Here is a 114,935-nt window from a genome sequence, read left to right on the forward strand (position 1 = left end):
CTTAGCGGGCATGGACCGCTGGCGGGCAATCACCAATTACTTTACCCGCATGCGCTTTATCAGTGCGGACGGGACGCTGGAGCTGGCGACGAAGGAGTCGGCCGAGCATGCACCCAAGGGGTATGCCCCCTGGTTCACGTATGCCCGGCCAGATAACGTGCGCGTGGTTTTTGGTCATTGGGCAGCGTTGGAAGGACAAACGGGCAGCGATCAGTTCCTTGGCCTGGATACCGGTTGTGTCTGGGGTGGTGTGCTCACCATGATGAACCTGGACACGGGAGAAAAGATCCACTGTGAGTGCTGAGCACGTAAAATCCGCGCCCGGTGTCATGCGACTGCCGCTGGGTTTTGGTGCTGCAGCGGCGTTACTGGCTGTCATGGCCGGAGCCTTTGGCAGTCATAGTCTCAGGGGTACGCTGGATGCGCGCGGCCTTGAGGTTTTCCAGACTGCCGTCACTTATCAGATGTACCACGCCATTGCTCTGGTGCTGGTGGCGCTGCTGGCATTAACCTCGATCAGTCGACGGTTGCTGGCGGGTGCGGCTGTGTTGTTCGGCGCCGGTATTGTGCTGTTCAGTGGTAGTCTGTACCTGCTGGTGCTGACCGACCTGCGCTGGATCGGGCCGCTCACGCCCCTGGGTGGGTTGTGCTTTATGCTGGCCTGGGTCCTGATAATTGTGGCCGCCGTGCGCTATCCAAGCGTCTCAGAGCACGGTTAGTGCACCGGGAAAACAGAGGTAAGCAAACGTTATGCAAGTTGAAGTGAACGGCGATGCAATGGAGCTCCCGGCCGGAGCAACCATTGGCTCCCTGATTGATCAAATGGCCCTGGCAGGCAAGCGCCTGGCCGTGGAAGTGAACGAAGACATTGTCCCACGCAGTCAGCACCAGAGTTTCGCGCTCAGTGACGGCGACCGGGTGGAAGTTGTTCACGCCATCGGTGGCGGCTGAACTGCCACGCTTTTGGCTCCGTCCGGCTTAGCGCTGCCGGGGCAACAAATCCAAGATTCATTGAAAACCGCAGGTAGGTTATGAGCGACACTCCCGAGATACTGCTTCCCGAAGACAAGCCCCTGGAAATTGCGGGCCGGGTTTACCAGTCCAGACTGCTGGTAGGCACAGGCAAGTACCGTGACCTGATGGAAGCCGGTCATGCCATTGAATCCAGTGGCGCTGAGATCGTTACTGTGGCTGTGCGCCGAACCAATCTGGGCCAGAATCCGGATGAACCGAATCTGCTGGATGTGATTTCTCCGGAAAGCTACACCATCCTGCCCAATACCGCCGGCTGCTACACCGCTAAGGATGCGGTCCGCACCTGTAAGTTGGCCCGGGAACTCCTCGATGGCCACGATCTGGTGAAGTTGGAAGTTCTGGGCGAAGAGAAGACCCTGTACCCGAACATGACTGAAACCCTGGTGGCGGCGGAAGAGCTGATCAAAGATGGTTTCAAGGTGATGGTGTACTGCTCCGACGATCCGCTGCTGGCCAAGCGCCTTGAGGAAATGGGTTGTGTCGCGATCATGCCGCTGGGTGCACCAATTGGCTCCGGCCTGGGCATCCAGAACCGCTACAACATCCGCCTGATTGTTGAAAACTCCAGCGTTCCGGTTCTGGTTGACGCCGGGGTAGGTACTGCCTCTGACGCTACCATTGCCATGGAGCTGGGTTGTGATGGCGTGCTGATGAACACGGCAATCGCTCAGGCCAAGGATCCAATCCGTATGGCTAACGCCATGCGCCTGGCCATTGAATCCGGCCGCGAGGCCTACCTGGCTGGCCGCATGCCCAAGAAGCTTTACGCCAGTGCCTCATCGCCTATCGATGGCACCTTCTTCTGATACCGGGCTTTCGCCCAACCACGAATAAACGAGGGCCGGCGCATAGCGACCGGCCCCGAAAAACGACAAATCAGAGCGCTGTTGTCCTGCCATGACCGATCAAAAACCGAGTCGCCGAGAGGCTATTCTCCAAGCCCTGGTGCAACTCCTTGAATCCGATCCCGGAGCTCGTATCACTACCGCCGGTCTCGCGAAATCCGTGGGCGTTACCGAGGCGGCGCTGTACCGTCATTTTCCGAGCAAGCGGAAAATGTTCGAAGCCTTGATTGAATTTGCCGAAGATGCGGTGTTCTCCCGCTGTCAGTTAATCCTGCAGGAACAGGAGGATGTCCGTGTTCGCCTGCAGCAGTTGGTGCATCTGGTGTTGGTGTTTGCCGAGCGCAACTCCGGCCTTTGCTGCGTGCTCACAGGGGATGCCCTGATGGGTGAAAACGATGCCCTGCGCCGGCGTGCATCGCAGTTCTTTGAGCGCCTGGAGACTCAGGTGCGTCAGGCCTTGAAGGAAGGCGAGATTCGTCAGGGGTTACGCCCGCGCACCAGTGCGGCCCGAGGCGCGGATTTTGTGCTGGTGTTTCTTGAGGGGCGGATTCAGCGGTTTGTGCGCTCGTCCTTTACGAGGTTGCCTTCGACTGACTTTGATGAGAGTTGGGGATTGGTTGCTGAGGGGGTTTGGAGCTGAAGTGAAGGCTCCGGCCTTTGGTCCGTGCAAGTGATTGGCAATCAAAGCCAGCACAGAACCGCTACGAGCCCCCCTTCGGGGTCCAGCCAGCAATCGCAGATTGCTGTCGTTCGGCTGTCGCATGAAGCTTCGCTTCATCAACGCTCGGCCTCACCCATGTGGGCTTGTTTCCGGCCATCCTTGGCCTGCAACATTCTGTGCCGGCTTTGATCGCCAATCACCCCAGATTCATTCGTAGGCCGAGGCAGTTCGTAGAATTTTTCTTACCGGTTCCCAGATTGCGGGTGCTGAGATCAGAATATCCCGGCCATAAAGATCCGCCGGGTAGCCCTCCGGCACCTCGCCGAAATGCCCCGCCGTCGCGCCGGCTTCCAGTGCGATCAATCTTGCCGCCGCAAAATCCCAGGGACTGACGTTCTCGTAGTAAATGTCCAGGCGGCCACAGGCTACCCAGCAGATATCCAGTGCGGCTGAGCCGATGCGTCGCAGATCCCGGCATTGGTGGATCATGGCATCCAGTCTGCGCACCAGCGGTTCCAGGTTGTCCTTGGTGTAGGGGAAGCCGGTGGCGAACAGGGAGTCCCGCGGTACGGTAGCGCCACTGTGTTTAATCGTCTCGCCGTTCAATGTCGCCCCGGCGCCGCGGGTGGCTCGGAAGGTTTCGCCCGGAAACGGAGCATGCACCACGCCTGCCTGAACCCTTCCTTTTTCTGCGTAGGCAATCGACACCGCCACCTGTGGGTGGCCATAGGCATAGTTCACCGTGCCATCGATGGGATCCACGATCCACAGTGGGGTCTCCAGCTCTTCGGCCTGGGACAGGTCGGGCATGGTTTCTTCGGAGAGAATGCGGTGATTCGGGAAGCGTTCGCGGATGGCGCCGGTAATGAATTCGTCGGCCATCACATCGGCGTGGGTGACCAATTCGGTTTGCTGTTTCAGGTCCGTGCGCAGGGTGTTTTCTTCCCGTTCGCGGCGGATCAGCTCACCGGCCTGAAGGGCCAGTTGTTCGGCGAAGTCGGTGATGTCTTGAAGAGATGATGCAGAATCGGACACGGCGCCCCCATGGTTTACGCAAGTGCGAATAAGGGCGCCAGTCTATCACGTCAAGGTCAGAGGCTGGTCAGCCAGGCCTCCATCTTGTTCATGGCTTTGACCAGCCGTGGGCAGGCCTGCTCGACAAAGTCGTCGGCCAAATCCGTGTCGGCATAGTCACCACCGGCCAGGTTCAGCGCTTCGGCACCATCGAAGTCAACGAAGGCCAGACGGGCAGCGAGGTGGTCCGGCACGAAGCCAAAATCACTGGCCGGCAGAATGGCCACGCCGGTGTTTTCCAGCAGGGCCTGACAGAAGGCCTGGCTGGTTTTGATGTCCTGCCTGACCAGCTGGTCGCGGAAGTTGGAGAAGTCCGGGAACAGGTAGAAGGCACCTTCGGGCTTCTGCACGACCGCACCCATATCGCTGAGGCGACGGTGCACGTATTCGCCGATCACCTTCAAGACCCGGCGGGACTGCACCAGGTATTCGTCGATATCGTCGCCGCCGTTGAATGCCGAGATGGCGGCGTACTGGATTGGCGCGCTGGTGGAGGTGAAAGTTTCACTGGCAATGATCGCCATGGCATCCAGCAGCGGTCGGAGTTCTTTCGGGAAGATGAAGGTGCCCAGGCGCCAGCCGCCTGCGCCCGCCCACTTGCTCAGACCGGTGCTGATGATGGTGCCTTCCGGATAGTAGCGGGCGATGGACTTGTGCTTGCCTTCGAAGTGGACTTCGCCGTAGATCTCATCCGACAGCAGAATCAGCTTGTACTTGCGGGCGACGTTGGCGATGGCCAGCAGCTGGTCGTCTGTGTAGGTGCAGCCTGTGGGGTTGGACGGGTAGTTCAGGATCAGAATGCGCGGCCGTGAAGGGTCGTCGCGGCAGATGATGTCCAGCTCTTCGGCAGTCAGTTGCCAGTTATTTTCGGCGTGAGTCGGCAACCAGTGCACGGAACGGCCGATGATCCGTGCCTGCGGTGCGTAGGATACCCAGCTCGGGCGCGGTATCAGAAGGTCGCCGTAGTACGCCAGTTGCAGGATGAACAGCAGTTCTTTGGAGCCCGGGCCGATCAACACGTCTTCCCAGGAGCAGCGCATGCGTTCGCTGCGGTTGATGTAGCCGGCGATGCTTTCACGCAGGCTTTTCAGACCCTTGACCGGTAAGTAGTCCTTTTCATGGGCGTGCTCTTTCAGCGCGTCCACAACCCGCTCTGGCACCGGGAAGGGTGACTGACCCAGCCCCAGTTTGATGATGTCTTTGCCATCGGCTTTAAGCTGGTTACTCAGCTCGTTGATGCGGAGGGTGGCGGAGGGCTGAATGCCCCGAACGTTCAGGTTGATCGCATAGCGGTGTTCGGTTTGTATGTCCATTATCCCGGTCTGTGGTTTTTGAATGGCTTTTTCAGTATAGAAAACCCAAACATATCTGTGACCGGGTTAAGGATAAGTGATTGCCGCATTTCAGGATTGGACGTTAGTCGGTGACCTCCAGCTCCAGGCGTTCCAGTACCTGATTGAATTCGCTGCGCAAGGCGCGGGCATCGGGATGTTGTCGGGAGAAGGCGGCGCGAAATACGCGTTCGTCACCGACAACTCCGGGTAAGGCGGCTAACCGCGACAATTCAGGGTATCGCCCCTTGTAGGCATCGATCAGATGATTGCACGCCTTTTCCTCGCAGATAAATACATCGACACGCCCCATCGCGACCATGCGCAGACCGGCCAGATCCGGGTTCTCCTGGTTCATGGACACCACCTGCGACTGGCCTTGCCTGAGCCAGGCCATGAACTCCGGAGCGTAACTGTAGCCGGCGGTCACTCCAATGCTAAGATCTGTCAGATCGTTGTAGCTGGTCCATGAAAATCCGGAGTCTTTGCGGGCGTATAGCACGTCCCGTGCTGAGCTGATTGGGGCGGTGAACAGGTAATGGCGTTCGCGCTCCGGTGAGCGGGTCAGGGAGAACAGCAGGTCGGCATTGCCGCTGCGAACCATCATTTCCGCCCGGGCCCAGGGTACAACCTGGAAATCCGGTTCAAAGCCCATCGCCCGAAGCACAGTCCGGACGGTGTCAACGTCTTGGCCCTGAAGGACGCCATCCTCAACGTACTCAAAAGGCGGATACTCGGTGGTCACCACCTTCAGCACCGGTGCCGTTTCCGACAGCACCGGCAAGGCCGCTGACATCAGCAGGATGCTGATAATGCTTTGAATCAGCATGGTTAGACGACTCTCCGTGTAAGATCGGTAAACCTGCTGGGAGTCTAGACCATTAGGGCGTTCGTACCCAGACCTCAACCCGACCATTGCGTTGCCGACCGCTGTCGCCGCCGGCTGTGCCCACCGGCATGTAGTGGCCGTAACCGGTGTAGGCAACGTCCCGCAAACCTTCGCCCGCCAGGGCTTTGCGGACGGACAGGGCGCGTAACTCGGAAATCATCTGGGCCCTCAGCTCATCGCTCTGGGCATCGGCGAAACCGATCAGCAGCAAGTCATCGGCGCTTTGGTTGTGTCTGTCGAGATAGTTCAAAACCCGGCTTAGGTCACGTTGGGCCTTGTTGTCCAGGCGAGTGCGCCCTTCTGAGAACCGGAAGTTGACTGTCAGCCGCTGGTAGTTGCCAGTCAGGCTTTTGAAAGTGACGGGGGTGTTGTCGTTCAGTGCCGGTTTAACCGCGATGGGATTTTGCGACACGAAGCCGGACCGGGAGACGATGGCCTGGCCTTGCTGGCTCAAGGCGAACTCAATAAATGCCTTTGCCAGCGGCGTGGTCTGATCGCCCGGGGTGTACATGAACAGGCGTCGGGCCAGTGGGTAGTCTTCGCTGGCAACGGTCAGTTGGTTGGGTTTCAGGGCCGGGGCGTTGCCATCAGATATGGCCAGGACCTTGCTGCTCCGAGCCGACGCCAGGCCGGCAAAGCCAATGCTTGCCGGATCCCGGCTGACATCATCGGAGAGCTGGTCGTTGGATTCGTAGCGCTGAGCGGCAACATCCAAGGTGAAATTCTTGCGCAAAACCAGGCTCTTGAAGGTATCCCAGGTGCCGGATCGGTCGTCCCGGGCATAGAGGTTTATGGGCTGATTTCGTCCTCCGAGCTCTGCCCAGTTGTTGATCTGGCCGGCAAAGATGCGGGCCAGGGTGTCGATGCTGAGCTGGTTAACCGGATTGGATGGATGCACCAGAATGGCCAGGCCATCAATGGCGATGACGTGTTCACTGGCGAGTTCGGTGAGATCAGCGCGTCCTGCCATTTGCGACAGTTCCGACGGTTTCACCGGGCGCGACGATGCCCAAATGTCGGCTTCGCCCGCGTTCATAGCGGAAAAGCCGGTACTGGAACCGTGGGCGGCGACCAGAACCCGAATCGATGAGTCTGAGCGTTCGCCGATCAGGATGGTTTCGTTGTCGGTGCCGTTGTTGTGGTTAATGACTGGCGAGTCGACCTGACTGTTCAGGAAACCCTCAACCAGCATGGGCGCCAGCGTGGCGCCAACGGTGTTGGAGCCGTGAATGGCCAGGTCGTTGGCTTGGGCCAGGGGCAGCCAGAGGATCGTGGCCAGAAGCCACATAAATGGGTAGTGCAGGGCTCCGCCGGAATGGGGGTTGTTCATCCTGAAACTCCGTTAAAACTGATAGTTAGCGTTGCCGGAAGAATGCGACAGAGATGTGACAGTAATGTTTCAGGGACACGAATTCGGCGCGGCTGTGCCACCAGGTTTTCGGCCAGAACTGTTAAGCAGGCCGCGGTGCCGAGGCGTTAACTGGCATAGAGTGAGTGGGCCGCAGTAACAAAAACACACAAGATGCGGGGTGACCAATGAACCAAACCTCAAGCCAGGTGGTCCGTGATTCGTTTGCTCGTTACGGACAGCCATTGCCGCTGCGCCGTGTTCTGATTGTTGATGATCATCCGCTCTTTGCCCAGGGGCTGGCCGGTTTGCTCACTCAGTCTGCCCTGGCTGATACCGTGGAGGTGGCTGATACGGTCGAGCAGGCAGTTGCCGTGCTGTCCGGCCGATGCTCAATCGATCTGGTGCTACTGGACGTCTCGCTCCAGGGCGAAACAGGGCTGATGTTGCTGCCCAGAATGAGTGCCCACAAGCCTCCTGTGGTGGTGATTTCCAGCTCTGACGACGAGACCACGGTGCGCGCTGCACAGGCCGCTGGTGCCCGAGGTTTTTTGCCGAAATCCGCAGGTCGGACGGCGTTGATCCGTATGGTTCGCAGTGTCAGTCGGGGTGAGGACTATTACCCGGGGCGGCGGTCTCTGTCGACACAGATTCAGGTGCTGACGCCTCGGCAACAGGATGTGCTGGCGCTGCTTGCACAGGGGTTTCCGAACAAGCGCATCAGCCAGAGTCTTAACCTTACCGAACATACCGTTAAAACCCATTTGAAGGCCATCTTCACTCACCTTGGGGTGCACAATCGCACCGAGTGCGTCAGTCAGGCACGCCAGATGGGGTGGCTGTAACCGAGCACGGGTGTGCTTGCTGCTGCGTTATCGGAGGTTGAGCAGGGGTGAGTGGAAGCGCGGGTAGATCGAGCCAGAAGGTCGTGCCGGTATCGACAGCCGTATTGAAGCCGCAGGTGCCGTGCATTAATTCAGTCAGCTCCTTTACGATGGCCAGCCCGAGCCCAAGTCCGGCTGAGTGTTCCTGGTTGCCGGTGCCGCGAATAAAAGGTTGGAACACCCGATCCCCGAGTTGCGGATCAATCCCGCTGCCGTTGTCGCTGACACTGATCCGTATCCGCCCGTGCTGGAGCATCGCTGAGATGCGAATGTCGGTGCCGCCGCTGTGATCGATTCCGTTAAAGACCAGGTTCTGCAGGGCCCGCAACAATAGCTGAGGATCAGCCAGTACCTGCAGTGGGGAGCTGGCCTCGGCCCGGTACAGCCTAATGTCATGCAGATCCGCATGATCAACCGTCAGGTCGATCAGTTGATCCAGCAGTCCGTCCAGATCTATCACCTGGGGTTCCGGATGAATCATGCCTTCGTTGATGCGCGAAATATCCAGCATCGTGCCCAGTAACCGTTGAAAATGGCCGACTGTACCCTGCAGCCGGTGCACCAGGTCCTGTTGTTCGGCTGGCAGTGAGGTTGCCGCCAGGTTGGCAAGGGTCAGGCTGATGATGTTCAGGGGTTGGCGGAGGTCGTGACTGGCCACGGTGATCAGGCGGCTCTTGCGTTCGCTCTCTTCTGCAGCAGCCTGGTGTAACTGATGGATCAGGCATTGGTCGAGGTAGTGGGCGCGGTGACGGTATTCGGTAAGCCAGGCGCCGATCATGCCTATGCCATTGGCGGTCAGCACAAAGAACAGGTTGTTCATCAGTGCGTGGGTGGGCAGCCCGATGGCCAGCTCGCATATCAGGTACGCCAGGATGATCAGGGCGGAAGCCAGGCTGGCGGAAAAGAAGGGCAGGCCCATGGCAAAGTAGCCAAACATCAGCATGAGCAGCATGCCTTCATAGGGCAGCGGGAAATCCCGCAGGCGGGCAGCAGCAATGATGGCGACAACACTCAAGCCCCCGGCCAGATAGGCCAGGGTATACAGCCGCTCGAACAGCAGGTCTCCCGGCCAGCGCTGATGTGACAGCCAGCAGAGCAGGGCAATCACCGGGCAGGTGACCATCAGCCGGATGGTTACAGTCACCTCGGCCAGTGCTGGGGGCAGTGTGGCCAGGTCCAGGAGGATAAAGATGCCGAAAATCAGCAGACCTGCTGCAGACACCAGCCGGGCGCGGTCCCGCACCGCCAAAGCCCGGCGCTGCCGGTATGCTGGTTCAAGTTCGGTGCAGAAGCGCAGGCTCCGGAATCCGGATGACTGCTGCGACATGATGACCTGAGGGTCCATGATGAATTACCTGCCGGTGTTGGGCGACCGCCAGTGTAAAACGTTGTGCGGGCCGAAGACGCGCGTGCCCGCACAGTCTGATCAATTGCTTTCCAGCATTTTCAGGCGTGCCCAGGTCTGCTGTTTCTGATCGGGAAAGTGCTGGTTCAGCAGTTGGGTCTGCTGGGCTGCCACATCCTTCCCGGTCAGGCCGGAATCGCGCAACTGGTCCAATGCTGCTTCGTAATGCTGGTAACGGGCATCGAAGGTTGCCCGCTCCTGCAGGTAGTCGGTCACGCTGGCGGCGGCTTCGGATGACATGCCCTGTGCCATGAGCTTCTGGCCAGCGCTTTCCGGTGATTCGGCGGCGTCGATGGTGGCCATGCGGCGACGGTTCTGTTCGTTGCTGGCCAGCAGGTGACGTTCGGTCTGTTGCAGTTGCGGCGGCAGCTGGTCGCGGTGCCACGCTACCAGTGCGGTTTTGGCCTCTGCCGACAGGTCGGTGCGGGCAGCAACGCCCAGGGTTGCCAGGGTGTACTCGCCGTAGGCTTCCTCCAGTCCAAAGAAGGCCTGATGAGCTTCCGAGCTGAATATACCCTGGCGCACCTGTTTCAAATCAGTGAACGCTTTTTCAAGCATCTCTAATCGGTAATTCGGATCATTCTGGCGACTCGGGTCCAGCGGTGTGGCCTGAATTGCCAGGGCTTCCTGCTTGTACTGAAGGTACTGATCCAGCAGTGCCATGGCCTCGGCGGCTGCTGCAGCTGGCAGGCTGGTCGTAGCCAGTGTCCGGATCTGTTCCAGTGCCTGGTCTGGGGTCACTTCACCCACGGTGTTCAGGAAATAGTCGAAGAAATCCTTGGTCTCCAGATCGACGATCAGCTTGCCCTGGCTATCAGTCTTGAGCGCACCATCAATGTCGGTGCCCTTGAGTGAGGGTGCATAGGGATCGGGGCCCAGGCTGGTTGGGGTGCTGCTCGCCACTTCGGCGACTGTTTTCGAGTCATCCGTGGCTGACGCATCGGATGAAGCTGCTGGCGGATTGATGGCCGTGCCAGCCGGCGGCACAGGGGCGGGCGCGTTGACGGTCTTGATGTTGGGGGCGGGGGCGGACGCCTCTGGCAGGTACCACCAGATCGCACTGCCGGCCACCAGGGCCGACAGTGCGAAGGTGGTGAGCCATCGACGATGTTGCTGGGGACGATGTCTCATAACTGCCTCACAGACCGCGGTTCTTCAGGCGGTTGGCTTGTGAGCGATAGAGTGACACCGGATTGGTCCACAGCGAGCGAACCCCAAACAGATGGTTGATGGCATCAACGTGGTTCATGTCGTAGTGGGTGCCGATGACGTTGCCCATCTTGGTGGAGCAGACGCCGACTAAGCCGTCGCTGGGCTCACCGCCAAAGGCCAGGGAGGTAATGCCGAGGAAGGGATCGGTGGCATCAAGAATGTTGGTCCAGACGCCGCGGCCGGTCCAGGAGAAGTACTTGATGCGATTGCCGTTGATCCAGACATCTTCGTTGGTGCCAGAGCAGGAGGAACGGTTTACGCCTTTCCAGCCGAGCGCGTTGTTGAGATCAGTGGTGCCCCGGGTGGTCAGGGTTTCCAGGGCTGCGACACCATCCTGCGGATTACTGGAGCCGGACAGGGCGTTCACCAGGCCGCCCAGAGCATTGGCGATGGCCTGGGCGCCACCCTCAACGTAGCTTCCCGGAGGCAGTACCCCACGGACCACGTCGGCCACGGTGGAGCCCTTGTTTACCCCGTTGATGGAGGTGATGGAGGCGATCTTGTGGGGAATGAGTGACGCCGTCACCCGGGAGGTGGGCGCGCCCTGGCTGTGGGCCATCAGGTTCACCTTGGAGTGGCCCAGGCCGTTGACGTAATTGGCCAGCTGTTGGCCACGCTGTTCGCTGCTGTTAACGAAGGAAACACTGGCGGAATAGACTCGCGCACCGCTGCGTTCAAGGTTCCAGGGAATGGTATGGAAGTAGTTGATTAGGCCGCCGATGGTGTTGAAACCAGTGACGCCATGAACCAGAACGATGGGATGCCTGGTTGAGGTATAGCCGGCGTGGGTGAGGAATGAGGCTGACAGCAGGACGAGCCCCAGCGCGAAGGCTGCGGTTTTTCTTATACGCATGATTAACTCCAATTGTTGTTGTAAGCGGCTACGTTAGTGCGGCCATAGGTCGTTAATGCGTTGTCGATTATTGGTGCCAAAGCAGGAGCAAGAAATCGCCCATTTGGGGGAGGGGCGGGGGAGGTTCAGGGAATGCGGTGCGCGTCCAGTTCCATGTGCATGATGCGCTGACCCAGCATGATGATCCGCCCGGTATAGCGCTCCTCTCCGGTGCTGGTGAAATCGAACAGGAACCGGCGCCAGACCCTGATCCGGCCTTCGGGGTCGCGCTTGAACCAGAGCCCGCGGAGATAGACCGCGTCGTCCAGCAGCATCACGTCCATCGACTTGCAGTAGCGGCGAGCAGCCTGAAGCACGAAGTCCTTGATGGCCTTGGCGCGCCACCAGTACCAGACGATAAACGTAGCGGTGAAAAGCCAGAAAAGGGTTCCGAGGGTCACGATAAACGCAGCTTCAATGGGAGTGGAGAGTAAAGGATGGGCCCCAGACTACCCCATCAGGGCGGCCTGGGGAAATCCTGACCGGCATGTCGGTGCGCCGGTCAGGGATTGGGGTCAGCTCAGTGCGTCGCCTTGTTGTGGTCCCGGGCCAGCAGGATATAGAACGCCGGCAACACGAAGATGGTGAACAGCGTACCGATACCCAGACCTGCACTGATGGTGAGGCCGATGGCAAACCGGCTCTCGGCACCGGGGCCGACCGCGATCAGCAGTGGCACCATGGCAAAGATCAGCGCCAGTGACGTCATGATGATCGGGCGCAGGCGGATGGCAGCCGCTTCGATGACGGCCTTGATTTTGTCCAGCCCGCGTTCGACCTGAAGCTGGTTAGCGAACTCCACGATCAGAATGCCGTTCTTGGACACCACCCCGATCAGGGTTATCAGCCCGACCTGGGTATAGATGTTCATGCTGGCAAAGCCGAGCACAATAAACGACATCGCACCAGCCACCGACATGGGCACTGATACCAGGATGATCAGCGGATCACGCCAGCTTTCGAACTGAGCCGCAAGCACAAGATAGATCACCAGCAGCGACAGGAAGAAGGTCACGACTAGCGCGCTGCCCTGAGTGGCCAACTGCCGGCTTTGACCGGTGTAGTCGAAGCTGAAGCCCTGAGGAAGCACTTCCTCGGCGGTCTTCTCCATGTAGTCCATGGCGGTACCCGCGGCGACACCCGGCATCACCACACCCTGGAGTGTGAGCGAGTTCTGCTGGTTGAACTGGGTGCGTGAGGATGGTTCGACATCGTTGCTGAAGCTCACCACGCTGCCCAGAGGCACCAGCGTACCGGTGTCGGTGCGGATGTAATAATCGCTCAGGGCCTGGGCGTCCAGACGGAACTTCTGGTCAACCTGTGGAATCACCTGGTACGACCGGCCTTCCATGTTGAAGCGGTTGATGTAACCACCACCGAGCATGCTGGAAAGCGCCTGGCCAATGTCCTGCATCGACAGGCCCAGGTCGGCTACCCGGTCCCGGTCGACATTGATCCGGGTGATGGGCCGGTCGAAGTTGATCGACTTCTGCAGGAACATGAAGTTGCCGCTGCCCATGGCTTCGCCCAGAAGCTCGTCGGCCACCTGATTCAGCTGCTCATAGCTGTTGCCGGTGGTGATCACGAACTGGAACGGCAGGCCGCCGCCAGAACCGGGCAGCGAAGGCCTCGGGAATACCGCGGTTTGCAGGCCGGTGACTTGCTTCAGTTCGGCGTCCAGTTGCGGTTGCGCCTCAAACTGGGAAATCTCCCGCTCGCTCCAAGGCGCCATCTTGAAGCCACCGAATACGGCATTCGGCCCGGTGAAGCCGATGATCATGAAGTCTTCCTCGTACCCCGGCAGGGATGACATCCGGCTCTGGATCTCGTCGCCGTGCTCGGTGAGGTAGTCCAGAGTCGATGTCTGCGGGCCCAGGCCCTGGTAGAACAGGATGCCCTGGTCCTCGGTCGGTGCCAGCTCGTTCTGGCTCATCATTGCCATGAAGTAGATGGAGCCGAGCACGACAAAGGCAAAGAAGATGACCACCGACTTGGTTTCCATCAGCGAGGTGAGCGCCCGTTTGTAGCCGTTGGACAGGCCGTTGAAGCTGCGCTCGACCAGGCCCTCGAACTTGCCGGGGTTACCGTGGGGCTTCAGCACCAGCCCGGACAGCATGGGTGACAGGGTCAGGGCCACAATACCGGAGATCACCACGGCCCCGGCCAGAGTGAAGGCGAATTCGGTAAACAGCGAGCCGACTAAGCCGCCCATAAAGCCGATGGGTGCGTAAACCGCGACCAGAGTGGTGGTCATGGCAATGATTGGCACCGCCATTTCCCGGGCGCCCTTGATGGCGGCATCGAACCGGGTCTCGCCCTGTTCGATGTGGCGGTGCACGTTCTCCACCACGATGATGGCATCGTCGACCACCAGGCCGATGGCCAACACCATCGACAGCAGGGTGAGCAGGTTCAGGGAGAACCCGAACATCAGCATGACAAAGGCACCACCTACCAGAGACAGAGGCACCGCCACCGAGGGCACGATGGAGGCACGCACGGAGCCCAGGCACAGGAATACCACCACCAGTACGATCACCAGGGCTTCCAGCAGCGTCTTGATGACTTCGTTGATGGAGTCTTCGATAAAGTCGGAGGCGTCGTACGCCAGCCGGACGTTCAGGCCGGAGGGCAGTTGGCTCTCGATGTCAGGCAGTGAATCTTTTACCAGGCCGGCAACGGTGAGCGGGTTGGCGCCGGGGGCCAGCTCGATGGCGACATAGGTAGCCGGGTCGCCTTTGTACAGGGCGAGCTGGTCGTAGGATTCAGAGCCGAGCTCCACGCGGGCGATGTCCTGCAGGCGAATCTGGGTGCTGCCGGATTGCTTGACCACCAGGTTGCGGAACTGGTCCGGGTTGGCGACATCGGTGTCGCTGGTCATGCTGATTGCGGTGTACAGACCCTTGGTATTACCCACGGCGGCCTGGTAGTTGTTGGCGCGCAACTTGGCGACCACTTCCGGCGGCGTCATGTCCACCGCAGCCAGGCGTTCCGGGTCCAGCCAGACTCGCAGGGCAAATTTGCGGCCGATGAGATCAGCCTTGCCGACGCCCGGGAGTGCCTGCAGCTTTGGCTGCACCACTCGGGTCAGGTAATCGGAGATCTGCGGAACTTCCAGCTCACTGCTGTAAAACGCGATGTACATCAGCGCCGTGGAGTCACCGGTGGTGGAGGTGATGACCGGGTCCTGAGCTTCAGCCGGCAGCACGTTGCGCTGGCTGGCCACCTTGGCCTGGATTTCCGCCAGCGCCGCGTTGGCGTCGTAGTTCAGCTCCATCTTGGCTTCGATGGTGGACACGCCCTGAGAGCTGGTTGAGGTCAGGTAGTCGATGCCACTGGCTTCGGCAATGGCCTGTTGCAGCGGGGTGGTGATAAACCCTTTGATCAGGTCTGAGCTGGCGCCGGGGTAGGCCGTGGTGACGGTCACCGTGGTGCTTTCAAGCTCCGGATACTGCCGGATCTCCATCTCCATGGCCGCTCGGGCACCGACCAGGAGGATCAGCAGGCTGACCACCGTCGCCAGTACCGGACGGTGGATAAAAATGTCGGTAAATCGCATTATTCAGACGCCTCCTTTGACTGGGCGGCGTCGTCCTGAATCGCGACTGGCTGGCCAGCCCGCAACCGCAGCAGGCCTTTGGAGACGATGGTTTCGCCTTCCTCCAGGCCAGACAGAATGGCTACCTTGTTGTCCCGGGTCTCACCGGTCACCACGGTGCGGCGGGTGACTACCTGGGTATCGTCATCGTTCTTGCCAATAACAAAGACAAAGTCGCCGTAGGTGTTGTAGGAAACGGCAGTGCGCGGCACTGTCACCACGTCGTTGTCTTCCGGCTGGCGGGTCATAACGGTGGCGAACATGCCCGGACGCAGCAGCTGTTCTTCGTTATCGAGCGTGGCGCGGATGCGCACGGTGCGGGTTTCCGGGTTAACCGAGGTGTTGATGGCTGCCACGGTACCCTTGAAGTCGCGCTCGCGCACGGCCGCAACGGTTGCCACAACCGGGTAGCCAGTCTGCACGTCTGGCAGGTTTTTCTCGGACAGGGTGTAGTCCACGTAAATCGGATCCAGCATGTTGATCTCAACAATCGGCGTGCCGGTGGCGATGTATTCACCGCGATCCACCATGCGGATACCAAGACGGCCGTCGAAGGGCGCGCGGATGACCTTCTTGCTCAACTGGGCTTCGGCCTCGTTGACCCGGGCCCGGGCGGCGTCGAAGTTGGCTTTCGCTTCATCGTATTGGGACTGGGATACCGCACGCTTGGGCAGCAGGTCTGACACCCGCTTGAATTCCTGTTCGGCCAGCTGGGCTTCGGCGCGGCGGGTGCGCAGGGCCGCCTGGTCGATGGCAGAATCAAGGCGGATTAGCACATCGCCCTGTTTGACGGTGTCACCCGACTCAAAGTTGACCACTTCGATCACCCCGGGCACCTCGTTGGCAACCTGAACGCCGTTGACCGCTTCGATGCTGCCCACGGCTTTGATCGCAGGCGTCCATTTTTCGATTTGGGCTTGAACAGCAGAGACCTGGGCCGGCGGGCGGGGCTGGCTCATCTGTTCTTGCATCTGGCCAAACTGGTAGAACTTGTATCCAAAAATGCCGCCAAGGACGACGCCAAGGAAGATGATAACGATCACGAAGCGGGAGGCAGTGCGCATAATTCGGGTCCTGGGAATCGGGTTTGTTCTTTCGTTGGTGCAGCCGGGAAATACATGTTTTCTACAAAACATAGCATCCTACAAAATTTGCAGGGTGATTGTCACCGGGTTGTCGGTATTTCTGCGTAGGGCTTGAGGGCGTTTGTCGCCCCGGTGACGCTGCCGGCTGACAAGCACGAAGCTGGTATTGTCAGCGGAAGAAGTGACAGAATTACGAGCATTCATTCGCTAAGGATCATGCCATGCACTGGATTCTCGGTATCGCTCTGGCGGCTGCTGTTTTCGTTATTCTGAAGCAGTGGGGGGCGTTGTCGCACGACAAGAAGAAAACCGCAATCTGGAAAGGCGTGCTGGTGGTTGGCGGCGCGCTGCTGCTGTTTCTGGTGCTGACCGGGCGGGTGCATGTGCTCACCGCGGCGGTGGCGGCGGTGCTACCGCTATTGCGCAAGTTGCCGGCGCTGCTCAAATTCATGCCCATGGTGAAACAGCATCTGGGCCGGGGTGACGGGAGAGGTGCTGGGCAGGGAGCTGAGGATGAACCTTACGAGCAGGGCTCTGAGCGTTCGGCCGCGCATGGCGGTATGTCGAAGCAAGAGGCGTGCGAAATACTCGGCGTGGCCCGCAGTTGTGATGAACAGGAAATCGTTGCGGCGCACCGCCGTTTGATCCAGAAACTGCATCCGGACCGCGGAGGCAATGATTATCTGGCGGCCAAGATTAACGAGGCAAAAGCCGTGCTACTTCGAGGTCGTTCCCGGGCCGACGCCCAGAGCCGGAGCAGTTGACGATTAGCGCAGGATGTCGACCTTGATCTCGAAGCTTCGGTTGTCGGAACGGCTACTGCTAACACTGTAAGTGATGCCTGAGCGCTCGGTGTCGGCGGAGGTGGAGGTGCTGCCTAGCGCCACCCACTCACCCGGTTCCACCCGGCGAATGGTGACCACGGCCTCGGTCTCATAGCCGGGCAGGGCAGCCGGATCTTCCTCGAACGACACAATACTCACCTCAATGGCCCGGTCCGAAATAACCTGCGGGCTTACCAGGAAACCACTGCGAGTTTCGACCTGTTGGAGGATGGCCGCCGGGTTGCGTCCACCCAGAACAGCGAACGGCAGGGTTCGGACCTGGCCGGAGGTAATGTGGGCCGACTGGCCATCCTGCACCACCAGCGTTCGGAGCTGGCTATTGTTGGTACTGGTGACCTTACGCTCAACGGTGACGTTAACCCGTTTCTCCGAACCGGAGACTCCAGCCCCGGAACGTTTTCCACCAATATCCTGACGGGAGCGGACGGTGATGCGCAGCTGCGCCGGTGCCACATCCATGGTGTCGATCAGCATGCCGATTTCATCCAGCAAGGCAGGCTCACCTCGCACGACCACCTGCTGGCCCCGTGCGGTCACCGTAACCGGGGCGTTCTGGTAAAGCTCACGGATCTGCTGGGCGACGTCGTCCGCGGGGCGATTCTGCAACTCATAGACTCGTGCCTCACTCTGGGCAAAGGCCGCGGCCGGCAGTAACAGCAGGCTCAGGAACAGGGCCAGGACCCGGGGCAGATTAACCGGACCGCGTCGGAAGAAATGAGGTTCTGTCAGTGTCATGTCTGCTCCCGACCCTGCTGTCGACTGAAAAAGTGTGGACAACGGGGTTGCCAAGTTGAAAACCGGGGGTATATATTGAAAAGCATGAAGACCATACACGCGATCTGTCAATTGAATGTTCTGCAAGCTTTCGGTGAAAAATCGATAGCGGCGGTCGCTGCTGTGTTTTCTTGGTGGTTTGGATATGGCTTTTATTTTAGCCAGAGCCAGGGCCGCCCATAAGATCTTCATCGACCGAATAACGAGGAAGGCAGCCCGGCAGAAAACCCAGGCTGCCACCGGACTCAAAAAGCCCCGACTGGTAGCCCAGCCGGGGCTTTTTTGATTCTGACACAGGGAAACGGGAACACTGATATGAACATGCCACCGAGTTCTGAAACGCTGACAAGTTCCGAGGCGTTGACAAGTTCTGAGGCGTTGAATGGTACCGACGCACTGAACCAGCCAGCCGCCGATACGGCAGCCAGTCAGCGCCAGGAAGTGGCCCTGCCCACCGCCGCCGGGTTGCGTCAGCAACTGCCGGTTTCGGCCAGCGTGGCGAGACAGATCGCCGGGCAGCGCGAGGCCGTCCGAAAGATTCTGCGAGGCGAGGACGCCAGAACTTTGATCGTGATGGGCCCTTGCTCCATCCATGATGAGGTAGCGGCGCTGGAGTACGGTGAAAAGTTGAAGCGCCTGGCCGATGCGGTCAGTGACCGATTCCTGATTGTGATGCGGGCCTACCTGGAAAAGCCGCGAACCACCGTGGGCTGGAAGGGCTTGTTGTACGATCCCGAGCGCACCGGGGCCGGCGATCTGAACGAGGGCCTGGTTCGTTCCCGCCGACTGCTGCTGAATCTGTCACAGATGGGGTTGCCGCTGGCAACCGAGGCGCTCAGCCCCTTCGCGATGGATTACCTGGGCGACCTGATCAGCTGGAGCGCTATCGGTGCCCGCACCACCGAGTCTCAGATTCACCGGGAACTGGTGAGCGGACTGCCAATGCCGGTGGGTTTCAAGAACGGAACCGACGGCGGTATTGGTGTCGCCACTAACGCCATGCGGTCGGCGGCTCATCCCCACCATCACATGGGAGTTTCAGACAGCGGTGCGCCGGTGATGATCACTACCCAGGGTAACCTGGATACTCATCTGGTGCTGCGGGGCGGACGTGGAATCACCAATTACGACGCCGACAGCATCGCCGCTGCGGTGCAAGCCCTGGCCGGGGCCAATCTGGGTACCGCGATCATGGTGGATTGCAGCCACGACAATGCCCAGAAGCAGGCGGAACGTCAGATCGACATCGCCCGAGAGGTAATGGCGCAGCGTGCGGCAGGTAACGACCACATCCGCGGCCTGATGCTGGAGAGTTTCCTGGAGCCGGGGCGCCAGGATGACAGCGACGACCTGATCTTCGGCTGCTCGATTACCGATCCGTGCCTGGGCTGGAGCCAGACGGAGGCTCTGATCCGCTCACTGTAGATAGCAACAGCTGGCCGGCCAGTAACAGCAGCACGCCGCCCATCATGCGGTCCAGCCAGTGGCCAAACCGGTTAAAGCCCCGGCGGACACGGGGCAGGGTAAAGAATACCGCGACCAGGGCAAACCACAACGCGGTGGCGACTGCCATGTAGAGGCCGTAACCGGCCTGCAGGGCAACCGGGGTGTCCGGGCTGATCACTACGGAGAACAGGGAGACAAAGAACAGGGTGGCCTTGGGATTCAGGGCATTGGTCAAGAAGCCCAGTCGCAGCGCTGCCAGGCCCGTTTGGGGGGAGCCAGGCTCAGCGTTGACGTGGATGCCTCCGGCGCGCGAACGCAGGCATTGAATCGCGATCCAGGTCAGGTACAGGGCGCCGACCACTTTCAGGACGCTGAACAGCCAGACCGATTGCTGGATGATGAGGCCGATACCCAGCAGTGAATAAGCCACATGCACCAGGATGCCCAGTCCGATACCCACCGCGGTCAGCAGGGCATGATATCGGCTTTGGCTGAGCGCCTGCCTGAGCATAATGGCAAAATCCGGGCCTGGGCTGGCCACCGCCAAAAGATGCACAAGAGCTACAGTCAGAAATTCAGGCCAAAAATTGTACACGTTTCAATCCCTCGATCCTTGTAATTGCAAGTGGTTGCAAAAGGTTGCAAGCGCCCCAGCTTAAGCCAATTTTCCGGAAATTTCCCCTTTGCTCGTACCCGTCTAGCTTATGGGGGATCCGATCTGCTGCTTTCAGCCTATACCCTATACTGTTGATTACATAAGGCTCTGCCGGCACGTCATTCGACGTCACTATGGTTGCAAAAAAGGGTTGCAAGAAAGGGTTGCAAGGAAACGGGTGCAAGGAGAGGTTCGTATGGAAAAGCGAGAGGTGGATGTTGCCATCATCGGAGTCGGCACTGCAGGGATGGTCGCCTACCAGCGTGTTCGCAAAGTCACTGACAAGGTAGTGCTGATTGAGGCGAACCGGTACGGGACTACTTGTGCCCGGGTTGGCTGCATGCCCAGCAAGCTGCTGATCGCAGCGGCGGACAATGCTCACCACATGGCTACGGGGCCACTTTTTGGTATTTCAGCCGGTGGCATCAACATTGATGGCAAGGCGGTGATGAAACGGGTCCGCCAGGAGCGGGATCGTTTTGTTGGCTCGGTGGTGGAGTCGGTGGATAAATTTCCAGACCATCACCGTATGTTCGGGCACGCCCGGTTTGTCGCTCCGAAGCGATTGATGGTTGAGGGCACCAATGGCGACGTCCGAGAGGTTCACGCTGAACGGATCATCATCGCCACCGGTTCCCGCCCCAATATCCCCGGGTTCCTCAAGGAAGCGAAAGACCGTCTCGTGGTCAATGACGACCTGTTTGAATGGCAGGACCTGCCGGAGTCCGTTGCGGTGTTTGGTCCCGGCGTGATCGGCCTGGAATTGGGTCAGGCCCTGAGCCGCCTGGGTGTGCGCGTGCGAATGTTTGGTGTGGGTGGCTCGGTTGGGCCGATTCGTGATGAGTCAATTCGCCAGTACGCCCTCGACACGTTCAACCAGGAGTTCCCGCTCAACCCCGAGGCGGATGTAAAGCAGGTGGAACGCACTGAGAGCGGCGTGCGGATTACCTTTCAGGACGACGATCAGGGGGAGGTGTCCGAGACCTTCGATTACCTTCTGGCCGCGACCGGCCGGCGACCCAACGTTGATGGCCTGGACATCCAGAATGCTGAAATTGAGCTGGATAACAAAGGCATGCCGTTGTTCGATCCTTACACCCTTCGCTGCGGCGACAGCCACATTTTTATTGCCGGCGATGCCAATAACACCCTGCCTCTGCTGCATGAGGCGGCCGACGAGGGCCGCATTGCCGGTGACAACGCGGCGGCCTACCCGGAAGTGCTGGCGGGCTTGCGCCGCACACCCCTGGCGGTGGTGTTTACCGACCCGCAGATTGCCGCCGTGGGCCTGACCATCGATGAGGTGGACGAGCGCTGCAAGGGCCGCTTTGCCGTTGGCGAAGTGTCGTTTGAGGATCAGGGCCGCAGCCGGGTTATTGGCAAGAATGTGGGCTTGTTGCGGGTGTACGGTGAGCACGGCTCCGGGTTGTTCATGGGCGCCGAGATGTTCGGGCCCGCCGCCGAGCACATCGCGCACTTGCTGGCTTGGTCGGCCCAGCATCGAATGACCGTCAGTGAGATGCTTGAGATGCCGTTTTATCACCCGGTTATTGAAGAAGGTTTGCGTACGGCCTTGAAACAACTGAATCGCAACCTCAATAAAGGTCCTGAGCCAGCAGAAGGCTGCACCGATTGTGGCCCCGGTGTTTAGGGGCGGTCGTTTATTGCGACTTGAAAGGCACAAGATGATAGCTATAGCCATTACTTAATTAATAAGCTGATGCTATCGGAAGGATTGGTGAATTTTACTTCTGTGCCGTCTGGTCGTGGCCTAGGATGGCGTACATATTCAATTAAGTTAACGTCAAGGAGACACGCAATGGGTAAGAACTTTATTGGTTTGGACACGGAAAAAACTGTGCAGTTGGCAGATTCGTTGAACGATCTGCTTTCCAACTATCAGATTTTCTACATGAACGTGCGCGGGTACCACTGGAACATCAAGGGTGACAATTTTTTCGAGCTGCACGTGAAGTTTGAGGAGCTGTACGACGACCTGTTGTTGAAAATTGACGAGATTGCCGAGCGGGTGCTCACTCTCGGTCATCGTCCGGCCCATGCCTACAGCACCTATATTGAGAAATCAGAGGTGCAGGAAAAGAAAGATGTTTCCGACGGCCGGGAAGCGATGGAAAACATCGTGGAAAGCTTTGCCAAGCTGATTGGTAAGCAGCGCGATCTGCTGAGTCTGGCGAGCGATTCCGACGACGAAGGCACCGCGGCACTGATGAGTGATTACATCTCACAGCAGGAAAAAACCGTGTGGATGTATCGGAGCTATCTGGGTCACTAAGCCCGATAGAGCTCTCGGATAAGGGCGGCGTAAGCCGCCCTTTTTTGTGCCCAGACGATATTAGACGGCGACTTCAAGAGGCGGAACCTGCTGATGCAGGAACCACTTTTCGGTCACTACCTTCCGGGTGAACCAGTGGGAGCGCATCAGCGTGGTAGCCAGTGGCGTCTTGATCCAGTCGGGCACCTGCCAGGCTTGCTCCAGTTCGGTGGCCCGGGTGCCGAAGCGTTCGGCGATGGCATCGCCGTAGAGCTGCAGTGACGATGCCGAATAATCCTGCGCATCGCGGATAACATCGGCCGCCATCAGGGCGGATTCAATGGCCGGCCGGATGCCTTCGCCACTCTGGGTGTAGGCCAGTCCGGCGGAATCGCCAATCAGCAGAATGCCGTCGTCGACCAAAGGCCGTTCGGCGTGGGCATAGAGCAGATAGGCATGGCCTTTGAACCGGCCCGGCAGGTCGGAGGGGATGCGGCCGGTGTCTTTCATGTCTTGCACAAAGGCTTCCAGGTGCTCGGTCAGCCGATGATTATCCTCCCGGCCCAGGCCGATATTCAGGTAATTCTCCTTGCGGAACACCCAGGCGTAGCCCTTGAGGTCGCGACAAAACCAGAGTTCCGGGGTGTCACCCCGGGCTTGGCAAGTTTGCGCCTGCTCCGGCGTCATCTCGAACTCGACCTCCTTGGCGGCAACGATGGTTTCGTGACTGCCGGGGCCCTCGCCCAGTAATCGCGCCACCGGACAGAAGTGGCCACCGGCACCGATGATCAGCGGTGCTTCCCAGGTGCCGTTGACCTGCCAGTTGCCGCCCGCGCGCGTGATGCTTTTCACGGGTGTGGAGAGCATCTTTGGCGCGGTCACCCGGTCTAGCAGGTAGGTGTCAAACTCACACCGGCGAATGCCATAACTGACCACATCACCATGGTCGTTTTCCACCGGTGACTGGCCCATCATACCGATGCGGAAGCGTCGGATGGGTTGCAGGGTTCGGCCGCGGCTGTAATCGTCGCGATCGATTTTCAGGGTGTTCATCACTGCTGGCGTGACCCAGCCGGCGCAGGTCTTGTCCCGTGGGAAATCCTGTTTGTCGATCAATAGTATGCGTTTGCCACTGTCCTGCAGGCTTTGGGCCAGGGTGGAGCCTGCAGGGCCGGCGCCAACAATGATCAGGTCGTAGTAGTCCATCACGCTTGCTCCGGTGCTGCGGGCGTTGTGTAGAGGTCTTGTCGGCTTTGTGGCAGCCGGTTGTTGGCACCGTGAGTGAACACTACCTGGAAAAGCTGCAGTGAGCCGGCCCGGAACGCGGCAATGGAGCCGGCCAGATACATGCGCCAGGCCCGGGTAAAGTGCTGATCGTACATTTCTGACACCTGATCCTGGTTTTCCGTGAACCGATCCATCCAGTGGCTCAGGGTCTGGGCGTAGTGAAGCCGAAGGTTCTCCACGTCGAGCACTGAGAAATCACCCTGTTCACAGATCTCCATGAACTCGCCAATGCTGGGCGGGTAGGCCCCCGGGAAAATCCGTTTTTCAATCCAGGCATTCATCAGCATGGGCCGGTTACGGCCGATGCTGTGGAGCAAGGCAATGCCGTCGGGTTTGAGACTGCGTTTGATCAGGGCCGACAGCGCCGGGTAATTCTCCTTACCGACGTGTTCGAGCATGCCGACCGATACGAAGGCATCGTACTGACCTTTTATATTTCGGTAGTCGTCCTCCACGTACTCAACCAGATGGTCCAGCTGTTGCTGGCGGGCCTGCTCACGGGCATAGACCAGTTGCTCCCGGGAGATGTTGTAGGAGTGCACTTTCACGCCATAGTGACGGGCCATGTAACGGGCCAGTCCGCCCCAGCCACAGCCGGCCTCGACCACGGTCATGCCAGGTTTGAGCCGGAGCTTGCGGCAGACGTGTTCCAGCTTGGCCAGTTGCGCCTGCTCCAGGGTCAGGTCGGGACGTTCGTAGTAAGCACAGGTGTACTGCATTTCTGCCTGATCCAGCCATAACTGGTAGAACTCGTTGCCCAGATCGTAGTGGTGGTGGATGTTTTCCTTGGCTTCGGTGATCCCGGTGGAGCGCGGGTTGTGATTGCGCCAGAGTGCGTCCAGCCATTTTGGCCATTCCTGGCGCGCGGCGTGTACCGATCGATACAGGGTTTCCATCAGATCCGGCAGGTCGCCCTCAACGTCGAGCCTGCCCGCGCTGTAAAGATCGCCAAAGGCCAGGTTGGGGTTGGCGACCAGGGAATAGAGCGCCTTTGGGTCTTTCAGGTGGAGGGCAAAACGGATTTCCTGATCCTTGGGATCAATGACGTCGCCGTTCCACAGCTGGAACCGAATGGGAGGCGATCCGGCCATGTGCATGAGTTTGGCGATAAGCCAGCGTTCGTAGTTGTGAGGGTTACGGTCGGTCTGTGCTGCTTCCAGCGGTAGGGTTAGCACGTGTGGTGTGGATTCACGGCCCGTTTGCTCGGTTTTCTGGGCGGTGTTGTCTGTCATGGATCCCTCTCTCCCTTTGCCTGACCTAAACATCGCGGCCCTTTGTGCGAATGTGCACAGGCACGTGTCCCGTCTGTTCATCCGGGAACCGCCGGTTCAGTGTTCAGTATAGAAAAGGTTGGGATTTTGTCAGGTTAGGGCGTGAAAAGGCTGGAAACGAGGGATAGCGACATAAAAAACCGGGCCATAAGGCCCGGTTTTTCAGAGGGGTCAGTAGGTGGAACTCATCCCGAACCATTCGGGGAAGATCACGATCAGTGCCAATACCAGAATCTGAATCAGAATGAACGGGATAATCCCTCGGTAGATGTCCACCGTTCGGACCTCCGGTGGTGCCACCCCTTTCAGATAGAAGAGCGAGAAGCCAAACGGCGGGGTCAGGAAACTCGTCTGCAGGTTCATGGCGATCAGGATAGCGAACCAAAGCATGTTGATACCCATGGCTTCGGCAATCGGCGCCAGAATCGGCACGATGATGAACGAGATCTCCACGAAGTCGATGAAGAAGCCGAGGATCAGTATCACCAGCATCGCCAGGATAATGAAGCCCCACTGACCGCCCGGCAGCATATGCAGCCACTCTTCCAGCAGGTAGTCGCCGCCGGTGTAGCTGAACACCATCGAGAACGCAGTGGCGCCAATCAAAATTGCAAACACCATAGCGGTTACCTTGACGGTATCCTTGGCGCTGTCCCAGACCATCTTGAATGAAAACTGCTTGTAGATGAGAGCCAGAACTACGGCGCCAACGCCGCCGAGTGCCGAGGACTCGGTGGGCGTGGCGATGCCGCTGAAGATGGAGCCCAATACGATCACAATCAGCGCCAGTGGCGGAATGATCGCGAGGAGGGCCGACACGACCTCCTGCTTACGTGAGTGCGACGGATCTTGCGGCATTGCCGGTGCGGTTTCCGGCTTCAGACGGGTCAAGATCAGGATGTAGGCAATGTACAGGCCGATCAGGACAACGCCCGGCCAGACTGCAGCTTTGAACAGGTCGCCGACGGGGATGCCGATGACGTCGCCGAGGATGATCAGGATGATCGACGGTGGAACGATCTGCCCCAGGGTGCCCGAAGCACAGATGGTGCCGGTGGCCAGACGCTTGTCGTACTTGTGGGCCAGCATGACTGGCAGGGAAATCAAGCCCATGGCCACCACGCTGGCACCAACCACACCGGTGGAGGCCGCCAGCAAGGCGCCTACCAGGATGGTGGAGATGGCGAGACCACCCGGCAGGCCACCGAACAGCCGGCCCATGGAGGTGAGCAACTGCTCGGCCAGCTTGGTGCGTTGCAGCACCACGCCCATGAAGATGAACAGGGGCACAGCCATGAGAACGGTGTTCTGCATTACGCTCATGATCCGGAACGGCATGAACGCAAACAGATCCATGCCCTCGGCATAAATACCGAAGAACAGTGCGACACCACCGAACGTAAAGGCGACAGGGAAACCTGCCATCAGCATCAGCATGGCGACGCCGAACATAATCATACCGATCATGCCAGACCTCCCGCGCTGTGCTCAGAGGCATAGCTTTTCTCGCCGGACATCACTCGCAGGGCGTAAGTGATCATGCCCAGGCCAGCAGTGGCGATGAAAAATGCCGTGATGGGAATGACCGATTTGATCAGGTAGCGATGGGGCAGGCCGCCGGGATCGCCACTGCCCTCACCCATGCTGTAGGAGTCGAGGGCAAAGGCGTAGCCGTAGGTGGCAATCAGGTAGGCAAACGGGAGTACAAAGATCACGGCGCCAACCAGGTTAACCCAGGCCTTGGCCTTGTTGCTCCAGTTGGTGTAGAAAACGTCTACGCGAACGTGGCCATCCGTGCGGAGTGCGTAGGGAATACCAAACAAAAAAACGATGGAATACAGGTGCCATTCCATTTCCTGCATGCCGATCGATACTTCATTGAAGGCGTAGCGGGACACTACGTCGTAAAACACGTTTACGGCCATTAGTATCATCGCGATACAGGCGACCCAGCCACAGAGATTGGACAATCGGGCCAGGCCCTCGTCCAGTTTGATAATCCACCGCATTTACAATCCTCCGCCAAGCGGGTTGGCGTTTTTTTCAGCTACTATAAACAACGAAACCGGGACCACTCTGAGAGCAATCCCGGCTCGATTTGAGGCGCTATCTTACTCGACTTCGCCCATCGTGTTGAGGTACGCGCGCTCAGAAATATCAGTGTAAGCGCGGGACTGCTCAAGGTACTCCTGCTGAGACTTAACGATCTTGGCGGCCAGTTCGTCGCCTGCAGCGGCTTCTTTCAGCAGCTTATCGTTCGCCTCCTTCATGGCCTGGAAGACTTCGTCCGGGAACTTCTTGATCTGAACGTTTGGATACTCTTCCTGAATGCTTGCCCAGGCCTTGGCATTTTCGTGCTGTGACTGAACCAGCATTTCGTATGACGCCAGGCGCATGGAAACACGCAGAATTTCTCTCAGGTCAGCGGGCAGCTTCTCCCAGGTCTTCTTGTTGACCAGGAACTGCAGCTCGGTTGCCGGCTCGTGCCAACCGGTGTAGTAGTAGTCGGCGATCTGCTGGAAGCCCAGACGAAGATCCAAAGCCGGACCTACCCACTCAACGGCGTCAATGGTGTTGCGCTCAAGCGCAGTGTAGAGCTCGCCCGGTGCAATGTTGGTCGGGCTTACGCCGACTTCAGCAAAGACTTCGCCGGCGAAGCCAGGAATACGCATCTTCAGACCCTGCAGGTCTTCAACGGATTTGATCTCTTTGCGGAACCAACCACCCATCTGGATGCCGGTGTTACCACCCGGGAAGGACATCAGGTTGTGCGGGTTATACACTTCCTGCATCAGCTCCATGCCTTCGCCATGGTAGAACCAGGCATACTGTTCCATGGCATTCATGCCGAAAGGCATGCTGGTGAAGAACAGGGTGTTGGGTACCTTGCCTTTCCAGTAGTAAGACGCGGAGTGGCCCATGTCGTACTGACCGGCTTTAACCATGTCAAACACGCCAAATGGGGCTTTGTGCTTGTTGGCAGAGTCGATGCGGATGCGCAGACGGCCATCGGACATCTCTTCGGCCATTTTGGCCATGTTTTTTGACGCATCACCGAAAATAGGGAAGTTTGGACCCCAGGTTTCGGCAAGGCGGAGCGTAAACGTATCCTGAGCGAGCGCCTGCGAGGCGGCAAAGGTCGTTGCCACAGCCAGCGCAGCCGCGGAAAGAACAGAACGGATCTTCATTGCTCTTCAATCCTCTTATCGTTTTTTGTTCAGAGCGTCCTCCGGGTAGGAGGAGTTAACTCATAACGGTAGCCCAAGTTAACAATTATCGTTAGGAAACGGAACGAAAACTGGCCATATCTACGACCTAGGTCGTACGGCTGTTTACATATCATCCATCCGGCCAATCTGGCGTGCCAACCTCATAGCTTCATGCTCTTCCAGGGCTTTCAGATCCTCCAGCAGCGTGCGCGCTTCGGGAATTTCTGCTTTGCCAATCAGGGCGTCATACAGATCCATCACCTGATCGTGAAAATCGAAAACCTCACGTGAGATGCCATCGAAATCCAGGTCGGCGTAGTGAGTGTCGCAGGTGCGATGGCTTTCGATGGGTTCGTGATTGCCGTAATCGTAAAGGCGGGTCTTCATCGCTTTCGAGTCCGCCTGTTTTTCGAACTCCATGACCGCCTTCTCCAGCATGCTTTCGTGACTGCTGACATAGTCGAGCAACGCGCTGGCGCGTTCATTCTGGGCTTTGGCGGCGGATTCGTGCAGGCTCTCAGCCAAATGCCGGTGCAACTGGCGGGTCCAGTCGATGAGATCCTCGAAGGTTTTTATTTCCATCACGGCCTCCTGAGACCGGCGTGCATTCTGGGAGCAAAGCGTTATTTTTCAGTCTAGCCAACATTTCGCCAGTTGCGACAGCGGGCTTCGAAGCATTCCAAGGACTTGGCTTAATTCGGCGCGGCAGGCTCGGCTGCCGTGGTTTCCGTCTTTTGCCGCCAGCTTCGAAATCGGGCCAGTGCCGGCTTTTCCACTGAGTAGTGAATGGCCGCGGCCAGAGCCAAGGCGGTTGCCAGTGCCAGTCCGACGCCAAGCCATCCTGGCAGACCCGACCGGTAGCTCAGGTCGATAACACCGTAGCCAATATTCTGGTGCACCAGGTACAGACTGTAGGACAGGCTGCCGAGCCAGAGCATGGGGCGGTTAGCCAGCCATGGCAGCCGGCCGTAAACCGCGAGGGCAAAGACTCCGAAGCATCCCAGGACAAAGAGGCTGTAAGGCATTTTGTAGGCGAACAGGCCATGCCCAATACTGGCGATCAGCAGGGCGTTGTCGAAGACCGAACCGCCCCCGTAACGGTGGCGTCGATAAATCAGCATGCCGGCCACAAACAGCGGGGCGTATTTCACAAACAACAGGTCCTTGACCAGAAACTCGATTCCTTCTGGGATCTGTTTCCACCAGAGCACGCCGATATAGCTGATTATTATCCAGGCCGTTAAGGCTGCGCGAAGCTGCGTCCAACTTCGGAGGTTGAAGAACAGAAGAGCCATCCAGCTGTAGAAGGTAACCTCCACCACCAAGCTCCAGTAGGCACCGTCGACATGTTTCATACCAAAGTATTCATGAAGCAGGGTGGTGTTTAGCAGAGCGGTTTCGAAGGTGACAGCCCGGCTTTCCGGGCCGAGCCAGTGCACGGAGATGAAAGTGAGCGCAATGGCCGCCCAGAGCGCAGGCAGCAGACGAAAGGCGCGGGCCAGGCCAAACCAGCCGGCCTTGGAGGTGCGCTCAAGCGTCATGAAAATCACAAAGCCGCTGAGAATAAAGAACAGATGGACCCCGTAGCGCCCGAACAACAGACTGCTGTTCAGGATGGCCGGGAGTTCGAACCCGTGGCCGTACAGTTTGTCGTAGTAAGGTAGGTAGTGGAACAACACGACTACAAGCGCGGCCAAACCACGCAAGGCATCAAGGCTGGCTAACCGGTTGTGAGAGGTGGTCATAAGTCGGTCCTTTTCGATATCGCTATAATAGCCTGCATTCGGGGTGGGCAATACGGTCGTGACCTACGGTATGCTTGCCGCGGCTATACCATGTGTTAATCCGCAGGGGCGCAAGCCAGCGGTTTTCTTTCATCAGGCAGGGAGTTGCGACCATGGCAACCACGTTAGGCATCATCGAAGGTTTCTATGGCCCGATGTGGAGCTGGCAGGAACGCCGCCACCTGGTGCGTGCCCTGGCACCCCACGGCTACGGCTTTTACCTGTACGCACCCAAGGCCGATGCCTTCCTTCGGCGGCGCTGGCAGGAGCCCCATCCTGCGGAGACGGCGGCGGAGCTGGCCGGTTTCGCCCGTTTTTGCCGGGACGAAGGCGTGCGCTTTGGGGTTGGTTTAAGCCCGTTCGAGATCTTTAATCGTTTTGACGACGAGGCTCGGGCGGCACTCGCCCGGAAGCTGGCCTTGCTCGATCGCATGGGCATCGATGAACTGGCGATCCTGTTTGATGACATGCGCTCGGACACCCCCGCCCTGGCACAAACCCAGGCCGAGATTGTGGCCTGGGTTCGGGACCACAGTTCGGTCCGACAGCTCAGCGTCTGCCCCAGCTATTACTCCGACGATCGGGTGTTAGACCGTGTGTTCGGGGAGCGTCCTGCCGATTATCTGGAGACCCTTGGGCGTAAACTGGACCATGAGGTCAATATCTTCTGGACCGGCGAAGAGGTCTGTTCACGGGAAATTTCACCGGGACACCTGAAGCGGGTGGGTGATGTGCTTGGGCGAAAGCCGGTGCTGTGGGATAACTACCCGGTCAATGACGGCGACCGCATGTCCCAGCACCTGCATTTGCGCGGCTTCACCGGCCGGCCAGCGGCTAATGCCGCCCATATCGCGGGCCACGGCATCAACCCGGCGTTGCAGCCAACGCTGACCACTGTGCCGGCAATTACCCTGGCGGAATCCTACCGCCTGGGCCCGGACTATCAGTATGGCCATTCGCTCCGGCATGCGGCCCGGGAGGCTCTGGGGCGGGACCTGGCGGATCAGATACTGACCGATTTATTGGTGCTGCAGGACGCCGGGCTGGGCCGCATTGGTGCTGAAAAGCGCGCAAGCCTGGAGAGCACCTATGGCGCCTTTAGCCATCCGGCAGCCGAGGAAATTCTGCGTTGGCTCCGGGGCGAGTATCAGGTGACCGATGAGATGGTGGCTACCCAATAAGGCGGCGTTCAGTCGCAACCCGGCAAATTCGGTCGGCTAAAGCGAGCGGTCATGGCTGCCCGCCCACGCTCGGCATCGCGATATTCCTTGGGCAGGGGCTGGAGAAAGTACAGGAAGTCACCTTTGCTGCGCTGGTCTTCCAGGTCCGGTTGGCTCTGCCCCTGGGGCCAGAATATTGGCGTCAGCACCACCACATCCAGTTCGGGTGCCCGTTGCTTCAGCAGCGCCACCGTGCCCAGTCGCTCTTCGCTGTGAAATGTACCTGTCAGATGCAGGATCTGGTGCCCCGGATACCGCTCGCGGGCACGCAGAATCTCCACCGCCATGGTGTTGTCCCTGAGCAGTTGCGCCTTGTAGGTGTTCTGCATGCGCTCATTCAAACCTTCTTCGCCAATACCATGACCGCCCGTCAGCGCGGTTACGAATTTCTCCCGGTAGCCCGGGATGTCGGTAAAGGGATTCGCGGGTAATTGCGCGCGAACATCCTCTGGCAAGGTGTCGAGGTAATCAGGGCCCTGGCGCCCGACACAGCGGACAACCTGGCTCGGCGCATTAGCGGCGATCACGGGAATCGTCCGGGCCTTGGCCAACTCAATCAGCGGACGGTATGAGGCCCGGTAGTTGTCCCAGGCGTTGGCGTCCTCAATCAGTTCTGCCTCACCCGTCTCCCCGGCGAGGTAGCGGTCCAGCTCTCGCCGGCGGTCCAGATCAAACTGTTCCATGGTCAGTGCCAGGTCCGGATTCTGGCGGTGCAGTTCAGCCTGGAGTCTCGACTGCAAAAGGTGCGCGCCGTGGTGGCCATGATACTCCCCGACGACGATGACATCGGCCTCTGTGAGAGCGTCCGCCAAGGCAGCAATGCTCAGCGAAGTACCTTTGTCGGCGTCCACGATGATGGCATCGTACTGGGTTTCAGGGGCCTCAAGCGTCGCCGGCGGAGCCAAGGCTGTGGCGCAGCCTGCCAACGTGATCAGCGTGGAGAGGAGCAGGGCAATCGGTAGAGGTCTCATGGAAGCAGTATACGAAACCCGGGCCGCAATGGGTCCTGATGATCGTCAGCTGGTCCCGCGGGAATGCTGGGGAAGGTGCTGATAATTAGGGGAAAGGCTCGGAAAATCAGGTGATTGTCAGCTATGCTAGCAGGATATTTGCTCACTCAGAACAGGACCACGCATGCTCCCCTTCCGGATTGTTGATCGAATCAAGTTCCTGGTCGAACGCCAGTTGGTGAAAGGGGCCGGTTTCCAGTTATTGGTGGTGGCTGCGTTCATCGCCCTGATCTCGCTGGTGGGCGGCCTCCTGGTAGTCCCGCTGGGTGAGTCATTCGACGACGCTGGTTCGGCGATCTGGTGGGCCTTTCTCAGACTGACCGATCCCGGTTACCTCGGGGATGATGTCGGCACCTGGCAGCGTATTGTCTCCACTCTGCTGACGGTCAGCGGTTACGTGGTGTTCATGGGTACTCTGGTGGCCATCCTGACCCGCTGGTTGATCGCCAAAATGGCCGACCTGGAACGCGGGCTGACGCCGGTCACTCTGAAAAATCACATCGTCGTACTAGGTTGGACCAGCCAGACACTGCCGTTGTTGTCGGAATTGCTGAGCTCGTCTGGCCGAATGCGGCGCTTTCTGGAAAAGCACGACACCCAGAAACTGAACCTGGTGGTGCTGTCCGAGGATGCCTCCGCCGAGCAGGTGCATGAGCTCCGGAGTGAACCGGGTATTCGGCGGCGCGCGCGCCAGATCATTTTGCGGTCGGGCTCTGCCATTCAGCCGGACGCCTTGCACCGGGTTGCCTGTCTTGATGCGGCGGCGGTGATCGTGCCCAGCGCCACCCAGGGCGTTGGTAGCTTGGTGACTTCCGATGTCGAAACCGTGAAGGCGCTGCTGTCCATTGCCGCCCAGGCTCGTCAGTACCAGTCCTCCCTGCCGTATGTGGTGGCCGAGATTCAGGACGTGCGCAAACTGCCGGTTATCGAGAGAGCTTATCCCGGCGAGGTGGAAGTGGTCGCAGGGGATGCCTCGATCAGCTCGCTGATAGTTCAGAACATCATTCATCCGGGGCTGTCCGAGGTTTACAACGAACTGCTGACCGGCTCCGAAGGCAACAGCATCTATGTTCGGGGGGGGGAGTCGATCGCAGGTTTGTCGCTGGCGGAGCTGGCGTCGGCGCGGCCGAACGTGATTGTATTGGGCTTGTTGCGCCCGGTTGGCAAGGGGTGGGATGTCCGGCTGGTGGCGCCGTCGGCTACTCGTATTGAGGCAAGTGACCGGGTCATCATGATGGCCAGGGATTATTCCGAAACGGAACCAAATGCCAAGCGGCCGACTCTGCCGCCAGTTGACCGGCTGGAGCCAAAGGTGGCCGTCCGTAATGGTGCCGGCCTTGGGCAGCGGGTGCTCGTACTTGGTTGGAACCGGCGCGTGCCCAGCCTGGTCGAGGAGTTTGGAAGTTACAGCAATCAGTCGTTTTCGCTGGACCTGGTATCGGTGGTGCCCGCCGCCGAACGGTCGCTGGCGATTTCCCGTTATGTGGGCGATCACCCAACGGTCCACTGCCATCATGTTGAAGCGGACTATATGGTGGAGGGAGAGCTGCGGCGGCTTGATCCATCCTCATACGATTCGGTCGTCCTTTTGAGCAGTGACCGTCTGGCCTCGGGGGAGGAGGCTGATGCCCGGGCGATGGTCGGGTACCTGCAGCTTGAAGATATCCTGATGGAGAAAGAGCGCCGTCCTCACCTGATTCTTGAGCTCAGTGATCCGGATAACCGGCCGCTGCTGTATGAGCACCGCAGCGAGATGCTGATCAGCCCGATGATTCTCAGCCATATCCTGGCCCAGGTCGCCTTGCGCCGAGAACTAAGAGTGGTATTGGATGAATTGTTTACAGTAGGTGGTGCGGAAATCCAGTTCCGTGATCCGAGCGATTACCCGCTTCCCGGCAGCGTTGATTTCCATCTGCTGGAGCGCATTCTGGCCGACGAGGGCGAAATTGCACTGGGTGTGTTCCGGCAAAAGGCCAATGCTCAGGGGCGGCACCTGCATTTGAATCCGCCACGGAGGGAGTACCTGGACTTACAGCCAGGTGACCGTTTGGTGGTGTTGAGTTTGACGGGCTAAAGGGTAGGGTAGAAGAGCGATACCCGGGGCATTGCTGCCCCGGGTATCGGTTCGTCTGATTCTTACTCGATCTTGATGTGTCCGCTGTCCATCAGATTTTTGATGAACTCGTCCGACGTCTGGTCGCCCATGGAAACCTTATCCAGGGTTATCGACTGTTGGGCGTTGTAGCTATCTTCACCTTTCGTGCCAGATAGCTCCCCGTCCTTGTTCAGATAAAGAACCGTGTCGTTGCCCTCCTTTTCGGCCACCAGGTAGCTGCTGAGATCGCTGGTGGAAGCATCTTGCAGTAGATCACTCAGGTCCAGTTGGTCGCCTTCGCTAACCTCGAAGTCTTTAACAACGTCTTCGGCTAGGCCGTTATCGTTGGTGTACTGGTCGCCGAGTTCCCATGCGAAGACATCAGCTCCATGGCCGCCTTTGAGTTCATCGTTGCCTATCCCTCCAACGAGAACATCATTGCCGGATCCGCCTTCGAGCTTATCGTGACCCCAGGACCCGATCAGGTAGTCGTTACCGTCTTCGCCATAAATCTCGTCGTTGCCGGTTCCGCCATTTAGGAGGTCATTACCGGATCCGCCTTCAAGCTTATCTTTGCCACCAGCGCCGACGAGGAAGTCATTACCACTCTCTCCTTTGAGCTGGTTATCACCGGAGCCTCCTACAAGGAAGTCATTACCCGACGTACCGTCGAGGTCCTGTCCTTCTTCAGTGACTTGTTGGCTATTATCGTATTGGTCAGCAAAGGGTTGATCACCGGACTGCTCCACATTAACTGTGAAGGTTTCGGAAACCGACTGACGTTCACCCGTAGCCATTTCAGTTGAGGTTGCAGTCACGGTCAGGTCGATATCACCACTAAACCCTGCCTGTGGAAGCAGTTGAAGGTTATTCAACTCTGCCGCTGAAAGTACCCAGTCGCCGCTGGAGTTTTTATTGCCCGCGTTCAACGCTGCGCCTTCGGGCACATTCGAAATCACGATTTCAAGCCTTTCGGATCCATCCTGATCCGTCAGTGCTGCGTTGATATCCAGAGCTATCGGCGTGCCATAGCTTCCGTCTAGGTCTGTCGCTTCAACAGTCGGTGCGCTTAGCGTAAGCGACGAATCCTTGTACGGATCTCCGCCATTGAGAACGAGCCACTGGAACTGGTAAGTGCCAGTTTCAGCTGCGCTATAGCTAAACGTTCCGTCTGAAATCTGAGCTGGGAACTTCTGCTCCGATGAGTCTACGAGGATTGACTCTTTTTGACCGTCCGGTTTGGTCACAACCAAGACGACCAAGTCATTGAACCCTCTTTCGACCTCGCTCTTCAGTTCCTCCCCATTGATGAAGGTGTAATCCCAAGAGATATCCATTCCTTCAGTGAGAGTCTGGGTAGAGGACGAAATCTTGCCGTCAATCACACGGACGTTACCTTCGTCGAAGGGCTCTTGTCCGCCGTTTCCGTCATCAACCATTACATCTGGATCAAATTGATTCAGGTAACCCGACTCAACACCCAGCTCCTGTTCAAGATCTGCTCGAGATGTGCCACTGCCGAGGTCAAAGGCGGTAGGATCAACCGGGAGGTCTTTACTACCCGTGGAGATCACAGTAGCACCTGACTGAACTGCAGTTATGTCGGACACAGAAAGCTCTGGTGCATTGGCGACCGGACGTACGTTCACGGTAACGGTCGCAGTGTCGGTGCCGCCTTGTCCGTCACTGACGGTGTAGCTAAATGAAGCCTCGCCACTGAAGTACGGGGCGGGCGTGAACACAACGTTTCCAGAGTTATCCAATGTAACGGTGCCGTTGGAGGCATTCTGGACGCCTTGAATCACCAGGTCATCGCCATCGGGATCTGAATCGTTTTTCAGCAATGTTTCGCTGTTAATAACGAGTGCCTGGTTTTCGTCAACTGTAAGCGTGTCGTTCGTAACCAAATAGGAGGCCTGTTGCGAACCAAAGATCTCCCATTCACCATTTTTCGGGCGAAGAGATACTTCGAGGCGGGCGGCCCCACCTTGGTCCCAATAGATGATCTCTACAGAGTGTGGCCCGTCACCAGTAAGCTCAAATTCCTTGCCTTCTTGAGTGTTCGTGCTCTGCTTGTTTTTGAACTCAGCAACCACTTCACCGTTCACGCGGATGCTATAGCCATCGTCCGCGGTCACTTTGAACTGGTAGGTTCCAGGAGCAAGATCCAGTTCCCCGGTCATTCGAATGATGGCGTCAGAACTGTTCTCGGGGTCGTTGGACAGTGAGTCCGAGTCATTGCCAAGGAATTCTTGGAGTTTTTCGTTGCCACCTAAATCGTTCGTGATGGTCCCATAATCAATTTGGGAGCCAATGAAGGTTGCGTCTGCAGTATTTGAAGCAATAAAGGCTTCAACTATGGAGAGGTTTTCTAAGTTCTGGCCGTCTTGGTCCGAACCTTGGTTGTAGGCAAAGTATTCGCCAAACAGGCCGGAAATAGTGTTAACGGTGTATGTGTCATCTGTTGCTTCTGGTGCGTCGTTCACCGCATTAACGGTGATTGCCACCGTCGCGGTGTCTTCGCCGCCGTTACCGTCACTGACGGTGTAGCTGATGCTGTCGTCACCCGAATAGTTTTCGTTCGGGGTGTAGTTGAGCGTGCCGTCGTCGTTGATGGTGACGGTGCCATTGGTGGCACTGGCGGCGGTGACGGTCAGGGTATCGCCGTCCACGTCGGTGTCATTGCCCAGCACGTTGATGTTGGTCAACGCGGTGTCTTCGTCGGTCGTGAACACACCATCGTCGTTCGCCACCGGTGCGTCGTTCACCGCATTAACGGTGATCGCCACGGTGGCGGTGTCTTCGCCGCCGTTACCGTCATTGACGGTGTAGGTGATGCTGTCATCACCGTTGAAGTTGGCGTTCGGCGTGTAGTTGAGGGTGCCATCGGCGTTGATGGTGACGGTGCCATTGGTGGCGCTGGCGGCGGTGACGGTCAGGGTATCGCCGTCCACGTCGGTGTCATTGCCCAGCACGTTGATGTTGGTCAACGCGGTGTCTTCGTCGGTGGTGAACACACCATCGTCGGTCGCCACCGGCGCGTCGTTCACCGCACTAACGGTGACCACCACGGTGGCGGTGTCTTCGCCGCCGTTACCGTCACTGACAGTGTAAGTGATGCTGTCGTCACCGTTGAAGTTGGCGCTCGGCTCATAGTTGAGCGTGCCGTCGTCGTTGATGGTGACCGTGCCGTTAGCCGCACTGGCAGAGGTAACGGTCAGGGTGTTGCCGTCGACGTCGGTGTCGTTACCGAGCACATTGATGTTGGTCAACGCGGTGTCTTCATCGGTGGTGAACACGCCGTCGTCGTTCGCCACCGGCGCGTCGTTCACGGCATTAACGGTGACCGCCACAGTGGCGGTATCGGTGCCGCCGTTACCGTCATTGACGGTGTAGGTGATGCTGTCCTTGCCGGCAAAGTTCTCGTTCGGCGTGTAATTCAGAGTGCCGTCATCGTTGATGGTGACCGTGCCGTTGGCAGCGGTCGCCGCGGTGACAGTCAGGTCATCGCCGTCCACGTCGGTGTCATTGCCCAGGACGTTGAGGTTGGTCAACGCGGTGTCTTCGTCGGTGCTGAACACACCATCGTCGTTCGCCACCGGCGCATCGTTCACCGCATTGACGGTGACCGCCACAGTTGCGGTATCGGTGCCACCGTTACCGTCACTGACGGTGTAGGTGATGCTGTCGTCACCGTTGAAGTTGGTGTTCGGCGTGTAATTCAGGGTGCCATCGTCGTTGATGGTGACCGTGCCGTTGGCCGCACTGGCGGCGGTTACGGACAGGGTGTCGCCATCGACGTCGGTGTCGTTACCGAGCACATTGATGTTGGCCAACGCGGTGTCTTCGTCGGTGGTGAATACACCGTCGTCGTTAGCCACCGGCGCGTCGTTCACGGCATTGACGGTGATCGCCACCGTCGCGGTGTCTTCGCCGCCGTTACCGTCACTGACGGTGTAAGTGATGCTGTCGTCACCCGAATAGTTCTCGTTCGGAGTGTAGTTGAGCGTGCCATCGTCGTTGATGGTGACCGTGCCGTTGGCCGCACTGGCGGCGGTGACGGTTAGATCATCGCCATCGACGTCGGTGTCGTTACCGAGCACATTGAGGTTGGCCAACGCGGTGTCTTCATCGGTGGTGAACACGCCGTCGTCGTTCGCCACCGGCGCGTCGTTCACGGCATTAACGGTGACCGCCACAGTTGCGGTATCGGTGCCGCCGTTACCGTCATTGACGGTGTAGGTGATGCTGTCCTTGCCGGCAAAGTTCTCGTTCGGCGTGTAATTCAGAGTGCCATCGTCGTTGATGGTGACCGTGCCGTTGGCCGCAGTCGCCGCAGTGACGGTCAGATCATCGCCATCGACGTCGGTGTCGTTACCCAGCACGTTGATGTTGGTCAACGCGGTGTCTTCGTCGGTGCTGAACACGCCGTCGTCGTTCGCCACCGGTGCGTCGTTCACCGAATTAACGGTGACCGCCACGGTGGCGGTGTCTTCGCCGCCGTTACCGTCATTGACGGTGTAGGTGATGCTGTCCTTGCCGGCAAAGTTCTCGTTCGGCGTGTAATTCAGAGTGCCGTCATCGTTGATGGTGACCGTGCCGTTGGCAGCGGTCGCCGCAGTGACGGTCAGATCATCGCCGTCCACGTCGGTGTCATTGCCCAGGACGTTGAGGTTGGTCAACGCGGTGTCTTCGTCGGTGCTGAACACACCATCGTCGTTCGCCACCGGCGCATCGTTCACCGCATTGACGGTGACCGCCACCGTTGCGGTATCGGTGCCACCGTTACCGTCACTGACGGTGTAGGTGATGCTGTCGTCACCGTTGAAGTTGGTGTTCGGCGTGTAATTCAGGGTGCCATCGTCGTTGATGGTGACCGTGCCGTTGGCCGCACTGGCGGCGGTGACGGTTAGATCATCGCCATCGACGTCGGTGTCGTTACCGAGCACATTGATGTTGGCCAACGCGGTGTCTTCGTCGGTGCTGAACACACCATCTTCGTTCGCCACCGGCGCATCGTTCACCGCATTGACGGTGACCGCCACAGTTGCGGTATCGGTGCCACCGTTACCGTCACTGACGGTGTAGGTGATGCTGTCGTCACCGTTGAAGTTGGTGTTCGGCGTGTAATTCAGGGTGCCATCGTCGTTGATGGTGACCGTGCCGTTGGCCGCACTGGCGGCGGTTACGGACAGGGTGTCGCCATCGACGTCGGTGTCGTTACCGAGCACATTGATGTTGCTCAGCACCGTGTCTTCGTCGGTGGTCAGTACACGATCGTTGTTTGCGATCGGTGCGTCGTTCGAGCCGGTAATGGTGATGGTCTGGGTTTTAGTCGTGCCGTCATCACTGGTGAAGGTGATGGTGTCGGTCATCGTCTCACCAGCTTTCAGTGCTTGCACCGCTGCGTCGCTGTTATCCAGCTCGTAGATCCAGTTGCCGATGTTGTTTACGGTCACGGTGCCGAACTTGGCAGTGCTGCTCGTTAGAGTTCCTTGGTCGGCACCTGCTTCGAGTACGGTCACGGTGCCGTTCGCGGTGTTGTTAGCCGCGTCATCTTCGGTCACTGTGGTGTCAGTGGCCGTCACGACGATCGCTGCTGAGTCGTCGGCGCCGTTGATGAGGATGTCCTGAGTGACGGTGGTGCCGTCGTTACTGGTGAAGGTGATGGTGTCAGTCAGAGTGTCACCGGCGGCCAGGGCTTGGACCGCGTCAAGACCGTTATCCAGCGTGTAGGTCCAGTTGCCGTCGTTGTCCACGGTCACAGTACCGAACTCAGCGGTGCTGCTCGCCAGGGTGTTTTGGCCGGCATCGGCGTCGGTCACGTTGACGGTACCGGTGGCGGTGTTGTTGGCCGCGTCGTCTTCGGTCACCGCAGGTGCGATATCCGCTGGCGTTACGGTAATGGCCGCAACGTCGTTGGCACCGTTGATGACGATGTCCTGAGTGACGGTGGTCCCGTCGTCACTGGTGAAGGTGATGGTGTCGGTCAGAGTGTCACCGGCGGCCAGGGCTTGGACCGCGTCCAGACCATTGTCCAGCGTGTAGGTCCAGGTGCCGCGGTCGTCCACGGTCACGGTGCCGAACTCGGCGGAGCTGCTGGCCAGGGTGCTTTGGCCGGCATCAGCATCGGTCACGTTGACGGTACCGGTGGCGGTGTTGTTGGCCGCGTCGTCTTCGGTCACCGCCGGGGCAATGTCCGCTGGCGTTACGGTAATGGCCGCAGCGTCATTGGCGCCGTTGATAACGACGTCCTGGGTGACGGTGGTCCCGTCGTCACTGGTGAAGGTGATGGTGTCGGTCAGAGTGTCACCGGCGGCCAGGGCTTGGACCGCGTCCAGACCATTGTCCAGCGTGTAGGTCCAGGTGCCGCGGTCGTCCACGGTCACGGTGCCGAACTCGGCGGAGCTGCTGGCCAGGGTGCTTTGGCCGGCATCAGCATCGGTCACGTTGACGGTACCGGTGGCGGTGTTGTTGGCCGCGTCGTCTTCGGTCACCGCCGGGGCAATGTCAGCCGGCGTTACGGTAATGGCCGCAGCGTCATTGGCGCCGTTGATAACGACGTCCTGGGTGACGGTGGTGCCGTCCGCACTGGTGAAGGTGATGGTGTCGGTCATGGTCTGGCCTGAAGCCAGTGCCTGCACCGCGTCAAGACCATTGTCCAGGGTGTAGGTCCAGTTGCCGTTGTCATCGACGGTCACGGTGCCGAACTCGGCGGTGCTGCTGGCCAGGGTGCTCTGGCCGGCATCGGCGTCGGTCACGTTGACGGTGCCGGTGGCGGTGTTGTTGGCGGCATCGTCTTCGGTTACCGCAGGCTCAAGCTCTGAGGGTGTCACGGTAATGGCCGCGGCGTCATTGGCGCCGTTGATGACCACGTCCTGAGTGACGGTGGTGCCGTCGTTACTGGTGAAGGTGATGGTGTCAGTCAGGGTCTGACCGGCAGCCAGCGCCTGCACCGCCTCGAGACCATTGTCCAGGGTGTAGGTCCAATTGCCGTTGTCGTCCACGGTCACCGTGCCGTAATCGGCGGTGCTGCTGGCCAGGGTGGCTTGGCCAGTATCTGCGTCGGTTACGTTGACGGTGCCGGTGGCGGTGTTGTTGGCGGCATCGTCTTCGGTCACTGCCGGGGCAATGTCTGCGGGCGTCACGGTGATGGCCGCAGCGTCGTTGGCACCGTTGATGACGATGTCCTGAGTGACGGTGGTGCCGTCGCTACTGGTGAAGGTGATGGTGTCGGTCAGCGTCTGGCCTTCAGCCAGCGCCTGCACCGCATCGAGGCTGTTGTCCAGCGTGTAGGTCCAGGTGCCGTTGTCATCAACGGTCACAGTGCCGTAATCGGCGGTGCTGCTGGCCAGGGTGCTCTGGCCGGCATCGGCATCGGTTACGTTCACGGTGCCGGTGACGGTGTTGTTGGCGGCATCGTCTTCGGTCACTGCCGGGGCAATGTCTGCGGGCGTCACGGTGATGGCCGCAGCGTCGTTGGCACCGTTGATGACGATGTCCTGAGTGACGGTGGTGCCGTCGCTACTGGTGAAGGTGATGGTGTCGGTCAGCGTCTGGCCTTCAGCCAGCGCCTGCACCGCATCGAGGCTGTTGTCCAGCGTGTAGGTCCAGTTGCCGCGGTCGTCCACGGTCACGGTGCCGAACTCGGCAGTGCTGCTGGCCAGGGTGCTCTGGCCGGCATCGGTATCGGTCACGTTCACGGTACCGGTGGCGGTGTTATTGGCCGCATCGTCTTCGGTTACCGCCGGGGCAATGTCAGCCGGCGTCACGGTAATGGCCGCAGCGTCGTTGGCACCGTTGATAACGACGTCCTGGGTGACGGTGGTGCCGTCGTCACTGGTGAAGGTGATGGTGTCGGTCATGGTCTGGCCTGAAGCCAGTGCCTGCACCGCGTCAAGACCATTGTCCAGGGTGTAGGTCCAGTTGCCGTTGTCATCGACGGTCACGGTGCCGAACTCGGCGGTGCTGCTGGCCAGGGTGCTCTGGCCGGCATCAGCATCGGTCACGTTGACGGTACCGGTCACGACGTTGTTAGCGGCATCGTCTTCAGTTACCGCCGGGGCGATGTCAGCCGGCGTTACGGTGATGGCCGCAACGTCATTGGCGCCGTTGATAACGACGTCCTGAGTGACGGTGGTGCCGTCCTCACTGGTGAAGGTGATGGTGTCGGTCAGGGTCTGGCCGGCAGCCAGCGCTTGTACCGCCTCGAGGCTGTTGTCCAGCGTGTAGGTCCAGGTGCCGTTTTCATTGACGGTCACGGTGCCGAACTCAGCGGTGCTGCTCGCCAGGGTGCTCTGGCCGGCATCGGCGTCGCTCACGTTCACGGTACCGGTGGCGGTGTTATTGGCCGCATCGTCTTCGGTCACCGCCGGTGCGATGTCGGCGGGCGTCACGGTGATGGCCGCAACGTCGTTGGCACCGTTGATGACGATGTCCTGAGTGACGGTGGTGCCGTCCTCACTGGTGAAGGTGATGGTGTCGGTGAGGGTCTGGCCTTCAGCCAGCGCCTGAACCGCCTCCAGACCATTGTCCAGCGTGTAGGTCCAGTTGCCGCGGTCGTCCACGGTCACGGTGCCGAACTCGGCGGTGCTGTTCGCCAGGGTGCTCTGGCCGGCATCGGTATCGGTCACGTTCACGGTACCGGTGGCGGTGTTATTGGCCGCATCGTCTTCGGTTACCGCCGGGGCAATGTCAGCCGGCGTCACGGTGATGGCCGCAACGTCGTTCGCGCCGTCGATGGTGATGGTAACCGGAACCGTGGTTACGCCATCGGCGTTGGTGACGGTGAAGGTCTCGGTCAGGGTCTGGCCTGCGGCCAGGCCCTGAATCACGGGTTGGCTGTTATCGGCGCTGTAAGTCCAGGCGCCGTTTTCGCCAACCACCAGATTGCCATAAACACCGTTAAGCGTTTCAGCGGCGAACAGGTTTTCACCGGCGTCACCACCGATGGCATTGAGTTCACCACTGGCGACCAGGGTATCGGCTGCGTCTTCCGTGATGAGGCCAGTGGTATCGCCGGAGATCAGTGGCACGTCGTCAACCGCATCCAGAACGGTGCCAGCCGGAGCATTTCCTTCCAAGCCATTGCCATTGCGGTCTTCTGAACTCGCGTTCACGGTCAGTGGACCATCGACCAGGTCAACGCCATCAGCGGTGGTCAGGGCAATGCCATCAACATCGTAAGAACCGTCGTCAGCCACGATGCCGGTGGTCGCGACCACGTTACCGGCCGCATCGGTGATTGTCAGATTCACAGTCTCGCCTGATGCCACATCGGTGGTGGAGCCAGACAGATCGATGGTGCGGTTGGCGTTATCGACATCATCCACCACCACGGTCAGGACGCTGTTGGTGGCATCCAGTACCGTGCCAGCCGGCGCGTCGTCGGCGAGGCTATTACCATTGCGGTCTTCGGTGCCAGCGTTCACGGTCAGCGGGCCATCGACCAGGGCCGTGCCATCGTCGGTGATCAGTGAAATGTCATCAACATCGAAGCTGCCGTCGTCGGCTACGGTGCCAGTGGTCTCGACCACGTTACCGGCCGCATCGGTGATGGTCAGGTTCACAGTCTCGCCTGGCGCCACGTCGGTGGTGCTGCCTGACAGATCGATGGTGCGGCTGTCGTTGTCGACCTCATCAACAACGACAGTAAGGGTACTGCCTGCAGCGTCCAGCACGGTTCCGGCTGGTGCATTCTCGTCGAGGCTGTTGCCATTACGGTCTTCGGTGCCAGCGTTCACCGTCAGCGGGCCATCGACCAGCACCGTGCCGTCGTCATTCACCAGTGAAATGTCGTCGATATCAAAGGTGCCGTCATCGGCTACGGTGCCGGTGGTGGTCACTGTGTTACCGACAGCATCAGTGATAGTCACGTTTACGATTTCACCCGGCGCCACATCGGTGGTGGTGCCAGACAAATCAATCGTGAGGTTGGTGTTGTCCACGGAATCGACGATTACGGACAGGGCTCCGTCTGTGGCATCCAGTACCGTGCCAGCCGGCGCCTCGTCGGACAGGCTATTGCCATTGCGGTCGGTAGCGCTGGCCGTTACGTTCAGTGGGCCGTCCACAAGGCTGGAAATATTGATGCCGTCAATGCTGTAGGAGCCATCTTCGATAACATCGGCGCTTGCGGTAACTACATTGCCGGCGGCGTCTGTAATGGCAAGATTAACGGTGTCGCCGGGCGCCACGTCGCTGCTGGTGCCGAAAAGGTTGATGGTTTGCAGGGCATTGTTGATGGCATCCACAGCCACGGTCAGATCGCCAGCAATCGCATCAAGCGTCCCGTTGGCGAGATCAGATAACTCAATACCGTTCGGATCCGTTGCTGTTGCTTGGGCCGAGAACGGGCCATCAATCAGGCCTGAGACGTCAGCAAAGGTTGCCGTGAAAGAACCGTCTGGTCCGGTTAGCACTTCCTGGGTCAGTGTGTTGCCGGCCTGGTCGGTGATGGTCACCAGTACCGGGGTGCCCTCGGGCATGCCTGAACTGCCACCCTGTACTTGAACGGAGGAGGATTGCAGCGAGCCACCTTCAACGCTGTTGATAAAGATAGCGCTGCGTGGGCTTTCTGAGCCGGCATCCGTTACCGCCGGCTGCTGGTTGCTGTCGTCAGCGAAAAAGCCGGATTCGAGTCCATTGTCTGCAACCTGGGCATTGAAGGAGTAGGGCGTAAATTCAAGATCCAGCCCGGCGGGATCGATGTTTTCGACAATCCGGGCGAGACGCACGGAGCTACTGCCGCCAGCGCTGCCACCTTCGAGACCGGCTGCCGGCGCTTCGGCATCTTCTATGGCGCCGCCAAGGGCTTCTTCAATAGAGGCCAGTGCCGCGGCTACACTGTCATCTTCGACGACGGTGTCTTGTTGGCTGGCGACAAAGTCACTGGCCATCTCGGCGCTGGCCAGAATGGTCACACCTCCGCCGAACGCGACGGTCTCGCCGTAGCCGAAGTCCAGAACAATCTGGGCATTCTCTGCTGTTATAAGGCGTTCGCCTGCCATGAGCGCATCGCCGGCTTCGAGTGGGCGACGGGTTCCATCCGGTGCTTCCGCCCAAGCTTCTCCGGAGATATTGGCAACTACTGCGACGGTTGTGCTCATGGCATGCCTCTTATGACAAAAATTAACTAACAGAAAGTTTTTTGAACTTTTTAGACTTAGCCTACGTTATAGTCCGGGCAGATAGTTGCATACCGTACCGAAGTACAGGTTGGGCCGGTTTATCGTCATGAAATGTAAATGCTTGTAAAATCCGGCGAGTTCGGTGCCAGTTCGCCGATGATTCGACTTGTCGGTGGCACGTTCCTTTAGTGTTTAGATAGAGTGCATCTTTTGAGGGCATGTCTGCGTAAGGGAAGCGTTATTTAGACAGTAGTGAGCTCGAACGAATGGGAGAGTCGATTTGTCAATTATTAAAAATGTAATCCACGCAGGGTCTGCCGTTGCTTTTACTGCCCTGTCGCTGGCGGCGCCGTTGGCGGCCCAAGCCAACACCAATACAGACCTGGTTAATGCCGTTAGCCGGGCCATTGAGACCAACCCGGAAGTGCGGGCCAGTTGGCACCAGTTCTTGGAGTCCGGTCATGATACCGACAGCGCGTTTGGCGGCTACCTTCCATCCGTGGACGCCAATGCCCGATACGGTCTGGAGCATCGAAACTATGGGCCGGTTGATGAGTTCGACGGTTACGACGGGCAGATTTCTGTAACCCAGATGCTTTACGACGGCTTCCAGACCAGCAGCTCTGTTGATCGCTTGGAAGAAGAGCAGCTGGTCAGCTACTACCAGCTGCTAGGTGCGATTGAAGATACTTCGCTGGAGGCCCTGCGAGCATACCTGGATGTTCAGCGGCAGCGTGAATTGCTGGAGTTGGCCCAGAACAATCTGGATGCCCACCAGGAGGTGTATGACCAGGTCAGCCAGAGTGCTGCGGCAGGTGTCGCCCGGGCGGCAGACCTTGAGCAAATCAGTGGCCGACTGTCACTGGCCGAATCCAACTTGGTAGTGGTGGCCAGTAATCTTCATGACGTAAAGGCTCGTTATTTGAGGGTTATCGGCGTGACACCGCCTTCCGGCCTGGAAGAAGTGGAGCTGGGTTCTGAGCTGGTTCCCATGTCAGTGACCGAGGCGCTGAAAATCGCCTATGAGGGCAACCCGGAGTTCCGCGCTGCACACCGTGATATCGAAGCCGCTGAGGCTAACGTGGAGGAGAATCGGTCCGGGTATCACCCGAGGCTGGATCTGGTTGCCAGTTACGGTCACCGCTCCTACGACACGTTCGGCTTCGACAATTCGGAAACCGACGGCAGAGTTGGTCTGGAGCTCAGCATGAACCTGTACCGCGGTGGCTCAGATAGGGCCCAGGTACGCAGTGCGTTTGAGCGGGTGAATGTCGCTAAAGACCTGCGGGACAAAGCTTGTGTTGATATCCGTCAGGAGCTGCAGATTGCCTATAATAATGTCGGTAACCTGGAAGGTCAGATCCCCATCCTGAATAACCATCGTTTGTCGTCTGCTCGTGTCCGCACAGCCTACAAGGACCAATTCGATATCGGTGAGCGCACTCTGCTGGATGTTCTGGATGCGGAGAACGAATACTTTGATGCCAGCCGTGCCTATGTAAATGCCATCTACGACCGGAAACTCGCAGTGGCCCGGGTCCAGGCTGGTATGGGACATCTGGTGTCATCGCTGGGCCTGGTTCGTGACGGGCTGCCGACACTCGAAGAGCTGGGGGCTGAGCCGCTGACGATTACGGATGGCGTATGCCCTGCGATAGAGCTCAATGGCTCGCTTGACCTGTTGCAGGATGTCGATGGCGACGGTGTTCGGAATTACCGGGATGAATGTTCCAATACCCCTCAGGGTGTCCGGGTGAATGCGCGAGGGTGTGCGCTTGAAAGTCCGCCCAAGGTAATAAAGACTTCGGTGATTGAGTTCGCCAATGATTCATCTCGCATTGAAGCCGACAGCACAGCGTCTCTGGCGAGTGTGGCTCAGGTGTTGAATCAGACGCCGGGCTCTTCGGTAGTCATTGTAGGGCATGCCTCTAAATCGGGAGCGCCTGCGTATAACCAGGAACTGTCCGTTCGGCGCGCCGAGGCGGTAGCGGAACGCCTGGAAAGCACCTATGGTATTGGCCGAGACAGGATCACTGTGCAAGGGCAGGGCTTCTATCAGCCTCGCTTCACAGCTAATGCTGAGGCGGCCGTAAACGCTAATCGCCGGGCCGTCATCCAGATCATTGCTCCGGGTTCCGTTAACAACGGGGTGCAGAACTAATCAGGATTAAAAGAGTGATACGTGGGCAAATCCGAACAAGTGTATGAAGCCGATAGCCTGCTGACCTGCCTGCAAGTTGTGTGCAGATTTCATGGCCAGCAGGCTTCTGCCGAGAGCATTTCGTTTGGGCTGCCCTTGGAGGAGGGCAAACTTACGCCCTCTACTTTTGGTCGGGCCGCGCAGCGCCTAGGTTTCGCCAGCCAGATTGAAAAACAACGGCTTGACGCTATCAACCCGGCGCTCCTGCCAGCGATTATTTTGTTGGATGGCGATCGGGCCTGCGTCCTGCATGCCCTGGATGCCGAGCAGGGCACAGCCTCTCTGATCTACCCACAATTACCGGAATCAGAAACCCAAACGTCGCTCGCTGCGTTATCGGAGCAGTACGCCGGCACCGTGCTGTATTGCCGTCCCAAATTTCAGTTCGACAAGAGAGCCACGCGCACTCACACCGACCGTAAAGGCCACTGGTTCTGGGGCGTCATCGCCGAAAATCGAAAACTCTACCGTGATATTTGCATTGCCGCTCTGATGATCAACATCTTTGCGGTTGCTATGCCGCTGTTCGTGATGAACGTCTACGATCGGGTGGTGCCAAATCACGCTACCCACACCCTCTGGGTATTGGCGATTGGTGTGCTGATTGCCCTGTCTGCGGATCTCATGCTCCGATTGATGCGAGGCTGGTTTATCGATCTCGCGGCCAGTCGGTCAGATGCCAAGCTGTCCGCCTCCATTATGGAGCGGGTTCTGGGACTCAGTCTTGCCCACCGTCCTCAGTCGGCCGGCGCCTTTGCTGCCAACGTCCAGTCCTTTGAATCTATTCGTTCTTTCGTAAGTTCAATGACGGTGGTGGGGCTTGTGGACCTGCCGTTTGTGCTGCTGTTCCTGTTGGTCATTATGCTGATCAGTTGGCCACTTGGCATACCGGTGATCGTGGGCGCGATCGGTCTCATCATTTATGCCTCCATCGCCCAGCGCAAACTCAGGGAGTTGTCGGACGAAACGATGTCCGCGGGTTCCCAGCGAAACGCAACGCTCGTCGAGGGTCTTTCGAATCTGGAGTCTGTCAAAAGTTTCGGTGTTGAAAGCCGGATTCAGGCAACTTACGAACGTACGTCGCTATACATCAGTAACATCAGTGCGCGGCTGAAGTTCATTGCGGCGAGTATTCAAAACGGAGCCCAATGGACGCAGCACATTGTGTCTGTTGCCATCATTGTTCTTGGGGTCTACCTCATTATAGAAGGGGAGCTGTCTCAAGGCGGTTTGATCGCCGCTTACCTGCTTTCCTCTCGGGCCATGGCTCCGGTCAGTCAGGCGGCTGGCCTCCTGGGGCAATATCATCAGGCCGCGACAGCACTGCGCACACTGGATGAAATCATGGCGTTGCCACAGGAGCGGACACCCGGCAAGAGCTGGGTCTCCCGTCCGGTGTTGAATGGCAAGGTTGAATTCCGCGATGTTCAGTTCGAATACCCCGAATCCGGCCAACAGGCGTTAAAGGGGGTGTCCCTCAAATTTAACGCCGGCGAGCGGGTTGCCATTCTCGGTAAAAATGGCTCGGGCAAGAGCACGCTCCAGCGCTTGTTGCTGGGCCTGTACTACCCGTCGTCGGGCACAGTCAGTGTGGATAACGTGGATTTGCGCCAGCTGGATCCCGCCGAGCTGCGCCGGAACATTGGCTACGTTCCGCAGGACGTTGAGTTGTTCTATGGCAGCCTTCGGGAAAATATTCTGCTGTCCCGGCCAGTATCAGACGAAGAGTTGCTTCGGGTGGCCGAACTCAGTGGTCTCAACGCCTACGTAAATGCACATCCCGAGGGTTTCGATCTCCAGATAGGCGAGCGCGGCCAACGTTTGTCCGGGGGGCAGCGCCAGGCCGTGGCTATCGCCCGGGCGATGGTGGGCGATCCACCGATCCTGCTCCTCGACGAACCCAGCGGATCGCTGGACCACTCCAGTGAAGAGAATTTCAAGCGCCAGCTTACTCGAGCCGCAGAGGGCAAAACGGTGGTCATGGTCACTCACCGCACCTCATTGCTGGAGTTGGCTAACCGAATTGTGGTTCTGGATGGCGGACGGGTCGTTGCCGATGGCGCGAAGGAAACGGTCATTGAAGCGCTGCGTCAGGGCAAAATTCGGGGGGCGTCATGAGCGACGAGCGCGATAAGTCGTCCCTGGCCGAAAAAGGCTTCCACGGCATTGGTCGTGGCTCCGATCGAGCAGGCCGGCGCACGGAGCGGTGGCTTGACAGACTGCTGGGTCGCTGGCTCGAGGTGCCGGACAAACGTGGGTGGGAGCTTGATGGCGAATGGGCCAGGGTGCAGCAAGATCCGGTCCGTGCCCGCGCGTTACTGTGGATGGCCTTCCTGGCATTTGTCGCGCTTCTGGTGTGGGCTGGCCTGGCGCCGATAGATGAAGTCGCCCGTGGCGATGGCAAGGTGATCCCTTCCAGCCAATTACAGGTCGTCCAGTCGCTGGACGGGGGCGTTGTGGAAACGCTGTCGGTGGAAGAGGGTGAACTGGTCAAGAAGGGGCAGCTGCTGGTGAGCATTGAATCGACTCGCTTCGATTCGGATGTTGCCGAGCAGCGGTCGAGAGAGCTGTCGCTACAGGCCGATACTTTCCGGCTGAGTGCGTTGGTCGAGGGGACCGACATTACCTTTCCTTCCGATTTCAAGGAGCGGGCACCTCGCCTGGTTGAGGTTCAAAAGTCGCTGTTCGAGAACAGCCGAAATGAGCTGGCCGAACAAAAAATTATCTATCAGCAGCAGCTCGAGCAGCGGCAGGCTGACCTGAGAGAAGCCCAGTCGGCCCGTCGCCAGTATAGGGAAGTGCTCAGCCTGGCCTCCCGTGAACTAGAGTTGAAGAAGCCATTATTGGCTTCCGGGGCGGTTTCCGAGGTGGATCTGATCAAGTTGGAACGCGAGATCTCCAACGCCCGGGGTGAGGTTAGCCAGGCCGAGGCGGCCATTTCCCGGGCCCGTTCCGCGATTGCCGAGGCGGAATCAAAAATTCGCGAGACCCGTTTGGTGATGACCAACCGCTGGCGAGAGCAGTTGTCAGAGGCGGTGAGTGAACTGGCCGCGACTCGCGAGATGATGGCTGGCCTGCGTGACCGGGTCAGTAAAACCCAGATCGTGGCGCCGGTGGATGGCACGGTTCAGCGGCTGTTCGTGCAGACCGTGGGCGGTGTTGTGTCGCCGGGTCAGGACGTGGTGGAAATCGTACCTCTTAACGATGAACTGTTGGTGGAGGCGCGAGTATCGCCTAAGGACATCGCGTTTATTCGCAAGGGCCAGGATGCCATCGTTAAATTCACCGCTTACGACTTCGCGGTATTTGGCGGCCTGAAGGCGAAGGTAGAGCACATCAGTGCCGATACCATCACGGATGAGAACGACAATACCTATTACCTGACCAGGCTCCGTACGGAAGCCCAGGGGTTTTCAGAAAAGCTCGCGATCATCCCGGGGATGACGGCTCAGGTGGATATCCTAACTGGGGAGAAAACGGTGCTTGAATACCTTCTTAAACCGGTTGTCCGGGCAACCTCCCAAGCGTTGAGTGAGCGATGACCGTGGGCCATTCCTTTCTTGTTTATGCACAAAGTTTCAGGCCGCTGGAGCATTGGCAGCGGGTGCTGCCGGACACGCACTTGCTCGAGAGTGGCGAGCAGTTGCCTTCGCCCTTTGAAGGTAGTCTGCTTTGGCTTTGCACTGATGTGCCTGATTGGCAAAGCCTGGCGCAGAGTTGGTCCGGTGCCGGCAGCCGCGTAGCGGTGCTCACCCGTGAGCCGGAGAGTGGCGAGATGAATCGGGCCCTGGCCTGCGGCGCTCGGGCGTATGTGCCTGCTTTGGCAAACCGTCAGGTCTTTCAGCAAGTTGCAGAAAGCCTGCGCTCCGGTGGACTATGGTTTCCCGAGGATTTGCTCGGATCATTGCTGCAGTTAATGTCCAGCGCCTTGAGCAAGGCGCCTGCGCCACCCGAAGAGGCAGACTTGAGCATGCTTACGGCCAGGGAGCGGGAAGTGGCTCTTAGAGCGTCAAAAGGCATCTCCAACAGACAAATAGCCGACGAGCTCGGCATTACCGAAAGAACCATCAAGGAGCATATGGGCTCAGTGTTCAGGAAACTGGGTGTGCGTGATCGCATGCAGTTGATGCTGCTGGTCAATGGGCAACGGACAAAAGATGGGAGCGATGATGTACGTCAGGCGAAATGATCAGGGCGACGTCGTTGCCGTTAGTGAAGAACCCTTGGATGGGTTCGCGAGTGTGCCGGCCGACGATGCAGAGCTGCAGGCATTTCTGGCTGCGGGTGCCGGCTTCCCGGCAGATCAGCGGTTTCGGGAGTCTGATTCTTCGTTGATTCGGGTTATCGAAGATCTGGTCGACTTGCTGGCTATGAAGGGGGTCATCCGATTTACGGACCTGCCCCCCGAGGCCCAGCAAAAACTGATGGCTCGCAAGTCCATGCGAGGCCAGGATGATCACCTGAACCTCATTGATGATGCGGGCGACGACCTGTTTGACTTCGATTAACGCGCCCGGGACACCCCGGGGCCAGTTACTCCATCAAATCCCGCCTCCCAAGCTGCTTCAATGCAGGCCTCGGATGTTGCCCCAGCCAGGTAGACCTCTAGTCCAATGGAATGCGCCAACGCTGTGAGTCGCTGCATGTATTGCTGCGCGGTATGGTCGGATTCCAGACGCTGGGCATACACCGGATCCGTCTTGATGTAGTCCAGCCCAAGTTCATGAACTTTGGAAATGCGCTCCAGGTTATGGCCGACACCACCAATACCGACCTGGCATCCACGCTGTTGCGATTCGTGAATGAAAGAGCCCAGGTGCAAGTCGCCAATGCTCAGTGCTGATTCCGGAAGTTCGAGCCGGAGCGGGTGCGATTCTGCCGGACGATCTTCGATCAGCTTCAGCATGCGATCGCACGCGTCTTCATCAAGTAGGCTTTCAGTTGAGACGTGCACCAGAACTGGGTTGCCGATAATGGGCGGGGCGATCGAACTCAGGTGCTTCATCATCGCGATATCGACGGTGGGAAGCAGGCCCAGGCGCCGGCTCCAGGGGAGGAAGTAACCGGCCGCCCGCCAATCGCCGTTGAGTTTCAGGCGAATCTTGGCTTCCTGATGCAGCGGAGTGCCGTCTCGGCCGACCAGCGGGTGCAGCACCTCGTCCAAATCGTCCTTGTCGAGCGCGGACTGAATGGCGGCGCGCCATTCCGATGCATTGCGGAAGGGAATGTCCTCCTGGCTATCTTCACCAATGACGAGAGGTTCTTGTGCCTGTTCGGCCTGGGCTAGTAGGTGATCGGCCCGCATCATTACCTCAGCTCGGCTGGTGCCTGGCTGGAAAACGCTGGCTGAGAACCGTAGATCCTTGCCTGGTTCCTGACTGCCGGGGCCCTGAATTTCAGTAACAAGCACGTCGCTGAGTGCCTGGGTGTCGTGAAATTCGGTCAGCAGAAGGCCAAAGTCTGAGCCGTTCAGTCGCCCAATAAAGAAGTCAGTGAAATGGTATTCGCTGGCTGCAAAAATATCTGACACCTGCGAACAGAATCGGCGGAGCTCGGCATTGACCTGCTCATGGCCAAGCATGGCGTTCAGGTTCGCAAGCTCGGGCACTCGCGCCAGAATAAGGGTGTGCCGGGCATCGCTGTCGTGATCGTCTAGCAACGCATCAAGTCGACTGGCAAAGAACTCCCGGTTGGCAACGCCGGTGACCGGATCGTGCAGGGCTTTTTCGCGCATCTCCGCCAATGCTTTGGCCTCGCTCTCCAGCATGTTCTCGACGCGGCGGGACAACTTGTTCATGGCCCGAACTACCCGTCGGAATTCGGTGGTTCTGGGTTCCGCGGAGACGATAAAGCGTTTCTCGCCAATAGCCTCGGCTTGCTGCACCACATCTTTCAGGGGGTGACTGATTCGGCGCACAAGCCAGCTGCCAGCCAAGCCTGCGCACAGGGCGACCAGCGTCAGCCACATGAACAAGCGCTGGGCGGTCACCCACAGTGAGTTGGCGGCATAGCTGGTGGCGCTTTCCACGGAGACCGTCCCGTAATTGACCCAGCCATCAGACACGGTCGCTACGCCCGCGGGTACTCTGAGCGGGAAGAGCGACCGGAACCAGGCCGGAGCGCTCAGATCCGTGGCCTCACTCCGCAAATCAACCGACTTGCCATTGCCGAACTCCAGGCGAATGCGCTGGTAGTGGCCGGTGGCAAACTGGGCATCGAGAAAGGAGCGAATCAGCGCCTGCTCTTTTTCGGTATGTGAAAGGGTAATGGCAAGGGAGTTCGCACTATCAATGTTCTTCAGCGCCAGCTGTTCCTGATAGTAAGCCTGAGCCGAGACCAGACTGGCGGCAAGACTGGCTGCAAAGGCCGTTACAATCAGGATGGTGGTAGCCAGCCACAACTGTTTAACGAGAGACATTAAAGCTTACTCCTTCGCTACGCATTCGATTAAGGACGTCCCGCCAGGGTGACAGGCGAGCGGTGGAGCTGCCTGCGGATGCGCCTGCACCTCCCGCCCAGAGCTCACTGCTGTTAAAACTGAATACCGGCGTCAGGTCGGTTCGCTCTCTCGCCGGCAGAATATCTTCCATCAGGCTATCCAGTAGAACGGGTTCTGCGCCAGGTGTGGGGTAATAGCCCAGCACCATGTGGGGTCTGGTGATGGGGCTTGCGGGCCCACCAATACGAGCACGCACATAGATCAACCGAAGTTGATCGTCTGTTATCCCGGCACTTAGAAGGCTAATATATTGAATAATAACAAAATCTTCGCAGTCGCCCATGCCGTGAGCGAGCGTTTCCAGGGGCGAGGCCCAGTAATCTTCACGATTCCACAGATCACTGTCCAGTCGGTAATTCAGGGCTTCGTGAACAAACTTGTTCACCTGGCGAAGCTTTTCGTCGGTTGGCAGAAGCTCGATTCGTTCCAGCAACGACTGCCATTGATCGAGGACTTGGCTCTCGGAATCGTAACCGTACCGAAGCCACTGACTGCGGCTTTGGGAGAAATCGATGGTCGCTCCGACAGGTTGCTCTGAGGAACGGGTGGGCAAGATCAATAGGCTGCAAACGACCGTGATCAGAACGAAAACGGCTCGCATCGCCCTGAAAATGCCCGGATCACGGTTAACGACCCCCATCGACGCTCACTTACTTCCTTAATCTGATAGCTGGCTGGACGCGACACGGAGGGTGGCGGTCCCGAAGTCTGCAGTCTGGGCGAAAAAACACCTTATGTCAGTTGAGTATGTGTAAATGACGCTCATATTTTTCAGGGATTCTGGTCATTCACCAAAAAAATGCTGAATATAGATTATATAAATTTCAATTATAAAATCAGAGGCACTAAAGTGGTCTTCAACGTCAGCACAACGCTCCGGAAAGAGCCGTGAATGCTGACTTCGGAATTCGCTTTAAGTGGTTCCGCACCGACTAAGAAAACCAACGTAGAAAGGATTGAGATCATGCCCTACGCACAAGACGTTGACCAGATTACCTCCCTGTTGAAGCAGCATCCGACCTGGAATGCCATCAACCCGAAGCACGCCGCCCGTATGCGTGCTCAGAACAAATTCAAGACTGGCCTGGACATCGCCAAGTATACCGCCAAGATCATGCGCGAAGACATGGCCAACTACGACAACGATACGGCTCAGTACACCCAGTCCCTGGGCTGCTGGCACGGCTTCATTGGCCAGCAGAAGATGCTGTCCATCAAGAAGCACTTCGGTTCCACCAAGCGTCGTTACCTGTACCTGTCTGGCTGGATGGTTGCCGCTCTGCGTTCAGAGTTTGGTCCGCTGCCTGACCAGTCCATGCACGAGAAAACTGCTGTTTCTGGCCTGATCGAAGAGCTGTACACCTTCCTGCGTCAGGCTGATGCCTGGGAACTGAACCACCTGTTCCGTGCCCTGGAAGAAGCCGAAAATGCCGGTGACAACGCCAAGGCCGAAGAACTGATCAAGCAGATCGACAACCACGAAACTCACGTTGTACCGATCATTGCCGACATCGACGCCGGTTTCGGTAACGCCGAAGCAACTTACCTGCTGGCCAAGCAGATGATCGAAGCCGGTGCTTGCTGCATCCAGATCGAAAACCAGGTTTCTGACGAGAAGCAGTGTGGTCACCAGGATGGCAAGGTAACCGTGCCGCACGCTGACTTCCTGTCCAAGATCAACGCTGTACGTCTGGCGTTCCTGGAACTGGGTGTGGACGACGGTGTTATCGTTGCCCGTACTGACTCCCTGGGCGCTGGCCTGACTCAGAAAATCGCCGTAACTGAAGAGCCGGGCGATCTGGGCGACCAGTACAACAGCTTCATCGATGGCGAAGTGATCGAAAAGGCTGAAGACATCAACAACGGCGACGTTGTAATCAAGCAGAACGGCCAGCTGGTTCGTCCTAAGCGTCTGGCATCTGGCCTGTTCCAGTTCAAGCCGGGTACTGGCGAAGACCGTGTTGTCCTCGACTGCATCACCAGCCTGCAGAACGGCGCTGACCTGCTGTGGATCGAAACCGAGAAGCCGCACGTTGGCCAGATCGCAGCCATGGTTAACCGCATCAAGGAAGTGGTGCCCGACGCCAAGCTGGTTTACAACAACAGCCCGTCCTTCAACTGGACTCTGAACTTCCGTCAGCAGGTATTCGACGCGTGGCAGGAAGAAGGCAAGGACGTTTCTGCTTACGACCGTGCCAAGCTGATGAGCGAAGAGTACGACAACACCGAGCTGGGTCAGCTGGCTGACGAATGGTGCCGTAACTTCCAGCGTGATGGTTCACGTGAAGCGGGTATCTTCCACCACCTGATCACGCTGCCGACTTACCACACTGCGGCCCTGTCTACGGACAACCTGGCCAAGGGCTACTTCGGTGATGAAGGCATGCTGGCTTACGTTGCCGGCGTACAGCGCAAGGAAATCCGTCAGGGTATCGCTACCGTTAAGCACCAGGACATGGCTGGTTCTAACATCGGTGACGACCACAAGGAATTCTTCGCTGGTGATGCGGCCCTGAAGGCCGGTGGTAAAGACAACACCATGAACCAGTTCGGTTAATCGATCGGTTCGGTTGTCGCTCCCGGAGTTATCCGGGAGTTATCCAGAAAAGCCCCGCCAAGTGCGGGGCTTTTTTGTGTCTGCCGTTAAGGCTGGCTGGGGCTTGCATCCCGAAAGCGCTCAATGCGCTCCTCAGTGGCAGGGTGGCTGGAGAGTAGATCCCCAAGGCTATCCCAGCGGCTTGGTGCGTCTTCTTCCGTACGGCTGGAACCGGTGCTGACTGGTTTGTCGGTGTGGCTCAGCCGGGTCATGATCGTGGCGAAATGGGCTGGGTCGAGACCGTTTTTTTGCATCATTGCCAAGGCATATTCATCGGCCTGTCGTTCCATCTCTCGCGAATAGGACAGGCTCATCAACACCGCTGGGACTACCACGGTAGAATCTGAGAACGCCGACAAATCGCCGGTCATCATCACAATCAACCAGAAGGTCAGTGACGACTGAGCCATACCCTGTATGCCATGGCGGTGGGCGACATGGCCAATCTCGTGCGCCAGGATCGCGGTCAGTTCGTCATCGTGTTCCGCCAGCTCAACCAGGTCATCGGTGAAAATCAGCGTGCCGTCTGGTAATGCCAAAGCATTGGCGCCAATGGCGGGGGAGGCCCGAAACACAACGTTCAGACTCTGTCCGCCTACTGGCGCCAGCAGCGGAGCAAAATGCTCTTGCAGCGCTTGCTGTCGTTGTTGCGGTAATTGCGAGGGTTCAAGCCAGGTATCGTCCAGAGAGGCGAGGGTGGTTTCACCCACTTGTTCGGCAACGCCATCCGGTACCGCGTAGGCGATTACCTTGGCAGTCCAGGGCACACCGTAAACAAACGCGAAGACAGTGACCGCTACCGTTGCAACCGCAGCCAGCAAAATCAGGCCGAGGTTGTTTTCCAGGCGGTGCACCAGGCGGGTTACGCGCCCGCTGGAAGAGCGCCGCGCAAGTTGATCGACAAGGTCGTTGTCGCGGGTTTCGAACACGGCATCGTTGGGCAGGTGGAGGTAGCGGGGCGTGTTGCCCACCCGGGGGGAAATGTTCAGGTCTTGCCAGCTCACTGTTTGTTGGCCAGATGGGGTGGCCAGAACCAGCGCGCCTCCGGCAGAACGCAATAGTGCTTCCTCCCGGAAGGAGCTGTCGCCAGAGTAGAACTGTCCCTCAATGACCAGTTCAGACTGCGGCGAATTCGACATCGAAGGCGTCTCCCAGTTCCTGCCCCAGTGCGCTGGTTCGAGTCTGCTCGGCCGCAACGAAATGGTTCAGGTCACCGGAAATCACCATGGAGGTGCAGCTTGCCCGGTAGCGAGCCATGCGTACCTTGGCCCAGGGGGTGAACAGGCCCAGGGTGAGAACAACAAGCAGGCTGTTGCTCAAGTAGATCCACACCATTTGCGCCGGCTTAAGCTCGGATTCAAAGCTGTGATCGGCCAGCTGGGTGGAATTGAGGAACAGGTTGGCGATACCTGCCATGAAGAAACCGAACAGGGTCAGGTAGCCGACGCCTGCAATCACGGCCGCCAGTGCCGGCATTTCGGCCCGGGAGGCGAGGAAGGCGGCGACGGCGAACCCAGCAATCATCAGCAGCGCCTTGCCAAAGAGCAGGTAATACACTTTGGTGGAGGCCGTCAGCTCGAACGGCGTGGTTCCGTAGCGGCTGCCGTTGGCAATGAAGGCATGGGTTTTTTTCAGCACCAGCGGGGTCAGCAGTGTCAGGCACAGCAGATTCAGGATCGGCCACACGAAGGCCACCATGAAGGCCTCACCATACTTGCCCTGGAAATCGAAGCGAATGTTGCGGTAAGCACTGTTAATTGCGGTGAAGCGCAGTGAGCGGGTCATGATCCAGGGCGTAACGAATATAAACGCTACACCAAAAACCACGGCAGCCTCGATGTAGAGGTTTGCCAGCGCAACATAGGCAACCAGGACGGCAAGCGCGATCAAACGGCCTTTCAGGATGGTGATGGGATTGGCCAGGTACTGGAAGCTGGAGTCGTCCAGGCGGGTGTTGCCATAGAAGTACTGGTTGTTACGGACCGTTGCCCAGGCCGAGTAGATGCCCAGGGTGACGATGGTCAGAAGAATGTTAACAATCCAGATACCGAAATATTCACCACCACGACCGGTGAACTCAATAGAGGCAAGTCGCAGGTCCTGTGCTTGCTCAATGGGTGCTTCTTGAACTCGGATGCGGACATCAGCACCGGCCTCCGTCAGCTTCTTTAGATATATCTGCGCGTCGTCATAGCTGAGATTGGATTTAATGGCGGATGCCGATGATAACAGGCGTTCGATTCGTTCGTGTGTCGCCTTAAACAAATCTTGAAGGTTGGCCTTTACCTGGGCGTCGTCAAAGCCAGGGAGAATCTGGCCGTTGTACACAACTTGATAAAGCTCATTCGACATATCAATTCCTTATGATTCCGTCCTAAGTGACAGGACCGCGGTCCTGGCGGTGCTTTCGTGCTTTCAAGAACAGTAACCTAAGCGACATTACCAGAAATTCATTCTAGGTATGTGAGCATTCTTGCATTTTATGTGTTGGTTTGTGAGTGAGGTGGGTTAGCCATACCGTTTAATTTTTAACACTTTTGATTCCGCCTATGTCTCTGTATTAACGCTTTTATCTCGTGATATCCCGATTTAGCGCGTAACGACCTGTTTCATTGATGCAACAGATTGGCCTTTCTTGATGTGTCTAAAAACACGAGCCTTTTAAGGGAAATTGTTGAAAAACAATTTCTTGCGTCTAATTCCCAAAAACTGGCATGGCAATCGCTAAGGTCTATCTGTGGACCGGACCCTGCCAAATCCGACGGCTAGCGGATGGGCCTGGAATCCTCATAAGCCAATAACATCAAAGGAATTGACGCTATGAACACTAACAAAAGCTTGCTAGCAATCGCCGTTGCAATGGGTCTGGGGCTGTCGGGAGCGGTTATGGCTGATCCCACCCTGGGCGGAGACGGAGATCCCAACACCAATGCCAACGACGGTTCGGCTGCGCTGAACGATGTAGCCAACACTGACGTTAGCAACAGTGGCAACACGGATGATAATTCGGATAATTCGGATAATTCCGACAACAGCGCCACTGCGACCGATTCGTTCAAGATTGCCGACAGTGGTAATGACAATTCGGACAATTCCGATAACTCTGATAATTCGGATAATTCCGACAACAGCGCTACTGCGACCGATTCGTTCAAGATTGCTGACAGTGGTAACGACATGTCGGACAACTCGGATAACTCCGATAACTCAGACAATTCGGACAACACCGACAACAGCATGGCGTGGGCGGATTCGGCGAACACCGACAACTCCGACAACTCCGACAACTCGGATAATTCGGATAACTCTGACAACTCGGATAACTCTGACAACTCGGATAACTCCGACAACTCAGACAACTCGGATAACAGCACCAACGTTACAGACGCCTTCAAGATCGCCAACAGTGGTAACACCGATGACAACTCGGACAACAGCACTAACAACGATCTTGACCTGTCCCTCAACGTGTTCCTGAACAACGCGGATCTCGATGGCAGCGTTTCAGGTACCAACGTGAATTATGGTGATGCCAGACGCCAGTCTGAGACCTACGCCAAGCACTACAACAAGATCGCGGATAATGCAGCGAACTTCACCGGCATAGGAGCATTTGCTCAGAACAACGGCCACGGTTCAGTCAACCAGGCTAACGTGAGTGTGCAGTCCAATCTGTCAGCAGGCGGTAACTGAGGTTCCATGGTTGCGCCCCTCTAACGGGGCGCGGCCCAGTTACTACCGGGAGGCATGTCATGACTGACATCGTCAAAGGGATGCTGAGAGCGGTTGGCGCGGCGGTGATTCTTGGAACAGTACCCGTAGTCCTCGCGGAGGACTTGCTGGGACTGACTCCCATGAGTGCCGATCAACTGGAGGGATCCAGCGGGCGCCAGGGCGTACCCTTACAGTGGCAGCTTAACGAAACGGAACAGAATGCCATGGTCACGGGTAATGTGTTGTCAGGACACTCGGTGACCGGTGACAACATGATCACGGATCAGGCATTCAGCAATATGAGTGGTATTGCCACGGTCATCCAGAACACCGGTAACCAGGTGGTGATTCAGGACAGCACCCAGGTCAATATTCTCATCAACCATTAGTGGGAGGTGGACCATGGTAACGCGGAGGCTTGTGATGCTTGCTGTAGGCGCTGCCTCACTGTGGTCCACGGCCTTCGCTGGCAATGTGATGGTGCCGGGCCTGGGTGGTGGCCTTCAGATAGAAGTTGAAAGCTATCAGGAAAAGCGTTTCAGCTCGATCATGCGTCAACAGTACGATTTCAGCTGTGGCTCGGCCGCTGTCGCGTCCTTGTTGTCGTACCATTATGGGGACAAGGTCACGGAAGCAGAAGTGTTCCGGGGCATGTTTTCTCTCGCCAACCCTGACAAGGTGCGCCGGGAAGGTTTTTCCATGCTTGATATGAAACGCTACCTTGAATCCGAAGGCTACCTCGCCGACGGTTTTCGGCTGCCTTTGACAGGCATGCGGGAAAAGGTAGCTCTGCCAGCGATTGCGCTGGTCACATTGGACGGCTTTCGGCACTTCGTGGTCATCAAGGGCATCAGTGAGAGTGAGGTCTATGTCGGCGACCCAACTCGCGGCCTGCGAGTATACCCGAGAGCACAATTTGAAGAGTTCTGGGACGGTTCTGCCTTCGTGATACGCAGTCATGTCGCGCTGGGGCGGAAGACGTTTGATCGGGATGGAGGCTGGCCGCAATACGTGCGTGCGCCACTGTCCACAAGGCCGGACGGCCCATCGTTGGGGCACACCCTGCCTTACTGGCCGACGCCAAGGGAGTGGTGACAGTATGAATAAACAAAGAGCGAATAATCGGAAAGCGTGGTCTGCGGTACTGGTGGTGTTTACGGTGGGAGCCCTATCGACTGTCAGGGCCGATGCGGTGTTTCCGGGGCAGCCACTCGGCGATGCTGAACTGGCGTCCCTGCGAGGTGGCTTCTTTTTAGGTAATCTTGAAATTTCGATCGGCCTTGAGCAGATCGTTTCGTTCAACGGTGAGACTCTTGCGGTCAACCGACTGACTATCCCGAATTTGAATCAGATTTCCAACGGTCAAGTGGTGTCGCACACGGTTGAGACCCTTGTGGCTAATCTGGATGCCTCCGCCGATGGGCAGTCTTTGGTCTCTACGATGTCAGACACTGGGGGCTGGATAACGGTGATTCAAAACAACCTGAATAGGACCACTATCCAGAACAGCCGTCAGCTCAATATTCAGATGAACAATCTTGGGGCCGCGTTGAACCGTATCCCCGATAGCATGCGCGAACCGGTGTTACAGCTGCTAGGCCGTTAAGGGCTGGCCGCCCAATGCCTGAACGTCATAGTGTGAATGGCAACTTGAGGGTTAGTTCGCTGCTCGGGGCATTTTCAGTGACCCCGACGCTCACGGTCAGGCTCAAAGAGGTTTTGGGTGTTAAACGTTGTGATAACCCGAACGACAAAGAGCCCACCTGGATGTGGTCGAACGTGGCCGCAAACGCATCGCTGCTATTCTCGAAACCGGTTCTCTGAATGATTGAGTGATCGTAGCCCAAGCTGAATGACGTCCGCTCATTGAACGCAAACCCCATACCGAAGCCAAAGCGGATGACATCGCCAGGATCAATCCGGCCACCGTTCTCTGCCCCCTGATCTTTCTCCTTTGTCCATACATAGCTGAGGCTCCCGAACAACACGGCCGGGTCTGAGGGGTAGATAAATGAGAGCCCGGGTTCGAACGACCAGAAGCCGGAGCCTGTTGGCCGTTGTTCCAGTTCGGTTCCGATGGGGTTGCCTTCACTGTCTTCCACCACACGCCGGTCCACATCATAGGGGCTGTCCCCGGTCGGGGCCTTCACTCGGAACACGCCGATGACGTAGGGCCAGCCGTCCAGGCCATCATTCAACTGGTAGCGTGCTGACAGCTCGATATCGCCGAGACCCTCGCCGGAGGACTCGCGCAAGGTATCGACCGGAGTGCCCTCAAACGCTTGCCGTTCCCTGAGGTCTTCGCTGATCCTCAACCACGGAATCCGTATGTCGGTTTCTAATCGGCTGGTGATGCCGTATTTGAGGGTCAGCGAAGTGACAAAAATATCCCGCTGGATCTCCGAAATGTTGATTAGACCCACAAGCAATGCCGGAATGACGGTGTAGCCTTCGATGGCAACGCGGGTGGAATTGCTGTGGGCATGGGAGAAAGCCGGTTCGATGGTTAGTCGGCCGGGGCGCGTGACGATACCTCGGTCGGTCGTAATCGAGGCAATGTCCGTGACCTGCTCCGCTCTGCTGTCAGCGGCTTCGGATGTGGCCTGAGCGGAGCTGTTCGACTCTGATTGCGCAAACCCCAGGGCGGGGATCAGGCAGGCACAAGTGAGCCATGGAATACGAGGTGCATTGATCATGGTAAATCTCCCTTCGGGGGCGAACCCTGACGATAATGGCCGCCAGAGTGGCCTCTGTTGTACTTCTCCATGAGCCGGTAAAACGAAACCCGGGAAATCTTAAGAATCCGCGCAGCGGCGGAAATGTTGTGGTGGGCTAAAGCGAGGCTGCAGGACAGCGCCTGACGCTCCGCCCGGGCACGAAATTCCTCCAGGCTGAGGTTGGAGATGGCGGCGTCGCCGGTGTCGGTACCGGCGTGCGCCAGACCCAGATCTTCGGGGGTGATTTCATCGCGGTCGCACAACAGCAAGCCCTGGCGGAGTCGGTTCTGCAATTCCCGAAAGTTGCCGGGCCAAGAGTGGTTGACCAGGCTTCGGATAGCGGCTTCGCCGAGAGGTTTGTGCTCCGCGCCGAGAGCCGAGGAGTCCAGTAACGCTTCGGCCAGTGACGGAATATCTTCCCGCCGCTCTCTTAGCGGCGGCATTCTCACTTCCAGGCCACCAAGACGGTAATAGACATCACTGCGGAAGCGTTCGGCTTCAATTAGCTCGGTTAATGGTTGGCTGGCGGTGGTGATAATGCGGCTGTCTATTCGAATCGGGTTGCTTCCGCCAATCCGTTCAATCTGGCCTTCCTGCAGAAACCGGAGAATTGCCGATTGTTGTTCTAGATTCAGCTCGTCGATCGAGGACAGGATAAGCGATCCGCCGATGGCCTGCTCAAGGCGGCCAGGATGGGCACTCAAGGCATGGGTGAAGGCGCCTTTTTCGTAGCCGAACAATTCGCTCTGGGTGAGCGATTCAGGCAGGGCGGCACAGTTAACCGTGACCAACGGTCCAGAGGCTCGGGTTGAGTGCTGGTGAATGAATTGCGCCGCCGCGTCTTTTCCAGTTCCGCTTTCACCGACAATCAGAACCGGCTCGGCCGTCACCGCAAAGCGCCGGAGCAGTTCTCGGGATTGGCGAATGGCCAGCGAGTTGCCCTCCAGCACCAGGCTTTGGTATCCGTCCCTCGGTAAGGTGCCGCAGGGCTCTCGAATGACGGCCATGCCCCAAAGATGGCCCAGCACCGTATCAAGCCGATCACTGTCTACCGGCAGGGTGTGGAAATCCGAGCAGTAGCGGGTAATAAGCTGGGCCGTTCGGGTGCCGCTGATAGGGCGATGGGCAACAATCCCGACCCAGTAGGACAGATTGAGCGCTTCCAGCCAGTGTTCGAACCAGGGCAGGTCGTCTGTTGCGCCCTCGCTGAGATCAAGAATGCCGACTTTGGCGCCGACCGGAGGGGATAGAAGCAGTGGCACCGGGTTCTCCGCGTTGAAATCGGTTAATTCCCATCGGTAAACCAGGGCGCTCCGTACCTTACTCTTACTGTGTGCCGCTGACAGCCAGACAAGCGGTCTCTTTTCCGTCATGGCAAACCTCCACATATGTGGTGCCTTGGAAACGGGACTGCCAGTTGTGCAGGGCAATGCGGTAAGCCGGTACGACAAGGAGTCCGGTCACGACCCTGTGACCCGCTACAACAGCCAGATTTATGGTCTGGCGGTCTAACCGCTATTCAGAATGTATGCCACAAAATTTATCAATAAGGCTTTCAGGCGCTTGCAAGATCCGACGGTGAGCCGCGTCGTACTACTGTAAAAGTTGTCGACAGTCGATCTGGCTTCTGCCGGTGAATGCATCTGTTATGCTGAAACAAAAAAGGAAAGAAAACTTGGCTTATGGGCGATAAAAAACCTCTGAATTCGGCGCAGGCAATGAAAGACGAACTGTTGCAGGAATTGGAATGGACCCGACAACGCACACGGGCACTGATTTCGTCGCTGCCTGAGGCGATGCTCGACGTTCCTTACCACCCAGGTGTAAACCCACCGCTTTGGGAGATGGGACATTCCGCCTTCTTCTACGAGGTTTTCGTGTTCAATCTCCTGGACGGTTCTGCCAGTTTCAATCCAGCGATGGATGATCTCTGGGACTCGTTCCACATTGAACACTGGGATCGCTGGAACCGCGACCTGTTCCCGGGGCGTGAGCAGACGTTAGCTTACTTCGATATCGTGTATGACCGCGTCGCGGAGCGCATCCTCAGTCAGCCATTGGATGACCAGACCCTGTACCTGAATCGGTACGCCATTTTTCACCAGAACATGCATATAGAATCCCTGATCTGGTGTCGGCAAACGGTTGGTTATCCGGCCCCGCCAGATGCCAAGCCCGGCCGCCGGTCCATCGGTGATTCTGTAGCGGGCGATGCACTCATTCCAGCCGGACGCTGGGTCATTGGTATGCCTGGGGAATCTTCGGCCTACGCGACAACGGATTTTGCTTTCGATAGTGAGAAACCAAGGTTTGAAGTCGAACTCGATTCCTTTGCCATCTCACGCTTACCGGTGTCCAACGCTGAATTCCTGGCCTTTGTGGAGGACGACGGCTATCGAAAGCCTGAGCACTGGTCGTTCGGCGGGCGGAAGTGGCTGGCAACCGAGGTGGATGTTGCCTTGGTGCATGGGAGTTCTGAGCCGTTGCCGAAAGTGCCGCGTCACCCGCTTTACTGGCGTTGGCATGAACGGCAATGGCAGGAGCGAGTGTTCGATCGCTGGCAGCCGCTGAACGAAGACGCTGCTGTATGCCACCTCAGTTATTGGGAGGCAGAAGCATACTGTCATTGGGCCGGACGGCGGTTACCCACGGAGTATGAATGGGAGGTCGCCGCATTGGGCAATCGTCCAGGTGATCCCTTCCGGCGGTATCCTTGGGGCAATACTCCGGCCGATGCTACCCTCGCCGATCTGGACGGCCAGGCGCTGGGCCAGAACCCGGTTTACGACTATCCGGAAGGTGACAGCCCGTTCGGCTGTCGGCAGATGATCGGTGGCGTCTGGGAGTGGACCAGCAGTCAATTTTTCCCTTACGACGGCTTCAAGATCGATATGTACCCGTTCATGTCGACCCTGCAGTTTGGCGATCACAAGGTTGCCCGGGGCGGTAGCTGTGCCACCTCATCCTGTCTGATTCGGGGTACCTACCGGCAGGCATACCTGCCACTGCGCAACGACGTCTTCACCGGCTTTCGAACTTGCGCACTCTAACGCGTCTGGCCTGTTACTCGGGGGTATGCTCAGCCCGGTGTACCACGTGGCTGGCCAGAGCAACGCCGGTTTCGTCCATGGTCAGATAGGCTTCGTTGGCGCCGGCTTCGCGGATTTGATGCGCCTCGTCCGGGTACATGGTGTGGGCAACGATGTAACCGCGGAAACCGAGTTTGCGGAGCATGCGCGCGGCAATCAGCTTACCTTCAATATCGCCCAGGGCGAGGATGACAGAATGCACCGCCGGCATGTGCAGGCCATGCCAGAAGGAGGCATCTTCGGCGTCGGCAAACACGACATTACGGCCTTGTTTCTGATGCTTGATGGCTTTGGCCGGATCAGAATCCAGGCCCATAAGGTCAGGCTCGTGTTTGGCCACCCAGTCGTAGGCGGCAGTCCCTGTGCGGCCCATGCCCATGATCAGCACCCGGGTATTACCCACGGACAGTGGCTGCTCATCCGGATGGTGTTTTTGCCCTTCAAACCGGCTCAGGCCAGCGGCATAACGCTCGAAGATGACGTGGGCGAACCGGTTCAGGGGCGCGGAGATCACAAACGAGATTGCCACTGAGATTGCCAGCGGTACCAGCCAGTCCGGCAGTGCCACGCTGGCAACAATGAGGCCAAACTCGCTGTAGTTGGTCAGCGCCAGGGAGCTGAGAAAGCCACTTCGCGCACGCAATCGGAACGCCAGTAGCAAAAAGAAGAACAGCAGGCCTTTTAGTGGCAGGACCAGGGCGGCGACAATGGCAAAGATCAGCGATTGCTGGTCGGGCAGGCCGCCGATGCCGATCTGTAAGAAAAAGCCGACCAGGAACATTTCCTTGACGCTCCACAGCGACTTGGACAGCTCCTGGGAGCGCGGGTGGTTGGCGAGAATAGCGCCAAAAATCAAAGCCCCCAGTTCCGAACTGAGCCCCACCGATTCAAAACCGTAACCGCCCAGTACCAGGGCCAGTAACAGGCCTAACAGAACCAGCAGCTCATCGTGTCCGCTGGCGTCCAGCAGGCGGAACAGCAGCGGCCGAAGCAAAGGCAGGCCAAAGACAATCAGCGCCCATTGCGAGGGCGTCTGGCCGGCTGCCAGGCTCATTACGACCAGGGCGATCAGGTCCTGCATGATCAGGATGCCGATGGCGACTCGGCCATGGAAGGCACGCAGCTCCCGTTTCGATTCCAGCACTTTGGCTGCCAGTACGGTTGAAGAAAAAGACAGGGCAATGGCCAGCAGCAATGCCGTTTGCCAGGACAGGTCCATCAGCAGATATAACCCAGGGGCGAAAACCACACAGGTGATGGCGAAGTGCAGCAGGCTGCCGCCAATGACTTCCGGGCTGACGATGGACTTGAGCTTGAGCTTAAGGCCGACGGTGAACAGCAGCAGAAGCACGCCCAAGTGAGCGATGTGGCCAAGGGCATCGGTCGCTTCGATGGCTAGTCCGGTTACGGCGGACAGGCCGCTGAGCAGAAAGCCTGCGGCGAGGTAGCCCACCAGGGGTGGTAGGCCAACACCTTTGACCAGTAAACCAAGGGCAAAGGCGAATGAAATCCAGAGAGCTTCAGGCATAGGTCCGTCTTTTTTAACTCAGGGCTCTTGCTGCAAGGCTATCCTGTTTTGCTGGTCTGGTGTAGCCGCCGGTTGCAGAATCTCTCTGAATTTACTCGGAATATAGGATTTTCAAAAAAAAGCCCGGTCAAAAACCGGGCTTCATATCCGTCAGTGGGATCAGGATTGCTCTCGGGTGATGGCCCGGAAGGCAATGTCTTTGCGGTAAAAGACACCGTTCCACTGGATCTTGGCGGCCAGCTCGTATGCCCGCTGCTGGGCCTCTGTGACGGTATTGCCCAGGGCAGTGGCGCAAAGCACGCGCCCGCCGTTGGTGACCACCTGGTCACCCTGGAGCTTGGTGCCGGCGTGGAACACTTTCTCACCGTCGATCTCGGTTTCCGGCAGGCCGGAAATGGCGTCGCCCTTGTTGTAACCGGCGGGATAACCACCGGCTGCCAGCACGATGCCGACCGAGGCACGATCGTCCCAGTCGGAGCGACACTGGTCCAGTTTGCCGTCGATGGCGGCACCGCACAGCTCAACCAGGTCGGACTGCATGCGCAGCATGATCGGCTGGGTTTCCGGATCGCCAAAGCGGCAGTTGAACTCAATGACCTTGGGGGCACCGTTGCCGTCGATCATCAGGCCTGCGTAAAGGAAACCCTTGTAGGGATGACCCTCGGCGGCCATGCCACGCACGGTCGGGTAAATGACTTCGTCCATGATGCGCTGGTGCACATCGGCGGTGACTACCGGGGCGGGTGAATAGGCGCCCATGCCGCCAGTGTTAGGGCCAGTATCACCGTCACCCACCCGCTTATGATCCTGGGAGGTGGCCATGGCCAGCACGTGCTCGCCGTCGACCATGACAATAAAGCTGGCTTCCTCACCGTCCAGGAATTCCTCGATGACGACGCGGCTGCCGGCATCGCCAAAGGCATTGCCCGCCAGCATGTCGCGGATGGCATCCTCGGCTTCGGCAAGGGTCATGGCGACGATCACGCCTTTGCCAGCTGCCAGGCCATCGGCCTTGACCACAATGGGCGCGCCCTGCTCACGAACGTAGGCCAGGGCCTGGTCGACGTCGGTAAAGTTGGCGTAGGCCCCGGTCGGGATGTTCTGGCGTGCCAGGAAGTCCTTGGTAAAGGCTTTTGAACCTTCCAGTTGGGCGGCGCCGGCACTGGGGCCGAAGACCCGCAGGCCGCGCTCTTCGAATAGGTCAACAATGCCAGCTACCAGCGGCGCCTCGGGCCCAACGATGGTCAGGCCAACGTGGTTGGTGGCGGCGAAGTTGGCGAGTCCGTCCAGGTCCATCACATCGATGTTAACGTTTTCCAGGCCCGGCTCACGCGCGGTGCCGGCGTTGCCCGGGGCGACAAAGACACGGTCGGCTTCGGGTGACTGGGCCGCTTTCCAGGCCAGTGCGTGTTCGCGGCCACCGTTGCCGATCACAAGAATGTTCATGTTTGGAATCCTTTAGCTGTTCCGGAATCAGTGACGGAAATGGCGCATGCCAGTGAATACCATGGCAATGCCATACTCGTTGGCAGCGTCGATCACTTCCTGGTCGCGCATGGAACCACCCGGTTGAATCACCGCTGTGATGCCGGCTTTGGCGGCGGCATCAATGCCGTCCCGGAACGGGAAGAAGGCGTCTGAGGCCATTACCGATCCTTTCACTTCCAGGTTCTCATCCGCGGCCTTGATACCGGCGATCTTGGCACTGTAGACCCGGCTCATCTGGCCGGCACCCACACCAATGGTGCGGCCCGCCTTGGCATAGACAATGGCGTTGGATTTAACGTACTTGGCCACCTCCCAGGCAAACAGCAGGTCGTTGAGTTCGGCTTCGGAGGGCTGGCGCTCGGTGACGACTTTGACGTCGGCCATGGCCACCATACCCAGATCACGATCCTGCACCAGCAGGCCACCGGTGACCCGCTTGTAGTCCAGGCTCTGGGCCCGTTCTCCGTTGAACTCACCACATGCGAGTAGACGGACGTTCTTCTTGGCCGCTACCAGCTCAACCGCCTCAGGTGCGATAGACGGGGCAATAATCACTTCAACAAACTGGCGATCAATGATGGCCTTGGCGGTGTCTGCATCCAGCTCACGGTTGAAGGCAATGATGCCGCCAAAAGCGGACGTCGGATCGGTGGCGAAGGCCAGATCGTAGGCCTGACGGATGTCGGTGCCAATGGCTACGCCGCAGGGGTTGGCGTGCTTGACGATGACGCAGGCCGGGTCGGCGAAGGGCTTAACGCATTCCAGCGCGGCATCAGTATCGGCCACGTTGTTGTACGACAACTCTTTGCCCTGCAGCTGTTTTGCCGTGGCGATGCAGGCTTCCTTCGGGTTGCGCTCGGTGTAGAACGCGGCGCGCTGGTGCGGGTTCTCGCCGTAGCGCATGTCCTGAACCTTCACGAACTGGGCGTTGAAGGTGCGTGGGAAGTCGGCGTTGTCGTTGTCCGGTGTGCGCCCGCCCAGGTAGTTGGCAATCGCGCCGTCGTAGCCTGCGGTGTGTTCAAAGGCTTTGACCGCGAGGTCAAAGCGGGTGCTGTAGGTCAGCTCACCGTCGTTATCTTCCAGTTCTTTCAGGACCCGGCTGTAATCCGAGGCGTTGACCACAATGGCAACATCGTTGTGGTTTTTGGCCGCTGCGCGGACCATAGTGGGGCCGCCAATATCGATGTTCTCGATGGCCGTGGCCAGGTCGCAGTCCGGATTGGCGACGGTTTCCTCGAATGGGTACAGGTTCACCACCACCATGTCGATCGGGTTGATACCGTGCTCGCCCATGACTGTGTCGTCGGTACCCCGGCGGCCAAGAATCCCGCCATGAATTTTCGGATGCAGGGTTTTAACCCGGCCGTCCATCATTTCCGGAAACCCGGTGTAGTCGGATACTTCGGTCACCGGAATGTTGTTTTCCTTCAGGAGGCGGAAAGTGCCTCCGGTGGACAGCAGTTCGATACCGCGTTCGGTCAGGGCACGGCCGAAATCTACGATGCCACTTTTATCACTGACGCTGATCAACGCGCGACGGACGGGGGAGTTAGCCTGGTTTACCATGAGTCACTTTCTTTGCTGGAGATGAACGAATAAGGGCCTCGCGAATCATTCCGGGAGGCCCTTAGCAAGTCAGGGTGTCTGGATTATAGCAGACCGTACTGCTTCAGCTTCTTGCGGAGGGTGCCGCGATTCAGCCCAAGCATGGTCGACGCCTTGGTCTGGTTGTTGCGGGTGTACTTCATCACCTGTTCCAGAAGCGGCGCCTCAACCTCGGACAGTACCAGTTGATAAACCTCGGTTACTGGCGCTCCGTCCAGCTGGGCAAAGTAGTTCTTCAGGGCAACTTCCACGCTGTCACGCAGGGTGACGCTGTTGCCGCTGCCATTGACGGTCTGAAGCTGGTGAATATCTTCATTGGCTGGGGTGCTTAGATTGTCGTGTGCCAAAGTCTCAGCGCTCATGCTGCGAATACCTCTCCATTTCGTAAGCCTGCAAAATACTGTTGAATGCTGTCTTTCTGCTCCAATGCATCGTCGATGGCGTTGAAGCGTTTGCGAAACTCTTTGCTCTGGTCGTGGGACTGCAAGTACCAGCCCACGTGCTTTCTGGCGATGCGAACACCCATGGTTTCACCGTAGAAGCTGTGCAGCTCGGCCAGGTGTTCGATCAGAATCTGTTCCACTTCGCCAAGGGGGGGCTCTGCCAGATGCGTCCCGGTCTCCAGGAAGTGAAGAATCTCCCGGAAGATCCAGGGCCGTCCCTGGGCGCCACGGCCAATCAGCAGGCCGTCCGCACCTGTGTACTTGAGCACGTATTGGGCCTGCTCCGGTGTGGTGATGTCGCCATTGGCAAACACCGGAATTCCAACCCGTGATTTGACCTCGGCGATGGTGTCGTACTCTGCTTCGCCGTTGTACTTATCGGCCCGGGTGCGACCGTGGATCGCCAGCGCCTGAATGCCGGCATCCTCGGCCATTCTGGCAATGATCGGGGCGTTCCGATTGTCCCGGTCCCAGCCGGTGCGCATTTTCAGCGTGACCGGGATGTCCACGGCGTTCACGACCGCCTTCAGGATGTCGTTGACCAGCGCCTCGTCTTTCATCAGGGCAGAGCCCGCGGCCTTGTTGCAGACCTTCTTGGCGGGACAGCCCATGTTGATGTCGATGATCTGGGCGCCGAACTCAGCATTCTGTCGGGCGGCGTCGGCCAGCATTTCCGGGTCTCCGCCGGCAATCTGCACCGACCGGGGCTCCGGCTCGCCGTCGTGGTTGAGTCGGGTCTGCGACTTTCGGGTATGCCAGAGCCTGCTGTCCGCTATCACCATTTCCGATACCGCAAGACCTGCCCCCATCCTTCTGCACAGCAGTCGGAACGGTCGGTCTGTCACGCCGGCCATGGGCGCAACTATTAACGGGTTGGGCAAGGTGTACGGCCCGATTTTTGCCGTCGGCAGCATGATCTGAGTCCGTGTCACAGCGGGTTGAGCAAACGTCGGATTCGAACGACTGTTCAATAAATAATCGATCGAGGTTCCGAAGGGCGCTAATGATACCGCCGGGTGGGACATGATTGAAGGGGCAGGAACACGAAAAAACTGATTATTTTTCGTGCTTTCTGGTTGACTTTTGTTCTCCGTGGTGACGATCGATGTTCACTGTCGAGTAAACACTTGCTTACCACTTCAGGGCGTGTAGGGGCGGAAGTTCAGGTTGTAATTTACCGCATCCTTACCGGGATCGCGGATGTCGATGGCGATCCGGACCGGGGTGTCCTTGGGCATGGCGCTGAGGTTCTGACCCTCGCCAGCAAGGTACTCGTCAGGAGTAAATATGCTTTGCGCTACCACATCACCGTTCAGGTTGGAGAAGGTCAGGGCAATGGCCGGGAATGGCTGCTCGAAGTCGGCCCGGTTGATGATTACCGCGTTGACCACCAGCTGGCTACGGTTGTCCGGATCGGTTCGAACGACCAGTTTGCGGCTCTGAATGGCATCGACATTGATCAGCGGTTTCAGCTCACAGCTGGCGAGGGCACACCCTTTTTCATAGAACGGGCGCAGCTCAGGGATGGCGGAGAGGCGGTCAAATTGGAACCAGGTTACCTGCGCGACCAGGATGCCAATCAGCGACAAAACCACCACCGACCATATGACCGTCCGCAGCTTGCCTGAGTTGTCGCCCCGGACCGATACCGGTTCCCGGCGCAGGTTGTCGTAGGGCAAAGTGGCCGCCATGGGCTCGCTGAGCTGGTCGTCATCGACATCGAAATCAAATTCTTTGTCGTTGCCGAAGGGCTCGTAGAAGTCGTCAGCTTGCCTGGCTTGCGGTGCCGACTCAGCCTCGGCCTCCAGCTCGAAATCCGGAGTTATTTCCGGATCAAAGCTCGGGTCGGGGAATGGCTCGACGGTGTTGTAGGAATCGTCGGGTTCCGGCTCCGAGGCCTGAGCTTCTTCTGGAGGCTCGGGTTCAGGGGCCGGTTTGCTGGCGGGTTTGGCGGTTTCCTGCAGGATGGCCTCGGCCCAGCTTTCATCCACGTCTTTGGTGGTGCCGTCGTCTACAGCATCCTGGAAATCGGTGCCGCTTTGACCATCCATGGTGCGGAAGCTATCGCTGAGTTCGTCGTCGGAGAACGTCAACTTGGTACCGGCGTAGGGCCCTTCGCTGGCGTCTTCCTCAGGGTTGTCGGCGAAGACAAAGTCTTCTTCGGGGGTGCGGTAATCCCCGGAGGTTTCTGGCTCGGTCTGAACCGGTGCCGGTTTGGAGCTGCTCCGGGGCATCACCTGATGCTCAATGGCGTTGAATACCGACAAGCAGTTCCCGCAGCGGACCTTGCCCTTGGCAATACCAAGTTGTTCATCCGTTACCCGGAACCGGGTCTCGCATTTTGGGCATTGGGTCTGCAGGCTGCTTGAGGTCATGCTTCGTTCCTGAAAGCGACGGGGCTACGAGTGCGCAGTTTAGTCGCTAAGGCACTGTTCGTCACCCGTTGTGGCGCCGTCCTGTGAGGCGTATCCATTCCTCGCGTTGCTCGGGCTCGTCCATGATGAACCAGGGTTCATAGGCCGCCATCACTTCGCGGGCCTGATGGGACAGGATTCCAGACAGGACCAGATCGCCACCGGGCTTGGTCAGCTTGGCCAGGTGCGGTGCCAGGCCGATCAAGGGCTGGGCCAGAATGTTAGCGAGCATGACATCGACCGCAGCGTCGGGTTCGTTTTCCGGCAGGTACAGGCTGAGGCGGTCATCGGCAACCCCGTTGCGCCGGGCGTTCTCGCGGCTGGCATCCAGTGCCTGGGGGTCGGTATCGACACCCACCACATGATCAGCACCGAGTAGCAGGGCAGCCAGTCCGAGGATGCCGGAGCCACAGCCGTAGTCGGTCACTTGCCGGTTCTGCATGTCCTGGCCGTCGAGCCACTCCAGGCACAGGGCCGTGGTCGGATGGGTCCCGGTGCCGAAGGCCAGGCCGGGATCCAGCATCAAATTGGCGGCATCGGGGTCCGGGGCATCGTGCCAGCTGGGCACGATCCAAAGGCGTTCGCCGAATTTCAGGGGCTCGAAATCGTCCATCCACGCCCGTTCCCAGTCCTTGTCTTCGACCAGGGTGACGTCAATGTCTGGGAGGGTTTGCTGAGTGGCCTGGTGCCAGGCATCTCGAACATCGGCGCACAGTTGGTCAATGTCCCGGTCGGACTGGAACAGCCCGGTAACCGTCGTCTGGCTCCACAGCGGTGTGGTGCCCGGATCGGGCTCGTACAGTGGTTGGTCAGCGGCGTCTTCCATGGAGACGGCATCAGCGCCCATCTCCATCAGCAGATCTTCCAGCTGATCGGCGTTATCCGGGTCAGCTGGGATCTGTAGTTGTATCCAGGGCATAGAGGTTCCTGCGGTGACGATGCAGGACGTTAGTCCCGCATCAGCTTTTCAAGGTAATGGATGGTGAAGTCTACCTGTTTAAAGCCGCCGTCGCGCACCAGTTTTCCATGCAGAGACTGATTGGTCTTGATGCCTTCGACTACCAGCTCATCCAACGCGTTCTTCATGCGTCGGCGAGCGATTTCCCGGTCATCTCCCCACGTGATCAGCTTGGCAATCAGGGAATCGTAGAAAGGCGGAACGGTGTAGCCGCTGTACAGGTGCGAGTCCACACGAACCCCGTTACCGCCGGGCGCGTGAAAGTGCTTCACTTTGCCTGGGCTGGGCACGAAGGTTTTCGGGTCTTCGGCATTGATCCGGCACTCGATGGCATGTCCGGAGATCCGGATGTCATCCTGGGTGTACTGCAGCGGCAGGCCACTGGCAATACGCAGCTGCTCGCGCACGATGTCGACACCGGTGACCATCTCGGATACCGGGTGTTCTACCTGGACCCGGGTGTTCATTTCAATGAAGTAGAACTCGCCGTCCTGGTACAGGAACTCGAACGTACCGGCGCCAACATAGCCGATTTCCTTACAGGCATCGACACAGGCTTTGAGTGTGCGCTCCCGGGATTCGGGATTTACATTCGGTGCCGGTGCTTCCTCAATCACCTTCTGGTTGCGACGCTGCATCGAGCAGTCACGGTCGCCCAGGTGAATGCAGTTGCCGTGCATGTCTGCCAGCACCTGAACTTCCACGTGACGCGGCCGTTCCAGGAACTTCTCAAGGTAAACAGTCGGGTCGCCAAAGGCGTTGCGGGCTTCACTCTGGGTGATCTGCACACCCTTGAGCAGCGCGGCTTCCGAATGCACCACCTGCATGCCCCGGCCACCGCCGCCTGACGCTGCCTTGATCATAACCGGGTAACCGATTTCCCGGGCGATGCGCAGGGTACGTTCGTCGTCGTCGGTGATCGGGCCATCGGAGCCGGGTACCGTCGGGACGCCTGCCTTGATCATGGCGTTGATCGCAGAGACCTTGTTGCCCATCAATCGGATGGTCTCGGCCCTGGGACCAATGAAGTGGAACCCGCTCTTTTCCACCTGTTCAGCAAAATCGGCGTTTTCCGCAAGAAAACCGTAGCCGGGGTGGATGCCCACGGAGTCGGTCACTTCGGCAGCGCTGATGATGGTGGGAATGTTCAGGTAGCTTTCCAGCGGGCTGTTAGGTCCGATGCAAACGGATTCGTCTGCCAGCCTAACGTGCATCAGGTCGCGATCGACCTTGGAATGAACCGCTACAGTCTTGATGCCCAGCTCTTTGCAGGCACGCAGGATCCGGAGGGCAATCTCACCCCGGTTTGCGATCAGAACTTTTTCTAACATGGCCATGAGTAGCTATCACCGAGTTCAGGAAATGACGATCAGGGGCTGATCAAACTCCACCGGCTGGCCGTTCTCGACCAGAATTTCAGTGACGGTACCGCTCTTGTCAGCCTCGATCTGGTTCATCATCTTCATCGCTTCAACGATGCAGACAACCTCACCGGCTTTCACAGACTGGCCCACTTCAACAAATGCCTTCGCAGAGGGTGAAGGTGCGCGGTAGAAAGTGCCAACCATCGGCGACTTCAGCGAGTGTCCGCTGGGTGCGGCCGGTGCTGCGCTTTCCTGAGCCGGTGCGGGCGCAGGATCCTGGGCTGGTGCTGATTGCGGCGCCGGAGCCGGGTAATGGCTCACGTACTGGGTGCCGGCAACCTGCTCGCGGCGTCTGGAGATGCGAACCGAATCGTCTCCTTCGTGAATCTCCAACTCTTCGACGTCGGATTCTTCGAGCAGTTCGATCAGTTTTTTGACTTTGCGAATATCCATAGTTAATCCAGTCCCGTTATGTCTGGTCTATCGGTGAATGCGCTGCAGGGCTGCCTGGAGGGCAAGGTCGTACCCCTGGCTACCCAGCCCACAGATAACGCCATCGGCGATATCGGAAAAATACGAGTGATGGCGGAACGATTCCCGCGCATGGACATTGGAAAGATGCACTTCAATGAAGGGGATACCCGACGCTAGCATCGCGTCCCGGAGGGCGATACTGGTGTGGGTGAACGCGGCCGGATTGATAATAATGTAATCCACGCCTTCGGCCCTTGCTTCATGAATCCGTTCGATCAGCTCATACTCGGCGTTGGACTGCAGGTGGAGCAGATGATGTCCTTGGTCTGCCGCTTGCTGTCGCAGTCGATCGTCGATGTCGTTCAGAGTCTCGTGGCCATAGACCTCGGGCTCGCGGGTTCCGAGCATGTTCAGGTTCGGGCCATGGAGCACGAGAATTGTCGACATGGTTCAGTCTGCCTTGATGTCTTTTTTACAGGATCGCCGAAAATAACAGCACGTTCCCATAATGGTGCGTGCTTGTTTCCTTCAGATCAATACTTTTTGACAATCATCCATGTTGTCCATTGGTCGTAAAAAAAAGGCTGAAAACCGAAACGGGATCTTTCCGTTGATGACAATCATTGTCGTGAAGGGTGGCGCGTAGCGCTATACGACGTTGGTTTCATAGGGGGAATACGGAGCCGGGCGGGTTCAGAGGACCAGCCCGGCTCTTCCTGGTCTTAACTCTCGGCGAGCGTGACGCAATTGCGTCCCTGTTCCTTGGAGGTGTATAGCGCACGGTCGGCCCGTTCGCACAGGGCCTGTGAGCTTTCATTGTCCCAGCTGGCAACGCCACAGCTAAAGGTGACATTGAACTCGCGATCGCCCGCGGGCTGCAGTAACTCGGAAAAGCGCTCGCGAATTTCGTTTAGCACGTTGCGGGCATCGCTGGGACGGGTATCGGGCAGGATGATGGCGAATTCCTCGCCGCCGTAGCGTCCGATATGGTCGGTCTTGCGCAGACGCTGCTTGAGGAACATCGAAAGACTGCGCAGCACCCGGTCACCGATAGGGTGGCCAAAGGTGTCGTTCACTTTCTTGAAGTAATCGATGTCGAGCATGACAAAGCACAACGACTGCTCCTTCTGCCGGGCTCGTACGATTTCCTGTTCCAGCAGGTACAGAGTGTGGGTGTGGTTGTACAAGCCAGTCAGGCTGTCACGAATCATCAGCGCGAGCAGCGAACGGGCTCGCCGACCCCGGTTATGGATGGTGGAAACCAGATGCTTGGGATCAATGGGTTTGGTCAGGAAGTCGTCGCCACCCAGACTCATGGCGTGCAGCTGTTTGGTCACGTCTTCTTCGGCCGACAGGTAAATGATCGGCACACTGTGGAAGCGATCCTGCTGGCGAATTACCCGGGCGATCTCCATGCCGGTGCAGCCAGGCATGTACATGTCGAGAATGATGATCTCCGGGGAGAACTCCTCCAGGGCATGAATGATCTGCAGCGGGTCGGTAATGATGTGGGCCGTCATGCCGGCCTTGCGCAGCACGGTTTCCATGTACTTGGCCTGGGCTCGGGAGTCATCCAGCACCAGTACCTTATAAGGCTCGACACTATTGCCGTGGGTGTAGGTCTCGATTTTTTCAATGAGCTGGCCAGGATCAACCGCCGGGTAGAAGAATTCTTCGCCGCCACAGCGAGAGGCTCGCAGACGGGTCTCGATGCTGCCGTCTTCGTCACTCATGAAGATGATGGGGATCGGTGTGTCGTGGCGTTCCTGCAGCTGTTCGATGGTGGCAATGCCAGCGTTCACAACACCGCCGAAATTCACATCCATCAGGATGGTTTCGGGTTTGTGCAGGGCGCAGGCGTCGATGAGCTTTTGCGCCGAGGTAAACGCTTCTGCCCGGAAGCCGAAGAATTCAAGTTGGCGGATCAGCCGGACAGCCATTTCCTCGTTGGCTAAGGCAATGTACACCGGTGTGCGACGAAACTGATGCGGCGTTCCGGTGCTTTCCTGGTCGGTGCGACGCAGGGTACTCCGAGACAGAGCCTCGATAGCGTCCTGGATTGGGCGCTCAAGGTCATCTTCCAGTGGCGTATTGGCCTGCCAATCCTTTAATAATCCAAGGATCTGGGTGCCGGCCTCAGCATGGCTGGTCATTTCAAAGCGCTGGGCGTAGCGCACCAGCTTATCGGTTGCCCCCGCAAATTCATCGCGCAAAGCGCCAGCCAGGTTGTGGTCTTTTTGAATCTCCTGCCAGGTGTCCAGTACAACCCGCGCCTGAGTTGTTACACGTCGTGCGAAATGTTGCCTGAGTTTCTCTTTCTGGCTTTCGTCATTCATGGTGCTCTGGCCTGTCTGTTTTCGTTATTAATTGTTCAATGCAGTCAGGACGAATTTTCCAGCTTAGTCCCTATGCAGAGTCTATAGTGTTTAGAGTTGTCGGCGTAGGTTGCTCGTTGTAAATGTTTGTCAACTCTGAGGTGCAAGTCACAATCCATCGGCCGGCGGGCGCGCAGCCTATCGGAGAGATCTGTCATGGCGGACACGCACAGCGTGATTGATTCCATGCAGTTTGGCGCAGTCACTCTGCGGGCCATTCTGTTGTTGTTTACCGGTTCTCTACTGGTGCTGGTGCTTGTTGCTGGCTTCATCACCAGCTACGGCTATTTTCGAACCTACGTCTCCGAGCAGCTTGCCGGCCACGCCCATGACGGCGCCACTGCCGTTGGCCTGTCGCTTTCCAATGCCATCGACGCCCGCGATCCAGTGGCGGCGTCGTCCCTGATCGATGCCGTATTCGACAGTGGCCGTTACCTGTCGGTCCGATACCTTAATCATGAGGGCGCCGAAGTCGCCGGTCGTGCCATGACCCGGTCCAGTAGCTCAGTGCCCGACTGGTTCCGGTCGATTGCCAATCTCAAGTTGCCGGTGGCGGAGGCCGAGGTGGTGCGCGGCTGGAGTCGTCTGGGCAAAGTAGAGGTTGTGAGCAACCCCGGCCGGGCCTATAAGGACTTGTGGCGGATTACTATCGGGTTGATTGCCAGTACAGCGCTCATTGGCGGGGTCGGGTTGTTCCTGCTTTTCCTCCTGCTGAAACGAACGTTGCGGCCGCTGAGGGCTCTGGAACTGCAGGCCCAGGCGCTGGGCCAGCGCAATTTTCGGCAGCGGGTGGCGGTACAGTCGACCAGGGAGCTGAATCAGGTCACCGCGGCGATGAATCAGATGGCGGACGACCTGGGCCAGCTGTTCGAAGGGCAGGCGAAACTGATTCAGCACCTGCGGCGGATGAACAGTGAAGATCCGGTGACAGGGCTTCCTAGTCGCAACGCGTTCGATCAGCGCCTGAAGGCGGAGGTTGAGTCAGAGGAAAGGGCCGCGCCCGGGGTTCTCATCCTGGTGCGGTTGTCGGATTTTTCCAGCTACAACCAGGCCTACGGGCGCAGTGAGGCCGACCGGGTATTGTTGCGGGCTGCCGAGGTGGTCAACGGATTCGTTGAGTCGCATATAGGTTCATTTGCCGGTCGCCGTGCCGGGGCGGAGTTTTCTATTTTTGTACCCGGCGCGCTGCCGGCGGATGCCAGTGTCTGGTGTAAGGAGCTGGTGTCGGAGCTGGATGGGCTCTATGCAGATCTGGCGGCGCCACTGGACACCGCCGTCCATGCCGGTCTGGCGCGCACGGCGGAGGGCCGTGGCATCAGGGAGGTGTTGGCGGCCGCCGATGAAGCCTTGCGGCTGGCGCAGGAGAGTGATGAATCGGATTGTTACATGGCCGAACCCGACAAAGAGGGCCATCACAATCTGGAAACCTGGCGGGTCATCATTGGCCAGGCCATTCGGGATCAGAAGCTATCACTGTGGTTGCAGCCCATGGTTAGCGAGCAACAAGATCAGCCGGTCTATCACCAGGTATTCTCCCGCATTGAGGGGCCGGAGGGTACGCTGAAAGCCGGTGCTTTCATTCATATGGCTGAGCGCTTTGGCTTAATCTCGGATATTGACCGCATGCTGATCCAGCGCGTTTTAACCTGCCTGGCAGAACACCCCGGCCGGTCTCTCGCGATATCCTTGGGTAGCGCTTCTGTGGCCAGCGAAGAATTTCGCAAAGAGTTTCTTGCTCAGTTGGAGTCGGCAGGGCCAGGCGCGGGGAATCTCTGGGTCGGTATTTCCGAGCACATTATCCATCATCATCGAACCGCAGTTGGTCTGCTGGTTCGTGCGCTGGTGCGCCTGGGCGTACCGGTACTGGTGGACCGGTTTGGTGTCGGGGGGCTGCCCTTCAGTTACTTGAGGAATCTGAGTGTTCAGGCATTGCGTATCGACAACTCGTTCATTCACGATATAGATACCCACGAGGAGAATCGTTTCTACCTCGAATCCGTGGTGTCCATCGCCCACAGCCGGGGCGTTAAGGTGTTTGCCACCGGCGTGGAGACAGCAGCGGAGTACTCGGTACTCTGTAAGCTGGGTATCGACGGGGCCATGGGTTACCATCTCGGACGACCATTTGCGGCAGACCAACAATCGACAGGGGAATAGCAGTCTATGCCAGGCAAACTCAGACAGTATTTCAGGGACAAGAAAGATGATGTTCAGGATTATGCCGGCGGTAGCGGTGTGGTCGGTAAATTCATCCTGGTCCTGCTGGTGGTGTATCTGCTGGTGACCGTGGTTCTGGGTATGTATTGGAGCAGCGAACCGGAAGCCTTCTCCGTTCGCGAACACACTCGCTCCATGGCCAACAGCATGCAGCGCGAGCCGATCACCGGCTTTGCCACGACGGCCACTACCATCCGCATTGCTGAGACCCTACTGGACAAGCCGGGCGGTTATATCTCCAATGACATCTTTCCGCCGGGACTGTGGCTCGACAACATGCCTAACTGGGAATACGGCGTGCTGGTGCAGTTGCGGGATTTGTCCCGCGCCTTGCGTAAGGACATCAGCCGTTCACAGAGTCAGTCTGCTGAAGACCGCGATCTGACCGTCGCGGAACCTCAGCTGCATTTCGACAGCGAAAGCTGGGCCATTCCCTCCACCGAAGCTGAGTATCGTCGCGGCATTGGCGCACTCAAACGCTACCTCAATCGTCTCTCAGACCCGGAACAGGCCGATGCTCAATTCTTTGCTCGCGCCGACAATCTGAGCAACTGGCTGGCGGATCTGGAAACCCGGCTGGGTAGTCTCTCTCGGACGCTGGGTGAGAGTGTTGGTAAGGCTTCGGTTTCGGACGCGGTCGCCAACGTTAACCAGGATAACCCGCTGGAAGAAGAAATCGGGGCTATCGACGTGAAAACGCCCTGGACCGAAATTGACGATGTGTTCTATGAGGCCCGTGGCAGTTCGTGGGCTCTGCTGCACATCTTCCGGGCCATCGAAGTGGACTTCCGCAAGGTGCTTCAGGACAAGAATGCCATGGCGAGTGTGAAGCAGGTCATCATCGAGCTGGAAGGCGCCCAGGGATCCATGTGGAGCCCCGTCGTGCTGAACGGTAGTGGCTTTGGCGTGCTGGCGAACCATTCGCTGACCATGGCGGCTTATCTGTCGCGGGCTAATGCGGCCATCAGCGATATGCGGGACCTGTTGTCCCGGGGCTGACGAAAGGCCTTAGCCACGAACAAAAAAAACCGGGCAGATGCCCGGTTTTTTTACGCCTGGAGATCCGTCAGATCAGCCCTTGTAGGCCTTGACGGAATCAACAATGGCCTGCTTGGCTGCGGCCGCGTCGGCCCAACCTTGAACCTTGACCCACTTGCCGGGCTCCAAGGTTTTGTAGTTTTCGAAGAAGTGCTTGATCTGGTCGCGCAGCAGCTCCGGCAGGTCTTCGATGTCCTTCACGTTGTGATAGGCGCCAGTCAGTTTGTCGTGGGGAACCGCAACCAGCTTGGCGTCGCCACCGGCTTCGTCTTCCATGTTCAGAACGCCAACCGGACGGCAGCGAATGACTGAGCCAGCCTGGACCGGGTAAGGGGTAACAACCAGCACGTCTAGAGGGTCACCATCGTCGGCCAGGGTGTGTGGGATAAAACCGTAGTTGGCCGGGTAGAACATCGGGGTGGCCATGAAACGGTCGACCAGCAGGGCACCCATGTCCTTGTCCAGTTCGTACTTGACCGGCGAGCTGTTAGCCGGAATTTCGATGGCAACGTAGATGTCTTCCGGCGGGTTCTTGCCGGCAGGGATGTTATCGAATTGCATATGCGATCCTTCCTGGTACGTGAGGTACGTTTAACTGCGGTTAAAAAGTGGGCGCAATTATACGGAAGTCTCCTGCAGTTCGAAACTAATCGTTGGTATGTCTGTGCCGGCGAGAAACTACGATAGGGGGCGGCGAGCTGCTTTTCCAGAACTGTGGAGGGCCATGGATGGTCCGAAACAAGCGCACATGGATGTGCTCGTAGCGGGTTCTGGAAAAGCTGCTCGCCGGTCCCTTTACGCCGGACTACAGCTTGAGTTGCTTGGCTATCAGCTCTTTCATGATCTCTGTGGTGCCGCCCCCGATGGAGAGTATCTTGGCGTCCCGGTACAGACGCTCAACGACGGATTCACGCATGTACCCCATGCCGCCGAACAGCTGCACCGCTTCACGGGTCACCTTTTCGCACACCTCAACCGAGAAATTCTTGGCCATGGCGACTTCCTTGACCGGGTTCTTGCCCGCCTGCATCAGCGCAGCGCAGCGGTAAGTGTATTCCCGGGCCACGTCGATCTGGGTAGCCATGTCCACTAGCTTGTGACGGGTAACCTGATAGCCGGCCAGGTGGCGGCCGAAGGCTTCGCGCTGTCGGGTGTAATCAAGGGCGGCTTCGTAGGCGAGCTGCGCTGTCATGTAGGCCATGATCGCCAGCATCAGGCGCTCGGACAGGAAGTTACTCATGATTACTGCAAAGCCAGCGTTTTCTGCGCCGATCAAACGGTCTGTCGGCACCCGGCAATCCTCAAAGAACAGTTCCGCGGTGTCACTGGCCCACCAGCCCATTTTTCGCAGTTTTTTGCCGGTGGAGAAACCGGGCATGTCCCGGTCGATCAGCAGCAGACTGACACCGCCGTAGCCTTCGCCGCCGGTTCGCACTGCGACTGTGTAATGGTCGGCGCGCAGTCCGCTGGTAATGAAGGTTTTGCTGCCGTTAACGATGAATTGGTCGCCGTCTCTGACGGCTCGGGTTTTCAGGTTGGCGACGTCCGAACCGCCGCCGGGTTCCGTAATCGCCAGGGCGGCAATCTTCTCACCCCGCAGCACCGGCGGTACGATCTGCTCACGCAACTCGGGCGTGGCCCATTTCGCCACCGGTGGCAAGCCAATGTCGAGCGAGCCGAGACCGGCCACCAGGCCGCCTGAGGTAGAGCGCATGAGTTCCTCGGACACTGCCACCCTCAGGAAGATGTCGCCCTCGCCGGTTCCGCCCAGCTCTTCCGGAAAACCGATGCCCAGCAGGCCCGCTTCGCCCGCTTTCTGGTAGAGCTCGCGGGGAAATTCACCGGCTTCTTCCCAGTCGTCGATGTGCGGCAGCACGTGGGTGCTGATGAATTTCCGGGCGCTTAGCCGCGCCTGCTCGTGAATGTCGTTGAAGTAATCGGCCACGCGAGGGCTCCCTTGCTGTCAGTTCGCAGCAAGCAGTGTTGCGCATTTCTTTTAGCCAAGCAAGCGCTTGGTTTGTCGGTTGGAAGAAGCAAGAAAAGCGGTAGTACAAGTTAGAGAGCACGTGAGCGGGCCAGGACTGTTAAGAAAACGGAACAACACTGGCATCTCCACCGAGCTCACCTAAACTTCGAATGAAGGATGCAAAATACACTCGCGCTTCCGGGGCGGATCCACAGGCATTTTTCGGACGCTGCGAGTGGACAAGAAAAGGGACAGGCCTGTCAGAAAACTGCAGTTTGGCTTAACACATTGTTTGGTTCCCGGACCAAAACCTGACTGAACCGCGGAACTCATCAATTCTCTACTTGGAGGCTTTCCTATGTGGAGATCGTTGTTTGGTTCTGCCAGCTGCCGTTTGGGAACGGTTCTTTTACTTGCCGGTGTGCTGGCTGGGTGCGACTGGGATGCGAGCTCTGGTCAGTCCGGCAGCCGTGCTGCCATAGGATCAGATAGGACACCACCGGTTGTGCGGGCGACCGATCCTGCGAATGGCAGCGAGGGAGTGGCTCGAGCACGTGCCATCACAGCAGAATTCAACGAAGATATCTTTGCCACGACCGTCAACGACGACAGTTTCACGATCAAACGGTCTGTGGACGGTAGCCGCCATTCTGGTGTCGTCAGTTTTGACGCCAACACCAACACTGCGACCTTCTCGTCGAGCTCGCCGCTGGCCATGTTTGAAACCTATACCGCAACCTTAAGCACGGCAATCACCGATCTTAGCGGTAATGCTCTGGCCGAGGAGCATTCCTGGTCCTTTACGTCCGGCGATGGCGAATGGCAGACGCCTGAGCCGATCGAAAACGACAATAACGGTAGAGCTGGCAGTGCCCGTACGCCCCAAATCGCTCTCGATGCCGCTGGCCGAGCCCTTGCCGTATGGGCGCAATTCGAGATAGCCCGGGACAAAATATGGGCCAACCGCTTTGACGGTAGCGAATGGGGAACGGCCAAGGTGATCGAGAGCGGCAGTGGTGGTCCCGCCTCCGCGCCCCAAATCGCCCTCAACGCTCACGGTCAGGGGATTTCGGTTTGGCAACAGTCTAATGGCTCTAGAAACATCATATGGGCGAGCCGCTTTGACGGTAGTGAATGGGAGGCGGCCGAGGAGATCCAAACTGACCTCACCCGCGATGCCCGGGCGCCTCAGGTCGCCATCAATTCCGATGGGCAGGCCGTTGCTGTGTGGGAACAATTTAATGGCTCTGGATACGATATAGTGGCCAACCGCTTTGATGGCGGCGAGTGGGGGGCAGTGGCTGAATCGATCGGGCCGGCCATAGATGATGACGACGCCGGCAACGCTTTTGGCCCCCAAGTTGTCCTTGATGCCGACGGCCAATCTCATGCTGTGTGGGCTCAATTTGAGGCATCTCGGTACAGAATTTGGAGCAACCTCTTCGACGGCAGCGACTGGGGAGAGGCTAACCCCTTAGAGAATAACAGTGCCGGTTCTGCTTCTGCTCCGCAAATCGCCCTCGATGCCGGTGGCCATGGGCTTGCCATTTGGGTGCAATCCGATGGTACCGGGGACCATCTATGGTGGAGTCGCTTTGACGGTAGCGGCTGGGGAGAGGCTAAGCCAGTCGACACCGAGAGCGCCGGCGACGCGTCGGCCCCACAAATTGCCATTAATCCGGATGGGCAGGCCCTTGCCGTGTGGGAGCAAGTCAATGGCTCTGATTACGATATAGTGGCCAGCCGCTTTGAGAGCGGGGAGTGGGGAGAGGTTGAGTCGATCGTGCCCGACGACGCCGGAAGCGTCGGCAGTCCGCAAATTGCCGTCGATGCAGACGGCCGGGCTCTTGCGGTATGGGCGCAATTTAAGGACGCTCGCTACCAAATATGGGCCAATCGCTTCGACGGTAGCGATTGGGGAGAAGCGGAGCCGATCGCGGATAACAGTGGCGTTTCCGCGCCCGCCCCCCAGGTCGCCCTCAATGCGGAAGGTCAGGCGTTTGCCGTTTGGCAACTAGATGATGGCTCTCTTATCGATATACGGGCCAGCCGTTTCGAGTGATAACGACTGGCCAATCCTGGCTGGAGTGTCCCTAACCAGCCGATTTACTTGCGTGGAATGCTGGTTACGCCGTTAGCTGTACCCAGCAGCAGAAGATCCGCCGGCCGGCGGGCGAACAGGCCGTTGGTGACTACGCCCACAATGTTGTTCAGCTTCTGTTCGATGTCGATCGGACGGGAGATGTCGAGATTGTGCACGTCGATAATGATGTTGCCATTGTCGGTAACCACCCCTTCCCGATAGACCGGGTCGCCGCCCAACTTGACGATTTCACGCCCTACGTGGCTGCGTGCCATCGGAATGACTTCCACCGGCAGTGGGAAACTGCCAAGTACTCCCACCATCTTGGATTCGTCGGCAATGCAGATAAAGGTCTCGGCAACAGCAGCAACGATCTTTTCCCGGGTCAGAGCCGCGCCGCCGCCCTTGATCAGCTCCAGGTACTCGTTGGTTTCATCGGCACCATCCACATAAAACTCCAGTGTTCCCGTACTGTTGAGGTCGTAAACCGGAATGCCATGGTGTTTCAGGCGTTCTGCGGTGGCCTCAGAGCTCGCCACGGCACCGTCAAAGTCGGTTTTAAGTTCCGCCAACATGTCGATAAAAAAGTTGGCGGTGCTTCCGGTGCCGACGCCCACGACACTGTCACTGTTCAGTCGCGGCGCAATGTAGTCGATGGCGGCCTTGGCTACGGCTTTTTTGAGTTCGTCCTGTGTCATCTGGAGCTCCGGGTGCAAATCTGATTGAGTTTGGCGCCATTATAGCCTCTGAGGGTGGCAAGCTTATAGACGGCTACCGTGCAATCTTTCTACACTGTGGGTTTTCCCAGAACACAACCAGAACGGAAGCACCATGCCGCAACGCTATATCAAGAAGATCCTCGATGCGCGCGTCTATGACGTGGCTATCGAAACACCGCTGACTGAAGCCCGCAGTTTGTCCAAGCGCTTTGGTAACAACATTCTGCTCAAGCGTGAAGACCTGCAGCCGGTGTTTTCTTTCAAGATTCGCGGCGCGTACAACCGGATTGCCCAGTTGTCAGAGGAGCAGAAGGCCAAGGGCGTGATCTGTGCCTCGGCGGGCAATCATGCCCAGGGCGTGGCGTTGGCCGCTAAGAAGCTGGGCATCAAGGCGGTGATTGTGATGCCCCAGACCACGCCGGAGATCAAGGTGCGCTCGGTGCGCGACCATGGTGCCCGGGTGGTGCTCAAGGGCGATGCCTTTGACGAGGCTGCCACTCACGCTCAGGAGCTGATCCAAAAGCACGGCTATACCTACATCCCGCCTTACGACGATCCCGATGTGATCGCCGGTCAGGGCACGGTGGCGATGGAAATTATGTGGCAGTTGAGCAAACCCATCCACGCCATCTTCATCTGTGTCGGCGGTGGTGGTCTGATCGCAGGCATGGCCGCCTACATCAAATATCTGCGCCCTGAGATCAAGGTGATTGGCGTGGAGCCCGAGGATTCCAACTGCCTGCAGGCTGCACTCAAGGCCGGCGAGCGGGTGATTCTGGACGAGGTAGGCATCTTTGCCGATGGTGTTGCGGTCAAACAGATCGGTGAATACCCCTGGGAGATCTGCAAGGATTACGTGGATGAGGTAATCACTGTTTCCACCGATGAAATCTGCGCAGCCATCAAGGATGTGTTCGAGGACACCCGGTCGATTGCCGAGCCGGCCGGAGCTCTGGGTGTTGCTGGGGTGAAGAAGTACATCCAGAGGGAGCAGATCGAGGACGAGAATCTGGTGGCGACCCTGAGTGGCGCCAACATGAATTTCGATCGTTTGCGTTATATCTCCGAACGCACGGAAATCGGTGAGCAGCGCGAAGCTATCCTGGCGGTCACCATTCCCGAGAAACCCGGCGCCTTCAAGACGTTCATTAATGCCCTGCACAAGCGCAGCATCACCGAATTCAATTACCGCTACGCCGACAGCGCTCAAGCTACCATCTTTGTGGGAATCCAGGTGCAGGCCGGTGGGCATGGCCGAGAGGATCTGGTGCAGGACCTGAGGGAAGCCGGCTATGGCGTGATCGACCTCACTGAGAGCGATCTGGCCAAGCAGCACATTCGCCACATGGTGGGTGGCCACGCTCCGGCGATCACCAACGAGCGGGTGTACCAGTTCGAGTTTCCGGAGCGCCCAGGTGCTTTGTTGAAGTTCCTGATGTCACTGGGCACTCGTTGGAATATTTCGATGTTCCATTACCGCAATCACGGTGCCGCCTATAGCCGGGTGTTGCTGGGTGCGCAGGTGAATGACGACGAGGTGAAAGACTTCGAGAAAATGCTCGATAAGGTCGGATTCCGGTACGAAGACATGACCGATAACGAGGCTTATCAGTTGTTTCTCGGGGCAGGGAACAGTAAGCACCGATGATTCGGTGCTCGGCCGCCCTGTGACCCTGCTCCCGAAACCCGCTCAAGCACGTCCATGTGGCGCTTGAGCTCCGCCATCCTTGGCTCCGCACAGTTTCGGGAGCAGGGTCACAGGCCGTCCCCGGACAGGGCGGGCAAAATATTACCTAATGGTAACCTGTCAAAAATTGTAAAAATGAAGATGCGTGATAGTCTTTCGGCTAATTCTTAATAACAAGAATAGTTGGCTGATTTTCCAGTCTTTTAGCAATAATATTTAAAGGAAAAAGACCATGGGTGGCAAACCTGACATCATCAAAGCCGTCGTGCTGATTTTCGCTGCCGGCCTTGTGATCACCGGGATTACGACCATTCAGGCATCGGAAACCCCAACCCGCGTATATTCCGGCACCACCATGGATGCCAATCAGGCTGTCGATAGTCGCTGGAATCGGTAGCAGCGCTGGTCGGTCACCACGCCATGCAGTGGTATGTCCCAGGGCTCAACCGGTAACTCCTGCACTTTCTGAAAATCGTGGGCTAGCCCGATGAGCTTGGGCGCCAGCCTCGGCCGCACTCGCGTGAAAGCAAACGTACGATCGTAAAAGCCGCCGCCCATGCCGAGCCGGCCACCGTTCTCGTCAAAACCCACCAGTGGAAACAGCACCGCATCCAGGGCCCAGGCAGGTCGTTTCAGGCCTTTGCTGAAGGCAGGCTCCGGTATGCCGAATCGATTGGCTTTCAGTTCAGACCTGTCGGTGAAGGGGCTGAAAACCAGTGTGCCAGTGTGGATGGGGTGCAAAACCGGCAGATAAAAGCGAACACCTTTGCGTTCAGCAAGATCCATGTACAGTCGGGGGTCGATCTCACCGTCGTTGGGCAGGTAGATGGCAATATGGCGTGCCCGGTGTAGGTCAGAGTGAGTCAGTAGATTCAGCGCGAGTTGTTCTGCGGCCTGCTGTTGTTCTTCGTACGGAAGCGCTCGCCGTTGCTGGCGTAGATGCTTACGCAGGTCAGTGCGGGATCGGGTATCTGGCTGGGTATCGAACGGTTGGGGGTCGATAAACTGGCTCAAAATAAAGCTTCCCGGGCTGCCGTTATCGGATGTGGCCCTTGAACCCAAAGTTCAAGGTCGGTGGCCGCTGTGACATATTAGGCTTTCCCCTGACGGGGACGTGCTCACAATGCCCTGAAGTAGCCACCTGGGTAATGCGCATCGGCTCGAGGACGTATCCGAATATCCCGCACAGCCCAGGAAGTTGAACTCATTATACGGGTACTGCCGGGGCCGATTGCAATACCTGTTTCGGAAACCCTTACCAAAATTTACGGAGTGGTTACTGTCCGGACGAATCGCCCAGCGCATTGTTCAGTTTGCTGTCCATCGCCTTCAGAACAGAGCTGGTGGCGTCAGACATGGTGTCTCGCTCAAGCAGTTCGTGGGTGATGTTCAGGGCAGCCATGACCGCAATGCGCTCGGTGCCGAACACCTTCCCGCTAGCGCGGATTTCCCGCATTTTGCTGTCGAGATGACGGGCTGCGCGGGTCAGGGCGTCACGCTCTTCGTCAGGGCAGGCAACCAGATACTCCTTATCGAGAATCTTTACCTCAGCGGTGGTGGACTGCTTCGACATTAGTGGTGCTCCAGTGCCCGCAGGCGACCAATCATGGCTTCGATCTTGTTTTTCGCAAGATCATTTTTGTGCGTCAACTGGGCCCGTTCCCGGTTCCAGTCATCCTGTAGCTCCCGCAGCGTGGTGTTGTCCCGCTCCAGTTTCTGACAGCGCTCGATCAGTTTATCGAGCTTGTCCGCTAATGCCTGTACTTCGGACTGTTCCATCGCGTGCTCAGCATTGGTTGTTTTCATTACAGCTAACTATAAGTGCGGACGCTAAGTCGGTCAATTTACAGGGATGTCATTACTCCCCGGTGTTGACGCCGGTCACGGTTCCGCCACCTCACCCAACCCCAGCGAGCGGCTCTGCCACCACGTCCGGATAGCCGGGATCAGGGCCACCAGCAGTGCGGCCACGGGCACTGAAGCCAACAGGCCCCATTCCACTCCACTCAGTGGGCGAATCTGGATCTGCAGGCCATAGCTGGCCTGAAGCCAGGGTGCCAGAGCCATGACCGCCACCGCTCCGATCAGCAGCGCCAGGATACAAGCGACAAGGGCCAGGGCGACGGCCTCGATCACGTAGAGCAGGCCGACCAGGCCGGGTGATGCGCCAATCGCCCGCAGCACCGCAATTTCATGGGAGCGTTGAGCCTGCAGTGTCAGCAGCACGGCCGCCAGTCCCAGCAGGCTGATAACCACCACAAAGCCAGTAATGCCGATTAAGGCCCGCTCAAATTGACGCATGAGTCTCCACAACTCGCTCAGAGCTACTCCGGGCAGAATAGCCGATAGAGGTTCACTGGTATTCTGATTGAGCTCGCGTTGAACCTGAAAGGTCAGGATCTTGCGCTCGAGTCCGGCAAAGGCGGCCGTTATTGCGCTAGGGGTAAAGTCGCGCTGCTCCGCCGCTTCCGGGGTCAGGGTTCGGCCGGGAATGGCCACCCCGGATTCCCAGCCTACGTGCATGGCTTCCATGCCGGAAAGACTGATGTAAACCGCCTGGTCTACAGGGGTTCCGGTGCTCTCCAGAATGCCAGTGACGTGGAAGGGGGTGTCGTCATGATTGGAAAAGCTGGTTCGGCCACCACCGTGGGATAGTACGATGCTGTCGCCCACGCCATGGTTGAATTTGTCGGCTACATTGGCGCCCAGGACTACATCGAACACACCGTCAAACCAGCGACCCTGCGCAAGCTGCAACGACCGGCCGCGCCCGTACTGGAACCGTTCAAGGAAGTTGTCGTTGGTACCGATGACCCGGGAGCCCCGGTAGCTGTCCCCAAGTGAAATGGGGATCAACCAATCAATTCGCTCGTCCGCTTCCAGTTCCTGAAAAGTGGACCAGCGAATGTTGTTGGTGGGATCTCCCAAGTGGAAAACCGTGTACAGCAGCAGATTCAGCTGCCCGCTGCGGGCGCCGATGATGAGGTCGGTGTCGCTAACAGTGCTGGTGAACGATTCTTTCACTTCAGTACGGAGGTACTGGATGCCCAATAACAGCGTTACGCTGAGGGTGAGGGTCAGGCAGACCAGTGCCAGTACCCGGCGGCGGTGCCACAAGCTGGCGCCCGCCAGAGAAAGTGCCAGGCGAGTGCTCATGATGCAGCTCCCTCCAGTTCCACCTGGTGGTCAAAGTGTTGGGCCAGGGCGCGGTCGTGACTGACAAACACCACCGAGGTATTGCGGGCTTCGGCCAGCGTCAGCAGAAGATCCAGAAACCGGTCCCGGTTGTCGCTGTCCAGGGCTGAGGTTGGCTCGTCCGCAAGAATCAGGCTCGGGCCTCCGATCAGTGCCCGGGCGGCGGCGATACGCTGTTGCTGGCCGATGCTTAGTTGGGTCACTTTTCGGTGCCAGCAGTCCTGGGGAATGGCCAGAGCAGTTAACAGTCTGTGGGCTTCATGGATCGGCTCAGGGTCCGTGGCCTCCCGGCGTTGCGCCGACAGGCGGCATGGCAGGGTGACATTGGCTTCAGCGGTGAGGTAGGGGACAAGGTTGAACTGCTGGAAAATCACGCCAATGTGATTGGCTCTGAATCGATCCCTCTGGCCGGCACCAAGTCGGTCCAGCTGGCTGCCCAGAATGCGCACGGTGCCGGTGTGGGGCGTGAGCATGCCAGACAACAGGCTGAGCAGTGTGCTCTTGCCGCTGCCACTGGCGCCCCGAAGAAACAGGTGTTGGCCCAGGGGCAGACTCAAGTCTGGAAAGGTCAGGGGCGGTTGTTCAGGGCTCCATCGATAGCTGAGATCGGCGGTTGCCATCGCCCGGATGGGGTGTTGTTCGCTCAGATCGCTTGATGTCGTCGTATTGGCCATGTAGCTCGTCAGGTGTCCGGTGTATGATTGCCAAAATTCCGTGCCCCGTTTCCTGGAGATCACGTTCTGATGTTTTGTCTTTCCCGATTCACTTTCTGCCCATCCGTTTGCAGGACACTCTCTCAAATGCTCAGCCGCGGTTTCTTGTGCGCTGCTTTGCTTGTCGTCCTGGGGCAGTCTCTCTCCGTTCACGCCGAGCCCCGGGAGCTGGACTGGTTGGAGCTGATGCCGGCTGAGGATCTGGCCCTGCTGGAAAATATGCCAGAAGTAGAGCATGAGGGCGAAGGTCCTGCACTGTTACCGGACGAGATCATGACCGGTCGCGTTGTGCCGGAGATGTCCAATGTCGATGCTCGCATTCCGGGCTTCGTCGTGCCTCTGAAGACCACCCAGGATATGGAAATTCTCGAGTTTTTTCTGGTGCCTTACTATGGCGCCTGCATTCACGTGCCGCCACCACCGCCGAATCAGATCATCCACGTAAAGTATCACGAGGGCTTCAAGCTGGAAGCCCTGTACGACCCGGTCTGGATTGAAGGAACGCTGGTCATCGAGCGCACCGAGAATGATCTGGGTACCTCATCCTACTCGATCGTCGCTGAGTCCGTGGAGCCTTATGAGCAGTAAGCTCAGGGCTTGAGGCTAAACTCCGTGATGCCTGGCTCCAGGCGCAGGGCGCCTTGACCCTTTGGGCCGGCCCATTCGATGTCGAGGTGTTCGATGGCCGGGAACTGTTCGCCCAGGGATGTGACCAGCTGGCTGCCAGATGCCAGGTCCGGGCAATTCAGGGTCTGGAAAACTTCAATGTCGTTGTGGCTAATTTCGCCACTGTTATGGTGTTCGTGTTCCTGGTGTTCATGCTCCCCATGGTGAGCGTCATGGCCATCGTCGCCGGCGTAGGCGTAGTGAACCTCGCTGGTCTGAATGCCGCAGGATCCGCTCAGGGTGTTGATAAGCGGGGTTTCAGTCAGCCACGCAAGGGCTGCTTCAACCGCTTCGTGTTCCGCTTTCGTGCGCGGTTCGTGCTCGAATCCCAGCAAATTATGGGCGGGTGACATTGCCATCAGTTCAACAGATTGGCCGGCCATAGCCAGTTGCAGTTCTGCTTGACCGTGCTGATGGGCAGTCAGATTTTCGGCGGATGCGGTCAGGGCGCTGAGCAGTAGCACCGGCAATGGCAGTATCCGGGTTGAGGTGGAGGGCATGGCGTCGTCCTGTGTCTGAATTGATATGTTATAACATTTTGCTCAGTTGCGCCGGGATTGGCAATGGAAAAGTGTCTTGGATGCGCCTGAATGCTAGGATAGAGACTTCATTCAACAACACAGGAATGGCACGGTTCATGTCCGAAACCGACACCTCCGGTGCTGCCCGCGCCGCTGAATTCGAGCGCTGGGCCAACGTATTTACCGCTCACAAGGCGTTCAGTCATCCGTCTGAGCTGCACGGTGTGCTCTGTGGTCGGCTGGCGGCCGGCTCTCGTATTGAAGAGCCGGAATGGCTGAACATGGTGTGTGAGCACATGGGGTTGCCCGAAAACGCGGCCGATGACTCTGAAGATCTGGCGCCATTCATGAATAAGGCGTATGACCAGACGCTGTCGCACTTGAAATCGACCGACATGAGTTTCCATCCTTTGCTGCCGGACGATGATTACGCTATCGAGCAGCGTCTGGAGGCTCTGGTGGCCTGGGTCCGTGGTTTTCTTGAGGGCATGGCTCTGTCTGCCGGTGAAGCCCTCGGGCAGGCACCAGATGAAATTCGCGAACTGATCGAAGACATGGTCGCGATCAGTCAGCTCGCGGATGACGAAGAAGGCAGCGACGAAAGTGAACAACAGTTGCTGGAAATCACCGAATACATCCGGCTGGGGGCGCTGGCGGTCTTTACCGAATTCAATGCGCCCGAGCGGCCGGCTTCGCCATCGCCGACCCTGCACTGAGCAGGTCAACCATTGCGGGAGAGTTTATGCCGTCCATGATACCCGTTAAGGAATTTGCCGAACGCCGTCGCAAGCTGATGGAGCGCATGGCCCCTGAGAGCATTGCGATCATCCCGGCAGCCCCGGAGCGAGTGCGCAATCGCGACGTGCTGCACCCGTTCCGCCAGGACAGTGATTTTCAGTACCTTACTGGCTTTGGCGAGCCCGAGGCCGTACTGGCCTTGATTCCGGGCCGGGAGCATGGCGAGTCGGTGCTGTTCTGCAAGGAGCGTAATCCCGAGAAAGAGCTGTGGGATGGCTTCCTGGTAGGCCCAGAAGGGGCTATCGAGCGCTATGGTCTGGACGATGCGTTCCCGATTTCCGACATCGACGACATATTGCCGGGCATGATTGAAGGTCGCAGCCGGGTCTACTACCCGCTGGGCAAAGACCAGCATTTTGACGGCAAGGTGATGGAGTGGGTCAAGACCATTCGCAGCAAGGTCCGTACCGGGGCTCATCCGCCGGGCGAATTCGTGTCTCTGGAGCATTTCCTGCACGATCTGCGACTGTTCAAGAGTGTCAACGAAATCAAGGTAATGGCCAAGGCTGCCGAAATCAGTGCGGAAGCGCACTGTCGCGCCATGAAGCGTGCACGCCGGGGCGGCAATGAGTACAACCTGGAAGCCGAGCTGATCCACACCTTCATGGATCACGGCGCCCGCTCCACGGCCTACCCGTCCATCGTCGGTGGCGGCGCCAATGGCTGCATCCTGCACTACATCGAAAACAGTGCACCGCTGAACGACGGCGATCTGGTGTTGATCGATGCCGGCTGCGAGTACGACTGCTACGCTTCTGACATTACCCGCACCTTCCCGGTCAGCGGCACCTTCAGCCCGGAACAGCGCGCGCTGTACGAGGTGGTGTTGTCTGCCCAGTACGCGGCGATTGATGCGGTGCGTCCGGGTAACCACTGGAATCACCCCCACGAGGCCGCCCTGCGGGTGCTGACCCAGGGGCTGATTGATCTCGGCCTGTTGTCAGGAACCCTAGACGACGCCATTGCGGCGGAGGCCTACAAACCCTTTTTCATGCATCGCACCGGACACTGGCTCGGGCTTGATGTGCACGATGTGGGTGACTACAAGGTCGGTGATGCCTGGCGTTTGCTGGAGCCGGGCATGGCATTGACGGTGGAGCCGGGGCTGTACATTGCACCGGACAACACCAGCGTTGATGAAAAATGGCGCGGTATCGGCATTCGGATTGAGGACGATGTGGTGGTCACCAAAGAAGGCTGTCGGGTACTGACCGACGGCGTGCCCAAGACCATCCCTGACATTGAAGCCCTGATGGCGGACTGAGCCTGTGAGCCAATTCGACACGGATCTGATCATTGCCGGCGGCGGCCTGGCCGGGGCAACCCTGGCCCTGGCGTTGGCCCGCGCGGTGCCCAGCCTGAGGGTGACGGTGGTCGAAGCCTTTCCGCTGTCGGCCGAGGCGCTGCCGGAAGACTACCAGCCGAGCTATGATGCCCGCTCCACCGCCCTTGCGTGGGGCTCACGGCTGATCTTCGAGGAGCTCGGGCTGTGGCGCCGGTTGTCTGAACACGCCACGCCGATTCGGCACATCCACGTGTCGGACCGGGGTCGTTTTGGTGCCACTCGCCTGAATGCCGACGAACATCAGCAGGATGCCCTGGGCTACGTGGCGGACAACCGCTGGATGGGGCTCTGCCTGATGCGCGAGCTGCTCGATACCGAGGTGCAGTGGCAAGCGCACACGGAAGTGGTCGACATGACGCCGATTGCCGGTGGCGTAGACGTTGCCCTGAAAACCGCTGACGACAGCCACCGTATGACTGCCCAGTGCCTGGTGGTCGCGGATGGTGGCCGGTCCGGTTTGCGGGAGCGACTCGGGTTTCAGGTGCGCCACCGCAGTTACGGCCAGAACGCTCTCATTGCCAACGTATCCACCAGCGAAAGCCATCAGTTCAGCGCCTTTGAACGCTTTACCGATGCCGGGCCGATGGCGCTGCTGCCCCATGGCGCGGCAAACAGGGCTGGTCAGCAGTCGGCGCTGGTCTGGACTTTGACCGATGAGATGCTGGAAGAGGTGCTTGCACTGCCCGACGCCGACAAATGTCGACGGCTGCAGGAGCGCTTTGGCTGGCGTCTGGGTCGGTTCGCCCGCATTGGTGAATGCAGCCATTACCCGCTAAAACTGTCCACCGTGGATGAGCCGGTGCGGCCCGGAGTGGCTCTGGTCGGTAATGCCGCCCACGCCCTGCACCCGGTGGCCGGGCAAGGCTTCAACCTGGCACTGCGAGGCTTGATGACGCTGGTGGAGCAATTCCGACTGGCAGTGGAGCAGGGTCAGTCTCTTGGGGATCTGCAGGTTCTGAGCCGCTACCAACAACTACACCGGCAGGACTGGCAGCAGACTGCCCAGTTCTCCGACTCTTTGATTCGTCTGTTTGGTCCCTCCCTGACACCGCTGGCTGTGGCTCGCGATGCCGGACTGGTGGGGCTCGACCTGGTGCCCGGGGCGAAACGCTGGTTTGCGCGCAAGGCCATGGGCCTGGGCGGTCGCCGGGCAGTTATACACAAACCGAAGACCGGCACCGGGGAGCCCGCAAGCCATGACTGAATTCCGTGCCTTTGACATCCTGGTGGTCGGTGCCGGCATGACCGGATCGGCCCTCGCCCTTGGCCTGGCCCGACAGGGCTGGAAGGTGGGATTGGTCGAGGGTAGTGAACGGGCGATGCTGCTGCAACAACCGGAGCCCGCCGGCGGCGTGGCCGAGTTTGAGCCTCGGGTCAGTGCCATTTCCCGGGCCAGTCAGCAGTTGCTGGAGAGCCTGGGAGTCTGGCCGGCCGTGGTAGCGGGGCGCCATTGCCCCTACCAGAAAATGACCGTGTGGGATGGCGATGGTACCGGCCGTATCCATTTCGATGCCGCCGATCTGCAGGCCCGGGATCTGGGCACGATTGTCGAGAACCGTGGCCTGGTGCGGGCGCTGTTCCAGGCCCTGGAAGACAGCAGCGTAGAGTTGATTGATGGCGTGAAGGTGACCGGTTGGTGGCAGGACGGCAACCAGCGTGGCATCGAACTGGCGGATGGCCAGCGATTGGGCGCCCGGTTGGTGGTGGCGGCCGACGGCGCCAACTCCCGGTTGCGTCAGTGGGTCGGGTTACCGGTACGGGAATGGGATCACGATCAGCAGGCCATCGTCTGCACCGTGCGCACCGCCCAGAGTCACCGCTTTACCGCCTGGCAGCGATTCTCGCCCACCGGTCCGCTGGCGTTTCTGCCCTTGCGGCCGGAATCGGGCGACGAGCATTTCTGTTCCATCGTCTGGTCCCAGGATACTGGCGAGGCCAGACGACTGATGGCGCTGGATGATGCTGGCTTTGCAGCAGAGCTGGAACTCGCCATTGAGCGGGAGCTGGGGGCGGTGCAGGCCGTTTCGCGCCGTTACGCCTTCCCGCTGCGCCAGCGTCATGCCAAAGATTACATCGCGACCGGATTCGCCCTGGTGGGCGATGCGGCCCACACCATTCACCCGCTGGCGGGCCAGGGTGCCAACCTCGGTTTCGCCGATGTGCGGGCCCTGCTGGACGAGTTGTCCCGGGCCCAAGGAGCGGGCCTCAGTCCGGCGGAGGAGCTGGTGCTGGCGCGGTATCAGCGTCGCCGAAAGGCTGAAAACCTGGCCATGATGGCGGCCATGGAAGGCTTCAAGCAGTTGTTTTCCCGTGATGAGCTACCGCTGAGATGGTTGAGAAATACCGGCATGCGCTGGCTCGACGGTCTTGGCCCTATCAAGCACCGGCTGGCCGCCGAAGCGATGGGCCTGACTCGCTGACACTTGTTTTTCCAATCACCCGTTAAGGATATCCAACCATGGCAGGAAGCAGCCTTCTCGCCCTTCTCGATGACATCGCCACCATCCTGGACGATGTCTCTCTGATGACCAAAACCGCCACCAAGAAAACCGCGGGTGTGTTGGGGGACGATCTCGCGCTCAACGCCCAGCAGGTGACGGGTGTGAAACCGGCCCGTGAGCTGCCGGTGGTGTGGGCGGTGGCCAAAGGCTCGATGCTGAACAAGGCAATCCTGGTGCCGGCCGCGCTGGCCATCAGCTATTTCGTGCCTTGGTTGGTCGTCCCGTTGTTAATGCTCGGCGGCGCATTCCTGTGTTTTGAAGGCTTTGAGAAGCTGGCGCACAAGTTCTTGCATCGGCAGGAGGCCGAAGCCCATAAGAAAGAATTGCGCGAGGCGCTGAAAAATCCGGCCGTGGACATGAAGAAGTTGGAGCGGAACAAGATCAAAGGCGCCATTCGAACCGATTTCATCCTGTCGGCCGAAATCATTGCGATTACCCTGGGTACAGTGGCCGGCGAAAGTATGGGCATGCAGTTTCTGGTGCTGACGGTGGTGGCGATTATGATCACGGTCGTGGTTTACGGCCTGGTCGCTGGCATCGTGAAGCTTGACGACGGCGGGCTCTACCTCAGTCAGCAGGACAACGAGGCCGTGCAGAAAGTGGGGCGGGGGATTCTCTGGCTAGCGCCGTACATGATGAAGACCCTCTCGATCGTCGGCACCATTGCCATGTTCCTGGTTGGCGGCGGCATTCTGACTCACGGCTTGCCGCCGGTGTACGAGGCCATTCAGCACTTTGCTCAAGGCCTTGGCGGTGTGCCCGAGGTCATTGTGCCCACTTTGGCTAACGGTGTGTTTGGGCTGATTGCCGGTGCCATACTGGTGGCGGCGATTACCCCGCTACAGAAGCTCTGGGCGGCGCGCTCGGCCTGAATTAACCACAGGCATCGAACAGGCGGCTGACCAGGACCGGCACGGCCGTCTCTACCCGCAGAATGCGTGGCCCCAGGTGCACTGGGTCACAGCCGGCTTCCTCGAGTTTGCCCACCTCGTAAGGGGTAAAGCCGCCTTCAGGCCCAACGCACAGGGCGGCAGGCTGGTCCATATGGGTAGGGCATGGCTGATCCGTCCCCGGATGGGCTACCAGGGCGCGCTTGCCAGCCAACAGGGCGGGCAGCTCATCTTCCACGAACGGTTTGAACAGCTTGCGAATGTGGACCTGGGGCATCACCGTATCCCGGGCCTGTTCTAGCCCCAGCGTCAGGTTCTCGCGCAGGTTGTCATCGGACAGCCACGGCGTTTGCCAGAAGCTTTTCTCCACCTTGTAGCTGTTGATCAGCCAGATGTCCTTCACCCCCAGCGTTGCGCACGTTTGCAGCACCCGGCGAAACATCTTGGGGCGGGGCATGGCGAGCACCAGGGTCAATGGCAGGGCGGGTGGTGGTGCCTGATCAAACGATACCCGCAATTCGGCTTCGGTTTCGGTCAGACGGAGCACCTTTCCGGTGCCAATGTCGCCGTTGACTCGACCGACCGGAATCCAGTCACCGGTTTCAACCCGGATCACCGAATGCAGGTGCTGCAGCCGGCGTCCGGTCAGTGTAACCCGGTCTCCCGCGGTGAAATCCTCATCAAACAGTAGTGCCAGATTCATTCGCCAGCGGGCTCGTCGGTCTCGACGGTTTCCCGCTTCGCCAGGCGACCAAAGATGATGCCTACCTCAAACAGGATCCACATGGGAACGGCCAGCAAGGTCTGGGAAATGATGTCCGGCGGGGTCAGCATCATACCAATGATGAAGCAGGCCACCACCACGTAGGGGCGTTTGGCGGCCAGGTCGGCCGGTGTGGTCGCACCAGTGAGAATCAGCAGCACGGTGGCGATGGGGATTTCAAAGGCGACGCCAAAGGCAAAGAACATTTTCAGGACAAAGTTCAGGTAGCTGCTGATGTCCGGCAGCTCGACGATGCCCTCCGGCCCGATGGCGGTAAAAAAGCCAAACACCAGCGGAAACACCACGTAGTAGGCGAAGGCAGCACCGGCGTAGAACAGCAGCACCGAGGTGAACAGCAGGGGAAAGGCCAGCCGTTTCTCGTGGGCGTAAAGGCCCGGCGCGACGAAACTCCAGAGCTGGTACAGGATGATGGGAATGGCGGCAAAGACCGCCAATACCAGTGCCAGCTTCAGGGGTGCAAAAAACGGGGAAGTCACGTCGGTGGCAATCATGGTCTGCCCGACTGGTAACAGTGACCGGATCGGTTCAGACAGCCACAGATACAGTTCGTTGGCAAACGGGTAAATAGCGGCGAAGCAAACGACCACCGCCAACACCATCTTCAGCAGCCGGTTACGCAGCTCCAGCAAATGCTCGATCAGAGGCATTTCTGGGTGTTCTGGGGAAGCTGGTTTGCCGTCTGGCTGTGAAGTCATGAACGGTCATCCGATGGAGCAGCATGCCCCGAGCGGGGCTGATCATTGCCCTCAGGCTCGGCGCCAGTGGTGGGTTCGTGTTCAGGTGCCGGGGGGGACTCGGCCGATGGGGTCTGCTCATCGCCATTTTCCGGCGATTGCGCGGCCACGCGACGGGTTGCCGGAGCCGGGCGTGGGCTCTGTTGGTCACTGTGCGGCATGATCATGTGTTCGTAACGCCTGGCATCGTCGAGCGCACCACGCACGGATTTCTGGACGTCTTCGAGCCCGACATCACCGGCTTTACGCAGCTCTTCCCGCAATTCTTCGGCTTTCAGCTGGCGGTCCAGCTCCGAGGTAAACTGACTCACCATCCGCCGGGCACCACCAATCCACCGCCCGGCAGCCCGGGCAGCAGTGGGCAGGCGCTCGGGGCCGAGCACCAACAGAGCAATAACGCCGCAGATCAGCAGCTCAAGAAAGCCAATATCGAACATTCAGCCTGGTCTCAGCTGTGGGACTTGTCCCGTGGCTTTTCTTCGGTATTAACCGGCTGGCCCTTCGCGTCGGTATCCTTTTCCAGGGAGTCCTGGTCGGCAGCCTTGTTGTCTTCGTCGTTCATGGACTTCTTGAAGCCACGGATGGCACCACCCAAGTCGGTGCCGATGTTGCGCAGTTTCTTGGTTCCAAACAACAGAATCACGATGCCGAGTACAATAAGAAGCTGCCAGATACTGATACCCATGGTGGGATCCTCGTTTTAAATTGTTGCTACACCGTAGTGTACGTTAACAAACCGGATTGACGGTAACCTTCCGAGCAGTTTGTAATCCGCTATTGGTCTCGGGAAGCCTTTTCTTCCAGCCCGGACAAATCAAAGCGTCGGGCCAGTTCATCGAGGATTTCCCCCGGACCAAGGCCCAGCCGAGACAACATAACCATGCTGTGAAACCACAGGTCGGCGGTTTCGTACACCACATTTGAGGTGTCGCCCGAGTGCTCCGCGTCCTTCGCGGCCAGCAGGGTCTCGGTGCATTCCTCACCGACTTTTTCCAGAATCTTGTTCAGGCCCTTGGCATGTAGGCTGGCCACGTAGGATGTGTCCGGATCGGCCTGTTTGCGCGCTTCCAGTACCTGCGCCAGTTGTTGCAATACATCACTCACGGTCGGTACTCCTTATTTGCTGCCGTAGATGGCGTCGGGGTCCTTGATCACCGGATCAACGCTGACCCACTGACCGTCTTCCAGGGTACGGTAGAAACAGCTGCGCCGGCCGGTGTGGCAGGCGATGCCGCCTTTCTGTTCCACCTTCAGCACGATAACGTCTTCATCGCAATCCAGGCGGATATCCTTGATGACCTGTTGGTGGCCAGAGCTCTCGCCCTTACGCCAGAGTTTGCCGCGGGAGCGGGACCAATACACGGCCTGGCCTTCCAGGGCGGTCAGTCGCAGTGATTCCCGGTTCATCCAGGCCATCATCAGAATATCGCCAGTGGCGGCATCCTGGGCGATGGCAGGCACCAGACCGTCGGCGGTCCAGCGGATGGCATCCAGCCAGTCAGGGTTGTCGACATTATCGGGGGAATCTTTCATTTTTGTGAATCCTGAATTCTCGATGCTGAATACATGATCGGTTAGCGGCTGCCGCGCAGCACCAGGCCGCCTGCGCCGGCCAGCAGTACCCAGCTCCAGATCGGCACATCGGCGACCCAGGCCTGGGCCTCTGGTTGGGTGCCCAGCACCGCCACGGCGATCAGCATAACGGCAGTCAGGCCGCGTCGCCAGCGGCGTTCCGAGCGCCTTTGCTGCTCCTGAAGCAGCTCCAGTGTAGCCTGATTCTGTTGTTCGGTGGGGCCGGACTGACGCAGCTGCAGCAGGGCATCGTGCACCAGTTGTGGCATCTCGGGGGACTGCTCCAGCCAGGATGGCAGGTGCGTTTGCAGTGACTTGATCAGTCCCGACGGGCCTATCCGGCGGCGCATCCAGCTTTCAAGGTACGGTTGCGCGGTGCTCCACAGGTCCAGTTCGGGGTAAAGCTGACGTCCCAAGCCCTCCACGTTCAGCAGGGTTTTCTGCAGAAGAACCAGCTGGGGCTGCACTTCCATATTGAAGCGGCGTGCAGTTTGGAAGAGGCGCAGCAGGAAGTGACCAAAGGAAATGTCCTTCAGTGGCTTCTCGAAAATGGGTTCGCACACGGTGCGGATGGCAGCTTCAAATTCGTTGACCCGAGTATCCGGTGGCACCCAGCCGGACTGGACGTGCAATTCGGCGACCTGGCGGTAGTCCCGGCGGAAAAACGCCAGCAGGTTGCGCGCCAGATAACTCTGGTCGTCCGGGGCCAGGGTGCCAACAATGCCGAAATCGATGGCAATGTACTTCGGATCGGAGGGGTTGCTCACGTCCACAAAGATGTTGCCCGGATGCATGTCGGCGTGGAAGAAACTGTCCCGGAAAACCTGGGTAAAGAAAATCTCCACGCCTTTTTCGGCCAGCACCTTCATGTTCACGCCGGCGGCGTTCAGGGCCGGAACGTCGGCGATGGGGATGCCGTGGATGCGCTCCATCACCAGTACCGACTTGCGGGTGTAGTCCCAGTCGATAAAGGGAATGTAAATCAGTGAGGAGTTCTCGAAATTGCGGCGCAGCTGGCTGGCATTGGCGGCCTCGCGCTGCAGATCCAGCTCGTCGTGGATGGTGGAGTCGTAGTCTTCGACCACCTCTACCGGGTGCAGGCGCCGGCCTTCAGACCAGTATTTCTCCAGTAGCCCAGCCATCAGGTACATCAGGGCCAGATCCTGGCGAATAACCCGTTCGATACCCGGGCGCAAAACCTTGACCACAACTTTTTGGCCATTGGGCAGGGTGGCGCCATGCACCTGGGCTACCGATGCCGAGGCAATCGGATCCGGCGTGAAGTCCTGAAACAGTTCTGCCACCGGGGCCCCAAGCGAGGTTTCGATGATGGTGCGGGCGACGTCGCTGGGGAAGGGAGGCACCCGGTCTTGCAGGTTCTTCAGGGACTCGGCCATGTCGTCTGGCAGCAAGTCGCGCCGGGTCGACAGGATCTGGCCGAATTTCACGAACACCGGTCCCAGTTCCTCCAACGCGAGCCGCAGCCGGTCGCCCCGGTCCAGCTTGGGCTTGGGGAACAGGTGCCAGGGTGCCAGCAGGAAAAACACCTTCAGTGGTGCCGGCAACTCCGCCAGGGGCAAAAACGTATCCAGCCGGTACCGGCAGAACACCCAGGCGATTCGGATCAGACGTTGCAGGCGGGTCACGGGGTCTCCGGTTTGTCAGTGGGCGCGCATTTGCTCATTTGGTCGATGCGCGCGGCAAGGCGCTCAGTGCGAAGGCTGAGTTCGTCGATGTCCGCAAACGTGGCTTCCAGTTCGCGCCGGCCGGGGAGGGCACGGCTTTCCTCGTGCACGTATTCCTCGATGTTAGCGTTCAGCGCCTGAAAGGCGTTGCGACTCCATTTCACCGCCCCGCGCACCCGTTGGCCCAGGAAATGCGCGGGCACATCGCCGATATGGCGGGCTATGGCCGCCTCCCAGTCCGGGTTGAGCTGGTCCAGGGCGCGTTGCAGCTGGTGCGCCAGCGCAGTATCACCTTCCACCTGCAACCGGCCATCGCCGAAAACACGATCATCACCGAGTGCCAGCGCCGCCAGGGCTATGGGCTTGCCCTGAATTTCCAGTCCCGGTGTTTCCGGTGGCTGACTGCTGACCTGAACCCGGCTACCGGTGGTGTGCAGTGTATAGGCCAGCGGCAGTGGCGCGGTAATGGTTACCCGGACCGGTGCGTTCAATGCGGTCAACAGTGCCTGGCGGCCTGCCGGATCAAGTTCCAGGGCCTGGTTCAGCGCGCCTTCGATAATGGCGGTGACCGCAGCGAGCAGGGTCGGCCCGGGAAACATCAGGGCTTGATTCCCACGTGCAGGGCAACAATGCCGCCGGTCATGTTGTAGTACTTGCAGCCTACCAGGCCGGCGTTTTCCATCATGCCCTTCAAGGTGTCCTGGTCAGGATGCATGCGGATGGATTCCGCCAGGTACTTGTAACTTTCGCTGTCGCCGGCAATCAGCTGGCCCATCAGCGGCAGGGCGGTAAACGAGTAGGTGTCGTAGGCCTTGCTCAGCAGTGGGTTAGTGGGCTTGGAGAATTCAAGGATCATCAGCTTGCCGCCGGGTTTGAGGGCCCGGGTCATGTCGCGCAGGGCCTGATCCTTATCGGTGACGTTGCGCAGGCCAAAGGCAATCGACACAGCGTTGAAGCTGTTGTCCGGAAACGGCAAGTGTTCGGCGTCGGCCTGGACATACTCGATGTTGCCCGCGTAGCCGCGATCCACCAGCCGGCCGCGGCCGACTTTCAGCATGGACGCGTTGATGTCAGCTAGCACCACCTTGCCAGAGGGGCCGACCAGATCGGAGAACTTCATGGTGAGATCGCCGGTGCCGCCGGCAATGTCGAGCACCTGGTGGCCGGGACGAACGCCCGATAGCTCGATGGTGAAGCGTTTCCACAGGCGGTGAATACCCATGGACATCAGGTCGTTCATGAGGTCGTATTTGCCAGCTACGCTGTGGAATACGTCAGCCACCTGGCTCGCTTTCTGGCTCTTGGGTACATCCCGAAAACCGAAATGGGTGACGTCATCCTGGCCCTGGCTGTTCTGGGCCTGATTGGCCGGCGTTTGCTGCTCGCTCATGAGAGAAATCCTGTCTGAATCTGAACCTCGTATTCTAACCGCTGGTGGGGTTGCTACAAGGGTGGCGGCGAGTTTAATAGCGCCCTAAACTATAAAACCTTCCATTTTCCAAGAGAAAACTGATTTATGTCCGTTATTGATGTACGCCGTCCGCACACACTGGACAAGGAACACGCTCGGGAAGCTGCTGAAAATTTGGCGAAAGATCTGTCCGAACAGTTCGACGTGAACTACCAGTGGGATGGGGATCTGCTCCGATTCAAGCGCAGTGGCGTTAAGGGTCAGCTCGAAATCAGTCATGCCGACCTGCACATCCATCTTGAGCTTGGCATGATGCTCCGCCCGTTCAAATCCCGGATCGAACAGGAAATCAACTCCCAGCTTGACCAGATGCTGAAGGCCTGAATCCTGGGCAGTCGGGGTCAGAAATCGGCCGGTAGCCGGAACGGCTCCGGATGACCGGCAAGAATGTTGTTCATCACCCGCTGTTCCCGGCTCACCAGTCGCTCAATCAGCGATTCGACATTATCCATGGCGCGAAAGGCCGTATAGCCCCGGTGCATGAAGCCGTGCAGGTCGGCGAGCCCGGCCATCTCGGCCGGTGCCCTGCTCATGGAGAGCAGCCAACCGAGCGTCCTGTTGCGCACGTAGCGGTCCAGCTGCAGACCAACATCCTCGATCAGCGCCAGCTGGCGTTCCCGCAGCAGCAGTTGCTGGCTCTGGCGAAAGGCTTCGCAATATTGGGCCGCGGTCAGGTTGCTGGCCGGGATTTCTGCCTCGTGCAGCTGTTCGGCCAGCTCCAGATCCAGTTGCTGGGTGATCAGGTTCAACTCCACCAGGCCTGCCAGGGTGCCCAGAAGGTGGTCCGGTAGCCATTTCACCATTTTCGGAAATACCCGATCGATATTGTCGTCCCGGCCAGTCATCGCGGAAGGGGCGTACAAATCGGACAGCAGAAACTCAAGGCCGGTGTGATAGCCCGAGTGCTGGTACAGATCCAGATGGGTGGTTTTCAGCCGTTGCGCCTGCCAGTCGGCGACCTCGATGGTATCGGGCAACAGCGGATGAGCGGCCTTGTGCCTGCGGAAATCGTGATATTCCAGCAACAGATGACGAAGCAGACGCCCATTGTCGGTGCTGACTTCGGTGGCGACCAGGCGCTCGCGGTACATGGGGAACTGGCTCCGTTTAACTAGCTGTGGGGCAGAGGCCCGCTAGTTTAACGAAGGTTCGCCCGCAGGACACTAGCCCTGGGCAGCTTCCGGCAAGGATTCGAGACCGGGTACCCATTCCTTGCTGTCGAGAGTGATGAAGTGACTTGGTGCCTCGGTTTCGACGATGCGCATGGTGGTTGGGCTGTGACGGGCACTGGCCAGCATGGCTGTGCGGTCGAGAATGCGATCCACGGCAGGGATCAGAAAGGTGCCATGGCGGATGTTTTTGTACACACTGGTGTCTGTGCGTTCCATCCAGTCCATGATGTTCTCGATATTGCGAACAATGGTCAGGTGGTCTTTGGTCGCTGAGAACAGTTTGCTCAGCAACTGTTTTTTGCGCGGGTTCATTTTGCCGAAGAAGGTCTGGCCGTAAGCAGATGAGGGCGCTGAGTTGATCAGGCGAATCAGCCAGGGCCACATGCCGTGGCTGACCGGCTCCAGCAAGGTAGTTACCAGGGCGTGAATTTTGGCTTGAGGCAGCACCGGGGCTTCCAGCACCACTTCTACATCTTCATACAATTCCGGCCATTGACTCATTGCCTCCAGTATCACCGCTCCGCCCCGGGAATGCCCGTGAATACGAATGTTCTGGGTGGTCGGAAGATTGGCAAGCGCCTGGTTCAGGATGCAGGCATCGTACTCAATGGTGCCTTCCAGGTGCTTGATCGGCACTTCCCAGTGAGGTGTTTCTGGGGTCACGCCGTTTACAGGAATGTGGTAGTTGCTACAGGTCAGCAGGATCAGTTCGGTGGTGGGCGCCTCGTAGGCCTGCGTGAAGTAACAATGGTTTTCCAGGAATCCGTGAACACCGACAACGGTCGCCTGGGCTTTGCCACTGTGATTGCGTACTGAAACAGCACCCTTGCCAACGCGGTACACGCGGCCGGAAAACATCTCTGAATAAGCGTTTTCGATGGGCTTGATCAGTTTGCGAACATGGCTCGCTTTCATTGTTACTCTCCCGACCAGCGTATTATTGGTCTGTTATTAGTGTTGGACGCTGTTGGAAACTCAGTATTACAGTCTGTTGTACCCCGAACCCGTGTTGTTTGTATTGGCACAGTCAACAGTATCTACGCTTGTCTTGGGCCAATCGATAACTCTTTGGTGGTATTTGGTAACGATTGACCCGGACTTAGCCAAAGTTTAGGCCGAAAAGTCGTCAACTGGTAACCATTTGTAATCTTGTGCATGACAGCGTCGATGGAGACGCTGCAACTTGTCTGGCACAATGCCGAGTTCGGTTTTTACTTAGCTTCATCTATGTAGCTTCATCCATTTCCCTAGGGACGGCCAGGTTTGAGTCACGAGCAATCGCATCTTCTTTTGCCTGCGGATTCGGCCTGGCTGGCTCTGGAACGGCCGGAAAACCCGATGACCATCACGGTCATGATGCGTGTGGACGGCCTCACCGCACCGCGATTGCGGGAATTTCTGCAGGTGTACTGGCTGGCCTGGGAGCGCTTCCGGTTCATGCCCGTTCAGCGCGCGCCTGGCTGGTGGTGGGAGCCGGACCCGGTGTTCGATCTCAAGCACCATCTGGATGTGGTGCTTGACCGGTTCAGCCCCGACGACCTCCAGAATTGGATTTCGGCGCGCCTGAATCAGCCCCTTCCCCTGTACCGCCCGCGCTGGAAATTCTGGCTGGCCCCCAATGCCGAGGGCGGTGCCGCGCTCCTCCTCCGCGTGCATCACTGTTATGCCGATGGCCTGTCCTTGCTGGGCATTTTCGATCGGTTGTGTCCGCCATCGCCACAGCAGCATCCCGCGCTGTACGGCGCTGCTGAAACCCCACAGTTGGCTCGTTGGAGTGTCGCTGCCAAGGCATGGTTGGAGCGGCTGATTGCGAGCGACACCGCGACCCGGGGTGAGGTGAGTGATGCCGAGTCGGAAACCCCGGAAACGGATCGGATGCAGCAGGCAGGGCGATCGCTGGAGCGTGTGGCTGCCAGTGGCCTGAGATTGCTGAATGAGGTCAGCGAATTCCTGGTTGAGTCGGCGGATACGCCCTCCGATCTGAAGCGGCCTTTGCTGGGCCGGCGCCAGTGTCGCTGGTCGGAACCGGTGGCCCTGGCACACTTCCGGTCGGTGGCGGATGCCACCAACGTCACCATTAACGATGTCCTGCTCAGTTGTGTTGCCTCGGCGGTTCGCAGTCGGCTCGGAATCGAGGCCGACGAACTGGACGATGCCGTGTTACACGCGGCAGTGCCGGTGGATATCCGGTCCAGGCTGCCGGCCGATCTGCAACCGGAGCCCGGTTCCCTTGGTAACTATTTTGGCACTGTGTTCGTGCCCCTGCCGGTGGACGGTGAGAGTCCGCTGGAGCGCCTGTACCGGATCAAACACGAAACCCGGCGGCTGAAAAAAAGCTGGCAGCCGGGTATCGCCTGGGGGCTGGCGGCCAGCGCTTCGGCGATTCCAGAGCCCTGGCGGCAGCCGGTGGCCGATGTGTTCTACCGCAAGGCCAGCGCAGTGGTATCTAACGTTCCGGGCACACCAGAACCCCGTTACATGGCCGGCTGCCGCATTACCGAACAAATGTTCTGGGTACCCCAGGCCGGCGATATCGGCCTCGGCGTCAGCATTGTCAGCTACGCCGGCCAGATCCAGTTCGGGGTGGTTGCCGACGAGGCGATCATGGCCGATCCCGGTGAGTTCTTGGCCGACTGCCTGCAAGAGCTCCAGCGCTTCCCGCACGGACACTAACTCCGAAGCAAATTGTCAAAAAGTTTACATTCTGGGGCAGGTCTTTCGATTAGACTCCGGATGTCATGCCGACGGGCCCGACCAACAACAATAACGAGGAGTCTCAACGTGGAGACCAGTCCGCTGATTTCGATCGGCCTGCCGATTTCACTGTTTATCATCATGGTGGGCATTGGCCTCACGCTGACCCTGCGGGATTTTGGCCAGGTCACGCGCAACCCCCGAAGCATCGTGGTCGGTACCGTTGCCCAGATTCTGCTGATGCCCCTAGTGGCTTTTGCAATCGCGCCTTTTCTTGGCCTGGCGCCGGCCCTGGCGGTTGGGCTGGTTATCATCGCTGCCTGCCCGGGTGGAACCACTTCGAATCTCTTCGTACTGCTGGCCCGCGGCCACATCGCACTGTCGATTCTGCTGACGGTATCGGCCAGCCTGATCACCATCATCACGCTGCCGTTTTTCACCAATTACGCCCTGCAGATGTACTTCGGTGAGGCCGCGAACATCTCGCTGCCGGTGGGCAAGACCATTGCCATGCTGGTGGTGATCGTGCTGCTGCCCGTAGCTCTGGGGATGTTCATCCGGACCAAGGCACCGGCGAAGGCGCAGAAAGCCGAGGGTATGGTTAGCATCTTTGGCGGGTTTGTCCTGTTGCTGCTAATCATCGCCTTGCTGTGGGGTTCCCGGGAGCGGTTGCCGGAGTTGCTGGCTCAGGCCGGACCGGCGGCGTTCCTGCTGAATTTGGCCGGAATCGTGATTGGGTTGGGGCTGAGCCGGCTGGCGGGACTCTCCCAGAGAGAGTCCCTGGCCATTGCCGTCGAGCTGGGCATAAAGAACGGCACTATCGCGCTGATGGTGACTTTAACTCTGCTGGAATCCAGCGAGATGTCGATACCGGCAGTGGTCTACAGCGTGCTGATGTATGGCTTCGGCTGCATCCTGATTGCCATGGGCCGCCGCCTGGTGCCGACCCACCAGTAAGCGGTCTTGTCGATTGGGCTAGAGACTTGCGGCAACGACGCGGGACCAGAGCCGGCCATACACCCCGCCAAAGCATAGGACCTCGCCGTACTGAGAATCGCCAGTTGTGGCAGCCAGGGCGTGGGCTCGGACGAAGCCGGCAACTCGATCATTACCACCACACCCAAGAATCCGATCATCATACCCAGCACCTTGAGCGGCGTGGCGTGATCGTCTGCCTGGCGCTTTAACTGCCCTTGAACGAAGCGACTACACTTATCAGGAGGGTATCGGTTGGGCAGCGTTCAACCGGCGCAAACTGAAAAGGGAGAGCGGCAATGACTACCCAGGAATCCGGATTGAATAATCATGAAGTCACCATCTGCCTGGCGGGTGGCGCCGTACTGGGGCCGTTTAATGCAACCTGGAGCAAAAACGAAGGCGGCGATGTGCGGGAGCTGGTACGCGAGTACGATGCCTACCTGCAGGGCGACAAGCAGCACCGGTTCAAGTTCCATCTGCACGACACCTACACCAATACCGTACACACCCTGATCTTGAATTTTGAACAGGTCACTGGCGTCTGTGATCACGTGCGGCTGCGATCGAATGCCCACTGATACGGAGTAAGCCGGCGGCCGTAAACGCTTGTGATTGCACGAGGAAATGGACGAACGGGAGGCATAATGAGCGAATATCGAACGGAAACAGACAGCCTGGGTGATATCAAGGTGCCGGCACAGGCGCTTTGGGGCGCCCAGACCCAGCGCGCAATCGAGAATTTCCCGGTCAGTGGCCAGCCATTGCCGCACACGTTCATCGCCGCGGTGGCCCAGATCAAGCGGGCAGCCGCCGAAGCCAATACCAGCCTGGGCCTACTGGACGCCACTCGCCGCGACGCCATTGCCGAGGCTTGTGAACGCATCCTAGACGGAGAGGTCGACGATCAGTTTCCGATCGACCGCTACCAGACCGGTTCCGGCACCAGCACCAACATGAATGTGAACGAGGTGATCGCTGCGCTTTGCAAAAAAGGTGTGGTGGATGTGCACCCCAACGATCACGTCAATATGAGCCAGAGTTCCAACGACGTGATACCCACGGCGATTCATGTCAGTGCCGTGATGGCGGTGAAGGAACGACTGATCCCGGCCCTGAGCCACCTGGCTGGTGTCATCTATGAGCGTGAGTCGCTGTTCTCAAACCAGGTAAAGACCGGGCGTACCCACCTGATGGATGCCATGCCGGTTACTCTGGGCCAGGAGCTGCGCACCTGGCGGGAGCAATTGGTGGCATGCCAGACTCGGGTTGAGCACGCAGCCAATGAATTGCTGGCAGTGCCCCAGGGCGGCACTGCCGTGGGTACTGGCGTTAATGCGGCACCGGAGTTTGCCGGGCAGTTCGTCAAGTTCCTGCAGCACAACACCGGTTATGGCTTCAGTGCCATGGAGCATAAGTTTGTTGGTCAGAGCGCGATCGACGGCCCGGTGGCGTTGTCGTCCCAGTTGCGAGGCGCAGCCATTGTGCTGATCAAGATCGCCAACGATTTGCGCTGGATGAACAGCGGTCCGATTCATGGCCTGGCCGAAATCAGCCTGCCTGCGCTGCAGCCGGGTAGCAGCATCATGCCCGGCAAGGTCAACCCGGTAATCCCCGAGTCCGTTGCCATGGTGGGTACTCAGGTGATGGGGCTCGACAGCGCCGTGGCGATGGCCGGGCAGTCGGGGAATTTCCAGCTCAATGTGATGTTGCCGCTGGTGGCGGGTAACCTCCTCGACATGGTGGAGCTGTTGAGCAATGCTGCGAAGTTGCTGGCAGACAAGGCGATTAAAGATTTCACCGTAAACACTGAGACCCTGAATGAGGGGGTTGGTCGCAATCCGGTACTGGTCACCGCGCTGAACCCGGAGATCGGCTACAGTCTGGCGGCCGACATCGCCAAGGAAGCCTATCGCGATGGGCGTCCGGTGATTGATGTGGCTGAGGAACGCAGCGGTTTGAGTCGTCAACGGCTGGAGCAGTTGCTGGACCCGCTGAAACTGACCCGCGGCGGCCTGGCCTGAGGGATATGCGCTCCACGGCCTGGCCCGTGGAGCCTGACAAAAAGGGAGTAGAAGTACTTGCTGCTATCACTGGTGCTGTTCGTGATGCTGGTACTGGCCAACGGCGTGCCGGTGGTGGTGGCGCGTATTCTGAAACGGCAGTGGGCCGCGCCGGTGGATGGTGGGCGGCTGTGGTCGGACGGTCGCCCGATCCTGGGTCCGAGCAAAACCTGGCGGGGATTGATCTCCGGAGCGGCGTGCTGCGCCCTGTTTTCGTCAGTGATCGGTCTGGGGCTGATGTTCGGGCTGTTGTTCGGGATACTGGCGTTGTGGGGCGATTTGCTCAGTAGCTTTTACAAGCGCCGAATGGGTAAGGCATCAAGCGCCCGGGCCCTTGGCCTGGATCAGGTGCCGGAGTCGGCGTTGCCGATGGTGCTGGCAGTGTTCTGGTTGCCGATCAGTTGGTGGAGCGCGGCTTCAGTGGTAGTGCTGTTTACACTGTCTAACATCCTGTTTTCGCCGCTGCTGTATCGTCTGGGTATTCGACGCCATCCCCACTGACTGTTTGGTTTTTCCTTGTTACTGGGGACCACGGGTGAGGGTGTGGATGGTCACCTCGGGCGGGCAGTTCAGTCTGACATTGACCACCGAGGTGCCCGAACCCGGTGAGGTATAGCCCTGCATGCCGTTGGCCTGCCAATAGCCCCGGCCGAGGTGGCGCGGGCAGTCTGAATCCAGGGTGACTGGGATGCCGCCGGGCAGGCAGATCTGTCCGCCGTGGGTATGGCCGCACAAAAACACGTCGTAGCCGGCATGAGCGGCCTCGTGCCAGATTTCCGGGGTATGACTGAGCAGAACGCTGACGCCGTCGATGGGAATGTCGTCGCCGGCCCGGTGAAGGTTATGCGCCTTGTAATAGTGGGCGTCATCGACACCGGCCAGATAGATTTTCTCGCCCTGGCGCTCCACCGGCAGCATTTCGTTCATCAGCAGCACGTAGCCCATGTCTTCGAGGCCAGGCACCATGCGGATGCTGTCGTGATTGCCCAGCACTGCGTAGGCTTCGCCGCGAATGGCATCCCGCAACCGGGACATGCCGTCGAGGGCCCCCTCCACCGGGCCCCAGGTAAGCTTGCGATAGTCACCGGTAAGCACGCATAGATCGTATTCCAGGGGCTCAATCTTCTTGAGCACAGCCTGCAGGTTGGCCTCGTCCATATCGACGTGCAGATCGGTCAGGTGCAGGATGCGAAAGCCTTCGAAGGCGGCCGGCAATGTTGGCAGGATGAAACGATTATGCGCGGTGTCCAGTCGGCGGCTGTTGGCTTGCCCGCGACGGAACAAGCCGGCCAGTTTCAGGCAGAAACTGATCAGACCGGGCGCCGCGGTAACATTTTCCAGATGAAAGCTGGAACCCTGGCCGAACACCTGGGCCTCGTATTCCCGCTCGATTCCCAGCCGCTGGCGCGAATGCACAGGCCCAAGCCGGAGACTCAGGCGGTACTCCAGAAGTTCGTCCTGGTTTTTCGGTGTCCGAGCCCTTGCCGTCATGTCTCTGTCCTTGATATGCCGAACGGGCGATTGTCAGATCGCAATGTAGCAAACCCTATTTGTCAGTATGGTTGCCTGCGGCATGGATGCAACCAAAACCCGGCAATGTTCATGTTCGTAAAAAAGCGCTGGGCCGTTGGCAAATCGCCAGCGTAACAGCCACAATTCAGGGCATTACACGTGTCTTACCCATACACAAATTCGAGAGTTGAGGACACCATGGTCAATTCCTGTGATATCCCCGGGCTGAATGTGCCCCGAAGCCGTTTTCCTGATCCGGAGCAGGATCTCCCCCAAACCGCCGACGAAGCACGGCTGGTGCTGGCCGGCGGTTGCTTCTGGTGCGTGGAGGCGGTTTTCAAGGCCATGGACGGTGTCACCAAAGTGGAGTCCGGGTATTCCGGCGGCAGCGCCGAAACCGCTACTTATGAGGCTACTTGCAGTGGTACCACCGGTCACGCCGAGGTTGTGGATATCCACTACACGCCGTCAAAAGTCAGTTTTGGCGAGCTGCTTAAGGTATTCTTTTCGGTCGCACACGATCCGACCCAGCTTAACCGCCAGGGCAATGATCGGGGGACTCAGTACCGTTCCGCTATCTTTTATGAGACGCCGGAGCAGCGACAGGTGGCCGAGGCTTACATTCGTCAGCTCGGCGCCGCTGGCGTGTACCCCGATCCGATCGTAACGACACTGGAGCCGCTCGAGGCGTTTTACCCAGCCGAGGCCTACCATCAGAACTTTGCGGCCCGGAATCCCTACCAGCCATACATCATGGCGGTAGCCGCACCGAAGATGGAAAAGCTGGTGAACAACTACGGCGATCGCCTGAAACCGGAATATTCCGACGACGGCTCCGGCCCTTCTGACGACAACACGGCCTGAGGAGGCATACATGGGCGTTTCTGCTTCAGGATATGACCTGACACCGCTGACACCAGCGGAAGTTGAAGAAAAAGCCGCCGATCTGACACCTGAAGAGCGCAAGGTGCTGCTGGATCACGGCACTGAGCATCCGTTCTGCGGGACTCTGCTGGACAACAAAAAAGCGGGCGCTTATTACTGCCGCCTGTGTGATCTGCCGCTGTTTAGCTCGGACTCGAAATTCGATTCCGGTACGGGATGGCCGAGCTTTTTCCAGCCGTTCGATCCCGAGCATATCCGCTACCTGGAAGACACCAGCATGGGCATGGCCCGTACTGAAATTCGTTGCCCGCGTTGCGACAGCCACCTCG

General features: G+C 58.5%; 102 protein-coding genes and 1 other RNA gene (2 of these 103 cut by a window edge). 43 read left to right on the forward strand and 60 right to left on the reverse strand.

The genetic code is table 11. The features are described 5' to 3' along the window. From FGO67_RS04570 to slmA, 5 genes are all read left to right on the forward strand, one after another. A protein-coding gene (locus tag FGO67_RS04570) for a symmetrical bis(5'-nucleosyl)-tetraphosphatase (protein ID WP_203299511.1) crosses the window boundary here: on the forward strand, positions 1-304 show its end. 497 nt of this gene lie to the left of the window's left edge; 304 of the gene's 801 nt are visible here — the last part of the coding sequence; its start codon lies off the left edge, out of view; it ends in the stop codon at positions 302-304. Between the two features lie 25 nt (positions 305-329). Further along, entirely contained in the window at positions 330-719 is a 390-nt protein-coding gene (locus FGO67_RS04575) for a DUF423 domain-containing protein (RefSeq protein ID WP_203299964.1), read from the forward strand. A gap of 31 nt (positions 720-750) precedes the next feature. Continuing rightward, positions 751-951 carry a sulfur carrier protein ThiS gene (thiS, locus tag FGO67_RS04580; RefSeq protein ID WP_041340197.1) on the forward strand — a complete coding sequence of 67 codons (201 nt, stop codon included), beginning with the start codon at positions 751-753 and terminating at the stop codon, positions 949-951. Between the two features lie 80 nt (positions 952-1,031). After that, entirely contained in the window at positions 1,032-1,841 is an 810-nt protein-coding gene (locus tag FGO67_RS04585; RefSeq protein WP_203299512.1) for a thiazole synthase, read from the forward strand. A 91-nt stretch (positions 1,842-1,932) separates the two neighbouring features. Then, entirely contained in the window at positions 1,933-2,520 is a 588-nt protein-coding gene (gene slmA / locus FGO67_RS04590) for a nucleoid occlusion factor SlmA (protein WP_203299513.1), read from the forward strand. Positions 2,521-2,748: 228 nt separating this feature from the next. Here slmA and FGO67_RS04595 read toward each other — a convergent pair whose 3' ends face one another. The 4 genes from FGO67_RS04595 to FGO67_RS04610 form a co-directional block, all read right to left on the reverse strand. Further along, on the reverse strand, positions 2,749-3,576 hold the full coding sequence (locus FGO67_RS04595) for an inositol monophosphatase family protein (protein ID WP_203299514.1): 828 nt from the start codon (positions 3,574-3,576) through the stop codon (positions 2,749-2,751). Between the two features lie 56 nt (positions 3,577-3,632). Beyond that, a complete protein-coding gene (locus tag FGO67_RS04600; protein ID WP_203299515.1) occupies positions 3,633-4,928 on the reverse strand; it encodes a pyridoxal phosphate-dependent aminotransferase in 1,296 nt (431 codons plus the stop codon). A gap of 103 nt (positions 4,929-5,031) precedes the next feature. Then, positions 5,032-5,775: a substrate-binding periplasmic protein gene (locus FGO67_RS04605; RefSeq protein WP_203299516.1), complete on the reverse strand. Its 744-nt coding sequence runs from the start codon at positions 5,773-5,775 to the stop codon at positions 5,032-5,034. Positions 5,776-5,827: 52 nt separating this feature from the next. Then, positions 5,828-7,165, reverse strand: coding sequence for a substrate-binding domain-containing protein (locus tag FGO67_RS04610; protein ID WP_238942163.1), 1,338 nt, complete (start codon positions 7,163-7,165; stop codon positions 5,828-5,830). Between the two features lie 206 nt (positions 7,166-7,371). Here FGO67_RS04610 and FGO67_RS04615 point away from each other — a divergent pair, with 206 nt between their 5' ends. Then, positions 7,372-8,028 carry a response regulator transcription factor gene (locus tag FGO67_RS04615; protein WP_203299517.1) on the forward strand — a complete coding sequence of 219 codons (657 nt, stop codon included), beginning with the start codon at positions 7,372-7,374 and terminating at the stop codon, positions 8,026-8,028. On the opposite strand, the gene FGO67_RS04620 is transcribed toward FGO67_RS04615, so the two are convergent. The 6 genes from FGO67_RS04620 to FGO67_RS04645 form a co-directional block, all read right to left on the reverse strand. Next, the gene (locus FGO67_RS04620) at positions 7,997-9,412 is read right to left on the reverse strand and encodes a sensor histidine kinase (protein WP_203299518.1); all 1,416 of its coding nucleotides are present in this window, start codon (positions 9,410-9,412) and stop codon (positions 7,997-7,999) included. The two genes, FGO67_RS04615 and FGO67_RS04620, sit on opposite strands and share 32 nt — an antisense overlap. Before the next feature lie 81 nt (positions 9,413-9,493). After that, positions 9,494-10,603, reverse strand: a complete 1,110-nt coding sequence (locus tag FGO67_RS04625; protein WP_203299519.1) for a lipase secretion chaperone — start codon at positions 10,601-10,603, stop codon at positions 9,494-9,496. A 7-nt stretch (positions 10,604-10,610) separates the two neighbouring features. Next, positions 10,611-11,537 (reverse strand): esterase/lipase family protein, encoded by a 927-nt coding sequence (locus tag FGO67_RS04630; RefSeq protein WP_203299520.1) that lies wholly within the window; start codon positions 11,535-11,537, stop codon positions 10,611-10,613. Positions 11,538-11,662: 125 nt separating this feature from the next. After that, positions 11,663-11,977 carry a DUF3301 domain-containing protein gene (locus FGO67_RS04635; protein ID WP_203299521.1) on the reverse strand — a complete coding sequence of 105 codons (315 nt, stop codon included), beginning with the start codon at positions 11,975-11,977 and terminating at the stop codon, positions 11,663-11,665. A gap of 119 nt (positions 11,978-12,096) precedes the next feature. Then, positions 12,097-15,135 carry an efflux RND transporter permease subunit gene (locus FGO67_RS04640; RefSeq protein ID WP_203299522.1) on the reverse strand — a complete coding sequence of 1,013 codons (3,039 nt, stop codon included), beginning with the start codon at positions 15,133-15,135 and terminating at the stop codon, positions 12,097-12,099. Next, entirely contained in the window at positions 15,135-16,238 is a 1,104-nt protein-coding gene (locus tag FGO67_RS04645; protein ID WP_203299523.1) for an efflux RND transporter periplasmic adaptor subunit, read from the reverse strand. The genes FGO67_RS04640 and FGO67_RS04645 overlap by 1 nt, the downstream gene beginning before the upstream one ends. Before the next feature lie 242 nt (positions 16,239-16,480). Between FGO67_RS04645 and FGO67_RS04650 the strand changes: the two genes are divergently transcribed. Further along, positions 16,481-17,023: a DnaJ domain-containing protein gene (locus FGO67_RS04650; protein ID WP_203299524.1), complete on the forward strand. Its 543-nt coding sequence runs from the start codon at positions 16,481-16,483 to the stop codon at positions 17,021-17,023. 3 nt (positions 17,024-17,026) lie between these two features. Here the strand turns inward: FGO67_RS04650 and FGO67_RS04655 are convergent, their stop codons facing one another. Then, complete coding sequence (locus FGO67_RS04655) at positions 17,027-17,839, reverse strand: secretin N-terminal domain-containing protein (RefSeq protein ID WP_203299525.1); 813 nt, start codon at positions 17,837-17,839, stop codon at positions 17,027-17,029. A gap of 354 nt (positions 17,840-18,193) precedes the next feature. Here FGO67_RS04655 and FGO67_RS04660 point away from each other — a divergent pair, with 354 nt between their 5' ends. Next, a complete protein-coding gene (locus FGO67_RS04660; RefSeq protein WP_203299526.1) occupies positions 18,194-19,303 on the forward strand; it encodes a 3-deoxy-7-phosphoheptulonate synthase in 1,110 nt (369 codons plus the stop codon). On the opposite strand, the gene FGO67_RS04665 is transcribed toward FGO67_RS04660, so the two are convergent. Continuing rightward, positions 19,248-19,919: a LysE family transporter gene (locus FGO67_RS04665; protein WP_203299527.1), complete on the reverse strand. Its 672-nt coding sequence runs from the start codon at positions 19,917-19,919 to the stop codon at positions 19,248-19,250. The two genes, FGO67_RS04660 and FGO67_RS04665, sit on opposite strands and share 56 nt — an antisense overlap. Positions 19,920-20,175: 256 nt before the next feature. On the opposite strand from FGO67_RS04665, the gene FGO67_RS04670 reads away from it, so the two are divergent. Beyond that, positions 20,176-21,630: a dihydrolipoyl dehydrogenase gene (locus FGO67_RS04670; protein WP_203299528.1), complete on the forward strand. Its 1,455-nt coding sequence runs from the start codon at positions 20,176-20,178 to the stop codon at positions 21,628-21,630. A 168-nt stretch (positions 21,631-21,798) separates the two neighbouring features. Further along, a complete protein-coding gene (locus FGO67_RS04675) occupies positions 21,799-22,272 on the forward strand; it encodes a Dps family protein (RefSeq protein ID WP_203299529.1) in 474 nt (157 codons plus the stop codon). 60 nt (positions 22,273-22,332) lie between these two features. Here the strand turns inward: FGO67_RS04675 and FGO67_RS04680 are convergent, their stop codons facing one another. From FGO67_RS04680 to FGO67_RS04710, 7 genes are all read right to left on the reverse strand, one after another. Further along, positions 22,333-23,457: an NAD(P)/FAD-dependent oxidoreductase gene (locus FGO67_RS04680; RefSeq protein ID WP_203299530.1), complete on the reverse strand. Its 1,125-nt coding sequence runs from the start codon at positions 23,455-23,457 to the stop codon at positions 22,333-22,335. Next, on the reverse strand, positions 23,457-24,770 hold the full coding sequence (locus tag FGO67_RS04685; RefSeq protein WP_203299531.1) for an SAM-dependent methyltransferase: 1,314 nt from the start codon (positions 24,768-24,770) through the stop codon (positions 23,457-23,459). The genes FGO67_RS04680 and FGO67_RS04685 overlap by 1 nt, the downstream gene beginning before the upstream one ends. Positions 24,771-24,980: 210 nt before the next feature. Then, on the reverse strand, positions 24,981-26,276 hold the full coding sequence (locus tag FGO67_RS04690) for a TRAP transporter large permease (RefSeq protein ID WP_203299532.1): 1,296 nt from the start codon (positions 26,274-26,276) through the stop codon (positions 24,981-24,983). Further along, a complete protein-coding gene (locus FGO67_RS04695) occupies positions 26,273-26,818 on the reverse strand; it encodes a TRAP transporter small permease subunit (RefSeq protein ID WP_203299533.1) in 546 nt (181 codons plus the stop codon). The genes FGO67_RS04690 and FGO67_RS04695 overlap by 4 nt, the downstream gene beginning before the upstream one ends. Positions 26,819-26,920: 102 nt before the next feature. Further along, positions 26,921-27,997 (reverse strand): TRAP transporter substrate-binding protein, encoded by a 1,077-nt coding sequence (locus FGO67_RS04700; RefSeq protein ID WP_203299534.1) that lies wholly within the window; start codon positions 27,995-27,997, stop codon positions 26,921-26,923. A gap of 144 nt (positions 27,998-28,141) precedes the next feature. Next, positions 28,142-28,600 carry an ATPase gene (locus FGO67_RS04705; protein WP_203299535.1) on the reverse strand — a complete coding sequence of 153 codons (459 nt, stop codon included), beginning with the start codon at positions 28,598-28,600 and terminating at the stop codon, positions 28,142-28,144. Between the two features lie 110 nt (positions 28,601-28,710). After that, complete coding sequence (locus FGO67_RS04710; protein ID WP_203299536.1) at positions 28,711-29,763, reverse strand: acyltransferase family protein; 1,053 nt, start codon at positions 29,761-29,763, stop codon at positions 28,711-28,713. A 152-nt stretch (positions 29,764-29,915) separates the two neighbouring features. Here FGO67_RS04710 and FGO67_RS04715 point away from each other — a divergent pair, with 152 nt between their 5' ends. After that, positions 29,916-30,983 (forward strand): beta-N-acetylglucosaminidase domain-containing protein, encoded by a 1,068-nt coding sequence (locus tag FGO67_RS04715; protein WP_203299537.1) that lies wholly within the window; start codon positions 29,916-29,918, stop codon positions 30,981-30,983. 8 nt (positions 30,984-30,991) lie between these two features. On the opposite strand, the gene FGO67_RS04720 is transcribed toward FGO67_RS04715, so the two are convergent. Continuing rightward, positions 30,992-31,993, reverse strand: a complete 1,002-nt coding sequence (locus tag FGO67_RS04720; protein WP_203299538.1) for a ChaN family lipoprotein — start codon at positions 31,991-31,993, stop codon at positions 30,992-30,994. A 163-nt stretch (positions 31,994-32,156) separates the two neighbouring features. Here FGO67_RS04720 and FGO67_RS04725 point away from each other — a divergent pair, with 163 nt between their 5' ends. After that, positions 32,157-34,106 carry a CASTOR/POLLUX-related putative ion channel gene (locus FGO67_RS04725; RefSeq protein WP_203299539.1) on the forward strand — a complete coding sequence of 650 codons (1,950 nt, stop codon included), beginning with the start codon at positions 32,157-32,159 and terminating at the stop codon, positions 34,104-34,106. 62 nt (positions 34,107-34,168) lie between these two features. Here the strand turns inward: FGO67_RS04725 and FGO67_RS04730 are convergent, their stop codons facing one another. Then, positions 34,169-45,235 (reverse strand): Ig-like domain-containing protein, encoded by an 11,067-nt coding sequence (locus tag FGO67_RS04730; protein ID WP_203299540.1) that lies wholly within the window; start codon positions 45,233-45,235, stop codon positions 34,169-34,171. A gap of 301 nt (positions 45,236-45,536) precedes the next feature. Between FGO67_RS04730 and FGO67_RS04735 the strand changes: the two genes are divergently transcribed. From FGO67_RS04735 to FGO67_RS04755, 5 genes are read left to right on the forward strand one after another with little or no spacing between them, the layout of a single operon-like run. Beyond that, positions 45,537-47,417, forward strand: coding sequence for a TolC family outer membrane protein (locus FGO67_RS04735; protein WP_203299541.1), 1,881 nt, complete (start codon positions 45,537-45,539; stop codon positions 47,415-47,417). A gap of 21 nt (positions 47,418-47,438) precedes the next feature. After that, positions 47,439-49,574: a type I secretion system permease/ATPase gene (locus FGO67_RS04740; RefSeq protein WP_203299542.1), complete on the forward strand. Its 2,136-nt coding sequence runs from the start codon at positions 47,439-47,441 to the stop codon at positions 49,572-49,574. Beyond that, positions 49,571-50,998, forward strand: coding sequence for an HlyD family type I secretion periplasmic adaptor subunit (locus tag FGO67_RS04745; RefSeq protein WP_203299543.1), 1,428 nt, complete (start codon positions 49,571-49,573; stop codon positions 50,996-50,998). The genes FGO67_RS04740 and FGO67_RS04745 overlap by 4 nt, the downstream gene beginning before the upstream one ends. Next, positions 50,995-51,645 (forward strand): helix-turn-helix transcriptional regulator, encoded by a 651-nt coding sequence (locus FGO67_RS04750; protein ID WP_238942164.1) that lies wholly within the window; start codon positions 50,995-50,997, stop codon positions 51,643-51,645. The genes FGO67_RS04745 and FGO67_RS04750 overlap by 4 nt, the downstream gene beginning before the upstream one ends. Beyond that, positions 51,626-51,964, forward strand: coding sequence for a hypothetical protein (locus FGO67_RS04755; protein ID WP_203299544.1), 339 nt, complete (start codon positions 51,626-51,628; stop codon positions 51,962-51,964). The genes FGO67_RS04750 and FGO67_RS04755 overlap by 20 nt, the downstream gene beginning before the upstream one ends. On the opposite strand, the gene FGO67_RS04760 is transcribed toward FGO67_RS04755, so the two are convergent. Together FGO67_RS04760 and FGO67_RS04765 are read right to left on the reverse strand one after the other, a co-directional pair. Beyond that, a complete protein-coding gene (locus FGO67_RS04760; protein WP_203299545.1) occupies positions 51,961-53,874 on the reverse strand; it encodes a bifunctional diguanylate cyclase/phosphodiesterase in 1,914 nt (637 codons plus the stop codon). The two genes, FGO67_RS04755 and FGO67_RS04760, sit on opposite strands and share 4 nt — an antisense overlap. Continuing rightward, positions 53,861-54,508 carry a transglutaminase-like cysteine peptidase gene (locus tag FGO67_RS04765; protein WP_238942165.1) on the reverse strand — a complete coding sequence of 216 codons (648 nt, stop codon included), beginning with the start codon at positions 54,506-54,508 and terminating at the stop codon, positions 53,861-53,863. Before FGO67_RS04765 ends, FGO67_RS04760 begins: the two co-directional genes overlap by 14 nt. Positions 54,509-54,919: 411 nt before the next feature. Here FGO67_RS04765 and FGO67_RS04770 point away from each other — a divergent pair, with 411 nt between their 5' ends. Beyond that, positions 54,920-56,512: an isocitrate lyase gene (locus tag FGO67_RS04770; protein WP_203299546.1), complete on the forward strand. Its 1,593-nt coding sequence runs from the start codon at positions 54,920-54,922 to the stop codon at positions 56,510-56,512. 86 nt (positions 56,513-56,598) lie between these two features. On the opposite strand, the gene FGO67_RS04775 is transcribed toward FGO67_RS04770, so the two are convergent. Together FGO67_RS04775 and FGO67_RS04780 are read right to left on the reverse strand one after the other, a co-directional pair. Further along, positions 56,599-57,690, reverse strand: coding sequence for a M48 family metallopeptidase (locus tag FGO67_RS04775; protein ID WP_203299547.1), 1,092 nt, complete (start codon positions 57,688-57,690; stop codon positions 56,599-56,601). After that, positions 57,668-58,903, reverse strand: a complete 1,236-nt coding sequence (locus tag FGO67_RS04780) for a YjgN family protein (protein ID WP_203299548.1) — start codon at positions 58,901-58,903, stop codon at positions 57,668-57,670. Before FGO67_RS04780 ends, FGO67_RS04775 begins: the two co-directional genes overlap by 23 nt. A gap of 534 nt (positions 58,904-59,437) precedes the next feature. Between FGO67_RS04780 and FGO67_RS04785 the strand changes: the two genes are divergently transcribed. From FGO67_RS04785 to FGO67_RS04800, 4 genes are read left to right on the forward strand one after another with little or no spacing between them, the layout of a single operon-like run. Further along, complete coding sequence (locus FGO67_RS04785) at positions 59,438-60,244, forward strand: dentin sialophosphoprotein (protein WP_238942166.1); 807 nt, start codon at positions 59,438-59,440, stop codon at positions 60,242-60,244. Positions 60,245-60,303: 59 nt separating this feature from the next. Next, a complete protein-coding gene (locus FGO67_RS04790; protein WP_238942167.1) occupies positions 60,304-60,654 on the forward strand; it encodes a hypothetical protein in 351 nt (116 codons plus the stop codon). Positions 60,655-60,688: 34 nt separating this feature from the next. After that, positions 60,689-61,360 carry a C39 family peptidase gene (locus FGO67_RS04795; RefSeq protein ID WP_238942168.1) on the forward strand — a complete coding sequence of 224 codons (672 nt, stop codon included), beginning with the start codon at positions 60,689-60,691 and terminating at the stop codon, positions 61,358-61,360. A 4-nt stretch (positions 61,361-61,364) separates the two neighbouring features. Next, positions 61,365-61,871, forward strand: a complete 507-nt coding sequence (locus FGO67_RS04800) for a hypothetical protein (protein ID WP_203299551.1) — start codon at positions 61,365-61,367, stop codon at positions 61,869-61,871. Positions 61,872-61,896: 25 nt separating this feature from the next. Here FGO67_RS04800 and FGO67_RS04805 read toward each other — a convergent pair whose 3' ends face one another. Both FGO67_RS04805 and FGO67_RS04810 read right to left on the reverse strand, forming a co-directional pair. Continuing rightward, positions 61,897-62,961: a transporter gene (locus FGO67_RS04805; protein WP_203299552.1), complete on the reverse strand. Its 1,065-nt coding sequence runs from the start codon at positions 62,959-62,961 to the stop codon at positions 61,897-61,899. Beyond that, on the reverse strand, positions 62,958-64,355 hold the full coding sequence (locus FGO67_RS04810) for a sigma-54-dependent transcriptional regulator (RefSeq protein WP_203299553.1): 1,398 nt from the start codon (positions 64,353-64,355) through the stop codon (positions 62,958-62,960). Before FGO67_RS04810 ends, FGO67_RS04805 begins: the two co-directional genes overlap by 4 nt. On the opposite strand from FGO67_RS04810, the gene FGO67_RS04815 reads away from it, so the two are divergent. Continuing rightward, positions 64,354-64,494 carry a hypothetical protein gene (locus FGO67_RS04815; RefSeq protein WP_203299554.1) on the forward strand — a complete coding sequence of 47 codons (141 nt, stop codon included), beginning with the start codon at positions 64,354-64,356 and terminating at the stop codon, positions 64,492-64,494. The genes FGO67_RS04810 and FGO67_RS04815 overlap by 2 nt on opposite strands. Positions 64,495-64,700: 206 nt before the next feature. Beyond that, the gene (locus FGO67_RS04820) at positions 64,701-66,032 is read left to right on the forward strand and encodes an SUMF1/EgtB/PvdO family nonheme iron enzyme (protein ID WP_203299555.1); all 1,332 of its coding nucleotides are present in this window, start codon (positions 64,701-64,703) and stop codon (positions 66,030-66,032) included. A gap of 13 nt (positions 66,033-66,045) precedes the next feature. Here the strand turns inward: FGO67_RS04820 and FGO67_RS04825 are convergent, their stop codons facing one another. The 11 genes from FGO67_RS04825 to FGO67_RS04875 form a co-directional block, all read right to left on the reverse strand. Then, positions 66,046-67,599, reverse strand: coding sequence for a cation:proton antiporter family protein (locus FGO67_RS04825; protein ID WP_203299556.1), 1,554 nt, complete (start codon positions 67,597-67,599; stop codon positions 66,046-66,048). A gap of 159 nt (positions 67,600-67,758) precedes the next feature. After that, entirely contained in the window at positions 67,759-69,045 is a 1,287-nt protein-coding gene (purD, locus tag FGO67_RS04830) for a phosphoribosylamine--glycine ligase (protein ID WP_203299557.1), read from the reverse strand. Between the two features lie 27 nt (positions 69,046-69,072). Continuing rightward, positions 69,073-70,653 (reverse strand): bifunctional phosphoribosylaminoimidazolecarboxamide formyltransferase/IMP cyclohydrolase, encoded by a 1,581-nt coding sequence (purH, locus tag FGO67_RS04835; protein WP_203299558.1) that lies wholly within the window; start codon positions 70,651-70,653, stop codon positions 69,073-69,075. A gap of 83 nt (positions 70,654-70,736) precedes the next feature. After that, positions 70,737-71,054, reverse strand: a complete 318-nt coding sequence (gene fis, locus FGO67_RS04840; protein WP_138438663.1) for a DNA-binding transcriptional regulator Fis — start codon at positions 71,052-71,054, stop codon at positions 70,737-70,739. Continuing rightward, positions 71,051-72,046 carry a tRNA dihydrouridine synthase DusB gene (gene dusB, locus FGO67_RS04845; protein WP_238942267.1) on the reverse strand — a complete coding sequence of 332 codons (996 nt, stop codon included), beginning with the start codon at positions 72,044-72,046 and terminating at the stop codon, positions 71,051-71,053. The genes fis and dusB overlap by 4 nt, the downstream gene beginning before the upstream one ends. Positions 72,047-72,274: 228 nt before the next feature. After that, on the reverse strand, positions 72,275-73,510 hold the full coding sequence (locus FGO67_RS04850) for a DUF3426 domain-containing protein (protein WP_203299560.1): 1,236 nt from the start codon (positions 73,508-73,510) through the stop codon (positions 72,275-72,277). 61 nt (positions 73,511-73,571) lie between these two features. Next, positions 73,572-74,468, reverse strand: coding sequence for a 50S ribosomal protein L11 methyltransferase (gene prmA / locus FGO67_RS04855; RefSeq protein WP_203299561.1), 897 nt, complete (start codon positions 74,466-74,468; stop codon positions 73,572-73,574). A gap of 29 nt (positions 74,469-74,497) precedes the next feature. Beyond that, a complete protein-coding gene (accC, locus tag FGO67_RS04860) occupies positions 74,498-75,844 on the reverse strand; it encodes an acetyl-CoA carboxylase biotin carboxylase subunit (RefSeq protein ID WP_203299562.1) in 1,347 nt (448 codons plus the stop codon). A gap of 18 nt (positions 75,845-75,862) precedes the next feature. Next, positions 75,863-76,324 (reverse strand): acetyl-CoA carboxylase biotin carboxyl carrier protein, encoded by a 462-nt coding sequence (gene accB / locus FGO67_RS04865; protein ID WP_203299563.1) that lies wholly within the window; start codon positions 76,322-76,324, stop codon positions 75,863-75,865. Between the two features lie 27 nt (positions 76,325-76,351). Further along, positions 76,352-76,792 carry a type II 3-dehydroquinate dehydratase gene (gene aroQ / locus FGO67_RS04870; RefSeq protein ID WP_138438669.1) on the reverse strand — a complete coding sequence of 147 codons (441 nt, stop codon included), beginning with the start codon at positions 76,790-76,792 and terminating at the stop codon, positions 76,352-76,354. A 275-nt stretch (positions 76,793-77,067) separates the two neighbouring features. After that, positions 77,068-78,681, reverse strand: coding sequence for a diguanylate cyclase (locus FGO67_RS04875; RefSeq protein WP_203299564.1), 1,614 nt, complete (start codon positions 78,679-78,681; stop codon positions 77,068-77,070). 195 nt (positions 78,682-78,876) lie between these two features. Here FGO67_RS04875 and FGO67_RS04880 point away from each other — a divergent pair, with 195 nt between their 5' ends. Then, positions 78,877-80,877: a bifunctional diguanylate cyclase/phosphodiesterase gene (locus FGO67_RS04880; protein ID WP_203299565.1), complete on the forward strand. Its 2,001-nt coding sequence runs from the start codon at positions 78,877-78,879 to the stop codon at positions 80,875-80,877. A 6-nt stretch (positions 80,878-80,883) separates the two neighbouring features. Further along, positions 80,884-81,936, forward strand: a complete 1,053-nt coding sequence (locus FGO67_RS04885; protein WP_203299566.1) for a DUF2333 family protein — start codon at positions 80,884-80,886, stop codon at positions 81,934-81,936. A gap of 72 nt (positions 81,937-82,008) precedes the next feature. On the opposite strand, the gene ppa is transcribed toward FGO67_RS04885, so the two are convergent. Together ppa and FGO67_RS04895 are read right to left on the reverse strand one after the other, a co-directional pair. After that, entirely contained in the window at positions 82,009-82,536 is a 528-nt protein-coding gene (ppa, locus tag FGO67_RS04890) for an inorganic diphosphatase (protein ID WP_203299567.1), read from the reverse strand. A 244-nt stretch (positions 82,537-82,780) separates the two neighbouring features. Continuing rightward, on the reverse strand, positions 82,781-83,920 hold the full coding sequence (locus FGO67_RS04895; RefSeq protein WP_203299568.1) for an acyl-CoA dehydrogenase family protein: 1,140 nt from the start codon (positions 83,918-83,920) through the stop codon (positions 82,781-82,783). Between the two features lie 379 nt (positions 83,921-84,299). Between FGO67_RS04895 and FGO67_RS04900 the strand changes: the two genes are divergently transcribed. Then, positions 84,300-86,003 carry an Ig-like domain-containing domain gene (locus FGO67_RS04900; RefSeq protein WP_238942169.1) on the forward strand — a complete coding sequence of 568 codons (1,704 nt, stop codon included), beginning with the start codon at positions 84,300-84,302 and terminating at the stop codon, positions 86,001-86,003. Between the two features lie 44 nt (positions 86,004-86,047). Here the strand turns inward: FGO67_RS04900 and rpiA are convergent, their stop codons facing one another. Beyond that, positions 86,048-86,722 carry a ribose-5-phosphate isomerase RpiA gene (gene rpiA / locus FGO67_RS04905; RefSeq protein WP_203299570.1) on the reverse strand — a complete coding sequence of 225 codons (675 nt, stop codon included), beginning with the start codon at positions 86,720-86,722 and terminating at the stop codon, positions 86,048-86,050. A gap of 133 nt (positions 86,723-86,855) precedes the next feature. Here rpiA and ilvA point away from each other — a divergent pair, with 133 nt between their 5' ends. After that, on the forward strand, positions 86,856-88,391 hold the full coding sequence (gene ilvA, locus FGO67_RS04910) for a threonine ammonia-lyase, biosynthetic (RefSeq protein ID WP_203299571.1): 1,536 nt from the start codon (positions 86,856-86,858) through the stop codon (positions 88,389-88,391). Between the two features lie 271 nt (positions 88,392-88,662). Next, entirely contained in the window at positions 88,663-88,827 is a 165-nt protein-coding gene (locus FGO67_RS04915) for a hypothetical protein (RefSeq protein WP_203299995.1), read from the forward strand. On the opposite strand, the gene FGO67_RS04920 is transcribed toward FGO67_RS04915, so the two are convergent. From FGO67_RS04920 to FGO67_RS04945, 6 genes are all read right to left on the reverse strand, one after another. After that, positions 88,797-89,444, reverse strand: coding sequence for a 5-formyltetrahydrofolate cyclo-ligase (locus tag FGO67_RS04920; protein WP_203299572.1), 648 nt, complete (start codon positions 89,442-89,444; stop codon positions 88,797-88,799). The two genes, FGO67_RS04915 and FGO67_RS04920, sit on opposite strands and share 31 nt — an antisense overlap. 4 nt (positions 89,445-89,448) lie before the next feature. Continuing rightward, positions 89,449-89,630, reverse strand: a non-coding RNA gene (gene ssrS / locus FGO67_RS04925) — 6S RNA. A 76-nt stretch (positions 89,631-89,706) separates the two neighbouring features. Next, the gene (locus FGO67_RS04930) at positions 89,707-90,003 is read right to left on the reverse strand and encodes a cell division protein ZapA (protein ID WP_203299573.1); all 297 of its coding nucleotides are present in this window, start codon (positions 90,001-90,003) and stop codon (positions 89,707-89,709) included. Further along, positions 90,003-90,209, reverse strand: a complete 207-nt coding sequence (locus tag FGO67_RS04935; RefSeq protein WP_203299969.1) for a TIGR02449 family protein — start codon at positions 90,207-90,209, stop codon at positions 90,003-90,005. The genes FGO67_RS04930 and FGO67_RS04935 overlap by 1 nt, the downstream gene beginning before the upstream one ends. Before the next feature lie 102 nt (positions 90,210-90,311). Then, positions 90,312-91,586 carry an ABC transporter permease gene (locus FGO67_RS04940; RefSeq protein WP_203299574.1) on the reverse strand — a complete coding sequence of 425 codons (1,275 nt, stop codon included), beginning with the start codon at positions 91,584-91,586 and terminating at the stop codon, positions 90,312-90,314. Then, positions 91,583-92,299 carry an ABC transporter ATP-binding protein gene (locus tag FGO67_RS04945; protein ID WP_238942171.1) on the reverse strand — a complete coding sequence of 239 codons (717 nt, stop codon included), beginning with the start codon at positions 92,297-92,299 and terminating at the stop codon, positions 91,583-91,585. Before FGO67_RS04945 ends, FGO67_RS04940 begins: the two co-directional genes overlap by 4 nt. 126 nt (positions 92,300-92,425) lie before the next feature. Here FGO67_RS04945 and FGO67_RS04950 point away from each other — a divergent pair, with 126 nt between their 5' ends. Further along, positions 92,426-92,926, forward strand: a complete 501-nt coding sequence (locus FGO67_RS04950) for a DUF3299 domain-containing protein (RefSeq protein WP_203299575.1) — start codon at positions 92,426-92,428, stop codon at positions 92,924-92,926. A gap of 2 nt (positions 92,927-92,928) precedes the next feature. On the opposite strand, the gene FGO67_RS04955 is transcribed toward FGO67_RS04950, so the two are convergent. Beyond that, entirely contained in the window at positions 92,929-93,504 is a 576-nt protein-coding gene (locus FGO67_RS04955) for a ZrgA family zinc uptake protein (RefSeq protein ID WP_203299576.1), read from the reverse strand. Positions 93,505-93,641: 137 nt separating this feature from the next. Here FGO67_RS04955 and FGO67_RS04960 point away from each other — a divergent pair, with 137 nt between their 5' ends. From FGO67_RS04960 to FGO67_RS04980, 5 genes are read left to right on the forward strand one after another with little or no spacing between them, the layout of a single operon-like run. Next, positions 93,642-94,241 (forward strand): UPF0149 family protein, encoded by a 600-nt coding sequence (locus FGO67_RS04960; protein WP_203299577.1) that lies wholly within the window; start codon positions 93,642-93,644, stop codon positions 94,239-94,241. Positions 94,242-94,267: 26 nt separating this feature from the next. After that, positions 94,268-95,587: a Xaa-Pro aminopeptidase gene (gene pepP, locus FGO67_RS04965; RefSeq protein WP_203299578.1), complete on the forward strand. Its 1,320-nt coding sequence runs from the start codon at positions 94,268-94,270 to the stop codon at positions 95,585-95,587. Positions 95,588-95,591: 4 nt separating this feature from the next. After that, positions 95,592-96,872 carry a 2-octaprenyl-6-methoxyphenyl hydroxylase gene (gene ubiH, locus FGO67_RS04970; protein WP_203299579.1) on the forward strand — a complete coding sequence of 427 codons (1,281 nt, stop codon included), beginning with the start codon at positions 95,592-95,594 and terminating at the stop codon, positions 96,870-96,872. Further along, complete coding sequence (locus tag FGO67_RS04975; RefSeq protein ID WP_203299580.1) at positions 96,865-98,088, forward strand: FAD-dependent monooxygenase; 1,224 nt, start codon at positions 96,865-96,867, stop codon at positions 98,086-98,088. Before ubiH ends, FGO67_RS04975 begins: the two co-directional genes overlap by 8 nt. A 38-nt stretch (positions 98,089-98,126) precedes the next feature. After that, on the forward strand, positions 98,127-99,041 hold the full coding sequence (locus tag FGO67_RS04980; RefSeq protein WP_203299581.1) for a DUF808 domain-containing protein: 915 nt from the start codon (positions 98,127-98,129) through the stop codon (positions 99,039-99,041). A gap of 1 nt (position 99,042) precedes the next feature. On the opposite strand, the gene FGO67_RS04985 is transcribed toward FGO67_RS04980, so the two are convergent. From FGO67_RS04985 to ubiE, 9 genes are all read right to left on the reverse strand, one after another. After that, positions 99,043-99,762 carry a 16S rRNA (uracil(1498)-N(3))-methyltransferase gene (locus tag FGO67_RS04985; protein WP_203299582.1) on the reverse strand — a complete coding sequence of 240 codons (720 nt, stop codon included), beginning with the start codon at positions 99,760-99,762 and terminating at the stop codon, positions 99,043-99,045. Beyond that, positions 99,759-100,538 (reverse strand): twin-arginine translocase subunit TatC, encoded by a 780-nt coding sequence (gene tatC / locus FGO67_RS04990; protein ID WP_203299583.1) that lies wholly within the window; start codon positions 100,536-100,538, stop codon positions 99,759-99,761. The genes FGO67_RS04985 and tatC overlap by 4 nt, the downstream gene beginning before the upstream one ends. Then, positions 100,535-101,014: a Sec-independent protein translocase protein TatB gene (gene tatB, locus FGO67_RS04995; protein ID WP_203299584.1), complete on the reverse strand. Its 480-nt coding sequence runs from the start codon at positions 101,012-101,014 to the stop codon at positions 100,535-100,537. The genes tatC and tatB overlap by 4 nt, the downstream gene beginning before the upstream one ends. Positions 101,015-101,025: 11 nt before the next feature. Next, the gene (tatA, locus tag FGO67_RS05000; RefSeq protein ID WP_203299585.1) at positions 101,026-101,262 is read right to left on the reverse strand and encodes a Sec-independent protein translocase subunit TatA; all 237 of its coding nucleotides are present in this window, start codon (positions 101,260-101,262) and stop codon (positions 101,026-101,028) included. An 89-nt stretch (positions 101,263-101,351) separates the two neighbouring features. Next, positions 101,352-101,681: a phosphoribosyl-ATP diphosphatase gene (locus FGO67_RS05005; protein ID WP_203299586.1), complete on the reverse strand. Its 330-nt coding sequence runs from the start codon at positions 101,679-101,681 to the stop codon at positions 101,352-101,354. Between the two features lie 12 nt (positions 101,682-101,693). After that, positions 101,694-102,110, reverse strand: a complete 417-nt coding sequence (gene hisI / locus FGO67_RS05010) for a phosphoribosyl-AMP cyclohydrolase (protein WP_203299587.1) — start codon at positions 102,108-102,110, stop codon at positions 101,694-101,696. 41 nt (positions 102,111-102,151) lie between these two features. Then, positions 102,152-103,795: a ubiquinone biosynthesis regulatory protein kinase UbiB gene (gene ubiB / locus FGO67_RS05015; RefSeq protein ID WP_203299588.1), complete on the reverse strand. Its 1,644-nt coding sequence runs from the start codon at positions 103,793-103,795 to the stop codon at positions 102,152-102,154. Continuing rightward, complete coding sequence (locus FGO67_RS05020) at positions 103,792-104,433, reverse strand: ubiquinone biosynthesis accessory factor UbiJ (RefSeq protein WP_203299589.1); 642 nt, start codon at positions 104,431-104,433, stop codon at positions 103,792-103,794. The genes ubiB and FGO67_RS05020 overlap by 4 nt, the downstream gene beginning before the upstream one ends. Then, the gene (gene ubiE / locus FGO67_RS05025) at positions 104,433-105,224 is read right to left on the reverse strand and encodes a bifunctional demethylmenaquinone methyltransferase/2-methoxy-6-polyprenyl-1,4-benzoquinol methylase UbiE (protein ID WP_138438697.1); all 792 of its coding nucleotides are present in this window, start codon (positions 105,222-105,224) and stop codon (positions 104,433-104,435) included. Before ubiE ends, FGO67_RS05020 begins: the two co-directional genes overlap by 1 nt. A gap of 126 nt (positions 105,225-105,350) precedes the next feature. Between ubiE and FGO67_RS05030 the strand changes: the two genes are divergently transcribed. Further along, positions 105,351-105,629: a polyhydroxyalkanoic acid system family protein gene (locus FGO67_RS05030; protein WP_203299590.1), complete on the forward strand. Its 279-nt coding sequence runs from the start codon at positions 105,351-105,353 to the stop codon at positions 105,627-105,629. A 17-nt stretch (positions 105,630-105,646) separates the two neighbouring features. Here FGO67_RS05030 and FGO67_RS05035 read toward each other — a convergent pair whose 3' ends face one another. Both FGO67_RS05035 and FGO67_RS05040 read right to left on the reverse strand, forming a co-directional pair. After that, on the reverse strand, positions 105,647-106,396 hold the full coding sequence (locus FGO67_RS05035; protein ID WP_203299591.1) for a DUF8198 family protein: 750 nt from the start codon (positions 106,394-106,396) through the stop codon (positions 105,647-105,649). 72 nt (positions 106,397-106,468) lie between these two features. Beyond that, positions 106,469-107,392 (reverse strand): alpha/beta hydrolase, encoded by a 924-nt coding sequence (locus tag FGO67_RS05040; protein ID WP_203299592.1) that lies wholly within the window; start codon positions 107,390-107,392, stop codon positions 106,469-106,471. Between the two features lie 348 nt (positions 107,393-107,740). Here FGO67_RS05040 and FGO67_RS05045 point away from each other — a divergent pair, with 348 nt between their 5' ends. The 5 genes from FGO67_RS05045 to FGO67_RS05065 all read left to right on the forward strand — a co-directional run bounded on the left by FGO67_RS05045 (position 107,741) and on the right by FGO67_RS05065 (position 112,710). Then, complete coding sequence (locus tag FGO67_RS05045) at positions 107,741-109,150, forward strand: WS/DGAT domain-containing protein (RefSeq protein ID WP_203299593.1); 1,410 nt, start codon at positions 107,741-107,743, stop codon at positions 109,148-109,150. Between the two features lie 108 nt (positions 109,151-109,258). After that, the gene (locus FGO67_RS05050) at positions 109,259-110,128 is read left to right on the forward strand and encodes a bile acid:sodium symporter (RefSeq protein ID WP_203299594.1); all 870 of its coding nucleotides are present in this window, start codon (positions 109,259-109,261) and stop codon (positions 110,126-110,128) included. A 317-nt stretch (positions 110,129-110,445) separates the two neighbouring features. Further along, positions 110,446-110,727: a hypothetical protein gene (locus tag FGO67_RS05055; protein WP_203299595.1), complete on the forward strand. Its 282-nt coding sequence runs from the start codon at positions 110,446-110,448 to the stop codon at positions 110,725-110,727. A gap of 66 nt (positions 110,728-110,793) precedes the next feature. Next, complete coding sequence (locus FGO67_RS05060) at positions 110,794-112,170, forward strand: class II fumarate hydratase (RefSeq protein WP_203299596.1); 1,377 nt, start codon at positions 110,794-110,796, stop codon at positions 112,168-112,170. A 57-nt stretch (positions 112,171-112,227) separates the two neighbouring features. Next, the gene (locus FGO67_RS05065; RefSeq protein ID WP_203299597.1) at positions 112,228-112,710 is read left to right on the forward strand and encodes a CDP-archaeol synthase; all 483 of its coding nucleotides are present in this window, start codon (positions 112,228-112,230) and stop codon (positions 112,708-112,710) included. Positions 112,711-112,728: 18 nt separating this feature from the next. On the opposite strand, the gene FGO67_RS05070 is transcribed toward FGO67_RS05065, so the two are convergent. Then, a complete protein-coding gene (locus FGO67_RS05070; RefSeq protein WP_203299598.1) occupies positions 112,729-113,700 on the reverse strand; it encodes a metallophosphoesterase in 972 nt (323 codons plus the stop codon). Between the two features lie 219 nt (positions 113,701-113,919). Here FGO67_RS05070 and msrA point away from each other — a divergent pair, with 219 nt between their 5' ends. Continuing rightward, entirely contained in the window at positions 113,920-114,585 is a 666-nt protein-coding gene (gene msrA / locus FGO67_RS05075) for a peptide-methionine (S)-S-oxide reductase MsrA (RefSeq protein WP_203299599.1), read from the forward strand. Between the two features lie 10 nt (positions 114,586-114,595). Then, positions 114,596-114,935, forward strand: the 5' portion of a protein-coding gene (gene msrB, locus FGO67_RS05080) for a peptide-methionine (R)-S-oxide reductase MsrB (protein ID WP_203299600.1). 86 nt of this gene lie beyond the right edge of the window; 340 of the gene's 426 nt are visible here — the first part of the coding sequence; its start codon is at positions 114,596-114,598; its stop codon lies beyond the right edge, outside the window.

This window comes from Marinobacter sediminum, assembly GCF_016820575.1.
GTDB classification, from domain to species: domain Bacteria; phylum Pseudomonadota; class Gammaproteobacteria; order Pseudomonadales; family Oleiphilaceae; genus Marinobacter; species Marinobacter sediminum.

Excerpts from the sequence above, each read along its gene's own strand:
- FGO67_RS04575 (WP_203299964.1), top strand. The coding sequence starts at position 330 with ATGCGACTGCCGCTGGGTTTTGGTGCTGCAGCGGCGTTACTGGCTGTC.
- thiS (WP_041340197.1), top strand. The coding sequence starts at position 751 with ATGCAAGTTGAAGTGAACGGCGATGCAATGGAGCTCCCGGCCGGAGCA.
- FGO67_RS04585 (WP_203299512.1), top strand. The coding sequence starts at position 1,032 with ATGAGCGACACTCCCGAGATACTGCTTCCCGAAGACAAGCCCCTGGAA.
- slmA (WP_203299513.1), top strand. The coding sequence starts at position 1,933 with ATGACCGATCAAAAACCGAGTCGCCGAGAGGCTATTCTCCAAGCCCTG.
- FGO67_RS04600 (WP_203299515.1), bottom strand. The coding sequence starts at position 4,928 with ATGGACATACAAACCGAACACCGCTATGCGATCAACCTGAACGTTCGG.
- FGO67_RS04605 (WP_203299516.1), bottom strand. The coding sequence starts at position 5,775 with ATGCTGATTCAAAGCATTATCAGCATCCTGCTGATGTCAGCGGCCTTG.
- FGO67_RS04610 (WP_238942163.1), bottom strand. The coding sequence starts at position 7,165 with ATGAACAACCCCCATTCCGGCGGAGCCCTGCACTACCCATTTATGTGG.
- FGO67_RS04615 (WP_203299517.1), top strand. The coding sequence starts at position 7,372 with ATGAACCAAACCTCAAGCCAGGTGGTCCGTGATTCGTTTGCTCGTTAC.
- FGO67_RS04620 (WP_203299518.1), bottom strand. The coding sequence starts at position 9,412 with ATGGACCCTCAGGTCATCATGTCGCAGCAGTCATCCGGATTCCGGAGC.
- FGO67_RS04625 (WP_203299519.1), bottom strand. The coding sequence starts at position 10,603 with ATGAGACATCGTCCCCAGCAACATCGTCGATGGCTCACCACCTTCGCA.
- FGO67_RS04630 (WP_203299520.1), bottom strand. The coding sequence starts at position 11,537 with ATGCGTATAAGAAAAACCGCAGCCTTCGCGCTGGGGCTCGTCCTGCTG.
- FGO67_RS04640 (WP_203299522.1), bottom strand. The coding sequence starts at position 15,135 with ATGCGATTTACCGACATTTTTATCCACCGTCCGGTACTGGCGACGGTG.
- FGO67_RS04645 (WP_203299523.1), bottom strand. The coding sequence starts at position 16,238 with ATGCGCACTGCCTCCCGCTTCGTGATCGTTATCATCTTCCTTGGCGTC.
- FGO67_RS04650 (WP_203299524.1), top strand. The coding sequence starts at position 16,481 with ATGCACTGGATTCTCGGTATCGCTCTGGCGGCTGCTGTTTTCGTTATT.
- FGO67_RS04655 (WP_203299525.1), bottom strand. The coding sequence starts at position 17,839 with ATGACACTGACAGAACCTCATTTCTTCCGACGCGGTCCGGTTAATCTG.
- FGO67_RS04660 (WP_203299526.1), top strand. The coding sequence starts at position 18,194 with ATGAACATGCCACCGAGTTCTGAAACGCTGACAAGTTCCGAGGCGTTG.
- FGO67_RS04670 (WP_203299528.1), top strand. The coding sequence starts at position 20,176 with ATGGAAAAGCGAGAGGTGGATGTTGCCATCATCGGAGTCGGCACTGCA.
- FGO67_RS04675 (WP_203299529.1), top strand. The coding sequence starts at position 21,799 with ATGGGTAAGAACTTTATTGGTTTGGACACGGAAAAAACTGTGCAGTTG.
- FGO67_RS04680 (WP_203299530.1), bottom strand. The coding sequence starts at position 23,457 with ATGGACTACTACGACCTGATCATTGTTGGCGCCGGCCCTGCAGGCTCC.
- FGO67_RS04685 (WP_203299531.1), bottom strand. The coding sequence starts at position 24,770 with ATGACAGACAACACCGCCCAGAAAACCGAGCAAACGGGCCGTGAATCC.
- FGO67_RS04690 (WP_203299532.1), bottom strand. The coding sequence starts at position 26,276 with ATGATCGGTATGATTATGTTCGGCGTCGCCATGCTGATGCTGATGGCA.
- FGO67_RS04695 (WP_203299533.1), bottom strand. The coding sequence starts at position 26,818 with ATGCGGTGGATTATCAAACTGGACGAGGGCCTGGCCCGATTGTCCAAT.
- FGO67_RS04700 (WP_203299534.1), bottom strand. The coding sequence starts at position 27,997 with ATGAAGATCCGTTCTGTTCTTTCCGCGGCTGCGCTGGCTGTGGCAACG.
- FGO67_RS04705 (WP_203299535.1), bottom strand. The coding sequence starts at position 28,600 with ATGGAAATAAAAACCTTCGAGGATCTCATCGACTGGACCCGCCAGTTG.
- FGO67_RS04710 (WP_203299536.1), bottom strand. The coding sequence starts at position 29,763 with ATGACCACCTCTCACAACCGGTTAGCCAGCCTTGATGCCTTGCGTGGT.
- FGO67_RS04715 (WP_203299537.1), top strand. The coding sequence starts at position 29,916 with ATGGCAACCACGTTAGGCATCATCGAAGGTTTCTATGGCCCGATGTGG.
- FGO67_RS04720 (WP_203299538.1), bottom strand. The coding sequence starts at position 31,993 with ATGAGACCTCTACCGATTGCCCTGCTCCTCTCCACGCTGATCACGTTG.
- FGO67_RS04725 (WP_203299539.1), top strand. The coding sequence starts at position 32,157 with ATGCTCCCCTTCCGGATTGTTGATCGAATCAAGTTCCTGGTCGAACGC.
- FGO67_RS04730 (WP_203299540.1), bottom strand. The coding sequence starts at position 45,235 with ATGAGCACAACCGTCGCAGTAGTTGCCAATATCTCCGGAGAAGCTTGG.
- FGO67_RS04745 (WP_203299543.1), top strand. The coding sequence starts at position 49,571 with ATGAGCGACGAGCGCGATAAGTCGTCCCTGGCCGAAAAAGGCTTCCAC.
- FGO67_RS04750 (WP_238942164.1), top strand. The coding sequence starts at position 50,995 with ATGACCGTGGGCCATTCCTTTCTTGTTTATGCACAAAGTTTCAGGCCG.
- FGO67_RS04755 (WP_203299544.1), top strand. The coding sequence starts at position 51,626 with ATGTACGTCAGGCGAAATGATCAGGGCGACGTCGTTGCCGTTAGTGAA.
- FGO67_RS04760 (WP_203299545.1), bottom strand. The coding sequence starts at position 53,874 with ATGTCTCTCGTTAAACAGTTGTGGCTGGCTACCACCATCCTGATTGTA.
- FGO67_RS04770 (WP_203299546.1), top strand. The coding sequence starts at position 54,920 with ATGCCCTACGCACAAGACGTTGACCAGATTACCTCCCTGTTGAAGCAG.
- FGO67_RS04775 (WP_203299547.1), bottom strand. The coding sequence starts at position 57,690 with ATGTCGAATTCGCCGCAGTCTGAACTGGTCATTGAGGGACAGTTCTAC.
- FGO67_RS04780 (WP_203299548.1), bottom strand. The coding sequence starts at position 58,903 with ATGTCGAATGAGCTTTATCAAGTTGTGTACAACGGCCAGATTCTCCCT.
- FGO67_RS04785 (WP_238942166.1), top strand. The coding sequence starts at position 59,438 with ATGGCTGATCCCACCCTGGGCGGAGACGGAGATCCCAACACCAATGCC.
- FGO67_RS04790 (WP_238942167.1), top strand. The coding sequence starts at position 60,304 with ATGACTGACATCGTCAAAGGGATGCTGAGAGCGGTTGGCGCGGCGGTG.
- FGO67_RS04795 (WP_238942168.1), top strand. The coding sequence starts at position 60,689 with ATGCTTGCTGTAGGCGCTGCCTCACTGTGGTCCACGGCCTTCGCTGGC.
- FGO67_RS04800 (WP_203299551.1), top strand. The coding sequence starts at position 61,365 with ATGAATAAACAAAGAGCGAATAATCGGAAAGCGTGGTCTGCGGTACTG.
- FGO67_RS04805 (WP_203299552.1), bottom strand. The coding sequence starts at position 62,961 with ATGATCAATGCACCTCGTATTCCATGGCTCACTTGTGCCTGCCTGATC.
- FGO67_RS04815 (WP_203299554.1), top strand. The coding sequence starts at position 64,354 with ATGGCAAACCTCCACATATGTGGTGCCTTGGAAACGGGACTGCCAGTT.
- FGO67_RS04810 (WP_203299553.1), bottom strand. The coding sequence starts at position 64,355 with ATGACGGAAAAGAGACCGCTTGTCTGGCTGTCAGCGGCACACAGTAAG.
- FGO67_RS04820 (WP_203299555.1), top strand. The coding sequence starts at position 64,701 with ATGAAAGACGAACTGTTGCAGGAATTGGAATGGACCCGACAACGCACA.
- FGO67_RS04825 (WP_203299556.1), bottom strand. The coding sequence starts at position 67,599 with ATGCCTGAAGCTCTCTGGATTTCATTCGCCTTTGCCCTTGGTTTACTG.
- purD (WP_203299557.1), bottom strand. The coding sequence starts at position 69,045 with ATGAACATTCTTGTGATCGGCAACGGTGGCCGCGAACACGCACTGGCC.
- purH (WP_203299558.1), bottom strand. The coding sequence starts at position 70,653 with ATGGTAAACCAGGCTAACTCCCCCGTCCGTCGCGCGTTGATCAGCGTC.
- fis (WP_138438663.1), bottom strand. The coding sequence starts at position 71,054 with ATGAGCGCTGAGACTTTGGCACACGACAATCTAAGCACCCCAGCCAAT.
- FGO67_RS04850 (WP_203299560.1), bottom strand. The coding sequence starts at position 73,510 with ATGACCTCAAGCAGCCTGCAGACCCAATGCCCAAAATGCGAGACCCGG.
- prmA (WP_203299561.1), bottom strand. The coding sequence starts at position 74,468 with ATGCCCTGGATACAACTACAGATCCCAGCTGACCCGGATAACGCCGAT.
- accC (WP_203299562.1), bottom strand. The coding sequence starts at position 75,844 with ATGGCCATGTTAGAAAAAGTTCTGATCGCAAACCGGGGTGAGATTGCC.
- accB (WP_203299563.1), bottom strand. The coding sequence starts at position 76,324 with ATGGATATTCGCAAAGTCAAAAAACTGATCGAACTGCTCGAAGAATCC.
- aroQ (WP_138438669.1), bottom strand. The coding sequence starts at position 76,792 with ATGTCGACAATTCTCGTGCTCCATGGCCCGAACCTGAACATGCTCGGA.
- FGO67_RS04875 (WP_203299564.1), bottom strand. The coding sequence starts at position 78,681 with ATGAATGACGAAAGCCAGAAAGAGAAACTCAGGCAACATTTCGCACGA.
- FGO67_RS04880 (WP_203299565.1), top strand. The coding sequence starts at position 78,877 with ATGGCGGACACGCACAGCGTGATTGATTCCATGCAGTTTGGCGCAGTC.
- FGO67_RS04885 (WP_203299566.1), top strand. The coding sequence starts at position 80,884 with ATGCCAGGCAAACTCAGACAGTATTTCAGGGACAAGAAAGATGATGTT.
- ppa (WP_203299567.1), bottom strand. The coding sequence starts at position 82,536 with ATGCAATTCGATAACATCCCTGCCGGCAAGAACCCGCCGGAAGACATC.
- FGO67_RS04900 (WP_238942169.1), top strand. The coding sequence starts at position 84,300 with ATGTGGAGATCGTTGTTTGGTTCTGCCAGCTGCCGTTTGGGAACGGTT.
- rpiA (WP_203299570.1), bottom strand. The coding sequence starts at position 86,722 with ATGACACAGGACGAACTCAAAAAAGCCGTAGCCAAGGCCGCCATCGAC.
- ilvA (WP_203299571.1), top strand. The coding sequence starts at position 86,856 with ATGCCGCAACGCTATATCAAGAAGATCCTCGATGCGCGCGTCTATGAC.
- FGO67_RS04915 (WP_203299995.1), top strand. The coding sequence starts at position 88,663 with ATGGGTGGCAAACCTGACATCATCAAAGCCGTCGTGCTGATTTTCGCT.
- FGO67_RS04930 (WP_203299573.1), bottom strand. The coding sequence starts at position 90,003 with ATGTCGAAGCAGTCCACCACCGCTGAGGTAAAGATTCTCGATAAGGAG.
- FGO67_RS04935 (WP_203299969.1), bottom strand. The coding sequence starts at position 90,209 with ATGGAACAGTCCGAAGTACAGGCATTAGCGGACAAGCTCGATAAACTG.
- FGO67_RS04940 (WP_203299574.1), bottom strand. The coding sequence starts at position 91,586 with ATGAGCACTCGCCTGGCACTTTCTCTGGCGGGCGCCAGCTTGTGGCAC.
- FGO67_RS04945 (WP_238942171.1), bottom strand. The coding sequence starts at position 92,299 with ATGGCCAATACGACGACATCAAGCGATCTGAGCGAACAACACCCCATC.
- FGO67_RS04950 (WP_203299575.1), top strand. The coding sequence starts at position 92,426 with ATGCTCAGCCGCGGTTTCTTGTGCGCTGCTTTGCTTGTCGTCCTGGGG.
- FGO67_RS04955 (WP_203299576.1), bottom strand. The coding sequence starts at position 93,504 with ATGCCCTCCACCTCAACCCGGATACTGCCATTGCCGGTGCTACTGCTC.
- FGO67_RS04960 (WP_203299577.1), top strand. The coding sequence starts at position 93,642 with ATGTCCGAAACCGACACCTCCGGTGCTGCCCGCGCCGCTGAATTCGAG.
- pepP (WP_203299578.1), top strand. The coding sequence starts at position 94,268 with ATGCCGTCCATGATACCCGTTAAGGAATTTGCCGAACGCCGTCGCAAG.
- FGO67_RS04975 (WP_203299580.1), top strand. The coding sequence starts at position 96,865 with ATGACTGAATTCCGTGCCTTTGACATCCTGGTGGTCGGTGCCGGCATG.
- FGO67_RS04980 (WP_203299581.1), top strand. The coding sequence starts at position 98,127 with ATGGCAGGAAGCAGCCTTCTCGCCCTTCTCGATGACATCGCCACCATC.
- FGO67_RS04985 (WP_203299582.1), bottom strand. The coding sequence starts at position 99,762 with ATGAATCTGGCACTACTGTTTGATGAGGATTTCACCGCGGGAGACCGG.
- tatC (WP_203299583.1), bottom strand. The coding sequence starts at position 100,538 with ATGACTTCACAGCCAGACGGCAAACCAGCTTCCCCAGAACACCCAGAA.
- tatB (WP_203299584.1), bottom strand. The coding sequence starts at position 101,014 with ATGTTCGATATTGGCTTTCTTGAGCTGCTGATCTGCGGCGTTATTGCT.
- tatA (WP_203299585.1), bottom strand. The coding sequence starts at position 101,262 with ATGGGTATCAGTATCTGGCAGCTTCTTATTGTACTCGGCATCGTGATT.
- hisI (WP_203299587.1), bottom strand. The coding sequence starts at position 102,110 with ATGAAAGATTCCCCCGATAATGTCGACAACCCTGACTGGCTGGATGCC.
- FGO67_RS05020 (WP_203299589.1), bottom strand. The coding sequence starts at position 104,433 with ATGTTTCCCGGGCCGACCCTGCTCGCTGCGGTCACCGCCATTATCGAA.
- ubiE (WP_138438697.1), bottom strand. The coding sequence starts at position 105,224 with ATGAGCGAGCAGCAAACGCCGGCCAATCAGGCCCAGAACAGCCAGGGC.
- FGO67_RS05030 (WP_203299590.1), top strand. The coding sequence starts at position 105,351 with ATGTCCGTTATTGATGTACGCCGTCCGCACACACTGGACAAGGAACAC.
- FGO67_RS05035 (WP_203299591.1), bottom strand. The coding sequence starts at position 106,396 with ATGTACCGCGAGCGCCTGGTCGCCACCGAAGTCAGCACCGACAATGGG.
- FGO67_RS05040 (WP_203299592.1), bottom strand. The coding sequence starts at position 107,392 with ATGAAAGCGAGCCATGTTCGCAAACTGATCAAGCCCATCGAAAACGCT.
- FGO67_RS05055 (WP_203299595.1), top strand. The coding sequence starts at position 110,446 with ATGACTACCCAGGAATCCGGATTGAATAATCATGAAGTCACCATCTGC.
- FGO67_RS05060 (WP_203299596.1), top strand. The coding sequence starts at position 110,794 with ATGAGCGAATATCGAACGGAAACAGACAGCCTGGGTGATATCAAGGTG.
- FGO67_RS05070 (WP_203299598.1), bottom strand. The coding sequence starts at position 113,700 with ATGACGGCAAGGGCTCGGACACCGAAAAACCAGGACGAACTTCTGGAG.
- msrA (WP_203299599.1), top strand. The coding sequence starts at position 113,920 with ATGGTCAATTCCTGTGATATCCCCGGGCTGAATGTGCCCCGAAGCCGT.